The organism is Streptomyces sp. NPDC050211, assembly GCF_040656035.1.
In the GTDB taxonomy this organism is placed as follows: Bacteria; Actinomycetota; Actinomycetes; order Streptomycetales; family Streptomycetaceae; genus Streptomyces.
The window spans coordinates 322,522-406,763 of sequence record NZ_JBFALC010000002.1 but is presented as its reverse complement, the minus strand read 5'-3'; the positions used below and the strand labels follow the sequence as shown (position 1 = coordinate 406,763).

Here is an 84,242-nt window from a genome sequence, read left to right as displayed (position 1 = left end):
GGTCGGGGCGGCGGGGGGGGTGTCCGTCCTCGGAACGTCGCGGCTCGGTCTGCTGGGGAGGTGCTCGTGTTGACGCGACAACCGCTGCGGGCGGACACCCCCACCGCGTCCCCTTCCCGCCGTGGGCGACTGCGGGTGCGTGGTCGCTTCGCCGCAGGACGCCGGGCGTCCGGGCGCGTGGGCGGCTGCGGGGCCGTTCTGGTCCGACGCCTCGTCGGCAAAGGTGGGGGTCCGTGCGGCGTAGCCTCGTTGCATGTCGAAGTACGGATCGTTTCCCGGTACGCGTCCTCGGCGGCTGCGTACGAGTCCTGTCATGCGGCGGATGGTTGCCGAGACCCGGCTGCATCCGGCCGACTTCATCCTGCCCGCGTTCGTGCGGGAGGGGGTGAGTGAGCCGGTGCCTATCGCGGCCATGCCCGGGGTTGTGCAGCACACTCGGGACAGCCTGAAGAAGGCGGCTGCCGATGCTGTGGCGGCCGGGGTGTCCGGGATCATGCTCTTCGGGGTGCCGGAGGAGTCGAAGAAGGACGCGCTGGGGACGCCGGGGACCGATCCGGACGGGATTCTGCAGGTCGCGATTCGGGATGTGCGGGCCGAGGTCGGCGATGAGTTGCTGGTGATGTCTGATCTGTGTCTGGATGAGACCACCGATCATGGGCACTGCGGGGTGCTTGATGATCAGGGGCGTGTGGACAATGACGCCACCCTTGAGCGGTATGCCGAGATGGCTCAGGTGCAGGCCGACGCCGGGGCTCATGTCGTCGGGACCAGCGGGATGATGGACGGGCAGGTCGGGGTTGTCCGCGATGCCCTTGATCAGATCGGGCGGGAGGACGTGGCGGTTCTGGCCTATGCCGTCAAGTACGCCTCCGCCTTCTACGGGCCCTTCCGGGAGGCTGTCGGCTCGTCGTTGCAGGGAGACCGGAAGACGTACCAGCAGGATCCCGCCAATGCGCGGGAGTCGCTGCGGGAGCTCGCCCTCGATCTGGAGGAAGGGGCCGACATGGTGATGGTCAAGCCTGCCGGGCCCTATCTGGATGTTCTGGCGCGGGTCGCGGACGTGGCGGACGTGCCGGTCGCCGCCTATCAGATCTCCGGTGAGTACTCGATGATCGAGGCCGCCGCCGAGAAGGGGTGGATCGACCGGGACCGGGCGATCCTGGAGACGCTGACCGGGATCAAGCGGGCCGGTGCGCAGAACATCCTCACCTACTGGGCCACCGAAGTCGCCCAGAAGGTGAGGTAGTTGCCCCGCGCGCGGGTCGGTCAGTTCAGGGCGTCCGCCATGTCCGACTGCCAGTACGTCACCGACAGCGAGCTGTCGTAGTACACGCCCTTGGCCGGCAGGGGCGGGGTCGCGGACGCGCCGCCGGAGCTGTTCGGGGTCCCGCCCTGGAAGGCGATCGTGAGCTTCTTGCCGGTGGTGCCGCCGTCGCCGCTGCCGTCGGCCGCGGCGAGCATGACGCCCGCGTAGCCGGAGGCTCCGGGGGCGAGGGTGGGGACGGCCTGCGGCTTGCTGTCCGGCCTCGCCTGCGGCACCCACTGCATCTCGTCGAAGCGGAGCACCGGGTAGTACATCAGCGAGCACGCCTTCGAGCCGGTGTTGGTCACCGTGAGCAGCATGTGGTTGAGCGGGCGGGAGACCGGCTGGGCGGTGACCTTGGTGTTGGAGCCGTTGCAGATGGCGGGGTTGGACGAGGGCTTGCCGGCCTGGTCCGTCGTCTTGTCCGACTTCTCGGTGGTCTCGTTGCCCTGGTTGCTCTGGCCGGTCTGGTTCGGCTGTGAGGTCTTTCCGGAGCCGGAGTTCGTCGGCTGCGATCCCTTGGTGTCGTCCGTGGCCGACGCCGTCGGCGTCGGGGTCAGCTTCGACGCACCCTCGTCCTTCGTGCCCGTTCCGCTCTCGCAAGCGGTGAGGGCGAGCGTGGCGATGGTGATGCCTGCGGCGGCGAAGAGGCGGGCGTGGCGGAAGGTGCGCATGGCTGGGTCCTTGTCCGTGTGAGCGGGGTCGTTGCCCGCCGCCCGTCCGGGTGCCGGGGGCGGCGTGCTGTTGATGAGGAGAGCCTGTGCGATAGTGCGTCCCAGCCGCATCAACCGGCGGGCGATCAGGGACACTGGAACGCTGGTAACGGTCTGACCTGGGGAAACGACCATTCCCTGGAACGGTGGAATGGGATGGCGGGGGAGGGAAGAACGGTGTCGGACGGCACTGCCGCGGACGGATTCGCGGCGTTTCTGCGCCAGTTGAAGGACCGCTCCGGGCTCAGCTACGGGGTGCTCGCCAAGCGGCTGCACATGAGTACGTCGACGCTGCACAGGTACTGCAACGGGGATGCCGTACCCACGGACTACGCGCCTGTGGAGCGGCTGGCGCGTCTCTGCAAGGCGTCGCCCGCCGAGTTGGTGGAGCTGCATCGGCGGTGGGTGCTGGCGGACGCGGCGCGGGGCTCCCGGAAGGGGGCGGCGGAGGACGCGCCGGCTGCGGCTGAGGCGGTGGCTGAGGGGGCGGCGGAGACTGCTCGGGCAGGTGGTACGGCGGCTGCGGCGGAGGGTTCTGAGGCGGCTTCTGAGGACGCGCCGGAGGACTTGCCAGGGGATGCTCCCGGCCCCGCCCGGCCGCAGCAGAGCCGTCGGCTCCGTCGTCGTACCGCTCTCCTCGCCGGTCTCGCCGTGGCGGCCGTTCTCGGTGCCGTCGCGTTTGCCGTGCAGCCCTTCTCCGGTGACCAGGGCGATGACGGGCGGCGTAGTCCGGTCGGTGCGGCGGCGTCGTCCGGAGGGGTGTCCGCGACGCCGACCAAGGCCTCGCCCGGGGCCACCGCGAAGGAGACCGAGTCCGGCGGGAAGAAGAGCACGCCGTCCGTTTCGCCCTCGGTGAGCCGTACGAGCGGCGGGGTCAGCGGCGGACCGGCCGGTGAGGATCCCGGGAACGACACCGGGCCGCTGCTGACCGTGACCACGCGGCCGTACACCTGGGCAGGGCCCTGTTCGCAGCACTATCTGATCGACCGGCCCCCGGCGGAGGTCCATCCGCCGCCCTTCGAGCAGGGGGCGCCGGCGTGGGTGTCGGCGGAAGGGGCGGTGTCGGCGGGGGAGCAGTTGGTGACGCTGACCGTGCAGGGGACCGGAGAGCGGACGGTGGTCCTCGACAGTCTGGCGGTCCATGTGGTCGGCAGGGGCATGCCGCTCGCCTGGAACGACTACGTGATGGGCGTCGGCTGCGGTGGCGATGTGCCGACGCACCCCTTCACCGTCGCCCTCGACGCGGCCCGTCCGGTCGTTCAGCCCGCGGCCGGGCAGCGGGACTTCCCGTTCTCGGTGAGCGAGTCGGACCCGGAGGTCTTCCGCATCATGGCCGATGCCTCGGCGTACGACGTCCGTTGGTATCTGGAGCTGAAGTGGTCCAGCGGCACTCGGCAGGGCACGGTGGTCGTCGACGACGACGGTGAGCCGTTCCGCACGAGCGGCAACAACGGCCGGCCTTCGTACGAGTTCCCGCTCGGCGGCGAGAAGTGGGTCGAGGCGGCGGAGGAAGGGTCCTAGGGGAGGGTCCCTAGGTCCCTAGGTCCCTAGGTCTCTAGCGGTTCTGGTCCGTCGTCGGTGAGGGGGACACCGGGGGTGGGGTCGAGGAGGTCGTCGAGCTGGTCGTGGCCGACGGGCCCTCGTCGCGCAGGCCTTCGCCGTCCTCGCACCCTGTGAGCGCACCCGCGAGCACGAGTGCGGCGAGTACGGCCGTCGTCGTGGCGAGCAGCCGGGTTCGGTCGGCGGCGGGGCGTGCGGACATGGTGGCCCTTTCGGTCGCGGGTTTCCGGGAGGGCTTCAGCTTGCGCGGTGATCGGCCACGACCGAAAGGGTCGTCGGGGGATTCGGGACGTGGGATGGGGTGGGATGGCGTCTGAGCTGGGCGGATTGTCCTTCCCTCGGACGCGGGACGGGACGGGAATCGGGGGCTGATCCGCTGTCCCGGCCGGGCTGTGTCCCGTATCGCGGAAACTTGCTTGTAGGTGGCAGGTGGTTCTTTAGGGTGCGGGCAGGAGTCGTCACCGTCCCCGAGGAGCCGCTACGTGACCGCCGTCGAGCCCGCGCCGTCTCGTCCCGCACCTGTGCCGCCGCTTGCCGCGCGGGCCCGTTCGATCGGGGGTTCGCCGGTACGGGACATCCTGGCCGTCACCGCGCGGCCCGAGGTGATCAACTTCGCGGGTGGACTGCCGGCGCCGGAGCTGTTCGACGTGGAGGGGATTGCGGCGTCCTATCAGGCGGTCCTGGCGGAGGTGCCCGAGCAGGCGTTGCAGTACTCCACGACCGAGGGTGAGCCGGGGCTGCGGGACGCGCTCGCCGGGCGTATGTCGGTGCGGGGGCTGGTCACGGATGCCGACGATGTGCTCGTCACGACCGGTTCGCAGCAGGCGCTGTCCCTGCTGGCGACGGCGCTGGTGGAACCCGGGGACACGGTCGTCGTCGAGAACCCCTGCTATCTGGCGGCGTTGCAGGCCTTCAGCTTCGCGGGTGCGCGGGTGGTGGCCGTGCCCGGTGACGGGGAGGGGGTCGATCCCGCGGCGCTGGAGGAAGTGGTGGTGCGGGAGCGGCCGAAGCTCTTCTACACCGTTCCCACGTTCCAGAATCCGACCGGTCGCACCCTGCCCGCCGGACGCCGGGCCGCCGTCGCGTCCGTCGCCGCCCGGCACGGGCTGTGGATCGTCGAGGACGACCCGTACGGCGAGCTGCGCTTCGAGGGTGAGCGGGTGCCGTGGATCGCCGCGCACCCGGGCGCCCAGGACCGTACCGTCCTGCTCGGCTCGTTCTCCAAGGTCATGGCGCCCGGTCTGCGGCTGGGCTGGCTGCGGGCGCCCGCCGAGCTCCGGCGGGTCTGCGCGGTCGCCAAGCAGGCCGCCGACCTGCACACCCCGACCGTCAACCAGCTCGCTGCCGCGCGGTACTTGGCGGATCGGGACCTGGACGCCCACGTGGCGCGCGTTGCGGGTGTGTACGGCGAGCGGCGCGACGCCATGCTCGCGGGGCTGGCCGACTCCCTGCCGCCCGGATCGACCTGGAACCGGCCCGAGGGCGGCATGTTCCTCTGGGTCCGGCTGCCGGAGTCGTACGACACGACGGCACTGCTGGAGAAGGTGGTGCGGCAGGACGTGGCTTACGTCCCCGGGGCGCCCTTCTACGCCGGTGAGCCGGAGCGGTCGACGCTGCGGCTGTGCTTTGTGACGCAGACGCCGGAGGAGATCGGGGAGGGGTTGCGGAGGCTGGGGAGGGGGTTGCGGGGCTGAAGAGGGAAGGGGTGGGCTGGGGCCTAGGGCGAAAGACCTGCGTCGGTTCCTGCTGAGGGCGGCAGCCGTGGGGTGGGCGGCGTGCCTACGGTGGGGGCATGTCCGAGCCAATCGTGGAAACCGTGGGATTCGACCTCGACGCGTACTTCAAGCGGATCGGCTGGGAGGGAGAGCGGCGTGCGGATCTGGCGACGCTGAAGGGTGTGCATCTGGCGCATATGCGGAGCATTCCGTTCGAGAACCTGGACGCCTTGCGTCGTACGGCGCCCTCCCTCGACCCCGCCGACCTGATGTCCAAGCTGGTCCACAGCCGGCGTGGTGGCTACTGCTACGAGCACAACACGTTGTTCTCGCTCGCGCTGGACGCGCTGGGTTTCCGCATGACCCGGCTGGCGGCCCGCGTCACCCTCGGCGCGGACAGCCTCGAGAGCCGCCCTCGCACCCACATGGCCCTGCTGGTGGAGGCTCCGGGTGATCCGCAGCCCTACCTCTCCGACGTCGGCTTCGGGGCGATCGGCGCGCTGCTTGAGCCGGTGCCGTTGCGGGCGGACACCGAGTTCCGGGATGCCGGGCGGCGGCACCGGCTGGTGCGGGTACCGCACCGGGGGCCGCTGGAGATGTGGATGCTTCAGGCCTACGAGGTTCAGGGCCACGAGGAGCGGTCCGAGGGCTGGGCCGACCAGTACGCCTTCACCCTGGAGCCGTTCGAGAAGCCTGACTTCGAGGTCATCAACTGGCATGTCGCGACGAACCCGCGCTCTCCCTTCACCCAGCAGCTCTACGTCCAGCGCACCACCGCCGAACGCCACCTCCACCTCTATGGCCGCCTCCTCACCGAGACGCGCGCCGACGGCACGGTGACGGAGCGGGAGGTGACGGAAGAGGCGGAGGCACGCCGGATCCTGGATGAGGAGTTCCTGATCGCCGCTCCCGGCAGCATGACGCTGCTGGGGTGACTCAGCGCATGATCAGTCCCACCAGAAGTGCCAGGCCGGCTGGTTGAGGAGGCGGTGCTCGGCGTAGGCGCGCAGGGTGGTGTCGCTGCTCTGCCAGATGTTGTCCGGGCAGAACGCGAAGTGCTCGGCGGCGAGTGCCTCCGCGTCGGCCTGGGTCGTGGGCGGGGCCGCGACGGACACCAGCAGGTGGTCGAAGCCGAGCGCCACGACCCGTATGCCGAAGCGGTCCTCCCAGGAGCGGAGTACGGCGCACAGCCGGGCCACGTCGCTCTCGTGGTTCGCCGGGCCCGACCAGCCGATCGCCGCCGGTATGTCCGCACTGCGGCGCGCGGGGACCAGGGCGAGGTGCGGGTCCTTGAACGGGCCGCCGCCCGCGAGGAGGAGCGAGTCCGCGATCTCGGCGGCGGCGGGTTCGGCTGATTCGATGGGGTCGATGGGGTCGATGGGGTCGGCTGCGGGTTCGGGGACTTCGGCGAGGCCCGGCCACTCCTCGCCGTCCTCTCCCTCGCAGTCCTCCCAGAGTTCCTCCAGCACCTCGTCCGCGTCGTGATCGCCCGGGTACGACACCTCTCCCGGCATCAAGGCCCAGTCCTCCGGCCCGCCTTGGCTCCCACCGGTCTCAATCAGCACCGGCAGCAGCCCGGCCCGTCCGGCCGGCCAGCCCAGCTTCGTCCAGACACCCACCGACGCGGGCGTCTCGGCATGCCACAACAACGGCTCATGCCAGGGGCCTTCGTCGGTCGCGTCGATCAGTCGCCCCGGCGGAAGTGTGAGCCCGAGCGCACGACCGCTCGGATCGGCCGCGAGCGTGGGCAGCGGGTTGGGAAGTGTCGCCATGTCACCGACTGTAAGGCCGACCACTGACAACGGTTCGAGATCGTTCCGGCTTCGAAGCGGCGTAGGACGGGACACGAATCGCGCACGGTTCGCGCGCGGGCGACGGAATCATCGGTGCCCTTGGACGGTTCTGTCCCGAATACGCCATTGGGATTGCCCCCAACACCCCGCTGAGCAGGGACTTTTACCGCGTTGACGAGACCCCGTCAGCTCCGTACGTTCTGCCTCTGGCCGGATCCGATCGGTGAGGCTCAAGCATCGATCCCATGGGGGGATTTACATGAACTGGTTCGTCGACGTTGTCAAGAAGTACGCGGTGTTCAACGGGCGTGCGCGCCGCAAGGAATACTGGATGTTCACGCTGATCTACACGGTCATCGCCATCGTGCTGTCGGTCGTCGACATGGCCGTCATCGGCTCGAACGTCCTCGTCCCCATCCTCACCGTCGCGCTGTTCCTGCCGGCCCTTGGTGTCGCGATCCGCCGGCTGCACGACACCGGCCGCACGGGCTGGTGGGTCCTCATCAGCATCGTCCCGCTCGTCGGCCTGATCGTGATGCTGGTCTTCCTCTGCGCGGACAGCCAGGACACCAACAAGTACGGCCCGAACCCCAAGTTCGCGCCGGCCCACGCCTGACGCTTCGGCTCAGCGGGTGGCGTACGCGGTGAAAGCGGCCCAGGCCTCGGGGGAGGCGGTGAAGGTGGGGCCGCTTTCCTCGGGGTTCTTGGAGTCGCGGATGTGGATGGCACAGCTGGACTTGCGCCAGGAGACGGCGACTTCGAGGCACGCGCCGCCTTCGCTGCTGCTGTAGGTCGACTTGAACCACTGAAGTGCGGTGCTCATGGCTCTCCTAGCAGACGATCCAGCAGGCTTCTTGACTCCTCGATGGTGAGGGCCTGCGTCCGCAGCATCGCATACTTGCGCGCCAGGATGGACACTTCATCCGGGTTCGAGACCCACTGGCTGCCGCGCTGCGACTCGGTGTAGGCGAGGTGCTGGTGGTCGGGTGTCTCGACGAGGATGAACGGGCCCGCGTCTCCCGCGTGAGACGTACGGTTCAACGGCAGGATCTGCAGTGACAGGCAAGGGAGTTCGGAGCACTCGCGCAGAAAGCGCAGCTGTTCGAGGTGGACCTCGCGTCCTCCGGTGGGCATGAGAAGTGCCGGCTCCCAGACCACGAAGCTCAGGGTCGGCGGAACCTTGCGGTGCAGGATCTCGCGGCGCTCCATACGGGCAGCGACCTTGGTCTCCAGCTCGTCCGCTTCGTAGGCCGGAACACGCCCGCTCAGCAGAGCGTGGGCGTACGCCCTGGTCTGTAGCAGGCCGGGGACGACCGCGTTGTCGTACCACGACAGCGCAATCGCCTCCCGCTCATGCTGCATATACAGCTCCGCCCACATCGGGAACTGGTCGATCTCCGGCAGGTTGGCCACGCCCACCGACAGCATCCCCTTGGTCTGGAGGATGTCGTCCAACAGCGCCGCCAGGTCCGGTTTTAGAGACCTCCTACCCTGCTCGATCGACGCGATGGTCTCCTCATCCAGCTTGACCAGGTCCCCCAGCTCTCGCTGGGTGTAGCCCGCGGCGCGGCGCGCAGCCGCGAGTTGCTTGCCGAGCATCTTCATCGACGTCAGGTTCTTCGGCCGCGGCGGCCTCTTCGCGCTCATGCTGGTCTCAATCCCCCAAGGCACACGTACGTCACCGGGTACGAGCCCGTACAAAAAATCCGTACGGGTTCACCGGGTGATCAACGCTAGTCACTCTCCGCAACTCTCGTCCCGTGAACGAGACGATCCAACTCCCGCCGCTGCGCCAGAAGTTCTTCCCCCGCGACCGGCGATCCGTGCCCGCCGCGCGGCGGTTCGCGGCCGAGACTCTCGCCGGGTGGGGGCTCGACGGAAGCCCGCGCGCCGACGACGTACTGCTCTGTGTGAGCGAGCTGGTGACCAACGCGTTGACGCACGGCGTTCCGCCCGGGCGGCAGTTGCTGCTGTTCCTGCGGTACGACGGGCGCGTGCTGGGGGTCGAGGTGCACGACAGCGGGGGTGGTGTGCCGCGTGTCGTGGAGCAGCGGGACGAGGGTGGGCGGGGACTGGTGCTCGTCGCCGCGCTGAGTGATGGATGGGGGGTGCGGGAGCGGGAGTTGGGGAAAGTGGTGTGGTGTGAGTTCGTCTGTCCCGTGACGGTGGGCTGTGCCGATACCGTGTCGGCCTACGGGGCGACATATAGGGGGGCGGGATGGCTGACGGGCCCGTACTCGCGCGGCTGCACTTCGGGCGTGAGGATGCCGAACGGGATGTGACCGAAGGACTGTTGCTGCGCGGCGGGTTTCTGCCCAACGCCGCCTATCGCGCGGCGCTGTCCGGGCGGAAGATGCTGATCATCGGGCGCAAGGGGTCCGGCAAGAGCGCGATCTGCATGCAACTGTCGGCGGACGGCGGGCAGCATGCCGGGACCGTGCTGGTGACCCCCGACGAGACCGCCGGGGAGGAGATCCGGCGGTTCGAGTTGCAGGGGCTGCCGGGAGACTCGGCGAAGTCGTTGATCTGGCGGTACCTGTTCGCCGTACATGCCGCTCGCCACCTGGTGACGCACGCCAAGGACGCACACCGGCGCAAGCTTGACTCCGTGAAAGCGCTGGCGCGGTTTCTGAAGCAGAACGGGGAGTCGGCCGGCGGGCGGCTCGGGGACCGGCTCGCGCAGGGGGCGCGGGGACTGCAGACCTCGCTGTCCCTGGAGGCGTTCGGGGTCAAGGCGGGGGTCGACCTGGCGTCGGCTCCGTCGGAGGGTGCGCAGGCCGCCCGGCAGCTGGAGGTCGTCGAGCAGGGCGTGGCCAAGGCCTTCACCGACCTCGGCTGCGCCGGTGAGCACGGGCCGCTGCTGCTCATGGTCGACCAGCTGGAGCAGGTGTGGTCCGCCGAGTCGGACAGCAACTCGATGGTGATCGGACTGCTGCTCGCCGCGAAGCACGCGGTCAGTCTGTACGGCGGTGCCGTGCGGTTCCTGCTGTTTCTGCGCGCCGATATCTACGACTCGCTGTCCTTCGGGGAGGGCGACAAGTTCCGCGGGGACGAGCTGCGGATCACGTGGACCGAGCAGGCGTTGCGGGATCTCGCGCTGGCTCGGGCGCGGGCCTCCGTGGGGGCCGAGATGACGGCCGAGCTGCTGTGGGGAGAGCTGTTTCCGGCGGTGGTGGAGGGGGAGGAGACCGCGAGCTACCTGTTCCGGCGGTGTCTGCCCCGGCCGCGGGACGCCATCCAGTTCCTCAACCTCTGCCAGGAGACGGCCTGGTTGATCCATGGGCGGGAGCGGATCACCGAGGGGGATGTGCTGCAGGCGGGGCGGCAGTTCTCCGACTGGAAGCTGAAGGATCTGGCGCTGGAGTATCTGGTCGCGCATCCCTTCCTGAAGCATCTGTTTCCGCTCTTCCAGAACACGGGGTACGTCGTCACCCGGGCCGCTCTCGCCACCCGCTTCGAGGCGGCGGCTGAATCGCTCCACCGGCTGTTCCCCGCGTACGCCGACGCGCTGACCCTCCCCGGCATCATCGACGTCCTCTACGCCGTCGGCTTCCTCGGGGTGCGGCGTGGCAACGACGTGGTGTTCGCGGGGGGTGACGATCTGCCCGTGCAGGCCCACGAGGCGGAGTTCCACGTCCATCCATGTTTCCGGGCGGCGCTCGGGGCGACCAGCGCGATCGATCTGCGGCACTTCGAGCCGCTCGTGGCGGCCAACCGCATCGTGCAAGGCAACTTCCAGAGCCCCGCCGTCACGGGACTGTCGTTTCCCTCTCGCGATCATCGGCTGGTGCAGGAACTGAGGCGTTCCTGTCACTCCATCCTCGCCCAGACCAGCAGGGCGGTGGACCTGACGCAGGACGCCCGCGACGAGATCGCCCGGCAGATCAACCGCGTGCTCGACGAGGCCAACGTCCTCGCCGCTGCTTCCATCTTCGACCTTGAGGACCAACTCCTGGCCACCGCCCACTACTTCGACACCCTCGCCGCCCAGCTGCTCGCCAGTGGGCTGGATGACACGGCGGGCGGTGCCGGAGGTGTTGCAGGCCGTCTCGAGGAGGAGTCACGGCGGTTGCGGCGGCTGGCCGGTGGGTCGTACGGAAGCTCGGGCAGCTCCTCGGGGAGTTGAGCCCCGTCGGACACAATGAGTGGCGGGAACGCGGCTTGGGAGGTCACAGGTGCAGGGCGGCGAACTGCTTGCCGGGCGGTTCCGGATCGGCCAGTTGCTGGGCGCGGGCGGCATGGGGCAGGTCTGGGCGGCTCAGGATGAGCGGATGCGGCGGGACGTCGCGGTCAAGGTGGTTCATCCGCAGTACGGGATGGACGAGTCGGAGACACAGGCCCGGTTCCAGCGCGAAGTGCAGCTGGCGGGGCGGCTGTCCCATCAGAACATCGTGACCGTGCACGACTGGGGTGAGGTGTCGGTCGACGGGCGCCAGACCCTCTTCCTGGTGATGGAACTCGTGGAGGGACTGCCTCTTCACAGGAGACTGGCGGAGTCCGCACCGCCCTGGGCGCTCGCTGTCGGCTGGGGCGCACAGATCGCCGAGGCGCTGCACGCCGCGCACAGCCAGGGTGTCGTCCACCGGGACATCAAGCCCGCGAACGCGCTCCTCACTCCCTCGGGGACGGTGAAGGTCCTGGACTTCGGGGTCGCGAAGTTCATGGGGGAGACGATCGGTGCCCGCGAACTCACGGTGACGGGGGCGCCGCTCGGCTCGCCGCCGTACATGTCCCCGGAACAGGCCGTGGGAGCCCGCGCGATCGACCATCGCAGCGATCTGTACTCCCTGGGCTGTCTTCTCTACCACGCGGTGACCGGCCGTCCGCCCTTCACCAGCGATGTCCAGTGGGCCGTACTGCGGATGCAGATGGAGGACACCCCGGTCGCGCCGAGCTCGCTCGTCGCGGGCTTGCCCGGGAGCCTGGACGACCTGCTCATGAGCCTGCTCGCGAAACACCCCGACAGCCGGCCACAGGACGCGGCCGTCGTCCACGACGCCCTGAGCACCCTGCTGATCGAGCATGCCGTCGCGCTGCCCGACAGCAAGCCACTGGACGCGCTCGGACCGGGGCACGGGGACTCACTCGCGGGGCGGTTGCTCACGAAGGCGTGGGAGGTCTGGGAGCGGGCGGAGGGAGAGGGGGCCTCCGCCCGCGCGGAAGCCGAGGGGCTGTTGCGCGCGGCTCGCGCGGACGCGGAACAACTGCTGCACGCGGCTCGCGCAGATGCCGATCGGGTCAAGGCGGAGGCCGGGAACGGGACGGTCGACGCGGACGCCGAACAACGGCTGGCGAGGCTGAAAGACGGCAACGATGAGCTGGCCAGGCTGACTGCCGAGAACGAGGCTCTCATGGCCGACAACCAGGCTGCGCTGGCCAGGATCCAAGCAGGCACCGAGAGGCTGGCCGCCAGTATGCGGGCGCAGGAGGCCGCCGTTCGGACCGGGAGCCAACCTCAGCCCACTGTCCCCGCTCCCCTGCCCCTCCCGGCCACTGCCGCCGGGCCGGCCCTGGACACGCCGGCCCGGGACTTCCGCATCGCCCGTCGCGGCTACTCCATCGAGGAGGTGCATGAACGCATCGCCATGATCACGGCGGACACCGACCGGGCGCTGCGTCGCGCCGCCGTCGTGGAGGCGGCGATCACCGAGATGGTTCCCGAGACGGCGGCGAGCCTGATCGCTGACGCCGTCTACCAAGCTGGGGTGAACGTTGCCTTTGCCACGGCCCACCTCAAACAATGGCGCGGAGCAAATGACGTGCACGGGTTCGCAGTGGTCAAGAAGGGCTACGACCAAAGCACGGTCAATTGGTACATGTCCGACCTCATGTACAACTACGAGGATGCGTTGAGGCGCCTCTCCGCCGTGGACAAGCTCTATGACGAATTGAGGGCGGGCGGTCACCAAGGGCAATGACCGCCCGCCGTCCATACGCCAGCGTCAGAGCCGCTCGGGCGTCCTGATGCCCAGCAGGGCCATGCCCTGGTGCAGGGTGCGGGCGGTCAGGTCGACCAGGAACAGTCGGTTCTCCGTCTGCTCCGGGGTCTCGGCCTTGAGGACCGGGCACTGGTCGTAGAACGTCGTCAGGTGCGAGGCCAGCTGGTACAGGTACGCGGCCAGCTTGTGCGGCGCGTACTCCGCCGCCGCCTCGAAGACTGTGTCGCCGAACGCGTCCAGGTGGAGACCCAACGCCCGCTCTGCGGGGGCGAGTTCGAGCTCCGGGTGTGCGACCGGGGCAGCTCCCTCCGCCTTGCGCAGGATCGACTTGATTCGGGCGTACGCGTACTGGAGGTAGACCGACGTGTCGCCGTTCAGCGACACCATCTGGTCCAGGTCGAACTTGTAGTCACGGTTCGGCGACGTCGACAGGTCCGCGTACTTCACGGCGCCGATCCCGACGTACCGCCCGTTCTCTACGATCTCCTCCTCGGTCAGGCCCACCTTCTCGGCCTTCTCGCGCACGACCACCGTCGCCCGCTGCACCGCCTCGTCGAGGAGGTCCTCCAGCTTCACCGTCTCACCCGCACGCGTCTTGAACGGCTTGCCGTCCGCGCCCAGCACCGTGCCGTAGCCCATGTTGTGCGCGGTGACGTGTTCGGTGAGCCAGCCCGCCCGGCGGGCCGTCTCGAAGACCATCTTGAAGTGCAGGGACTGGCGTACGTCCACGACGTAGAGCAGCGTCGTCGCGTGCAGGTCGAAGACACGGTTCCGGATCGCGGAGAGATCGCTCGCCGCGTAACCGAAGCCGCCGTCCGCCTTCTGCACGATCAGCGGCACCGGCTGGTCGTCCTTGCCGCGGATCTCGTCGAAGAAGACGACGAGCGCGCCCTCGGAGCGCACTGCTACGCCGGTCTCCTCCAGCAGCCTCGCCGTCTCCGGCATCAGGTCGTTGTACGCCGACTCGCCGACGATCTCGTCGTCCCGGACCTCCATGTCCAGCTTCTCGAAGACCGAGTAGAAGTAGACCTTCGACTCGTCCACGAACTGCTGCCACAGATCGAGCGTCTCCTTGTCGCCGGACTGCAGCGCGACGACCCTCTTCCGCGCCCGCTCCTTGAAGTCGTCGTCCGAGTCGAAGACCGCGCGCGACGCCTTGTAGACCCGGTTCAGGTTCGACATGGCCTGCTCGCCGTCCACCTCGGACGGCGGGGCCAGCTCACCCGGGTTCTCGATCAGGTACTGGATGAGCATGCCGAACTGGGTGCCCCAGTCGCCGATGTGATGCCGGCCGATCGTCTTCTCGCCGGTGAAGTCGAGCATGCCGCGGAGGGCGTCGCCGATCACCGCGGAGCGGAGGTGGCCTACGTGCATCTCCTTGGCCACGTTCGGCTGGGCGTAGTCGATGACGGTTACGCCCGCGTTCTCCTTCGGGGCGACGCCGAGGCGGTCGGGGTCTGCGTAGCGTGCGGCGAGGTTGTCGGTGATCGCCTTGTCGGTGATCGTGATGTTCAGGAAGCCGGGGCCGGAGACCTCGATGTCCTTGATCACGTCGCCGGAGGTGATGTTGGCAACGACCTGTGTCGCCAGCTCCCTCGGGTTCGCCTTCGCCTTCTTCGCCAGGGCGAGGATGCCGTTGGCCTGGAAATCGGCCCGGTCGCTGCGTCGGAGCAGCGGGTCGACTCCGTCGGCTTCCGGGAGGGCGGAAGCGAGGGCGTCGGCGAGGCGCTGGTTGACGGAAGCGGTGAGGGACGTGACCGAGGCCATGAGGTGGGAGCCGTTCTCCTCGTGTGTTGGATAGACACGGTCAGTATCCCATGGGGGGTAAAGGGGTTTTCTGCGGCTGCTGGCCGGTGGGGGCTTGTCGCGCAGTTCCCCGCGCCCCTTCGGGGCGCTCTTGAAAAGGCGTTTTCGCTGTTGACGTTCTAGCTGGGAGAATGAACGGCGTCAGTCGTTGACCGTACGGCTGCCCTGGAGAAAGAAGGACGTGCCGATCGTGGCTCAGAGCACCGAGACCACCGACTGGGTCTCCCGTTTCGCGGATGAGGTCATCGAGGAGTCGGAGCGTCGGGCCCCGGGCAAACCGGTTGTCGTCGCGTCCGGGCTGTCGCCGTCCGGGCCCATCCACCTCGGGAATCTGCGTGAGGTGATGACTCCGCATCTCGTCGCGGACGAGATCCGGCGGCGGGGCCGTCAGGTCCGGCATCTGATCTCCTGGGACGACTACGACCGGTACCGCAAGGTGCCGGCGGGCGTCGCCGGGGTCGACGAGTCGTGGGCCGAGCACATCGGCAAGCCGCTGACCTCCGTCCCCGCCCCCAAGGGCTCCGCCCACCCCAACTGGGCCGAGCACTTCAAGGCCGCGATGATCGAGTCGCTGGCCGAGCTGGGCGTGGAGTTCGACGGGATCAGCCAGACCGCGCAGTACACCTCCGGCGTGTACCGGGAGCAGATCCTGCACGCCATGCGGCACCGCGGCGACATCGACGCGATCCTCGACCAGTACCGGACCAAGAAGGCCCCCGCCAAGAAGCAGCAGTCGCAGAAGCCCGTCGACGAGGCCGAGCTGGAGGCCGCCGAAGGGTCGGGCGCCGCCGCCGAGGACGACGGCTCCTTCGGCTCCGCCGGGTACTTCCCGTACAAGCCCTACTGCGGCAACTGCGAGAAGGACCTCACCACCGTCACCTCCTACGAGGACGACACCACCGAGCTGTCGTACACCTGCGACGCCTGCGGGTTCGCCGAGACCGTCCGGCTGAGCGAGTACAACCGCGGCAAGCTGGTCTGGAAGGTCGACTGGCCGATGCGGTGGGCGTACGAGGGGGTTGTGTTCGAGCCGAGCGGGGTCGACCACTCGTCGCCGGGTTCCAGCTTCCAGGTGGGCGGGCAGATCGTCGGGATCTTCGGTGGGAAGCAGCCGATCGGGCCGATGTACGCGTTCGTGGGCATCAGCGGCATGGCGAAGATGTCCTCGTCGCGGGGTGGGGTGCCCACCCCTGCTGACGCCCTGAAGATCATGGAGCCGCAGCTCCTGCGCTGGCTCTACGCCCGGCGTCGTCCCAACCAGTCCTTCAAGATCGCCTTCGACCAGGAGATCCAGCGGCTCTACGACGAGTGGGACAAGCTGGACGCGAAGGTGGCTGGGGGCACCTCCCAGGCTTTCGGCTCTGGGGGAGGGTCTGCGCTGCCCGGCGACGTCGCCGCGCACTCGCGTGCCGTGCGGACCGCGAGCGGTGAGCTGCCGCGTACGCCGCGGCCGATGCCGTACCGGACCCTCGCGTCCGTCGCCGACATCACCGCCGGGCACGAGGACCAGGCGCTGCGGATCCTCTCCGAGCTGGATCCGGAGCAGCCGCTCGGGTCGCTGGACGAGGTACGGCCGCGGTTCGACAAGGCCGAGGCCTGGATCAACACGCACGTCTCCGCCGACCAGCGCACCATCGTGCGGGACGAGCCCGACGTCGCCCTGCTGAAGTCCCTCGACGAGGCGTCCCAGCAGTCGCTGCGGCTCCTCCTCGACGGGCTCGCCGACCACTGGTCGCTTGACGGGCTCACCCACCTCGTCTACGGCGTGCCCAAGGTGCAGGCCGGGTTCCCCGCCGACGCCACGCCCAAGGAACTGCCGGCCGAGATCAAGACCGCGCAGAGGTCGTTCTTCGCGCTGCTGTACCACCTGCTGGTGGGACGGGACACCGGGCCGCGGCTGCCCACGCTGCTGCTGGCGGTGGGGCAGGAGCGGGTACGGCGCCTGCTCGGCGAATAGGCGAATAGGCGGTACGGGAAAGGGGCCCTCGATGGAACGAGGGCCCCTTTCCTTGTGCCCGTCAGGCGATGTGGTTCTCTTCCAGTTCCGCGTTGTAGAGCTTCGTGAACCGGTTGACCATGCGCTTCGCCTCGTCCGGCAGGAGCGTGATGCTGAACTCCGCCTCGACGTTCTCGCTGTACTCGCGCGGGGTCGGATAGCCGGTGCCGCCTATCGACTTCTTGAAGACCTGGTAGTAGTCCTCTTCGGTCGGGTCGGGAGCGGGCGTGCCGCCGCCCTCGCCGAGTTCGCGGGTACGGCCCCGGCTCACTGGGATGCGGAAACTGCCGGTCTCATCCATCGAGGGTTCTGAGGGTGCCGGGGGAGGAGGCTCGTTGTACTGCTCCGCCTCTTGTTGCTCCGCGTACCTCTGGGCGTAGACCGGTTCCGCGTCGTAGGTCGGGTCGTACGGCGGCTCGTATGTCGGGTCGTAGTCGCCGTGGTACTCGATGGACTGCGGGTCCCGGGCGTGCAGCCAGGGGTTCTGGTCCGCTTCGGGGGCGTAGTACAGCTGCTCGGCGTCCTGGTTGCTGTCCAGCTCCAGGCGCTGCTCGCTGGGAGGTGCCGCTGCGGCGTCGATTTCCTGCTTCGGGGCCGGAGGCAGCAGTGCCGGTTCGATGCCCGCCGCCGCCAAGCCCGCCGGGGCCGTGTCCGCCAGGGGGACGCCGTACTTTGCCAGGCGCAGTGGCATCAGGGACTCGACCGGGGCCTTGCGGCGCCAGCCGCGGCCGAAGCGGGAGCGGAGGCGGGCCTGGTAGACGAGGCGTTCCTGCTCGAGCTTGATGACTTGGTCGTAGGAACGGAGCTCCCAGAGCTTCATACGGCGCCAGAGGAGAAACGTGGGCACGGGGGAGAGGAGCCAGCGCGTCATGCGGACCCCCTCCATGTGCTTGTCCGCCGTGATGTCCGCGATGCGGCCGATCGCGTGGCGGGCGGCCTCGACCGAGACCACGAACAGGATCGGGATCACCGCGTGCATACCCACACCCAGCGGGTCCGGCCAGGCCGCAGCGCCGTTGAAGGCGATCGTCGCCACCGTCAGCACCCACGCCGTCTGGCGCAGGAGCGGGAAGGGTATGCGTATCCAGGTGAGGAGCAGATCAAGGGCGAGCAGGACGCAGATGCCCGCGTCGATACCGATCGGGAAGACGTAACTGAAGTCCCCGAAGCCCTTCTGGAGGGCCAGTTCGCGGACAGCGGCGTACGAACCCGCGAAGCCGATGCCGGCGATGATGACGGCACCGAAGACGACCACGCCGATCAGAACCCGGTGCGTCCGTGTCAGCTGCAGTGGCGCGGCCACCCGTACTCCCCTCCCCGTGCAAGTCGTTGCGCGCAACAGAGTGGCACATGTGTACGGCGCGCGGGTTGCCGGGACGTGAGAGCCCGGTCCCAGAAGGGCGCCGGGCTCCGTCAAATGGTTGTGTTCTGCTGCGAGTTGGGCCCGATGTGACGGTCAGTTCTTCTTCGCCGCGGACTTCGACGGGGAGGCACTCTTCGACGCTGACGCTGACGCTGACGCCGACTTCGAGGGCGATGCGCTGCTCTCCGTAGAGCCGTTGGCGGACGACACCGCCGCCACTGCCTCCTTCGCCGCCTTCTGCGCGTCCTTCATCAGATCCGTCGCGCTCGGGGTCTTCTCGCCCGCCAGGCCCGCGCCGTTGTAGTCGACGGTGACGACGACGTTCTCGACCTGCACCACGACCGTCTGCTGCTTGAAGGAACCCTCCTTCTTCTTCAGGTCGTAGCGCACCGCCGTCGCCGCGTCGCCCATGCCGGTGACCGGCTCGGACTTGACGCCCTTCGCGCCCTCCGCCGACTGGGCGGCCTGGACCTGCTTGTCGTAGTACTCCTGAGCCAGTTCGTCGCCGGCACCGCGCGTCGTGTCCGAGTCGAAGCGGAGCAGGGAGACATTCAGCCAGCGGAACTGCGAGCCCTTCACGCCGTTGTCGTCCAGGCTGCTCCAGGAACAGTTGCCGCGCGACGCGGCATCGCTCGAATTGCCCTGCTTGCCGGACGTCTTGGCCTTCGGCACCAGATCGCCCAGCGTCTTCTTCGCCAGCACGGTGCAGGGCTTCGGAAGCTTCGCGTACGCCGCCGCCTGAACCGTCGGCGACGGGCTCGCCGACGCCGACGCCCCGGGGCCCGCGCTCTTGCCCTCGCCGGCACTGTCGGAACCGGAACCCGAGCCGGAGTCGGAGGAGCAGCCGGCGGCGATCAGCATCACGGGAACCGCGGCCGCGCACACAAGGACGCGGCCAAGACGCTTCCCCCGCCGGTCACGCTGGTCTAGCTGTGCTCGTCGCTGCATGGTTCCTTCACTCATGACGCTCGTGCTCCTGCCGTCGGATCGGGTCCGGGGACGCTGAGGTTCCTGCGGTCGGATCGGGTCCGAGGGGCCACGGTACGCGGTGAAGGACTTGTGTGTTCCTCGTTCGACTGCTTTGCAAAGAGGCCTTACGGCACGCTAGTCGGCCAGCGAGTCCGCCAGCTGAGAAGCCAACTTCTGCGCCCTGTCCTGCATTTCCTTGCTGTCCGGCACGATGCCGACCGTCGCCGGCTGCTCCTCGTACTGGATCGTCACGATCACATTCGACGTGCGGAACGCCACAGTCACCGTGCGCTGCCGAGCCGTCGAACCGGCGCTGCTCAGCACGTCGTCCAGGAACGCCTCGTCACCGAGACCGTCGAGGAGGCGGGGCTGGAGGTCGGAGGGGGTGGCGGAGGGGGAGGAGCTGGCGCTGGAGCTGGGGTCGGCGGCGGAGGAGCCGGAGGGGGATGTGGAGGGGGACGCGGTGGAGGGGGACGAGGACTGGGACGCGGAGTCGGACGGAGACACCGACTCCGACTCTGATTCCGACTCCGTGGCCGAGACCGTCGGCTCGGGGAGGTCGGCCGCTTCCTCCCTCGTCGCGAACAGCGACTCCGCCTCGCTGTCGTCGCTGACGGCGTTGTCGTACGACACCACCCGCTCGAAGTCGACGAGCAGGTGGTCCGTGGCCTCCGTCGACTCGACCTTCCAGCGGCAGCCGACCTTGCGGTCCGTGTCGAAGGTCTGCGTGGGGTCGCCCGCGTAGGCGTTCTCGCGCTGCTCCTCGTCCGTCAGCTGCCTGATGCCGGGGAGCAGCGAGTCGAGGGTCTCCTGACTCACGGCGCCGCACGGCTCCGGGAGCGTGCGGTAGCGGCCCGGCTGCGCCTCGGCCGCCGCGGTGCCCGTGTCGCCGGGGTTGGAGTTGTCCGCCGTGCCGCCGTCGTCCGAGCCGCCGGTGCAGCCGGCCAACAGCGCCGCGAGGAGCGCCGCGACGCCGGATACGTACGCCTTCCGCTGCACGGTCAGGTTCCTCTCGACGGTGTCTCTTGCCGGGCCCGCCCGGCCGTTCTGCCAGTGTCCCCGCTGGTTAATCGCTTGCCGCGCGGGGGTGCCCGCTGGAGACAATGTCTATCGCACGCAACGCCGTGGACGCCGGTCCGTTGTCCCTTTCGTTGACCTTGGCGCCGGTTTTGCGATTAAAGACTTCTGTTGCACTTACGGGGATTGAGGACGATATGTCGTACGTGGAAATGCCGGGCGCGAAGGTTCCCATCCGCATGTGGACCGACCCGGCAACGGTCGACGAGGGCGCCCTCCAGCAACTGCGGAACGTGGCGACCCTGCCCTGGATCAAGGGGCTGGCTGTGATGCCGGACGTCCACTACGGCAAGGGTGCGACGGTCGGGTCCGTCATCGCGATGCGGGGGGCTGTCTGTCCTGCGGCGGTGGGGGTGGACATCGGGTGCGGGATGTCGGCGGTGAGGACGTCTCTGACGGCGAATGATCTGCCGGGGGATCTGTCTCGGCTGCGGTCGAAGATCGAGCAGGCCATTCCGGTGGGGCGGGGGATGCATGACGATCCCGTTGATCCGGGGCGGTTTCATGGGTTCGCTGCTGGGGGGTGGGATGACTTCTGGGGGCGGTTCGATGGGGTTGCCGAAGCGGTCAAATTCCGTCAGGAACGCGCCACAAAGCAGATGGGAACGCTCGGGTCCGGGAATCACTTCACGGAAGTGTGCATAGGTGATGACGGATCGATCTGGCTCATGCTCCACTCCGGCTCTCGGAACATCGGCAAGGAACTGGCCGAGCACCACATCGGCGTGGCCCAGAAGCTTCCGCACAACCAGGGCCTGGTCGACCGTGACCTCGCCGTCTTCGTCGCGGACACCCCGCAGATGGCGGCGTACCGGAACGACCTGTTCTGGGCGCAGGAGTACGCGAAGTACAACCGCTCGATCATGATGGCGCTCCTGAAGGACGTGATCCGCAAGGAGTTCAAGAAGGCCAAGCCGGCCTTCGAGCCCGAGATCAGCGCTCACCACAATTACGTGGCCGAGGAGCGGTACGAGGGAATGGACCTGCTGGTGACCCGCAAGGGAGCGATCCGGGCCGGCTCCGGCGAGTACGGGATCATCCCGGGCTCGATGGGCACGGGTTCGTACATCGTGAAGGGCCTCGGGAACCCTCTGTCCTTCAACTCGGCCTCGCACGGCGCCGGTCGGCGCATGAGCCGCAACGCGGCCAAGCGGCGCTTCTCGACCAAGGACCTGGAGGAGCAGACGCGGGGCGTGGAGTGCCGTAAGGACTCCGGTGTCGTGGACGAGATCCCTGGTGCCTACAAGCCGATCGAGCAGGTCATCGATCAGCAGCGGGATCTCGTCGAGGTGGTGGCGAAGCTCAAGCAGGTCGTCTGTGTGAAGGGCTGACGGAGTAGGGCAGCCCTTCTCACTTCGCGTGCGTCACCGCGTAGATCATTACGAAGGCGACGATGTGGATGCCGAAGAGGAAGTACGCGAGGTAGTACCAGACGATGCGTTCGCGTTTCTTTTCCAGGGCCAGTTGGCGCTGTTCGCGGTCGTGTTGCTCGGACTTTTCCTCTTCCGGCATCACAACTCCCTGTGGACCTTGGTGTTGGAGGCCTGGGCGCGGGGGCGGACGATGAGGAGGTCGATATTTACGTGGCTGGGGCGGGTTACCGTCCAGGTGATCGTGTCGGCCACGTCGTCGGCCGTGAGGGGGGCCGCTACTCCCTCGTAGACCTTTTCCGCCTTTTGCTTGTCGCCGTCGAAGCGGGTGAGGGCGAATTCGTCGGTCTTGACCATGCCGGGGGCGATTTCGATGACGCGGACCGGGCGGCCCACGATTTCGAGGCGGAGGGTTTCGGCGAGGACGTGGGCGCCGTGTTTGGCGGCTACGTAGCCGGCGCCACCTTCGTACGTTGCGTGGCCTGCCGTGGACGAAATCACCACCACCGTGCCGTCGCCGCTCGCCTCCAGTTTCGGGAGGAGGGCCTGGGTGAGGTTGAGCGTGCCGATGACGTTCGTTTCGTACATCTGGCGCCAGTCCGCCGGGTCGCCGGTCGCCACCGGGTCGGCGCCCAGTGCGCCGCCCGCGTTGTTGATCAGGACGCCGATGGAGCGGAAGGCGCTCGCGAACTCGTCCACCGCCGCGCGGTCCGTGACGTCTAGGGCGTATGCCGTCGCCGAGTGGCCTGCCTGGGTGATCTCCTCGGCCAGTGCCTCGATGCGGTCCTTGCGGCGGGCGGTGAGGACGACGCGGTAGCCCGCGGCCGCCAGCTGCCGTGCAGTCGCGGCGCCGATTCCGCTGCTGGCACCGGTGATGACGGCGATACGGGACGCGGCGGCGGGGGTCATACGGCAGCTCCAGAGGGGCGAGAGGGGTGGTTCGTGGTTCGTATGCGTGTGCCTCCGGCCAGGATAGGCGGGGCGCGAGCAGCGGCCGGGTGCCGTTCGAGGGGCGGGACTGCGGCACTCGGGCGGACAATGAAAGTGGGTGGTCCTCTCCCGAGTCAGGAGGTGGATCCATGGGTGAGGCTCGTGACGTGATGGACCGGCTGACGGATGCGGTCACCGGTTCACCTGACCTCAAGGCGCTTGCCGAGGTCTATGCGGAGGACGCGGTCGCGATCACGCCGGACGGTGGGGAGATCCACGGGCGTGACCACATCGTCGAGTACTGGCGTCAGATGACGGACGCGGTTCCTGAGGGGACGTTCGAGACGGTGTACGCGTATGAGATCGGGGACACCGCCATCGACGAAGGGTTCTTCAGCGGGAAGAACACCGGTCCGATCCAGCTGCCGTCGGGGGAGTCCCTGCCCGCGACGCAGAAGGAGATCAGGATCCGCGGGGTTGATTTCGCGACGGTGCGGGACGGCCGGATCGTCAGCTATCGGCTCTACTTCGATCAGATGGAGTTCCTGGAGCAGCTCGGGTTGCTGCCCGACGAGCTGTCGGCCTGAGGTCGTCAGGTCACATAAGACACCTACGTCATTTACGGCATTTACGGTCTTCGTCACTCCCCGCGCGGCGCGTACATGATCACTGCCATGCCCGCGAGGCAGATCAGTGCGCCCGCGATGTCCCAGCGGTCCGGCCGGTAGCCGTCGGCGACCATGCCCCAGGCGATCGAACCGGCGACGAAGATGCCGCCGTATGCCGCGAGGATGCGGCCGAAGTGGGCGTCGGGCTGGAAGGTGGCGACGAAGCCGTAGGCGCCGAGGGCGAGGACGCCGCCGCCGATCCAGAGCCAGCCGCGGTGCTCGCGCAGGCCCTGCCAGACCAGCCAGGCGCCGCCGATCTCGAAGAGCGCGGCGACGACGAAGAGGGCGGCGGAGCGGAGGATGAGCATGTCGGCAGCTTCGCACGGCCCGTTTTCGTGCCCGCTCCGTGCCCGTTTCCGTGCCCGCGTCACCTGATGGACGGCGCCTGCGGCTCGCTCTGCGTGGGATACATCCGTACGACCACGGACCGCGGAGTGAGGAGTCGGCTGGATGAGAACGACGCGGGTGCTGGCGGCGTGCGGTGCCGCCCTGATGATGATCGGCGGCGCGGCCTCGCTCGCCGTCGCCGGCTCCGGTCCCGAGGCCGGTCTCGCCTATCACGGTGCGGCGTCCCTGGCCGCGGGGCGGGTCGACGTACGGTTCACGCCGCGCAATCTCGGGACGTCCGCCGTGCCCGCCACGTCGGTGCGGTTGGCCTGGTCGGAGCCGCTCGCCGACCGGCAGACGCTGCCGGACGGGTGTGCGCGCTCGGGGGAGCGGGCGGTGCTGTGCCGGGTCGGGGCGCTGGCCGCGAAGGGGGTGGGTGAGCCGGTCAGGCTGCGGGTGCAGTTGCTGGAGGCGCCTTCGGAGGTGCTGCTGGAGATCGGCACGGTGGCGGACGGCGGCCAGGGCAGTGCACCGCAGCGGGTGCTGGTCCTGGACACCGGCGACGAGTACTACTTCTAGACGTACGGCGACTGCTGCGTCGTACGATCTCTGCACGGCGCAGACGAAAGGGCGGGCGGGATGACGGGCGATGCACGGGCGCGGCTGCTCGAGGAGCTGTCCGCGGTGTCCCGCCGCTATATGGCGTCGTACGCCCTGTTCAACCAGGCCGTCGCCGATCGCCTCGGGCTGCACCCCACCGATCTGCAGTGTCTGAATCTGCTCACGCTGGAGGGCGGTCCGGTGACGACGGGCCGGATCGCGGAGCTGACGGGGCTGACCACCGGGTCGGCGACGCGGCTGGTGGACCGGCTGGAGAGGGCGGGGTACGTCGTCCGGGAGCGGGACGCGGGGGACCGGCGGCGGGTGCTGGTGGCGACCGTGCCGGAGAAGAGCGCCGAGTTCGGGCGGATGTGGGAGCGGCTGAGCGGTGGCTGGTCGGCTCTCTTCGATGATCTGGACGATGCCGAACTCGCCCTGATCATTGGGCACATGAGGCGGACGGTGGAGTTCAGCGGGGAGCAGATCGCGCGGCTGCGCGCCGACAAGGCCTAGGCCCGGGCGCTCTCGCTCTCCTCGTCGTACCGTTCCCGTGCCTCGTGGACCTGTTCGATGTGGGTCTCTGCCCAGTCCTTCACCGCGGTGAGCATGTGGGAGAGGCTGGCGCCGAGGGGGGTGAGTTCGTAGTCGACGCGGACGGGGACGGATGCGGTGACCGTGCGGGCGACGAGGCCGTCGCGTTCCAGTGAGCGCAGGGTCTGCGTGAGCATTTTGGGGCTCACTCCGGCGATCTTGCGGCCGAGGTCGCTGTAGCGCATGGGTCCGTTGGAGAGGGCGGCGAGGACCAGGCAGACCCACTTGTCGCTGATGCGGTCGAGGAGTTGGTGGGTGGGGCAGCCGCGGAGGAACGCGTCGTACTCCATGCGGGCTTCTTCGCGTCGCTGGGCCGCGGTCTTGGTCGCCATGGCTCACCTCGGGGGTATGTACGCACCTTCAGGTAACTACTTACCAGAAGATAGTAGCTCTTCCTAGGGTTGTTGCAGCCGAGGAGATACCTCAGCGAACAGTGACACTTGGGAGTTATCAGTCATGCGAGCTGCTGTGGTGACGACGTTCGGCGGGCCCGAGGCCGTGGAGGTCGTGGAGACCGAGGTGCCGGAGCCGGGTGCGCGGCAGGTGCGGATCAAGGTGGCGGCCGCCACGCTCAACCCCGTGGACGCCGGGGTGCGCTCGGGTGTCTTCGGCGGCGCGGGTGAGCGGCTCGGCTTCGGCTGGGACGTCGCCGGGACCGTCGAGGCGATCGGTGAGGGGAGTGCGTGGAGCGTCGGCGACGAGGTGGTGGCCCTGCACCACGGCCCGGTGAAGCCGCTGGGCACGCACGCCGAGTACGTCGTCGTCGACTCGGACGCGGTGGCGAAGGCGCCGGAAGGGGTGGATGCCGTCCACGCCGCCACACTTCCGCTGAACGCCCTGGCCGCCGTACAGGCCCTGGAATTCCTGGAGTTGACGCCGGATCAGTCTCTCCTGGTGACCGGCGCCGCGGGCGCGCTCGGTGGGTATGCGATCCAACTCGCCGCGCACCGGGGGATATCGGTGACCGCGCTGGCGCGGGAGAAGGACGAGGAGCTCGTACGGTCCCTGGGGGCGGCCCACTTCACGGCCGGCGACGGGGGCGGCTTCGACGCCGTACTCGACGCGGCGGTCATCGGAGAGGCGGCCCTTGCGCGGGTGCGGGACGGGGGCGCGTACATGGGCGTCATCCCGAATGCCGCACCGGCTTCCGTGCGGGGCGTGCGGGTCGGCGAGGTCGGCGTCCTTGCCGATGGGGCGCGGCTGACGGAGCTGGTCCGGCTGGTGGAGGAGGGGGTGCTGACGCTCCGCGTCGCCGAGACGTACGCGCTGGACGAGGCGGCCAAGGCGCACGTCCGGCTGGCGGAGGGCGGGGTGCGGGGGCGGATCGTGCTGGTTCCTTGAGGGTCCGTGGGCTTCTTGTCCGTCGGCGTCCCCGGCTGCACGGAGGAGCTGACTAGTTCTTCGAGTCCGGCTTCCACTCCTGGACGAGGAGCCCGAGCAGCACCTCGTCCAGGAACTCGCCCATCACCCAGGCCGAGGAGCGCAGGACGCCCTCGCGGACGAAGCCGTTGCGTTCGGCGGAGCGCAGCATCGCGACGTTGTCCGACAGCGTCTCGATCTGCAGCCTGTGCAGGCTGCGCACGACGAAACCGTAGTGGCACAGCACCGCGACGACGTCGGTGCCGTAGCCCTTGCCGCGGGCGGACGGCAGCAGTCCGAGCCCGATGTGCGCGCACCGGTTGTGGGTGTCGATGCCCCACAGCGTCGCGGTGCCGATCAGGGTGTCGCCCTCCAGCTCCACCACGGAGAACTGGACGACCCCTTCCGCCTTGTCGTCCACCACGAGCCGCGGATCCTTCGAGCCGGGCGTGATCGGCCGCCACGGACCGCCTTCGGCCCGTGCGGAGTTGACCACGTCGTCGTAGAGCTCGGTCCGCAGGATCGGGATGTCGTCCTCGTGCCGGGCCCTGAGCCCCACCTTGCTGCCTCTAAGCATGTGAGCTTCCTATCCGACCGTCCCGGTCGGCGGCAAACCAATAAGCCCCTCTAACGCCCTTGTCCCTCAGGCGCCTTGCGCGGCAGCAGCCCCGCGAGGGGCAGGCATACGGCGATGGCGGCGGCGACCACGACGAGGCTGAGCCTCGTGGCGTGGGCGTCACCGTCGCCGACGGCCTTGAAGTACACGGTCGTCACCGCCGCCGCCCCGATCGCGTTGGCCAGCTGCTGCACCGCGCTCAGTGAGCCGCTCGCGCTGCCCGACTCCTCCGTGGAGATGTCGCCGATCGTGATGTCGTAGACCGTGCCGAAGCAGGTGCCCATGCCGAGGCCGATGACCAGCAGGGGCGGGACGAGGGGCCAGGCGCCGGTCTCGGCGGTCAGGAGGGCGAGCCAGCCGCAGCCCAGCAGGATGATCACCAGGCCGGTGAGGACCAGGCGGCGGCCGAGGGTGTGGATCAGCTGGTAGCAGGCGATGGACGCGATGACGATCCCGACGGACAGGGGGATCAGGCCCAGTGCGGTGCCCGCGGGGGAGCGGCCGAGGCCTTGTTGGAGGTGGAGGGAGATGACGTAGAGGAGCCCCGCGGTCGCGGCGAAGACGACGATGCCGAGGGTCAGGCCCGAGGTGAAGCCGCGGTCCCGGAGGAGGGACGGCTGCAGGAGCGGGTTCGGTGCGGTGCGCTGGCGGTGGCAGAAGGCGGCGAACAGGGCGAGGCCCAGCAGGAGGAGGGCCAGGGGGCGAGTCGTCCAGCCGTTCGTCGAGCCGTCGATGAGTCCGCCGAGCAGGCCGAGCATCGCGGCTGCGAGGAGGGTGGAGCCGGGGCCGTCGACTCGTCCAGGCGCTCAAGGGTGACCTGCTGGCGGTCCATCGCTGCCAGCAGCACCTGCGCCGCGACCTGGGGCGGCTCCTCCAGCTCGCACAATCCAGCCGGCAGCTTCCCGTGCTCGGCCAGATACGCGCGTACCTGCCGGGTCCGGTTGCGGATTTCCGCACCGCTGACCCCGGCGGGCAGCAGCGCCCGCAGCGCTGTCCACTCCGCCCCGGTGCGCTGTCGGGGGTCGGCGGGCCAGGTGGCCAGGACCGCCGCCACGATGGTGCGCCGGTGCAGGGCCAGGCGCAGGGTGCGTGCCGCGTACTCCTCGGCCGCCCGGCGCACCCGGTCCGAGACGTACATCCCCTCGGCGGGCGCGGCCTCCTTGGACCAACCCAGGCGGCGCATGGTCATCCACCCCTTGGACGGCAGCTTCTCGCCCTGCCCGTCGACACCGGTGGCCAGCACATCCAGTGAGTCCTCGTCCCACCGGGAAGCCACCGGACGACCGGTCATCTCGCGGCACAGGGAGGCCAAGAAGGACACCCGCTGGTACAGCAGCCGCTGACCGACCTGTTCACCACTGCCCTCGACCACACCACCGAAGGCGGTGCACGTCGCCGTCGCCACCAACCGGCCCACACCCACCACCCCCTCCACAGCCCTGAACCAGGCACGCCCCCGCACTCAATCGGCCTAACGACCGAGCACCGCACAAAGGCACGCACCCCGCCGAACGCGCCCGATTCATGCGGGGAAGCGCAGCAAAACCGCCAACAGTTGAAGACCCTGTCAGGCTGCGAGGATTGACAGACCTCCTGTTGACGGATTTATCGCGTGCTGGGCGAGTGCGCGAGCGGCAGGCGTGGAGCCGGCGGCAGCGGCGCGGGTGCTCCCGTCTCCGGCGTGGCACGGAACGCCTCGATCATGTAGGCGGCGAAGCGGCGGGAAGCCGTGAGCCGGGCGGGCCGCGGCAGGTTCTGGACTCCGCGGTGGGCCATGAGCATGAGGGCCAGGTCGTCGACGACGAAGCCGGGGCGCAGCTGACCGGTCTCCTGGGCGCGTCGGGCCAGTTCGGCAACCGCGCGCGTGGTCCGCTCTCGGTCGGCGTCGAAATCCATGGCCTCGGGGAAGGCCGCCATGAAGGCGTCGGCGAACCCCCGGCTGTGCGCGTGGAGTTCGCAGATCCGCTCGATCAGGCTCCGGAGTCCGTGCCACGGGTCCGAGTCCGCGAGGGCATCGCGCACGGCGGCGTGGCAGGCTCGCCACTGCTCGGCGTAGGTCTTCACGATCAGTTCCCGCTTGGTCGGGAAGTGCCGGTACAGCGTGGCCGGGCCGACGCCCGACTGCCGGGCAACCTCGCGCATGGGCGCGTTCAGGCCCTCCTCGCCGAACACGGCGCGGGCGGCCTCCAGGATGCGGGCCCGGTTGTCGCGGGCGTCGGAGCGCACAGGGTGAGGCAAACGGTCGGTCATGGCCTCTCACTTTAGCCAAACGGACGGGGGCGTCCGTTACGGTCCGACGACGGGTGATGCCACCCCGTACGCAGCACCTGTGACCTGCACGTTCACCGCCCGAGGAGCCGAGATGAAAGCCGTCGTGATCAGGGAGTTCGGAAACCCCGATGGTCTGGAGGTCGTCGACCTGCCAGTGCCCGTCCCTGCCCCGGGGCAGGGACGGATCGCCACGGAGGCGATCGGGGTGGGCGGCGTGGACGCCGTGATCCGCCGAGGAACGCTCGCCGGGCTCGGCTTCCGGGAGGGGCATCTCCTCGGCAGCGAGGTGGCGGGTACCGTCACCTCGGTGGGAGAGGGCGTGGACGCCTCGTGGATGGGGCGGCGGGTGTGGGCGTTCACCGGCCTGTCCGGTGGGTACGCCGAGCAGGCCGTCGCCTCGGTCCAGGACGTCCTTCCGCTGCCCGACGGCATGACCGGCGCGGACGCGGTGACGCTCGGCAGCTCCGGCGCGGTCGCCCACTTCGCCCTGGACCGCGTCCGTGTCGCGCCCGGCGAGACGGTGCTGGTGCGCGGTGCGGCGGGCAGCATCGGGATCACGGCGGTTCAGCTTGCAGCCAGGGGCGGTGCGGGCGCGGTGGCGGTCACCACCTCATCCCAGGAGCGCGGCGCCCGCCTGCGGGACCTGGGCGCAACCCATGTCCTTGACCGCTCCGGCGAGGGCGGCCCGGACGCACCGTCGGGCTTCGACGTGGTGATCGATGTCGTGGGGGGTCCCCGGCTTCCCCAGTTCCTGGACCGGCTGAACTCCAACGGGCGGTATGTGGCGGTCGGCGTGGTCGCCGGGCAGCCGCCCGCGGACTTCGGCATGCGGCTCATCGACGCCTTCCGCAGCTCGCTGTCGTTCGCCACCTTCAGCCTGGACACCGTGCCCGGCCCCGACCGGCAGGCCGTCCGGTCGTCCCAGTTCGCCGCTGCCGCCCATGGGGACCTGCGCACGGTCGTGCACGAGGTGCTCCCGCTGGACAAGGCAGCGCTGGCCCACCGCGAGATGGACGCGGGCAGGGTGTTCGGCAGGGTCGTGCTGGCCCCCTGAGCCTTCGCGGCCCCTGTCAACGGAACGGCACTCGCTCGGGCCGTGGCTGACGCTCGCCGCTGGCTGTCACCACCGCCGGCGGCGGGGCACGTGGCCTTGACCAGGTCTGTGATGCGGGTGGTGCGCCGCATCAACCGCCGACGGCCCCCTTCGTACCGACCGTCCGCAACACCGTCACCGCCAACGTCCGCGCCACCTCCACCACTTCACGCACGGACACGTGCTCCGCCGCACTGTGCGCCACCGCTATGTCCCCCGGCCCGTACTGCAGGGTCGGCACCCCGGCCCCGGCGTACAGCCGCAGATCGCTGCCGTACGGCGCCCCGCGCTCCCGCAGCCCCGAGTCACCGCCGACCGAGTCGGCGTAGGCGGCACGGATCACCTCCGTAAGGGGATGCCCCGGCGCCAGCCGCCCGCTCGCGAACTGCCCGCCCGGCCACGTCACCGTCGCCGGATGGTCCCGCAGCCACGGGTCGGCGGCACACACCTCGGCGACGCGGCGTTCCAAGGAGGCCCTCGCGTCAGCCGGATCCTCGCCCAGCCGCACCCCCAACCGCCCCTCGGCTACGAGCAGATCGGGCACGCTGCTCGCCCAGTCACCGGCGTGGAGGGTGCCGACGGAGAGGGCGTACGGGATGGGGTACTCGGCCATGAGCGGGTCGGGGCCGGTGTTGCGGCCGGCCTCCAGCTCTGCCAGCGCCCTGTGCAATGTCACATATCCCTCGATCGCGCTGACGCCCCGCTCCCGCGAACTCGCATGCGCCGCCTTCCCGGGCACCGCGATCCGGAACGTCAGCGCACCCGCGTTCGCGGTGACCAAAGTCCCGGCGGTCGGCTCACCGATGACACAGACGTCCCCGCGATACCCCCGCTGCAACGTCCCGAACGCCCCGAGCCCACCGTCCTCCTCCCCCACCACGAAGTGCGCGGCGACCTGCCCGCACAACCGCACCCCGCTGGCCCGTATCGCCCCCAGCACAGCAAGGTGCGCCGCCAGCCCCGCCTTCATGTCACAGGCCCCGCGCCCGTGCACGAGATCACCGGTGACCCGCGGCACGAAGGGATCCCCCTCCCACGCGGCCGGATCCCCCGCCGGCACGACATCAACATGCCCCTGCAACACGAAGACCGGCCCATCACCCCCGTCCGCGGTCCGCCCGACCAGCCCCCAAGCCTCCTCACGCGGCGCCTCCGAGCCCGGAAACTCGGGATGCGCACGCAGCGCGGCCAGATCCATCGGCCACAGATCGACATCCATCCCGAGCCGCCGCAACCGCCCGGCCAACTGATGCTGAAGCTCCGCCTCAGCCGCACTCCCGGTCACACTCGGAACAGCGATCAACTCAAGCAACGTCCGCGCAACAGCAGCCTCATCGATCTCCGAGAGCACCAAGGCTTCTTCATGACTCAACACAAGGCGGATCCTTTCCACGCAGGGAGGGACAGCGCCCCGTCAGGGGCGCGGGGAACTGCGCGATCAACCACATAAAACCCGCACCCGCCAAACGGCAGAAGCCCCCGAGCTACTAGGCAGCCCCACCCACCGTGAACCCAATAACCGACCCACCCCCCTCCCGCCGATAGGCAAACGGCGCACCCCCATGCGCCAACGCCACCTCCCGCACAATCGACAACCCCAGCCCAGACCCCGGCAGGGACCTCGCATCCGCAGCCCGATAAAACCGATCGAAGATCCGCATCAGATCCTCATCCGCGATACCGGCCCCCCGATCAAGAACCTCAACCCGGATCGCCCCGGACCGCGCAGGCCCGGAAACCACGATCTCGATCGGCGCCGCCCCCTCCCGGTCAAACTTCGCCGCGTTCTCCACAAGGTTGGACAGCGCCCGTTGCAACATCCCCGGCCGCCCGTCCGTCGCCGTATCCCCACTCGCCCGCACCACGATCTCCCGCCCGGTACGCCGCCGCGCCAGCCCGGCGACATCCTCGGCGACATCGGCGAGATCGACCCGCTGCGGCGGCTCCGTGTCCGACTGCCCGGCCGCCAGATCCACCAACTCATTGACGAGATCGGTCAGTTCACGCGCCTCCTGGCCAAGGTCGGCGACGAGCTCGTCCCGCGTCCCGGCAGGCAGCTCATCGATCCGCCGCAACAGGGAAATGTTCGTACGCAGCGACGTCAGCGGCGTCCGCAGCTCATGCCCCGCGTCCTGCACCAACCGCCGCTGGTCCTCCTCGGACTGGGCGAGCCGCCCCAGCATGCGGTCGAAGGCGCGGCCGAGGCGGCCCACCTCGTCGTAGCCGGTGACGGGGACCTGGATGCCGAGCCGGCGCGTGCGGGCGACGTCCTCCGCGGCGGAGGTGAGGATGACGAGCCGGCGCGTGATGCGCCGGGCCAGCCACCAGCCGAACAGCCCCGCGCCGACGACGACCGCCGCCATCAGGATCAACGTCCGCTGCTGCAGCGCCCGCAGCAGATCCTCCGTGTCGCTGAACTCCTGCGCCACCTGCACCGCGCCTCGCCCGCCGCCGAGCGCGACGGTCGCGATCCGGTACACGTCGTCCCCGACGTCGACGTCCGCGTGCTCGGTCAGCGCCCCGGCGGTGGAGCGGGCGGCGATGCGACGGTCGGCGTCGGTGACGGGCAGCCCCGGACGGCCGGGGTCGACCACGGCACCGTCCGGCCCGAGCACCTGCACATCGGTGCGGGCGGGCCGTACGAGATCATGACCGGGCTCCGACGACGAGAAGTCCTCCGTCGTCATGCGCTCCTGCTGCAACGTGCCCCGCAGATCCTGCACGACCTCGTCGAACACGGACTGCTGGTCCACGCGCACGAGCCGGGCGGCGGCGCCGTACGACAGGATGCCGACCAGGACGGTGACCGCGGCGGTCACGGCCGCGAAGGACACCGCGAACGTCGTCCGCAGCGACAGCAGCCTCAGCCGCCGGGGCCGGACCACTCAGTCCTCCCGCAGCACGTAACCCACGCCCCGCACCGTGTGGATCAGCTGCGGCGCACCCGGCTCGTCGAGCTTGCGACGCAGGTAGCCGACGTACACGGCGAGATTCTTGGAGCCGGGCCCGAAGTCGTAGCCCCAGATGCGGTCGTAGATCGTGGAGTGGTCGAGCACGATGCCCGCGTTGCGCACCAGCAGTTCCAGCAGCTCGAACTCGGTGCGCGTCAGCTCCAGCTCCCGCGGCCCGCGCCACGCCCGCCGTGCCTGTATGTCCATCCGCAGCCCGGCGGCTTCGAGGAGCCGGGGTGGAAGCTGCGGTTCCGCGGCTTTCGCCGGTACCTCGACGGGGGCCGTGCCGGTCCTGCGCAGCAGCGCCCGCAGCCTCGCGAACACCTCCTCGACGTCGAACGGCTTGACGACATAGTCGTCGGCGCCGGCGTCCAGTCCCGCGATCCGGTCCTGCGTCTCCACCAGCGCCGTCAGCATCAGGATCGGAGTCCGGTCGCCCTCCGCCCGCAGCACCCGGCACACCTGGAGGCCGTCGATCCCCGGCATCATCACATCCAGCACCAGCACGTCCGGTGGTGTGCGATGCGCCTGCGCCAGCGCCTCCACCCCGTCGGCGACCGCGGTGACCTGGTAGCCCTCCAGAGTCAGGGCCCGTTCCAGGGCGTGACGGATGGCGCGGTCGTCTTCAGCGAGCAGAACAGTCTGGGGCACCCGTCCATAGTGGCAAAGGGCGGGGATCGTACGACCTGATGAGCGGCCCCAGGCGATCGTTCTTACGAACGTCTCACCCTGCCGGACGCAACGCGGCGAGCTGCTCCGCGAACGGAACGACCTCCTCCGTGCCGGTCCGCACCGTTTTCGGCACCCCGGCCATCAGCCCCGCCAGCTCCCCCGCCGCCCGCTCGATCCGCCCGCCCAGGCCCTCCGCGCCCCAGTCCTCCGACGCGGCGTACACGGCGGTCGGCACGACGACGGCCCGCAGATAGGAGAAGAGGGGACGCAGGGCGTGCTCCAGGACCAGGGAGTGCCGGGCCGTACCGCCGGTCGCGGCGATCAGCACCGGCGTGCCCGCGAGCGCGTCCGGGTCGATCACGTCGAAGAAGGACTTGAAGAGTCCGCTGTACGACGCCGAGAACACGGGCGTGACGACGATCAGTCCGTCCGCCCCGGTCACGGCGTCGATCGCGGCGGAGAGCCGCTGTCCCGCGAACCCGTTCGTGAAGTTGTGCGCGATCTCGACGGCGAGTTCGCGCAGTTCGACCACCTGGACGTCCACAGCGGAGGCCTGTGCCACCGCCGCGGCCAGCCGATCGCCCAGCAACCGCGTGGACGACGGGACACTCAGTCCCGCCGACACGACGACGAGCTTCATACGGTGGTCACCTCCTGAGACGCCTTGAGGGAAGCGTGGGTCGGCGCGTCCGGCACACTCGCGGAGCGCCCCGCGGCGAACTCCTTGCGCAGCACCGGCACGACCTCCTCGCCCAGCATGTCGATCTGCTCAAGGACGGTCTTCAGCGGCAGCCCGGCGTGGTCCATGAGGAACAGCTGGCGCTGGTAGTCCCCGGCGTACTCGCGGAAGCCCAGCGTCTTCTCGATCACCTGCTGCGGTGAGCCGACGGTCAGCGGGGTCTGCTCGGTGAAGTCCTCGAGCGACGGGCCGTGCCCGTACACCGGCGCGTTGTCGAAGTACGGCCGGAACTCCCGCACCGCGTCCTGCGAGTTGCGCCGCATGAACACCTGACCGCCCAGCCCCACGATCGCCTGCTCGGGCGTGCCGTGCCCGTAGTGGGCGTACCGGCTCCGGTACAGCTCCACCATCTGCTTGGTGTGGTCGGCCGGCCAGAAGATGTTGTTGTGGAAGAAGCCGTCGCCGTAGTAGGCGGCCTGCTCTGCGATCTCCGGCGAGCGGATGGAGCCGTGCCAGACGAAGGGCGGTACGCCGTCCAGCGGCCGGGGCGTGGCGGTGAAGCCCTGCAGCGGCGTACGGAACTTCCCCTCCCAGTTCACGACGTCCTCGCGCCACAGCCGGTGCAGCAGGGCGTAGTTCTCGATGGCGAGGTTGATGCCCTGCCGGATGTCCTGCCCGAACCAGGGGTAGACCGGCCCGGTGTTGCCGCGGCCCATCATCAGGTCCACGCGACCGTCCGCCAGATGCTGGAGCATCGCGAAGTCCTCGGCGATCTTCACCGGGTCGTTGGTGGTGATGAGGGTGGTGGAGGTGGAGAGGATCAGCCTCTCGGTCCGCGCCGCGATGTAGCCGAGCATCGTCGTCGGTGACGACGGCACGAACGGCGGGTTGTGGTGCTCGCCGGTCGCGAAGACGTCGAGGCCGACCTCCTCGGCCTTCAGCGCGATGGCGACCATGGCCTTGATGCGCTCACGCTCGGTCGGCGTACGGCCGTTCGTCGGGTCCGGCGTGACGTCGCCGACGCTGAAGATCCCGAACTGCATGGTCGCTCATCCTCCAAAGTTGTTGACCGTTCAACTATACCGTCGAACGGCCCCACCGCTCCCCTTATTCCTTAATCAGCTTGACGGCCGCGACCACCACTCGGCACATTTATCTGCTTGACACAGATACTGTACGACACAAGGGAACCTGCCCTCCCCGCCCCACCCGCTGGGCGATCCTCGCCGTCGTCCTCGCCGCCGACGTCCTCGACCTCCTCGACGCCACCAGCACCAACATCGCCGCCCCCACCATCACCGCGGACCTCGGCGGCGGCCGCCGGCCTGGTCCAGTGGCTCGGCGCCTCCTACGCCCTCGCGCTCGGCGTGCTCCTCGTCCCCGGCGGACGGCTGGGCGACAAGTACGGCCCGCAGGCTCATCGGTTCCCAGTCGCAGCCAGGTCGAAATCGCTCCCAACGTGGTTCTGCGGGGGAAGGGGACGATGGCGGCGGTCCGTGCACCGTGAGCCTCGTGCGATGTCTCCCGGACAGCCGACGTCCCCCTGGGCGCCAACTTCCCCGCCCACCATCGGCATGTCCTTGACACCCCTGACGTAAGGAAGCGCCCGTGAGAACGACGCCCCGCGCCGCACGCAGAGCCGCCGCCCTCGCCGCCGGTACCGCACTGGCCACCCTCCTCGCGGCGTCCCCCGCGGGGGCGGACGCCGAGCTGCCGGTGGTGACCGCGCGCAGCGAGTCCGCGCCGCTCTTCGACGACGAGGCCGGCCAGAACTCCGACGCGGACGACCCGGCGATCTGGCGGAACCCCGCCGACCCCGGGCGCAGTCTCGTCATGGCGACCGCCAAGGAGGGCGGGCTGCGGGTCTACGACCTGGACGCGCGCCTGGTGCAGTCGATCGCCGCGCCGAAGCCGCCGTCGGCGGACGACGCGCCCGGCCGGTACAACAACGTCGACCTCATCAGCGGCCTGCGCACCTCGTCCGGCCGGGCCGATGTCGCGGTGGTCAGCGACCGCGGCAACGACCGCCTGCGGATCTACCGCATCGACCCCTCCCGCCCGGACGCCCCGCTCACCGACATCACCGACCCGGCCGCCGCCCCGGTCTTCTCCGCCGACCAGAGCGAGATCAACGACCAGCAGACCGCGTACGGTCTTGGCACCTGGAAGGACAAGGCCAGCGGCCGTACGTACGCCCTGGTCAGCCAGCGTGAGCGCACCCGCCTCGCTCTGCTCGAACTCGTCCCGGCCGCGGACGGCAAGGTCGGCTACCGCAAGGTCCGCACCCTCGACCTCCCCTCCTCCTTCCGCCTGCCGAACGGCACCAGCTGGACCCCCTGCCTGGAGCCCGGCGAACTCCCGCAGGTCGAGGGCATGGTCGTCGACCCGGCCACCGGCACGCTGTACGCCGGCCAGGAGGACATCGGCATCTGGCGGCTGCGCGCCGACCTCACCGGCACGCCCGTCCTGATCGACAAGACCAAGGAGTACGGCGTCCCGGGCACCTACGACGAGGCGACCGAGGAGTGCACGCCGGGCGCCGACCCCGGCTTCGGCGGCGAGCACCTGTCGGCCGACGTCGAGGGCCTGACGCTGTTCGAGGAGCGGGACGGCGACGGCTACCTTCTCGCCTCCAGCCAGGGCGACAACACCTTCGCCCTGTACGACCGTGAGGTCGGCGACGCCAACGAGTACGAGGGCGGGTTCAAGGTCGGCGCCGCGTCCTCGACGCTGGACAGCGTGGAGGAGTGCGACGGCGCCGCCATCCTCAACGCCCCGCTGGGCACCCGCTATCCGCGCGGCCTGCTCGTCGTCCAGGACGGCGAGGAGACCCCGGGCGAGCAGGACCGCACGGCCACCGGCTTCAAGTTCGTCGACCTGGGTGCGGTGGTGGACGCCGCGGACATGTAGGCGGACATGTAGGCCGTGAGTCGTGCGGTCGCGTACGGCCGCCGGGTACCGTCCGGCGGCCGTACGGTCATGTCATGACCGCATCCGACGCCAAAGCCGACCTCCACTTCTATCTGCAGTCCGCCCGTGATGCCCTGCTCTGGAAGCTCGAAGGGCTCTCGGAGTACGACATCCGCCGCCCGCACACGCCGACCGGCACGAACCTGCTGGGCCTGGTGAAACACGTGGCCACGGTGGAACTCGGGTATCTCGGCGACACGTTCGGACGGCCCTCCGGTGAGGCCTTGCCGTGGGTCGAGGAGGGTGCCGAGGCGAACGCGGACATGTGGGCCACCGCCGACGAGTCACGCGAGCAGATCGTGGGCCTGTATCGCCGGGCGTGGGCACACGCGGACGCGACGATCGACGCGCTGCCGCTGGACACGGTCGGCAGGGTGCCGTGGTGGCCCAGCGGCAGGGACGAAGTGACGCTGCACCATGCCGTGGTGCGCGTCATCGCCGACACCCACCGGCATGCCGGGCACGCCGACATCATCCGGGAACTCATGGACGGTGCCGTCGGGATGAACAAGGGCAACGACAGCCTGCCGCCGGGTGATTCGGCCTGGTGGGAGGAGTATCGGAGCCGACTGGAGCGGGTGGCGCGGGATGCCGGGCGGGGCGCCGACCGGGACGCGTGACCGGGATCGGGGGCGGGGTGTCTCAGGAGAATCTCATGCGCTCCCCATGGTGAAACCAGGTGGCGGCCCCAGTATGGTCAAGCACTCAACAGGAGGGTGGGGTTCCGTGTTGAGCGACATGTCCGACGTGAAATGCCGATGTACGTGCCCGGGAGCGACGGTGTGGGTCACCGGGCCGACGGCCGCCGACCGGCGTGCCGCCGCCTGCGCCCTCGCCGAACGCCTGCTGGCCGAACAGCGCCGGGTCGAGGTCCTCGACCGCCTCAACGGCCATGACACGGACCCCGAACGCATCGGCCTGATGGCCGAAGTACTGGCCCGCAACGGCATCGTGGCGATCGTGCCGTGCGCCGAGGAGGGCGTGCCGACGGTGCGGGAACGCCACGAGGCGAGCGGGACGCGGTACGTCGAGGTGTGCGTGGCCGGGCGGGAAGGGCCGGAGGAGTCGGCGGTGGTGGCGCATGGGGTGCTGGTGGGGCATCGGCATCGCTGACGCTCCCGCGTCCGGTGCTCCGCGGCGCTCGACGCTCGGCTCGGGAGGGGTCCCGGACCCTTCCAGGTAGACAACTGGGGTGAGCAGCTCCCGTAGCCTCTTGTTCGCCGGCGGCATTCTCGCCGTCACCGTGCTGACCGCGTGCGGCACCGAGACCGCCCCGGACGGGGCGAGCCGCACCCCGTCCTCCGACGCCACGAGTACGCCCTCCACCTCCTCCACCTCCACGCCGTCGGCCCGCTCTTCGTCCCCGGCCGGCTCGCAGGCAGACATCCGCCCGACCACCTCCGCACGCGAGGGCGACTGCGTCGGTGCCGAGGGTCCCGGTCGCGGCGGTGAGGTCTGGGTGGTCGACTGCGCCCACCGCAACGCGGTCGCCCGGGTGACCCGGCTGGTGCCGAACGGCAAGTCGGACCTCTGCATCAAGGACGACTACACCGGCTTCGACTTCCGCAACGACAAGCCCAGCCTGTGCCTGATGATCTACGGCAAGGAGGGCGACTGCTACAGCGGCTTCGACGTCCGTACGCCCATCGGACCGCGGGTGCCGTGCAACGACCCGAAAGCCTTGCTGCGTCTCGAGCGGATCATCAAGGGCGACGGCCGCGACACCTGCCGTCAGATCACCCCGTACGGCGACCCGAACGCGGCCGCCCTCTTCTACAGCGACGCACCTGACTTCGCCGCGGGACCCGGCACGTTCCGCGACCTTACGTACTGCCTGACGTCACCGGATTCCTAGAGACGGGGGCGACCGGGCTCGGCATGTCCGGTCCCCCCGCCATCCGGTCGCGTCTCTCCTCCGGACGGCCGGAAGCCTCCCCCCGGGTGGCGGGAGTCCGCGGCCGAGCCGCCGCACCAGGGGTTTTCCGTTCTACGGTCGGTGCGGTGACAATCAGCACCGGCGTGCGGCCGACGGCGTACGCACCATCAAGATGAGGCGGGGCGCACGTGATCCGGGTAGTGGTGGTCGACGACGAGGCCCTGGTGCGATCCGGCTTCCAGCTCATCCTGGGCGCGGCCGACGACATCGAGGTCGTCGCTACGACGGTGGGTGCGGAGGCCGTCGATGCCGTACGGCGTGAAAGTCCCGACGTCGTGCTGCTGGACATCCGGATGCCGGACGTCGACGGGCTGACCGTGCTGCGGCAGCTGCGTGCCCTGCCGCAGCCGCCGGTCGTCGCGATGCTGACGACCTTCGACGCCGACGAGTACATCGTGACCGCGCTGCGGACCGGGGCCGCCGGATTCCTGCTCAAGGACACCGAGCCCGATCAACTCGCCCAGCTTGTCCGGACGTTGGCGGCGGGCGGCGTGGTGATGTCGCCCAAGGCGTCGCGCGCCGTCTGGCAGAGTCACCCCGGCGCCGGGACCGTCGACGACGAGGAGGTCACCCGCGTCGGACGGCTCACCGACCGGGAGCGCGAGGTACTCGTGCTGATCGCGGAAGGTCTGTCCAACGCCGACATCGGCGGCCGGATCCACCTCAGCGCGGGCACCGTCAAGGACCACGTCAGCGCGATCTTCACCAAGCTGCGAGTCGGCAGCCGGGTCCAGGCGGCGCTGCTGGCACAGCGGGCGGGGCTGCTCGATGGGGGGCGGGGGCGCGGGGAGCGTGATGAGGGGCAGCGGCGTCGGGAGTCCGGCGAAGGTCAGAGGCGCGGGGAGCTCGACGGGGGGCAGCGGCGTCGGGAGTACGACGAGGGGCAGCGAGGCCGGGAGCTCGACGAGAGGCAGCGGCGTCGGGAGTCCGGCGAGGGGCAGCGGCACGGGGGGCGCGGCGAGGGGCAGCGGCGGTCGGAGCATGGGCGATGAGCGCGGTCAGGGTGGCCAGGGCGTGGTGGGCACGGATGCCCGAGCCGGTCATCGATGCCGTGGTGGTCGTGGTCGCCCTCGCGGACATTCTGATCAGCCTGGTGGAGGACGTGGGCGCCGTGGCGCAGTCCATGGCCGCGCTCGCCTGCGCCGCGCTCGTCGTACGACGCCGCTTCCCGCTTCCGGTGTTCCTGCTCACCCTGCCCGCCAGCCTGCTGCTGAACATCGTCTTCGCCCCGTTCGCCGCGCTGTTCACGCTGGCCGAACGCTCCCGCAACCGGCGTCTCCTCGCCCTGTTCGCCGTACTGTTCGCCCTCGCCTCCGCCACGCCCTGGCCGCTGAGCGACTTCGCCTCGCACGACCGCACCTGGACGGTCGTGTACTTCTTCTACACGCTCGCCACCGCCGCGGCCCCCGTCCTGCTGGGCCAACTCGTCCAGGCCCGCCGGGACCTGGCCCGCCGCCTCGTCGAGATCGAGGAGGCCCGCGAGCACGAACGCCTGCTGCACTCCCAGGCCGTCCTCGCCCGCGAACGCGCCCAACTTGCCCGCGAAATGCACGACGTCGTCGCCCACCAGGTCAGCCTGATCGCCGTACAGGCAGGCGCGCTCCAAGTGGCCGCGACCGACCCCTCCTTCAAGGAGGGCGCCCGCACCATCCGCTCCCTCAGCGTCGACACCCTCGACGAACTACGCCACATGGTCACCCTGCTGCGGGCCTCCGGCGGCCGGACCACCGAACTGACCCCGCAGCCGACCCTCGCCGACCTCCACAAGCTCGTCACGACCAGCGGCATCGACGCCGACCTCACCGGCGAACTCCCCCCGGACATCAGCACCCCCGCCCAGCGCGCCGTCTACCGCACGGTCCAGGAAGCCCTCACCAACGTCCGCAAACACGCCCCCGGCGCGACCGCCAAGGTCCACCTCTGGCAGAACCCCGACACCTTCGGCGTCACCATCACCAACACACCCCCCACCCGCCCCTCCCTACCCCTCCCCGGCTCCCACCAAGGCCTCATCGGCCTCAGAGAACGCGCCGAACTCCTGGACGCCACCTTCGAATCGGGCCCTGCACCGGGCGGCGGCTACGAGGTGACGCTGCGGATTCCGGCGCATGGGGACGCCTGACCGGGGGACCCCGGTCAGGGTTATCCTGCCCGGGCAGGACTAGGGGGCGGGGATGGATGGTCAGGAAGTCGGCGCTGTCGGACTCGGTCACGAATCGGCGGCGCTCCGGCTGGAGGCGCACCGGACCGAGTTGATCGGCTACTGCTACCGAATGCTGGGTTCGGTCTTCGACGCGGAAGATGCCGTGCAGGAGACCATGGTCCGGGCGTGGCGCAGCCTCGACCGGTTCGAGGAACGGTCGTCACTACGGTCGTGGATCTACCGCATCGCCACCAACGTCTGCCTCGACACACTCGCCGCCGGCAAGCGCCGGGCTCGCCCGATGGACCTCTCGGCCCCGACCAGCGGTGCCACCTCACCGGGCCCGCCACTGGACCCCAGCCTGTGGATCGAGCCGTGTCCGGCCGCTCTGACCCACACGCCGGCCAACCCCGCGGAGGCAGCCGAAGCCGGCGAATCCGTGCGCCTGGCATTCGTCGCCGCCCTGCAGCACCTGCCGTCCAAGCAGCGCGCGACCCTCCTCCTGCGGGAAGTCCTGGGCTTCTCGGCACGCGAAGTCGCAGACCTGCACTTCTGCACCGTCGCCTCGGTCAACAGCGCGCTCCAGCGCGCCCGCGCCACACTGGCAGCCAGCCGCGAAGCGACCGGTGACACGGCGGTACAGCCGCCCGACGCCGTTCAGCGGGCACTGGCGAAGCGGTATGCCGCGGCCTTCTCCAGCTTCGACATGGAGGAGCTGACCATGCTGCTGCACGTGGACGCGACCATGTCCCTGCCGCCATACGCCCTGTGGATGCGAGGCGTCTCCGACATCCAGGCCTGGCTGACCGGACCCGCCGTCGGCTGCCGGGGATCCCGGATGGTCCCCACTCTGGCGAACGGCTCGCCGGCCTTCGGCCAGTACCGGCCCAGCGTCACCGGAGCGGGATTCGAACCCTGGGCCCTTCAGGTCGTCGACATCTCCGGGGACCGGATCACCGACATCCATGTCTTCCGGGACACCGAGCGACTGTTCCCGCTTTTCGACCTGCCCCCGCACCTCGGCGAGCAGGAAGCGTGACGCAGCGCACCTTCACCGACCGATGGCTCCGTCAGCGCCCCTCGGTCATACCAGCGACGACGCCGAAGCCCCACCTGATCCACGGCGATCACCTCAAGGAACCCCAGCCGCGCGGCGGCCGGGGTTCCGCTCTTTCGGGGACCTTCATCGTCGGCACTGTGGTCAGGCCGCGAGTGCGGTGCGCAGGGTCGCGGCCATCAGCTCGATGGCCTCCTTTCCGACCGGCACCGGGCCCGTGTGGGTGAAGTAGTGGTCGACACCCTCGAAGACGCGGTGGGTTACCTGGACGCCCGCGGCGTCCAGGGCCTTGGCGTAGGCGTCGCCCTCGTCGCGCAGGCGGTCGTACTCCGCGGTGATGACCAGGGCGGGCGGCAGCCCGGCGAGGTCGTCGGCCAGTGCGGGTGAGACGAGGGGAAGGGCGCGGGTGGCCGGGTCCGGGACGTAGGCGTCGGTGAAGACCCGCATGAAGCGGGGGCTGAGCAGCGGCTTGGCGAGGGGGGAGTGCTTGGTGGCGGGGTCGGCGACCTGGTCGAGCGGCGCGGAGTCGAGGATCTGGAGCCGCGGCGAGAAGGTGCCCCGGTCCCGGGCCATACGGCAGACCGCGGCGGTCAGGTTGGCCCCGGCACTGTGCCCGCCCACGGCGAGTCGCGAGCCGTCCCAGTTGTTGGCGGGGCCGGTCTCCGCGACCCACGCCGCGACGTCGTACGCCTGGGTGACGGGGACGGGGTACCGCCGCTGCGGGGCGACGGCGTAGTCCACGTTGATCACGACACAGCCCGCGGTGGCGGCTATGTAGCGGCAGATGTGGTCGTCCTGCTCGGGGCGGCCGACGATGAAGCCGCCGCCGTGGAAGTTGATGTACACCGGGGCGGGCGTGTCGGCGGTGGCTGCCGTCGGGCGGTAGACGGTGCAGGGCACCGGACCCGCGCTCGTTTCCACCCGCAGGGATTCGGTGCGCTTCGGGATGTCGGTGAAGCGCAGGTCCTTGTGGACGCGGGAGATCATGCCGCCCAGGAGTAGCTGGATGGCTCTGGCCTGCAAGTTCGGGCTGAGGGGCATGACTGGTTCCACCGATCGCTGCAACTTTGAAACAACAGGAATCCTGATAATGGACGCTCATCCTGCGCAGCGCAACGGTCAGCGCGTGAGTCCCTGCTTGAGCACCTGCCTAGGCCAAGCCCATGCGCGGTCTTGATCATCGCCGCCGAGCGAAGGCATGCGCAGCGGCCCGGCCCCCGGTGTCCCGGATCGTTCCTCAGTTGATCCGCCACGGACGGAGCTTCTCGGGGTTTCTCACCGCCCAGATATGCCTGATCCGGTCGCCCGCGATCTCGAACGCGAACACGGTCGAGAGGTTGCCGTCCTGCTGTGCTACCAAGCCGGGCAGGCCGTTGACCGTGCACTCCAGGAACGTGGTGCGGTCGCCCGACACACGGGCGATCTCGGCGTAGGCGCGTGCGATCTGCTCACTGCCCACGATCGGGTGCAGGTGGGTGACGGCAAGCCCGCCGCCGTCGGCGGTCGCGACGGCGTCGGGGTCGAGCAGGCTGATCAGGGCGTCGATGTCCTTGGCTTCCCACGCCGTTCTGAACTGCCTGACGATGCCGGCCTGCCCGGCACTCGGGCCCGCCGGGCTCTGCGCGGTGCGGATGCGCCGGCGGGCGGACGAGGCCAGTTGGCGGCACGCCGCCGGAGTGCGGCCGACGATCTCGGCGACCTCGCCGAAGGGGTAACGGAAGACGTCGTGCAGGACGAACGCGACGCGCTCCGCCGGGGTCATCGCATCGAGGACGACCAGGAAGGCCATCGTCACCGACTCGTCGAGAGCGACCCGGTCGGCCGGGTCGGTCCCGCCGGCGCCGGAGCGCCCGGTGATCCACTCCGTGGGTTCGGGCAGCGGTTCCGGGATCCAGTCGCCCACGTACGTCTCCCGCCTGGCCCGCGCCGAGCCGAGCAGGTTCAGGCAGATGCGGCTGGCGACCTTCATCAGCCAGGCGCCCGGCGACTCGATGGCCTGCTGCTCCCGTGCGGACATGGCGTACCAGCGGGCGTAGGTCTCCTGCACGACGTCCTCGGCGTCGGCAAGGGAACCGAGGAGTCGATAGCCGAGGTTGATCAGCCGGCGCCGCTCACTCATGATCGCGCTGAGGCCCGGATCGCTCTGATCGTCGCCGGGCTCGGCTCTGGTGGTCATGGTCTGGCCGTCTCCCTCGCTCGCTTCTGTGCCGTTACCCGCTACGACAAGACAGCGCACCGGAATGTGAGGCCGACGCGTCGCCTCACATTCCGGAGGGCTGCGTTGTCGTAACGGTGTCGAACCGGTGAGGGCGACAACGAGACGGAGAGGGGACTTTGATGAACGACTTCCAGGCCATCGCGGACCGCGTCGAGATCGAGGCACTGCGCGCCGAGTTCACCGACGCGGTGATGATGCGCGACCGACCCCGCCTGGCGGCGCTGTTCACACCGGACGGCGCCTTGCGCATGCCCAACATCCCCGTCGAGCAGATCGGCCGCGAGGAGATCCTTGCCGGGGGCGAGCGGCTGCAGAGCCAGTGGGACTTCTTCGTACAGAACACACACCCCGGCACGATCCAGCTCGACGGCGACACCGCGACCGGCCGCGCCTACATCCAGGAACTCGTGCGCACCCTCGACGGACGCCAGGGTCTGAACTACGCCGTCTACCACGACCGTTACCGGCGCACCGAGGAAGGCTGGAAGTTCGCCGAGCGGGTGTACGAGGTCAGGTACCTCGACACCTCCCCACTGACGGGCACGGCACCCCACACTGCGCAGGGCTCCGGGACCGACCCGGCACACGCCACGGCCACCCCGGCTCCGCCCTCATCCTTCACCGACCCGGCAACGGCCGAACAACTGGAGCGGGTGGCCGCAGCGTTGCGTGCGGGCGGCTTCGCCGCCGAGATCCTCGACGACGCCGCAGAAGCGCGCGCCCGCATCAAGGACCTGGTCCCCGAGGGCGCCAGCGTGCTCACCGGAGCCAGCGAGACCCTCCGACTGTCCGGCATCGACGAGGACATCAACGCCAGCGGCCAGTACGACGCCATCAGGCCCCGCACTCTGGCCATCGACCGTGCCACCGGCGCCGACGAGATCCGAAGGCTGGTCGCCAGCCCGGAATTCGTCGTCAACAGCGTCGCCGCGGTCACCGAGACCGGCTCGCTCGTCCTCGCCTCGGGCAGCGGCAGCCAACTCCCTGCCAACGCGGGCGGCGCCGCCCACGCGGTCTGGATCGTCGGCGCGCAGAAGGTGGTGCCCGACCTGAGCACAGCCCTGCGTCGCATCGAGGAGCACGCCCTCCCGCTGGAGAACGCCCGCGCGCAGGCGGTGTACGGGATGCCCAGCGCCGTCAACCGCCTGCTCATCCTCAACGCGGAACCCCGCCCAGGGCGCGGCACCGTGCTGCTTCTCCGAGAGGCCATCGGATACTGACCCGGCCCGGGAGGGAGGGCCCGGGCTTGATCATCGCCGCCGAGCCTGAGACTCCCGTGAGGCCCACCACCGCCAGCGGGCAGCCCGGCCGGCACCGGCCCGGCTATCTGCTCGTACGCCGCCCGCAGGTGCACATCAGTGAAGGAAACCCGAGGTCAGGGCCACACCAAGCAGTACGGCTGGTGGCCGGCCTCGTGAAGGCGGTGTGAGAAGTCCTGCCACTCGTGCAGCGATTGGAAGAGGTGGGGTGCTGACCTGGGGTTTTTTGGCGGGATGTGCGTTGACCTGCGGGAACACCTCCCCGCAGTTCTCATCGGTCTACGCCGTTTCCCATGCTCATGTGCCCTGGATGTGCCCTGGACGTGCCTTCGGCCGGTCGGGACGCAGCCCCCCGCCCACGCTGATCTGGAGGCTGGCCACGACGCCTTGTGCGGGATTTACCGCCTCGCCATACTCGGTGGATGATCACGCCCCGTGCCTCGCATCAACGCGTGACGAACTCCACGGAACGGCAGCGAGCTGACTTGGACGCCTACGAGGACAGGGCGCGTCGTGGGCCGTGCTTCGTGTGTGCCTTTGTCTCGGGGCACCCCGACTACGGGCATCACACGGTCTTCGAGGACGAGGACCACGTCGCCTTCCTCGACCGGTGGCCCACCCTGGCCGGCAAGGTCCTGGTCGCGCCGAAGAGGCATGTCGAGCATGTCGTTCGTGATCTCGACCAAGAGGCGTACGTCCGGCTCATGCTCGTCGTTCGGGAGGTCGCCCTCGCGGTGGAGGACTGCGTGGGAGCCGAGCGGACGTACCTGTACTCGCTGGGGAGCCAGCAGGGCAACGCGCATCTGCACTGGCACATCGCCGGCCTGCCGCCGGACGTGCCCTATGAGCAGCAGCAGTTCCACGCCCTGGTGGCCGAAGGCGGTGTGCTGGCCATGAGCCCCGAGGAGTCCGTCGACATGGCCGCGCGTATCCGTGAACGCATCGCGGCCCGCGGCGGACTCCGGGTGCTGTGACCGGATCTCAAGTCCCGGGAGCCCGGATAGTCGACTGGGCGAAGAAGCAGCCGACTCGACGATCAGCACGGGCACCGATCGCCCCGGCCGTGATGAAGGCTGCTGCCTGACCGACATCCATCTCATCGCCGGCCCATCGTCCTCACGTCGATGACCGAAGCGAACTGTCCGCCAGGATGCGCTCCAAGGATCGGTGACCCATCCGACTCATGGCCGGGTTGCTTTCGACGTAGTACCAGACCAACCCCATCGCTTGAACGAAAGCCCACGCCTTGCCTCGCTCCCATTCAAGGTCGTCGCTGCCCAGGTGATCACGGAGCACCTGCCGCGGTCCGGCCTCGAGCAGATGCCATGCGCTCACGAGATCCAGAGAAGGGTCAGCCGGTCCGAAGCCGCCAACGTCGAGAATCCCCGCCAGACGGTCGGCGGACACGAGCACGTTGCCAGGAATCAGATCGCAATGGGCCATGACGTCCTCAGCCGCACTTCGCGGCAGATCGCGCAAAGTTGCCCATATACGGCGAAGCCGAGGAACGTCCAGGAGTTGCTCACTGTGCCTGAAACAGGTCTCCATCCAGGCGTCATGGGTTTGCAGGTCGCCTCCTCGGCCTGTACCGGCAAACGTGCGGCCACGCGTGTCGATAGCGCGCAGGTCGCCGATGAGATCGGCCAAGTCGTGGGCAAACGCCACCGATTCGCCGGGGTCCTCATCGGCGGCCACGATCCCGGGCAGCCACGTCTGCACAGACCACGGAAGCGGGTAGCCTGCGCCGGGTTCACCGAGCGCGACCGGCTCGGGCGTGGGGAAACGCGTGCGACCTGCCAGCATTTGAGCTGCTTCCGCCTCGGACTCCAGCCAGCGCCGGGTCGGCTCGACTTCTGCGGACTCCAGAGGGAATCGAGCTGCGAACCGGTCACCGATACGGAAGAGGGCGTTGACCGTACCCTGCGCAGCGATGCTCCTGACCGGCAGGCTCCGCCACTCAGGAAACTGCTGATCGACCAACGTGCGCACCGTCTCAGGCGACACCGTCAGCTGGTTGGCGTGCATCTTCACGGTGAAAAGCATCCGCGTCAGGTTCTCCAACTGCAACCTGTTTCTTGTCGCGCGACCTTGCCTGTCGGCAGCCCGGCACCAGCCACTTCACAGCCGTCGTCGCTGTCGTAGCCGCACTGTCGAGGCGTCGGGAATCGTGGTGCAGGTGGCCTGACTCCCGCCCGATTCAGGCTTGCTGCGCGACGTCCTCGGCCAGCTCGGCGAGGGTTCGCTCCGCCAGCGACCGCGCCTCCGGCGTGCTGTCGGCCCCGGCAAGGGTGATCGCCGCCTTCCAGGCCGCCCAACCCTGGGCGCGGTGCCAGGTGTCCTGGTCCAGACCGGCCGCGCGGACGAACAGCGGACGCGTCTCGCGGTCGAACATCGTCCACGCGGCCACCAGGTCGCAGGCAGGGTCCCCGACGGCGGAGCAGCCGAAGTCGATGACCGCCGAGAGCCGTCCCTCGCTCAGCAGCAGGTTTCCGGGTGCGATGTCGCCGTGCAGCCACACCGGTGCCTCGATCCACGAAGACTCCGTGGCGCGGCGGACGCACCGCTCGCCCACCTCCCGCACTTCGGGCACGAGCCCGGCGAGAGCCAGGATGGCTTCGTCGGCGTAGACCGTGAATTCGGCGCCACGCGAGGAGTTGTGCGTCCCCGGCGGCGGGGCGTCCTGCGTCGGCGTGGCGCGCAGGGCCGTCAGGAACTCGCCCAGGCCCACCGCGACAGCGGCCAGATCGGCTTCCCCGGCACCGGCGCGGTTCAGCGTCTGCCCGGGGTACCAGGCGTACACCGACCACGGACCGTCGAACAGCGGGCCTGGCGCACCCTTGGCGACCGGCTTCGGGATCGGCAGTGGCAGCACTTCGGCGAGCACCGGCAGCCAGCGGTGCTCTTTCTCGACCTGGGCGTCGTAACCCCGCGCGCTGGGTATCCGGACCGCGAGGTCGGAGCCAAGGCGGAAGGTGCGGTTGTCCCAGCCCTGCGGCTCGACCGGGCAAAGCGGCAGCTCGGCCCACTGGGGGAACTGCTCGCGCACGAGTCGGCGCGCGAGGTCCAGGTCGGGCACCGGCCGCTCGGCGGTGGGCACGGAACTGTCCTGGCTGGGGCTCATGGCGGGATCTCCTGCGGAGGTATCGGTCACGTCGATCACTGGTCACGGGTCGAGTACCGGTCACGGTCGGTCAGCGGCCCCGGGACCGCTCCGGCCGGCCGGGCGAAGCGGGTGCCTTCGGCGGACGGGTCCCGCCGCACCGTAGCGGCTGAAGCGGGGGACGAGCCGCGTAAGGGATCCGGCGAGCATGATCACCCCAGCGCCCAGCCCGGCCACGGCGCCCACCCCGACCAGCGCCGCAGCGGGCACAGCCCCAGCCATCCCGACGGGCTCCACAATCCGGGGACGGCGGCGTCGTGCAGCCTGCCCCGCGCGTCCGGCGGGCACGCGTGGTTGAGTGCGGTGTACCACCACACGCCGTGCAGGGTGATGCCCACGCCCCCGACCACGGCCGCCGCGATGTCGGCGTCGACCAGCCGGACCGCGCCGAGGCCGTCCCACAGACGCAGCGCCGGCATCTGCTCCTCCGTATGCCGGTCGGGCCAGGTCAGCTTCAGCGCCGGCGGCTCGCCGTCTCGGCCGACCGGCACCACGAGGCTGTGGTAACCGTGCATGGGCTGCCCGTCGACCTCCAGGTTCCACCGGTCGCACCACTCGGCGCCGGTGTCCGGCAGGGCCGCCGGCCACCGGCGCCCCGCCTCGCCCTGGTGCTGCCGGCGGTCGAAGCCCCGAAGGGCCTCGGGCACCTCTACCGGCTTGCGTTGCTGTGGACCTCAGCAGTCACCGCATCTCCCTCACGATCACAACTGTGCGCGGCGAGAGGTTGCCGCGCTTTGGAAGGGCGGAAGAGCCAGGGCCCGTCCGGTGGGCGGGGAGGGCACCGGACAGGCCCTGGCTGTCTCAGGGGGTGGATCGGGGCGGGCAGTTGTCCGACGTTCTTTCCTGTGGTGGCTATGCCGAGAGCCAGGCTGCCTGGTCAGGTGCCAGCAGGTCGTCTTCTACGGGGCCGCTGGAGAGCAGGATCGAGGCGTGTTCGGGGAGTGGGTACGGCTCGGCGGAGAGGTTGACCACGCAGGTGAAGCCTTGGCCGCGACTGAAGGCGAGGACTCCCTCGGGGCTGTCCAGCCAGGTGAGGGTGCCGTCGCCGAGGGCGGGGTGTTCGCGGCGCAGGTGCAGGGCCGTGCGGTAGAGCTCCAGCATCGACGTCTTGTCGCCGGTCTGTGCCTGCACGGTGCGCTCGCCCCAGTTGGCGGGTTGGGGGAGCCAGGGGGCGGCGGAGGCGCCGTCGGGGCTGAAGCCGAAGGGGGTGGTCCGGCCGGACCAGGGGATCGGAACCCGGCAGCCGTCCCGGCCGCGGTCGGTGTGGGCGGAGCGTTCCCAGATGGGGTCCTGGAGGACGGATTCCGGGAGGTCCTCGACCTCGGGCAGGCCGAGTTCCTCACCCTGGTAGACGTAGGCGCCGCCGGGGAGGCCGAGCATCAGCAGGGCCGCCGCGCTGCGCCACCACGGTGCGGTGTTACCGGTTGTCGGCATGCGGTTGTGCACTCCTTCGGTGGGGGCGCGGTGCGGGTCGCTACGGGTTCGCCCGCCGCTACTCCTTGACGGCTCCGGCGTTGGCGCCCCGGACGAAGTAGCGCTGGAAGCAGAAGAACAGCACCGCCACCGGCAGCGTCGACAGCAGGGCCGCCGCCAGTTTCAGCGGGTACTGGGTGCCGCTGCCCAGGCCACCGGAGACGAACCGGGCCAGTCCGGTCGTCAGCGTCTCGTACTGGGCGGACTGGGTGGCGACCAGGAAGTGGGTGAACTCGTTCCAGGAGCCCTGGAACGACAGGATGGTCAGAGTGATCAGGGCGGGCCGGGCCATCGGCAGGACCACCGACCAGAAGGTGCGGAACACCCCGGCGCCGTCCACCCGCGCGGCTTCCTCCACTTCCCGCGGGATGGACTCGAAGAACTGCTTCATCATGAAGATGCCGCCCGCGCCCACCAGCATCGGCAGGATCATGCCGGTGTAGGTGTCGAAGAGCCCGAGGGTGTTGAGCACCAGGAACCGCGGGATCAGCAGGGCGATGCCGGGCACCGCCATCACGGCGATGACGAAGCCGAACAGCAGCGTGCGTCCCCGGAAGCGCAGCCGGGCCAGCGCGTACCCGGCCATGGAGTCGAACAGCACATGCCCGGCCGTGGCCACGACGGCGATGAACGTCGAGTTGCCCAGCCAGCGCAGGAAGGGGACGCCGTCCCCGTTCTGGCTCAGCCCGAACAGTCGCTGGTAGGAGGCGGTCGTCGGCGGGGACGGGATCAGTCCGAGGGGGTGGGCCGCCGCGTCCGGGTCCGTCTTGAACCCGGTAACGAGCTGGATGACGAACGGCATCAGATACAGCAGCCCGAGCCCCAGCACGAGCGTGTATCCAAGTATCCGCAGGTGCGTCGGGTGCCGTCCGAGCACGGGGCGTTCCTGGGCCCGGACGGCCGTGGCCTTGGCCTTCATCGGTTCCTCCCGAGACGGAGACGGATACGGGAGCTGGGCCGGGGGGCGCGCTCGCGCAGCGCCCAGCGCTGCAGCACGGTCATGGCCAGGATCAGGGCGAGCAGGATGAAGGCGATGGCCGCGCCCTGGCCGAAGTCGCCGTCACCGAAAGCCGCCGTGTAGGACAGGAAGGCGGGCGTCAGTGTCGTGTTGGCCGGGCCGCCCTGACTCACGACGTACACCTGGTCGAAGACCTGCCACGAGCCGATCATGCCGAGTGTGAGGACGAAGAAGAGTACGGGTCGCAGGGCGGGCAGCGTCACATGGCGCAGCAGCTGCAGACGGTTGACGCCTTCGATGGCGGCCGATTCCTCCAGTTCCCGGGGGACGTCCTGGAGGGCGGCCAGGAAGATCAGCATCAGGGTGCCGGACGTCGTCCACACGGCGAGCACGATGAGCGTGCACATCGCGACGGACGGCCCGGACAGCCACTCGAACCACGAAAGGCCCATGAAGGAGTGGTCGGCCAGGAATCCCGAGGGCCTGTCGGGGTCGACGATGCCGAGGGCGCCGAGCAGGAGTGAGAGCACGCCGCGCGAGTCGGCGAACCAGTTGGGTCCCTTGATCCCGGCCCAGGACAGCAGCGTGTTGACGGCGCCGCTGCCCTGGAACAGGAAGAGGAAGATGGTGGAGACGGCGATGGAGCTGGTGACCGACGGGAAGTAGAACGTGGTGCGCAGGGCGCCCCGGGCGCGCAGCAGCCGCTGGTTGACGATCATGGCCAGGCCCAGCGCGAGGCAGGTCTGGAGCGGCACGGTGAGCAGCACGTAGTAGGCGGTGTTGCGCAGCGAGGTCGTGAACAGCGTGCGGTCCAGGCCGTCCTCGGTGAGGAGTGCGCGGTAGTTGCCGAGGCCCACGAACGTCGCCTGGCCGCTGAACGGGTTGGACTGGCCGTCCCAGTTCAGCAGGCTCACCCAAGCCGCCATCAGGATCGGCAGCACCAGGAACAGGCCGAGGATGATCACCATGGGGCTGACGAACAGCCAGCCCCAGAGTCCTTCCCGGCGGCGCCCCGCGCGCGGGGCGAGGTGTGCGCGGGGCGCCGCGTGCGGACCGGTCCCACCGGGCGTGTCAGGTGTGCCCGGTGAGCCGGCCGTTCGGGGGTCCGCAGCTGCGGACGCCGGGGTGGCGGTGGGGGTGGCGCCGCCGGGCGCCCGGCTCGAGCGGCGCGTCGGACGGGAAACCATGGCGGCTCATTCGCCCTTCGCCAGGGCTTGTTCGCCGTTGCGCTGCAGGTCGGCGAGGATCTTCGCCGGATCGCCGGTGCGCAGCGACTGAAGGCCGGTGTTGAACTGGCCGAGGACCTTCTCGAAGCCGGGTATGGTCACCGGGCCCTGGGCGTAGGCGTTCGCGTCGACCCATGCCTTTGCGGCGGGCACCTTGTCGGCGTAGGTGGCCTGGGCGCTGGTGCGCGAGGGCATCACGCCGAAGGCGTCGGCGAACTTCAGCTGCTGGGTGGCGGAGGTCAGATACTTCACCAGGTCCACGGACGCGGCCCGGTGCGTGCTGTCCTGGGCGACACCCCAGCAGGTGCTGAAGGCGAGCGAGCCCTTCCCTGCTGGTCCTTCGGGCAGGGGCACGGCCTTGTACTTGATGTTCGGGAAGTCGAGCTTCATGGCGCCGGTGAGCCAGTTGCCCTCGATGGTCATGGCGGCCTTGCCCTTGCCGAACGCCTCACCGCCCCATGCGGTGTCGACCTGCTTGGCGTACTTCAGGGAGCCATCTTTCAGCAGCGACTGCACATAGGTGAGCGCTTCGATGTTCTGGCTGCTGTCGGCGGTCATCTTCGTCTGGTCGGCGTTGGTGATCGCACCGCCGGCCTCCTTCATGAAGGCGCCGAGCCGCACGTACTCGTCGTTGGTCACCAGGCCCGTGACATCACCGCTGGTGAGCTTGGCCGCGACGGTCTTCAGCTCGGCCCAGGTGGTCGGGTAGTCCTTGTCCGTCAGCCCGGCCTTCTTCCACAGGTCGGTGTTGATCGCCAGCGCGAGCGTGGAGGTGTCCTTGGGCAGACACATCAGCTTCCCGTCGTAGGTGAAGGACGACCGCAGCGGCGCGGCGAAGTCGTCGACGTCCTTCACCTGGTCGCCGTAGGCGTAGAGGGAGCCGCCCTTGGCGTAGTTGGCGAACAGGTCGGACGGAACGTAGAAGACGTCCGGCGGATTGCCCCCGGCGAATGACTGCGTGAGCTGCTGGTTGAGATCCTTGGCGAGCTCCACGGTCACCGTGTTGCCGGACTGCTTCGCGTACGCGGCCACGGCCTCCCTGACGGCCTTGGTCTCGGCGTCGCCCGAGGTGCCGATGAGGACCGTCAGTTTCTGGCCGGAGCCGGTGTCCTGCTGTGCTTCCTTGCCGCCGCCGAAACTCGACGAGCAGCCCGTGGCGGCCAGCAGCGCCGCGCAGGTGACGATGGCCGCGGTGGCCTTTCGGTTGACCATGGAAATCCTCCGTGGGATGCGGGTGTGACGTGCGGCTCCACCCGGTCCGCGCGGGATGCGGGTCCGGGGTGGGGGGGAGGAGAGGGAGAGGTCTCGAAGATGAAGGGGTGCCGGGCAGACTGGTCACCCGGCCTGGCGGCTGCTGTCCGGGGCAAGGGAGGGGGCGCCGGAGCGGCTGCCTGGTCAGGGCGGCTGCACTCGGCTCCGGGCGCCCAGCGGCTGCTACTCGGCTAACTCGGTCGTGTCCGCGGTGCCGTCGCACGGTGCGCCGCTGCTGTCGCGCACGACCAGGGACGGCTCCAGCAGAAGGCGCTCCGGCGGTGCGTCTGGCGCGGCGATCCGCGCCAGCAGCAGCCGTACGCACTCCCGGCCGACCTCCTCCAGCGGCTGGGCGACGGAGGTCAGTGCGGGGAAGAGGTTCTCGGCGGTCGGCGAGTCGTCGAAGCCGACCACGGCGACATCGCGGCCGGGGGCGGCGCCGCGCTCGCGCAGCGTCTGGTAGCAGCCGAGGGCCAGCATGTCGCTGGCCGCGATCACGGCGGTCGCGCCCGCGTCCAGGAGCGGTTTCACGGCGGTGCGGGCCGCGTCGATGTCACCCACCGTCTGCGCGCGCCGCCCGCGGGTCGGCAGTCCGTGCCGGCGCATGGCCCGCTGCCAGCCCTCGGCACGGTCGTCACCGGAGCCGGAGCCGCGTTCCCAGCCCAGGAAGGCGATCTTGCGATGCCCGAGGGCGACCAGGTGCTCGACCGCGGCGTCCGTGCCCGAGGCGCCGTCGACGTCGACCCAGTCGCCGATCTGCCGCCCCGACCAGATTCGGCCGAAGGCGACGAACGGTACACCCCGCTTGGCGAGCCACGCCTGGCGCGGGTCGTTGCGGGCGGTGCCGCTGAGCACGAAGCCGTCGACCTCGTGCTGGTCCAGCAGTTCCTCGTACCCCTGAAGGGTCGGGCCGCCGGGCGGGCAGGCGAACAGCAGGATCCGGTATCCGGCCTCATCGGCGGCCTGCGACAAGGCGTGCAGGAACCGGTCCAGGACCGGGTTGCTGCTCAGTGTGGGCAGGATGCCGTAGCCGATCAGCTTGCTGGAGCGGGTGCGGAGCGTCTGCGCGGCGCGGCTGGGGCGGTAGCCCATCTCCTCGATCACGCGGCTCACCCGCTCCAGGGTCTCGGGACGCAGCATGCCGGGCGAGTTGATCGCGTTCGACACGGTCTGCGGGGAGACCCCGGCCCGGGCGGCGACCATCGCGAGGGTCACCGGGCCGTTCTTGGCCGAGGCAGTGTTCTTGGCGCGGGGCATGCGGCTCTCCGGCTTGCTGAGGAGATGTGGGTCGGTTTTAGCGTTCCAAAAGCGTTGTCATCGCTCTGACGTTTGACTTAGTGTCCTTTGAACGATCTAACGCTGAGAGGTTCTACTTCCTTGGACACCACTGTCAAGACCCAGGACACCAACGGCTCGGTCACGGCGCCCTCCTCCGCGACCGGCGGCCTGCAGCCGTTCCTGCATGACGCGGTCGTCACACTGCACGCGCCGAGCCTCGTGATCTCGAGAGAAGACGGGCAGCTCAGCGGGGGTGCGGACGGCTTCTACCACGGCGACCGACGGGCGCTTTCCCGGCTGACCGTCACCGCCGAGGGCATCGCTCTGGCGCCCGTTCAGGGCGGGCTGCGGGGCGCGGACCGCGCCGGCTTCCGGGCGGTCCTGCGCGGGCTCGGCGAGGTGACACCGGACCCGGCCGTCGCCCTGCACCGCCGCCGCAGCACCTCCGACGGCCGCTTCGAGGAGGTCTTCGAGGTCACCAACGCGGGCGGCGAGCACGTCCGCCTCCGGCTGACGGTGAGCGCGGGCACGGACCTCGCCACCATGGAGCAGGTCAAGTCGGGACACGTCATCGCGGAGGCGTCGCCGCAGGTCGCGGACGGCGACACCGTCGGCCTCGCCTGGTCCACGGACGACTTCACCGTACGACTGGCCGCCGAGCCCGCACCGGACGCGCTTCAGGTGCCGACGGGCGAACTGTCCTACGACATCGACCTCAAGCCCGGCACATCGTGGACGGCGACACTGACCTGCACCGCCACCTACGCGGACGGCGACCAGTTCCCGGCGCCGCCCGCGGGCCGACTGCCCTGGCGCATCCCCGTGCTGCGCAGCGCGGACCGTCGCTTCGACCGGTGGCTGGAGCAGTCCCTCGCCGACCTGGACCGGCTGCGCCTGACGGACCCGCGGTCGCCCGACCCGGACCGCCCGGACCAGTTCCTGGCCGCCGGCGCCCCCTGGTTCCTGACCCTCTTCGGCCGCGACTCGCTCTGGGCCGCCCGCATGCTCCTCCCGCTCGGCACCGAGCTCGCCGCCGGAACCCTGCGGACACTCGCCCGGCGCCAGGGCCTGGTCACCGACTCGGCCACGGAGGAGCAGCCGGGCAAGATCCTTCACGAAGTGCGCCGCGACACCCTCCAGATCGCGGACCGCCTCTCCCTCCCGCCGGTGTACTACGGCACGGTGGACGCCACACCGCTGTGGATCACCCTGCTCCACGACGCCTGGCGCTGGGGTCTGGCCCCGGAGGAAGTCGAACTACTGCTGTCCCACGCCGAGTTGGCGCTCGCGTGGATGCGTGACCAGGCAGACGCCAGTGGTGACGGGTTCCTCAAGTACGTCGACCAGACCGGCCACGGCCTGTCCAACCAGGGCTGGAAGGACTCCGACGACTCCATCCGCTACCGCGACGGCCGCCGCGCCCACGCTCCGATCGCGCTGTGCGAGGTCCAGGCGTACGCCTACGAGGCCGCACGCGCCGGAGCTGCGCTGCTGCGCGCGTTCGGCCGCCCGGGCGCGGACGCCTGGGAGGACTGGGCGGACCAGCTGGCCGCCCGCTTCCGGGCGTGTTTCTGGGTGGAGGACGAGAAGGGTCCGTACCCGGCGGTCGCGCTCGACGGCGACGGCAGGCCGGTCGACTCGGTCACCTCTGGCTTCGGCCACCTCCTGGGCACGGGCCTGCTCAACGCGGAGGAGAGTGCGCTGCTGGCCGCCCGGATCGCCGGGCCCGACCTCGACGCGGGGCACGGTCTGCGCACTTACAGCAGCGACGCGGTGGGCTACAACCCGTACGGCTATCACGTCGGTTCGATCTGGCCGCACGACACCGCGATCGCCGTACACGGCCTGATCAGGGCCGGCTTCCCGGACGCCGCGGCATCCCTGGCCGACGGCCTGTTGACGGCGTCGGCAGCATTCGACGCCCGCCTGCCCGAACTCTTCGCAGGCCACGGCACCGAGGCGGGCCCCGGCCCGGCCCCCTATCCAGCGTCCTGCCGTCCCCAGGCGTGGGCGGCCGCGTCCTCGGTCCTCGTGCTTCAAGCGGCCTTGGGCCTGAACGCGGACGTCCCGGGCGGCACGGTCACCGTGGCCTCCACGTTCGCCCGGAACTACGGACCGCTGTCCCTGAACGGGTTCCAGGTCGATGGGAACCGACTGGACGTCACGGTGACAGCGGACGGAGCAGCGCAGGTGACGCCACCGGGGGAGTTGGTCGTGACCATGGCCTGATGTGACTGAGCGCGCTACGTGGTGCTGGCCGCCCATCCGGACACGCGGTCAGAACCCGCTACATGGCCATCACATGACGAGGGCGGGGTCGGAAACCCCGCCCGCTACTCATGAAATCCCAGGTCAGAGCCACACCAGGCAATAAGGCTGATGCCCCGCCTCATGCAGCCGATGCGAGAAGTCCTGCCACTCATGAAGCCGATTGAGGGCGGGAGGGTGCTGGCCTGGGGTTTCTTGGCGATGTGTGCGCTGACCAGGGGAAACGTCTCTCCGTAGTTCTCACTGGTCTACGCCGTTTCCCGGGCTCATGTGCCCTGGATGTGCCCTCGGGCTCGATACGAGCGACTTGTGCGTGCCGGCTCGACAGCCGACTCGCCGTTCTCTGAGTGTGGTTCAGTCCCGGAGGTCTTGGACCATCACCGCGTACACGGGTGAGTCGGCGAATGGTTGTTGCTCGCCGACTTTGGAGTACCCCCACGACTCATAGAGTTCCTGCACCTTGGGGTGGGTGACGTCGACCAGGAGCACGGCGAGGTCTTCCGTACGTTCCTTGAGCAGCGCCTCGTGCAATCGCTCGGAGATGCCCTGCTTGCGCCAGCCGGGGCGGACCATCACCTCGGACACGGCATAGGTAGAGGTGTAGCCGTTGTTCGGCTCGTAACCCGTGGAGCGCCACCACTCCCGGCCAGGGGCGAGCTGGGCGCCGTAGGCGAAGCCGACGGGTTCCTCTCCGTCGTAGGCCACGACACAGGAGAAGCCCTCCATGCCGCTCCAGTGGTCGACGAACCAGGCGAAGCGCTGGTGGAAGGGGTCGTCCATCTGGTCGGCGTAGGCGTCGGCGTGTACGTCGATGAGCATCTGCCGGAAACCTTCGGGGAGGTTTCCGTGCTGGAAGTGACGTAGGTCGGTCACGCTCGACTCCATTCGGTTCGCATTCGGTCTGCCCAGTCTCGTGCGCAGGAGGTGGAAGGGGACAGGGCGAACAGGCCCCGGTGGAAGTCGCCGATGAGCGTGCGCATACGGCCGGGCAGGGGATCGCCATCCATGATGGTGAAGACGTCGGCGGCTGTCACTGTGGCTTGTTCGGCGTCGCCCTGGTGCAGTTGCGCGAGAGCAAGTTGGGCCGTTGCGAGCGCCCTGTTGCGCCGGAAGGTTGTCGGGATCTTGGCCAGGGCGCGGTGAGCCATGGCTTCGGCGTGGGCGTGGTGTCCGCTGTTGTAGTGGACGATGGCGGCGAGGTGATCGAGTTCGGCCTGGCCGTAGAAAGCTGTCCAGCGCGGGCGCTCGCGTTCCGGAGTCTTGGTGAAGGCGTCCTGGGCCGATCCGAGGGATCGCCCAGCGATGCGGCCATCGCCGAGTGCCGCGTAGGCGAGGGCGGCGCGGATACGACCCAGGGAGTCGAAGAACGGGTCACGTCGAGCGGCCGGGGAGGCTTGTGCGGCCTGAGCTGCCGCGAGAGCTTCCGGCCAGTTCTGGCGCTGGTAGGCGAGCATGGACAGGTTGACCCACACCCGCATTTCGGTGGGGCCGTCCTGGGATAGGCCGGCGTACGTCGCGGATTCGTTCAGGTGCCGTTGCGCCTGGTCGAGGTTGCGGGCGTCGATGCAGGACCAGGCCGCGATGGTGGAGTATTCAGCGGCCAGCGCGTACAGAGCTCGGCGGACGCGTTCGCCGGCGTTGCGCTGCTGCAACTCCAGTACGCCGTCGCGGCCTTTCATTGCCGCCTTCTCCAACTCCGCGTGACCACCCTGGCGGTCGTCGGCTGCGACGAGGGCGTTCATCCCGGTGGCGGCTCGAGCCACATCTGACATGCCGACCGCGCGGCGCTGGGCGATCTGGGGAACCGCGGCGGCTGCGGTCCCGGTGGCCGAAGCGATGAAGGTGCGACGCCGCACAGGGTCCTCCTGCGGGTGGTGCATGGTGCGTGGTGCGCTGAACCCTAAGTCCTCGACGGGGCACCCGAACACCCACTCCAGCGCGGCGCATGTACGGCTGATGGGGCGGCGGGACGTTCCGTTGAGCAGGTTGCGGACGGTGCGGGCGGAGACATCGCCGGGTCTGCCGGTGATCTCTGCCAGCGCAGTGTTCATCCGACCAGCCAATTCATCCTGGGTGAGGCCGAGTTCCTCCAGCCGGCTCTTGAGGATGGCGTTCGCTCCCATGCCACCGACCGTAGACCGGCAGTCACCGACTGAACCAGACCCCAGGTCACGGGAATGCAAAGTCTTCCGGTTCGAGGCGGCGGTGGGAGCACGACCTTTCCTGTTCCTCTCGGGCCACAGGCGGTTGACTCGGTATCAGCCCGTCGAGGTCCTGATTCCCCCTTCCTCGACGGCTTGGAGGAGAGCCCGCCCCCGGCGCCACCCCGTCGCGGGGGCGGGCGTCCACCCCGGAGGGATGTTCCTGTGACCATGACCGCAGCCCGACCTACTGCGACCGGCGCCCCCGGTTACACCGAGACGATGCCGTGCGAGCCGGAATCCGCTCGCCGGGCCCGCCTGCTCGTCTCCGCAGCCCTAAGCACTTGGGGCATAGGCGAGTTGGCTGAGGCCGGGGTGCAGATTGTGGCCGAGCTGGTCAACAACGCAATCGACCACACTCGGTGCCGGAACGTCCGTGTCCTGGTCACGCGTCCAACCCAGGGCGTGGTGCGTATCGGCGTCGCCGACACATGCAGGGAAGGCCCCGAGCTGGGCAGCCCCGACGACGACGCCGAGGAGGGGCGCGGCCTGCTCCTGGTGGAGGCCCTCAGCTGGAGATGGGGATACGACCGGAAGCGCTGGGGCAAGGTCGTGTGGGCCGAGCTGGAAGTGCCGGCCGAGTGCTGAGGCCCCGGGTGTCCTTACGTCTGATGGATGCCGACGAGCTGGTGGACGATCCCAGCCCAGAGGCGTGTGTAGAACTCACCCTCGGTCCCTTCCGTGCCACGAGCGACCCCGGCACCGAGATATTCGCCGCGCCCCTGCGCATCACGCCCGTGGATCTCCTCCGGCTGCACATGGAGTCGGACCTTGCGCTCGGGGAAATCCGAGCCGAGGCCACAAGGGCGGAGACCGAGTATCAGCGGCGACTTAGCCGCTGGCACGAGGAGGGCCGAGCGGCGGTCGAGGGCAGGGAGCCGGAGGTGACACTCCTCGTGCGTGTGCTTGAGGGACTCCGTCGGCAAGTTGTCGCGCCGGTCTGACACCGCTCCGAGGCGACCGGCGCTTGACAACTCCCGCTGGGCGCCTCGATGTCCGATGCGCTTGGTGAGCGAGCAAGGCAGTCGAGACACAGGCACTATCCGTAGAGAAAGGAAGACCGTGTTCAACTACATGGACCGATTCCCTACCGGCAGCCCGCTGCCACAGGGACACCTGACCGCCGCTCCTTGGGGCCTGCGTCGCATCGCCCCGTACCCGTCCGTCGAGGCCCCGGACTACGTGGCGGTGGAGCTGGACCCGGCGACCCAGACCGCCCGGTACTTGGACGCGTCCGGAGCGCCCACCATGTCGCCGGGGCATGGCACATCTTCCGGTACCAATCCGTCCACCGGCACCACGGGCCAGGGCGACCGTAACAGCGACTCCCCTGACAGCGACACGGGGAACGACACCGACCAGTGACTCCAGTGGCGAACGACGATCGTCCGGTCCTGGTTGTCACAAACCTTGACGACCCGACCACGGACATCGTGATCAGCGAGCTGCACGACCGGGGTGTCCCGGTCGTGCGGTTCGACTCCGGTGACTTCCCCGCCACCCTGTCGTGCTCCGCCTCGATCGGCGACACCGACAGGTGGCGTGGAAGCGTGCAGACCCTGAGCAGGCGTGCCGACCTGGGCGCCGTGAGGTCGATGTACTACCGTCGCCCCTCTGGGTTCGCCTTCCCTCACCTCGACAGGCAGGAAGAGCGGTTCGCCATCGCGCAGGCCCGCTACGGGCTGGGTGGCATCCTCACTTCGCTGCCCGGCTGTCTGTACATCAATCACCCCAACCGCATCGGCGACGCCGAGTACAAACCGTCCGGACTCGCGGCCGCAGCGGCGGCCGGCTTCACCCTGCCGCCCACGCTGATCACCAATGTGCCTGACGACGCGCGGGCGTTCATCAAGGGTCACGGCCCGGCCATCTTCAAACCCATCTCGGTCCCGCTCTACCTGGTCGACGGCAAGGCCCAGACGGTTCCCGTGACTGAGGTGACCACCGACGAGATCGACGACGCGGTGGCCGGCACCATGCACCTGTTCCAGAAGTGCGTGGACAAGGTCGCGGACGTCCGGGTGACGGTCATCGGCGAACAGATCTTCGCGGTGCGAATCGACTCCGGTCTCCTCGACTGGCGCACCGACTACGGCACCCACACCTACACGCCCGTCACCACGCCGCCTGAGGTGGAGCGCGCCATGCGTGCCTACCTGAAGCACTTCGGGCTTGTCTTCGGGGCGTTCGACTTCGCCTTGACCGACTCCGGCGAGTGGGTCTTCATCGAGTGCAATCCTTCGGGGCAGTGGGCTTGGATGGAGCCGCCGACCGGTCTGCCCATGACCGCGGCACTCGCCGATCTCCTGGAAGGAGGACTCCGTGGCTAGTGAGCCCCATGCCGAGACAGCGGCAGCCGACTTCCGACGCCAACTGGCAGCCGGACTGGAGAAGGACGGCTGGCTGCGCTCGCCGGAGTGGCGGGCAGCCGTTGAGGCAGTACCCCGCCACGTGTTCATCCCGCGCTTCTACCGCGAGAGCGACGGCCCGGGTGTCACCACCTGGGAGCCGGTCACCGAGACGAACGTCGGCCAGGACGCGTGGCTCCGCCTCATCTACTCCGACGAGACGTGGATGACCCAGTTCGACGGCCGGGACATCGACTGGGCCGATCCGAAGCCGATCAGCAACGCGGTCCCGACCTCATCGTCCACTCTGCCGAGCCTCGTAGTCCGGATGCTCGAAGACCTGGATGTGCACGAGGGCATGAGCGTGCTGGAGATCGGGACAGGCACCGGCTACTCGACGGCACTGATGTGCCACCGGCTCGGCAGTGAGGCCGTGACCTCGATCGAGACGGACGAAGGTGTGGCACGGCGAGCCCGCGAGGCTCTCGCGAGGTCCGGCTATACCCCTGACCTGGTGGTGGGGGACGGCCGCGTCGGCCACCTCGACGGAGCCCCCTACAACCGGCTGATCGCCACGTGCGGTTTCCGGAACATCCCCCCTGCCTGGCTGGAGCAAGTGCCGCCCGGCGGCGTCATCCTGACCACTCTGCGCGGCTGGATGCGCTCCCTCGGCCTGGTGAAGCTCATCGTCACCGGCGACAGCGCGAGCGGCTGGTTCAGCGAGGACGACCCGAGCTTCATGATCGCCCGCCAGCAGGATGCGCCGGAGAGCCTCGGCATGGTGCCGGGGCCCGACGATGGCACGAAGCGGAAGGTCACGCACGGGCCGGAAGTCCTCACCGGTTCGGGGCCCGGCTTCATGGCACAACTCGCGGTGCCAGATGCCCGCTTCTTCTCCATGCCGGTCGATGGCGGACCGGTGAGCACGTTCGTGCTGGACGGCGGCACTGATTCGTTCGCCGTCCTCGCTCCCACGGACAGTGGCTGGGAGGTCCGCCAGGGTGGCCGGCGCCGACTCTGGGATGCGGTCGAGTCGGCGGTGGCCACCTGGGAGGAGTACGGCTCACCGAGCACTGCCGCGTTCGGGGTGACGGCATCCCGCGATGCGCAGGTGGTCTGGCTCGGGAACCCGAACGGCCCTCAATGGCCGCTTTCCGCCTCGTGATCAACGCCGCCGAGCTTGATGCTCCTGCGAAGGCCGTACGGCTGGGCGCTCTGGCACATGGCGGGCATTTGCTGCCTGCGCTCTCGGTCCCGGCGCGTGGCGTTCGCCGAGGCGGCGGATGCGCCAGGTCAGGGCTCGGGCGGGGCTGCGGGCGTCGTCCAGGGTGCGCTGGCTGAGGGCTTGGTCGAGCACGGTGGTCACAGTGTGACCGGCGGTCTCTGCGTCGGCGAGCACGGTGGTGAGGGCGTCCCAGGCAGGGTCGTTGAGGATGCGGTCGGCGTGCTCGGGGACTACCTGTTGCAGATGGTGGGCGTAGCGACGCTTGGTCTGCAGACTGGGTGCCCGGCTGACGAGGCCGACCAGGACCGGTTCGGCGATCTGCGCGTATGCCGCGTGCAGGTGGACCAGAGTCTCTTCGGCTGCTGCCTCTTGTTGCGTGTGCTGGCGGGTGCGGTGCCAGTGCAGGGCGTAGGCGACCGCGGTGAGAGCGACGTCCAGCAGCATCGCCAGCCCGGCACCGTCCCCGTTCCGTACGGGGTCGTTCCAGATGACTTGGACGCTTCGGCGCAACACGCGGGCGCTGGCGTGGTCGGCGGCGACGCGGGAGCGGGTGGCGCGCTCGAAGGCAACGGCGGCCCTTTCGAGTTCGGCCCGTGCTGCGGCTGGGGCGGTGCGCGGGAGCAGGGCGAGTGCTCCGCCGAGCGCGGCGATTTGCCCTTGGGCCGCGCCGTCGTTGCCGTGGGTGAGGTGATGGGGGATGCGTTCCGTGGCGGCGGTGGCCTGGTGCCAGGGGTTGCCGGGACGGACGTTGACCGGCTTAAGACCGGTGACGGCGAGATGCTTGCGGATCTTGGGCAGGGAGAGGTCGCTGGAGAGGGTGGAACCGGCGTACCAGATGGGTTCCTTCTGCTTGTTGACGTCGCCGGGCAGGGAGACGCTGTAGCCGGTCACGTCACCGGATGGCTCGGTCTTCGGCCGCACCTTCACGTCAGTCGCCTCCAGCAGGGCGAAGAACTCGGCCTCGGTGGAGGCGGCGGCCATCGCGCGGCGGACACGCAGGCGCAGGATCTCGCGGGACGTGGCGTCGTGGCCAAGGCGCCTGGCCTTGAAGACTTCCTTGCTGGTGGGGCGCTTGGCAGCGGTGCCGTCGCCGGGCTTCAATCGGCGGAGCCCGTAGTCGATTTCGATCTGGCGGGCTTCCTTCTGAACGGCACGGATGTCGTGGTCGCGTTCGGGGCGTCGGCCGTCCTGGCGGATGAGGGTGGCGGCGATATGGATGTGGTCGTCGGCGTGCCGTACGGCCACCCAGCGGCAGGCTTCCGTGTCTCCGGCGGGGGCGATGCCGGCTGCGGCCACGACCCGGCGGGCGATCTCCGCCCACTGGGCGTCGGTCAGGATCGGATCCTCGGGAGCAGCGCGGACCGGACAGTGCCAGACGGTCGTCTTGGGTGCCCGGCGGCCCAGCATGGCCACCGGCTGGTCGAGCTGCGTGTGGAGCTGCTTCTCCACCTCCTTGGGGTCGCGGTGAGGACTGCGGCCGGGGTCGGGTGCGAAGTCGTTCCAGGACGCCACCAGGTGCGGGTCGACGTGTTCGTTGGCGGTGCCCTTGCCGAAGAGGTAGGCGATCAGACGGCGGGTGTCGCCCTGGCCGAGGATGATCTTCGGTATCACCGGCTCACCGCCCCTCTACGACCTGGGCGACTGCGGTATCGACGGCGGCGATGGCCGCTTCGACGCGTTCCAGGAGGCGGTGGACGGTGTCGGCCTGGGGCCAGGCGCCGTCCTTGTGGAGGTGCCAAGTGAGCTGGTTGAGGTTGTTGCCGAGGCCGCCGAGCTGTCCGTTGGCGGCCATCAGCGCCTTGACCGTGGCGCGGTAGTCGGCTACGGCTGCGGTGGGGTCCTCGGCGCGGGCGGCGGCCAGGGATGCCTCGGCGACGTAACCGCCGACCGGCATCCGACTGATGTCGGCGGCGCGGGCGAGTTCGGCGAACTCGCTGTCGCTGTAGCGGGGATGGACTCGGCGCTCACGCAGACGCGACTGACGCAATCGGCGGCGCGGCGCGGACGGCTGCACAGTGCGCGACGACGACTTGGTCTCGTCCCCTTCCTCGGTCGGTCCCCCCGGGCCGGCCGACTCCGGCGCCCCTGCGCCGGATCCCTCCGTCTCCCCAGGGGCGGGGGCCGGGTAAGGACTCCTTACCCGACAACTTGCTGTGCTGTCTGGGGCTGAGGTGGTGTGCGTCCGCTGTTGAGCTGTGGGGAGTTCGTGGTGCTGTTCGTGCATGAGGGTGCTCCGGTGGTGAGGGGAACGGGAGATGCGTCACGTGCGTCGCATGCGTCCCATGCCTGGTCAGCACAGGTACGGACACTCGGGCAGGTACGGAGATGTCCGTCCCGGTGAGGACATCCGTCCCCGCGCTGACCTGCGCGGGGACGGATGCGACGCAGTGATACGGCCCCAGGGGGAGGCGGGTCAGTGGGCGCGTTTGGGGCCGGCGGGGCCGCCGGGCGGGCCGATGGGCAGATGACCCGCCGGTGCGCTGGGTGGCCTGCCCTGGGCCGGGCGCGCGGGCGTGGCGTCGTGCGCGGGGACGGGTGCCGTCTCGGCGAGGTCGGGGCAGTGGCGGGCCCAGCTGTCGAGGAACCGGTTACGGGCGTACCCCTTGGCCTGCCTGCCCTTGTCGAACCGGTAGTTGGCCGGGCGGATGTCGAAGTCCCGCAGCATTCTGCTCAGGTGGTAGGCGTTGAGCCCGTTGGCGCCGTGCTCTGCCCAGGGTGCGTCGGGGTCCTGGAGCAGGGCGGTGACCAGATCCAGGGAGGACAGAGCTTCGGGGTTGCCGTGTGCCTCGAAGATGCGGTGGATATCGCGCAGCAGCCGCGTCTTCAGGTTGGTCTGCTCGTCCTGTACGGCCTCGAACCGGGTCATCGCCACGCAGGCCGCACGGGCACTGGCGGGCCACTGGCCGCCAGCCAGGTCGGCGATGATCACCAGCGGCTCCCAGGTGTCCGCCGCCCGGTCCTCCACCGGCATCGTCGGCGCCATGCGGCCAGCCGTGCCGCGCAGCGGGCCCAGCCAGGCGGCCAGCTTGTCCCGCAGCGCGTTCAGCTCCGGTGCGGCGTAGCGCGAGCGGAACGGGGTCACCTTGTCGCCCGGCTTGCGCTTTTGCATGCGGAGCACGACCGCCCGGTCCGTGATCGTGTCGGGCAGGTCGCCGATCGAGGCCAGTGCAGCCATGGCGAAGGTCGGATACGGGGTCGGCTTGTGCTCCGGACCGGAGATGCGCCAGGCGGGCCGGTTGCGCTGGTGTCCGGCGTTCAGCAGGCCGCGCAGTTCCTCGTTGTCGCCAGCCTTGCTGAAGATGGTGTCGGCCTCGTCCACCAGGATCGTGCGCGGGTTCTTTCCGATGACGCGGAAGAGCACCGCCGTGGACATGTTCACCGTCATGATCGGCTGATGGACGGTCTCGTGGAGCACGTCCAGCACACGGGACTTGCCGCAGCCCTTCGTCGGGCCTACGACCGCCAGACGCGGCGCGTGCTGCAGAACGGTCTGGATGTGCGTGGCCGCCACCCACAGGGTGACTGCTGTCAGCGCCTCGTCACTGGGCAGCACGACGTACTTGCCGATCGCCGCCCGTAGCTCGTCCAGCAGTTCCGCACCCTTACCGGAACCCCGTTCCCCAGGGTCTGCCGGTCCCCGAGGAGGCCGGGAGCTGGTCCCGTGATCCGGTCCCCGTGCGTCGACGGGACCGGTCCCCTCCTGCTGGGCGGTTCCCGCCAGGGGGTTGTCGGGCCCCAGCGACTGGTGGGGACCGTGATCACGGTCCCCATTGCGGTCCCCTGGTGCAACTGCGGTCTCTTGGGGACCGGTCCCCATTTTGGCGCCGCTGACCTGCGGGTTTGCGCCGGATGTCGATACGGGGACCGGGAAGTGCGGGGATCGATCAGCCGGCACGTCGCGGGGACGGTCCCCAACAGCGGCATCAGCAGACGGCTGGGGACGGTCCCCGTGTGCTTCCACATCCGCCGAGTGTTCGACGGTCCTCGACGCCGGGGGCCGTGTGTCCGCCTGATCCCTGCGACGCCAGGGGACGCCCTCGCCGGGGACCGCGGGAGTGGGCCAGCCGGTCGGGGAGGTGTTGGCGGAGCTGGGGGACGTAGAGTCCTCCATAGGCGTTCCTTTCCGGTGAGAGGCAGGACGGGCAAGGTCCCGCCCCTCACCAGCTCATTCGTTCAGAGATGGGCGATCAGTTGGGAAGTCTTCGGCCCTCGGCGTTGGCGCGCCGGGGGCCACTTCGTTGTCCGCGCCAGACGCGCGGTCAGGCCGTGAGGTCGTACGACGTCTGGGCATCCAGCCACGCGTCCACCTCCCGCCAGCGGTAGCGCAGGTGACGGCCGACCTTGTGGACGCTGGGGCCGATGCCCCGGTACTTCCACTGGTAGAGGGTCTTCACCGGTACCCCGAGGTACGCGGCCACGTCGGCGGGAGCGGCGAGCTGGTCACGCTCGGCGCCGGCAAGGCGCGGGGAGTTGTTCGGCAATGAGGTCTCCATATAGGAATCAGGGTTTTGGATGGCAGGCGTGGGCAACACAGCCAAACCACCTGGGAAACGTCCAGAGTGAATTCTGAAACCCCCGGCTACTTCCCTCGGCGTCGCCAGGGAAGACCAAAACAGTAAGGGCGGATCCCCGGTTGCCGAAATCGCTCCCACGGAAGCCGAAATTTTCTGGGGAGGAGCAACTGGATGAAGTGCCGGAATCCGGTACCTCAGCAGCTCAGAGGCGGCGTCCAGCGCTGAGAAGTGACGTGACCAGTCCAGCGGACATTGCATCCAATAGTTGCTCAAATCGCCCACTTCTTTGACGCGGAGGGAAGGTAGCACAACCTCCCTGCCGAAACAGCTCGTGATGTGCCGGAATTCGACGAGACGAACACCACTTCGCCCTCGGGCGACTTTTGGAGAGTTTAAGAACTAACTCTTGCCATGACGGCCGACTGCGAGTTACAGCTATTTGTCATGCCCAACCGACCTATCGAAATAGGCCCCTCCGGCCTCCACACCGCCCGCGCTATCGAGCACTACGCCTCGTGCGCAGCCTGCCCCAGCACCAGCTCGCGACCCCGCCCGCAGCCCTGCTGCTCCCGTAGCTGACGCGCATCGCCACGCCCTACGCCACCGCCCAGTCCCCTAACCCCATCCAGGAGGCCCTTCTTGGCTGACGTGTACGACCGCTGGCACAAGTCCCACCCCAAGCCCGCCGAGGCCGAGTGCGGCGAACACAAGAGCCGTACGAAGCGGATGGTCCCCACGGCTGATCACGGCATCGGCAAGCGCTGGCAGGTCCGTTACCGCGACCTGGACGGCCGCCAACGCAAGCAGAACTTCCACACGAAGGCCGAGGCGGACAACCGTGCCGCCGAGGTGGACGTCGAGATCCGGCGCGGTTCCTACGTCGTCCCTGCCGAGACGAAGCAGACGCTAGGCGCCTACGCGCAGAAGTGGCTCGACGCGAACTCCGTCGGCCCCACGACCGCGCTCCGCTACGAGGCGACCGTCCGCAACCACATCGTGGAGCACCTCGGTCGGCGCGAGCTGCGGTCCCTCAACCAGCCCTCGATCATTCAGGGTTGGATCCGCACGCTCCAGGATGCGGAACTGGAAGTGTCGACGATCGAGGGCATCTTCGACATCCTCTCCAGCATCCTCGGCATGGCCGTGGAGGACGGGCTGCTGCCGAAGAACCCCTGCAAGTCGAAGTCGGTCAAGCTGCCGACGGCGACCAAGAAGAAGGTCATCCCTTGGCCGTTGGAACGCGTACGTGCGGTCGTCGCCGGGCTCCCGAAGCGCTTCCAGGCCGGTGGCAATCTCGCCTTCGGCTGCGGCCTGCGCCAGGGGGAGGTGTTCGGCTTCGCAGTCGACGACATCGACTTCAAGGGTGGCTGGATCCACGTCAACCGCCAGGTGCGGCTGGTCGGTACGAAGCCTGTCTTCGCCCTGCCCAAGGGCAACAAGATCCGGTCAGTGCCCCTGCCGGCCCAACTCGCCGCCACCGTCAGGGCCCACATGAAGGAGTTCCCGCCCGTCGCCGTCACGCTGCCCTGGGCCAAGCCGGACGGCGAACCGAAGACCTTCCGTCTCCTCTTCGTGGACGAGAAGAGCCGGGCCTACAACCGCAGCGTCTTCAACATGGGTGCCTGGAAACTCGCCCTGGCCGCCGCCGGCGTGATCCCTCCGCGCGAGCGCGGAGCGCGCTACCTCCAGGCGGCCCCGGAAGACGGTATGCACGCCCTCCGGCACGCCTACGCCTCCGTACTCCTGGACGCGGGGGAGAGCATCAAGGCGCTCTCCGAATACCTCGGTCACTCGGACCCGGGCTTCACGCTGCGGACGTACACGCACCTACTGCCATCCAGCGAGACCCGCACCCGCAAGGCGATCGACGACGCCTTCACGGAAACGGAAACGGAAGCGGGGACGGGAGCCGAGGCGGAAGACAACGGCGACCCACCCGTCGCCCAGGGCGCATCAGTGCCCCCAGTAAAATCAATGTGCCCTCAATGTGCCCTGGCCGCCTGACGGCCCCTCCCCGGCACCAAAAAGGGCGAGGCCCGAAGACCCCGCCCGATCCGCAAGAAACCCCAGGTCAAGGCCACACCAGGCAATACGGCTGATGCCCCGCCTCGTGGAGCCGATGGCTGAAGTCCTGCCACTCATGCAGCAGTTGGTACACATTGAACGCATCCCGGGGCCCGCCCCGGTCCGGCACAGTCGACCAGATGAACGCTGCCGCGCCCACCGCCTCCTCGCCGATTCCGCGAAGGGGATCCACGACGGTCATGGGGAGTTTGACGACGGCGTAGTCGGGGTGGAGGACGACCAGTTCCAGGGGTGGGACCTTGTGGAGGGGGACGCCCTCGATGCCCGTGAGTACCATCGCGGCCATCGTCTCGGGCTTGATCTTGGTGAACATGCCGTTCATGCCGAGCTCGTCGCCGCCGAGTTCCTCGGGGCGCATCGAGATCGGGACGCGGGCCGCGGTCGCGCCGTCAGGTGCGCCGAAGTACTTGTACGTCACCCCCACCCGACCACCATTCCTGCTCCCCGCCCGCAGCCGCTCGACCCGCTGGTCGAGCCGCTCGGGTTCCTGTCCACCCTGTGCGTGCCGTGATTCGGCCGCTTCCTCCGCCTCGCGCCGGTGCCTGCCCCCTCGGGCACGTCGAGGACCCAGGTCGTCAGTCCCCTCGCCCACTCCGCCACCGCGATGCATATCTCCACCCGACTGCTTTTCTAGGACGCGTGGCCCCCGCCGCGCAACCCGATCATCGTGTCAGTGACCTCCCCCACGGCCGCCCGCCGAAACGTGCGTTGAAACACCTGTCCGCAGGATCTTCGCAGCCCCTGAACAAGCCTCGCCACAGCATGGCCGGTGAGGGCTCCCCTATGACATACGTACGGGATCCCCGTTTGAGCTGTGTGTATCAGGTCTCAGTTTCGCAGACGGGGAGACGGGTGGGGGACCACGTCCGGTTCCGCCGCCGCCTACCCTGAGGAGGTCACCAGGAGAAGCCCAGGAAATCGGAGAAGGTCGGAGAAGTCGCCGGACATGAGTGAACTGCCTTATTCATACGATGCGCCTGTCTCGCAGGCTCTGTTCGACCGTGCGGCCGCCGTCACGCCCGGCGGTGTGAACTCGCCGGTACGCGCCTTCCGGGCGGTGGGCGGGACACCCCGGTTCATGGTGTCCGGCCACGGGCCCTACCTCACCGACGCCGACGGGCGCGACTACGTCGACCTGGTCTGTTCCTGGGGCCCCATGATCCTCGGGCACTCCCACCCCGAGGTCATCGCCGCCGTCCAGGACGCCGTATCCCGCGGTACGTCCTTCGGTACGCCCGGCGAGGGCGAGGTCGCGCTCGCCGAGGAGATGGTCGCCCGGATCGAGCCGCTGGAGCAGGTGCGGCTCGTGTCGTCCGGCACCGAGGCCACCATGTCCGCCATCCGGCTCGCCCGCGGATTCACCCGGCGCACCAAGGTGATCAAGTTCGCCGGGTGTTACCACGGTCACGTCGACTCGCTCCTCGCCGCCGCGGGGAGCGGCGTGGCCACCTTCGCCCTGCCCGACACCCCCGGCGTCACCGGCGCCCAAGCCGGCGACACCATCGTGCTGCCGTACAACGACCTCGAAGCCGTACAGGAGGCCTTCCACCGGCACCCCGGCGAGATCGCCTGCGTGATCACCGAGGCCTCGCCCGGCAACATGGGTGTGGTGCCTCCGGGGCCCGGGTTCAACCAGGGGCTGAAGGACGCCTGCCGCGAGAACGGCGCCCTCTACATCTCCGACGAGGTCATGACCGGCTTCAGGACCAGCAGGGCCGGCTGGTACGGCATCGACGGCGTCCGGCCCGACCTGATGACCTTCGGCAAGGTCATGGGCGGGGGCTTCCCCGCCGCCGCCTTCGGGGGACGGGAGGACGTCATGGCGCACCTCGCGCCCGCCGGCCCCGTCTACCAGGCCGGCACCCTCTCCGGGAACCCGGTCGCCACCGCCGCAGGACTCGCCCAGCTGCGCCTCCTCGACGACGCCGCGTACGACACCGTCAACGCCGTCTCGGCGCAGATCCAGGCCCTGGTCACCGAGGCGCTCACCAAGGAAGGCGTCGCGCACCGGCTGCAGACCGCCTCCAACATGTTCTCCGTCTTCTTCACGGACCGGGCGGTGCGTGACTACGAGGACGCCAGGAAGCAGGAGTCCTTCCGCTTCACCGCGTTCTTCCACGCGATGTTGGCGAACGGCGTCTATCTGCCGCCGTCGTCCTTCGAGTCCTGGTTCGTGTCCACGGCCCACGACGAGCGTGCCGTGCAGCGGATCGCCGACGCCCTCCCGGCGGCGGCCCGAGCGGCGGCGGAGGCCCAGGCATGAGCAACCCCGACATCACCGTCGTACACGTCATGCGGCACGGCGAGGTCGCCAACCCGGGCGGTGTGCTGTACGGGCGGCTGCCCGGGTACCACCTGTCGGAGCTGGGGCGGCGGATGGCCGACCGGGTCGCCGAGCACCTCGCGCCTCGCGACATCACGTACGTCTGCTCCTCCCCGCTGGAGCGCGCGCAGGAGACGGCCACGCCGATCGCCAAGACGCACGGCCTGGATCTCGCCACCGACGAGCGGCTCATCGAGGCCGACAACGTCTTCCAGGGCAAGACCTTCGGCGTGGGCGACGGGGCGCTGCGGCGGCCCGAGAACTGGAAGCACCTCGTCAACCCGTTCAAGCCGTCCTGGGGTGAGCCCTACCTCGACCAGGTCGTACGGATGATGGGGGCGCTGGACGCCGCGAAGGACGCTGCGCGGGGGCATGAGGCGGTGCTGGTCAGTCATCAGCTGCCGATCTGGATCGTGCGGTCGTATGTCGAGCGGCGGCGGTTGTGGCACGACCCGCGCAAGCGGCAGTGCACGCTCGCGTCCCTGACGTCCTTCACGTATCAGGGGAACCGGATCGTGTCCGTGGGGTACTCCGAGCCGGCGCGGGATCTTGTGCCGGCGCATCTCCTTGCCGGGGCCAAGCGGGTCAAGGGGAAGGACAAGGCCTTCGGTGCGTAACGCTTCGCTGTGATGGTGCGGCTCTTCAGGTAGTTCTTCGGCTGCCTCGCCGGTGGGGGTTGTTCGCGCAGTTCCCCGCGCCCCTAAAGGCCCTTTGTTGCGCTGTTGTTGCATTTGTTCCGGAATGCTTGCAATTAGCCGGAACCTCCCTGTTCCTCGCGTCCTCTGACTGGGTGACCACCAGAGAACGTGATGATCGGGGATGTAATGCGCACACTCACGCGAAGGGGAGCAATCGGTCTTGGGGCCGGGGTCGCTGCTGCTGCCGGGCTGGCCGGATGTGGCAGCTTCACCCCGTCAGAGGGGTCGTCGGGGATCGGGGGTTCCGGGAAGGAGCCCTCTGCCAAGCCGACGGCCACGGCGCGGCCGATCGGGGACGGGTCGACGTCGTTCACCGGGAAGCAGCCCCACCAACCGTCGAAGCCCGTGCCGTTGGAGCCCGGGCAGACGCCGCCGCAGTTCGTGATCTTCTCCTGGGACGGGGCGGGCGAGGTCGGCAACGGTCTCTTTCCGCGCTTCCTGGAACTCGCCAAGCAGCACGACGCGCACATGACCTTCTTCCTCTCCGGGCTGTATCTGCTGCCCGAGAGCAAGAAGCGGCTGTACGACCCCCCGAACAACCCGCGTGGCGCCTCCGACATCGGCTACCTCACCGACGAGCACGTCAAGGCGACGCTGACGAACGTCCGGCAGGCCTGGCTCGACGGACACGAGATAGGCACCCACTTCAACGGGCACTTCTGTGCCGGCACCGGCAGCGTCGGCAACTGGACGCCGCAGCAGTGGAAGAGCGAGATCCAGCAGGCGAAGGCGTTCGTGAAGGAGTGGCGGACCAACACCGGGTGGACCGACATGCCCGCCCTGCCCTTCGACTACGAGAAGGAACTCGTCGGCGGCCGCACGCCCTGTCTGCTCGGCCAGGACAACCTGCTGCCCGTCGCCCGTGAACTCGGCTGGCGCTACGACGCCTCCTCGCCCGGCGGCCGTCAGGTCTGGCCCACCAAGAAGAACGGCATATGGGACCTGCCGCTTCAGCAGATACCTTTCCCCGGACGTTCGTTCGAGGTCCTGTCCATGGACTACAACATGCTCGCCAACCAGTCGCTCAACACGACCAAGGCGCCCGCCTACAACTACCCGGGCTGGCGGAAGCAGTCGTCGGAGGCGTACATAGCGGGCTTCCAGCGGGCATACGAGACAAACCGCGCGCCCTTCTTCATCGGCAACCACTTCGAGCAGTGGAACGGCGGCATCTACATGGACGCCGTGGAAGCCGCGCTGAAGCACATCGCGCGCGAGAAGGAGAAGGGCGAGGACATCCGCCTCGTCTCCTTCCGGCAGTTCGTGGACTGGATGGACGTACAGAAGCCGGCGGTCCTCGAGAAGCTGCGCACCCTCGATGTCGGGCAGGCACCCGCAGCGGGGTGGAAGCAGCTCTGAAATGGGAGTTTCCGCCCGGAAGGGGGGTGCGCAAGATCCCCGGAACGGACATGCGAAACTTTTCACATGAGTGCCGCCAGCCGCGCCCCCCTGACCCTCACCGGTGCCGCAGTCGCCGCGTTGCTGCTGTCCGCCTGCACCTCCGGAGGGACCTCCGGCGGAGGCGGTGACACCAACTTCGTCATGGGCGAGGACGGCATCTCGACCGTCGAGCAGGGCGAGCGGGTCGCCGCCCCCGATCTGTCCGGCGGGACCATCGACGGCAAGCAGCTCGACGTCGCCTCGTACAAGGGCAAGGTCGTCGTGCTAAACGTGTGGGGTTCCTGGTGTGCCCCGTGCCGCGCCGAGGCTCCGGGCTTCGAGAAGGTCTACAAGGAGCTCAAGGGCCAGGGCGTGCAGTTCGTCGGCATCAACACCCGTGACACCAGTACCAAGAACGCCCTCGCCTTCGAGAAGCAGCAGGGCGTCACCTATCCCAGCCTGTACGACCCCACCGGCAAGCTGATGCTCCGCTTCGAGAAGGGCACGCTCAACCCGCAGGCGATCCCCTCCACGCTCGTCCTCGACCGGGACGGCAAGATCGCGGCGCGTTCGCTGGCCGCGCTCAGCGAGGAGAAGCTGCGCAAGATGCTCAACCCGGTCCTCTCGGAGAAGTGACGTGACCGGAGTGTCCACGCTGGCCGCCACCGGCTACAACGGCACCGTGCTCAACGGCGCCCTGCTGGTCGCCCTGCCGATCGCGCTGCTCGGCGGCCTCGTCTCCTTCTTCTCGCCCTGCGTCCTGCCGCTCGTCCCCGGCTATCTGTCCTACGTCACCGGAGTCGCCGGCACCGATCTGGCCGAGGCCCGGCGCGGGCGGATGGTCGCCGGTGCCTCGCTGTTCGTGCTGGGCTTCACCGCCGTGTTCGTCTCCAGCGGCGCGCTGTTCGGATACTTCGGCTCCAACCTCCAGGAACAGCACGGCTGGCTGAACAAGGTGCTCGGCGTCCTCATGATCGCCATGGGCGTCTTCTTCATGGGCCTGATGCCCTGGCTCACCCAGCGCGAGTTCCGCTTCCACAAGCGGCCGATGACCGGACTCGTCGGCGCCCCCTTCCTCGGCGCGCTGTTCGGCATCGGCTGGACCCCGTGCATCGGCCCGACCCTCGCCTCCGTGATCGCGCTCTCCTCGCAGCAGGGGAGCGCGGGCCGCGGGGCCATACTGACCGTCGCGTACTGCCTGGGCCTCGGCGTGCCGTTCGTGCTCGCGGCCATCGCCTTCCGTAAGGCGCTCGGTGCCTTCGGCTGGGTCAAGCGCCACTATGTCTGGGTGATGCGGATCGGCGGCACCATGATGATCGCGACCGGTCTGCTGCTGCTGACCGGCGCCTGGGACAGCATCGTGTCGGAGATGCAGAACTGGTCCAATGGCTTCACTGTGGGGATCTGATCGATGAGCAAGACGACCGCCTCCGACGCGACTTCGGCCGCCGCCGAGGACCAGGACCTGGGCGCCGCCGGCTCCCAGCTCTCCACCGCCCCCAAGGAGGAGCTGCCGGGCCTGCCCTCCATGGGCGTCGTCGGCTGGGCCCGCTGGTTCTGGCGTCAGCTCACCTCCATGCGGGTCGCCCTGCTGCTGCTTCTGCTGCTGGCGCTCGGCGCGATCCCCGGCTCGCTGATCCCGCAGTCCGGAACCGACGCCACCAAGGTCGCCGACTTCCGCGACAAGCACGACATCCTCGCACCGATCTACGACAAGCTCGGCCTCTTCCACGTCTACAGCTCGGTGTGGTTCTCCGCGATCTACATCCTGCTGTTCGTCTCCCTCATCGGCTGCATCGTGCCCCGCACCTGGCAGTTCGTCGGCCAGCTGCGCAGCCGTCCGCCGGGCGCCCCCAGGCGGCTGACCCGGCTGCCCGCGTACACGACCTGGCGCACCGAGGCGGAGCCGGAGCAGGTCCGCGAGGCCGCGCTGACCCTGCTGAAGAAGCGGCGCTTCCGCGCCCATCTCTCCGGTGACGCCGTCGCCGCCGAGAAGGGCTATCTGCGGGAGGTCGGCAACCTCGCCTTCCATATCGCGCTGATCGTGATGCTGATCGCCTTCGCCGTCGGCCAGCTGTTCAAGATGGAGGGCAACAAGCTGGTCCTCGAGGGCGACGGCTTCTCCAACACCCTCACCCAGTACGACGACTTCAAGTCCGGCACCCTCTTCGACACCGACGACCTGGCGCCGTTCAGCTTCAACCTGCACAACTTCATCGGCACCTACGAGACCTCCGGCCCCAACAAGGGCACTCCGCGCACCTACAAGGCCGCCATCACCTACGCCGAGGGCGCCTACGGCAAGGACAAGAAGACCGTCGTCCAGGTCAACAAGCCCCTGGAGATCGGCGACTCGAAGGTCTACCTCACCGCCCACGGCTACGCCCCCCTCATCACCGTCCGGGACGGCAAGGGCAACGTCGTCTACAGCGACGCCGTGCCGCTGCTGCCGCTCGACTCCAACTCCACCTCCTCCGGCGTGATCAAGGTCTACGACGGCTACAAGAACGCCAAGGGCGTCAGTGAGCAGCTCGGCTTCAAGGCCTTCTTCCTGCCGAGCTATGTGAAGGGCAACGAGGTCTCCTCCGCCTTCCCGGCGCTGCTGAACCCGATCCTGAACCTGGAGCCCTACCACGGCGACCTCGGCGTCAACTCGGGCATCCCGCAGAGCGTGTACCAGCTCGACAAGTCGCATATGAAGGACTTCAAGGACTCCAAGGGCCAGCAGCTGAGGGAGAACCTCAAGCCCGGCGAGACCATGAAGCTCCCCGGCGGCGCCGGCACGGTCACCTACGAGGGCACCAAGGAGTGGGCCAACTTCCAGGTCACCCAGCAGCCCGCCAGCGGCTGGGCGCTCGGCGGTGCCATCACCGCGATCTTCGGTCTCGCAGCCTCCCTGTTCATCCAGCGCCGCCGGGTGTGGGTCCGCGCTGTGCGCGGTGCCGACGGTGTGACGGTCGTCGAAATGGCCGGCCTGGGCCGCAGCGAGTCCGCGAAGGTGCCCGAGGAACTCGGTGACCTCGCCGGGATTCTGTACGACCAGGCGCCGGGCGCCCCCGACCCTGACGACGACTCCGACGACCCCTCCACCTCCCCCGACCCCCAAGCCGTACCTGCCGAAAGGCTCGAGAAGTGACTCTCGCCGCCGCAACCGATCTCGCCGCCGCGACCAACGAAAACCTCGCGAGCCTCAGCAATACGCTGATCTACTCGGCGATGGCCGTCTACACGCTGGCCTTCTTCGCCTACATCGCCGAATGGCTTCTCGGCAGCCGCAGCAAGGTCGGCCGCACGGCCGCCGCGCTGACCGCGCAGAAGAAGTCCGCGGCGAAAGCGCCGGCCGTCACGGTGCAGACGGCGGGCGGGGCCGCCGTACTGGAGCGGCCGAAGGTCGTCGTGCGGGCCGCGGCGGGTGCGCGGGATGTGCCCGACGGGCCGGGGGCGCACGGCGGGGACGAACAGGGCGACCTCTACGGGCGTATCGCCATCTCCCTCACCGTCCTCGCGTTTCTGATCGAGTTCGGTGGTGTGCTCGCCCGGGCCCTGTCGGTGCAGCGGGCGCCGTGGGGCAACATGTACGAGTTCAACATCACCTTCTCGACGGTCGCCGTCGGTGTGTACCTCGCACTGCTCGCGCTGAAGAAGAACATCCGCTGGCTCGGACTCTTCCTGATCACCACGGTCCTCCTCGATCTCGGCCTCGCCGTCACTGTCTTGTACACCGCCAGCGACCAGTTGGTTCCCGCCCTTCACTCGTACTGGCTGTACATCCACGTCTCGACGGCGATCTTCTGCGGCGCGGTCTTCTACGTCGGCGCGGTCTCCACGATCCTGTACCTCTTCAAGGACTCGTACGAGAACAAGCTCGCCACCGGCGGCACGCCCGGCCGCTTCGCGAACTCCGTCCTCGACCGCCTGCCCGCCTCGGCCTCCCTCGACAAGTTCTCGTACCGCGTCAACGCGGCCGTCTTCCCGCTGTGGACGTTCACGATCATCGCGGGCGCCATCTGGGCGGGCGACGCGTGGGGCCGCTACTGGGGCTGGGACCCCAAGGAGACCTGGTCCTTCATCACCTGGGTCGCCTTCGCCTGCTATCTGCACGCCCGCGCCACCGCCGGCTGGAAGGGCCGCAAGGCCGCCTACCTGGCCCTGCTCGCCTTCGGCTGCTGGCTGTTCAACTACTACGGCGTCAACATCTTCGTCTCGGGCAAGCACTCGTACGCGGGTGTGTAAGTGTTCCTTGCGGTGAAGGCCGGTTCCTGTGACGTGAGTCACGGAACCGGCCTTCGTCGTCCGGACAGGTAGAGAGGCGTGGATACGAATCTGCGCACACGCATCCGCGCGGGGGACCACCACGCCTTCGGCGACCTCTTCGACGCGTACGCACGCGCCGTGTACAACCATGCCTTCCGGCTGACGGGGGAGTGGAGCACGGCCGAGGACGTCGTCTCGCTGACCTTCCTGGACGCCTGGCGGCTGCGTGAGCGGCTCGACGAGGAGGGCGGCTCGCTGCGGCCGTGGCTGCTCGGCATCGCCACCAACGTCACCCGCAACACCCGCCGGACCGCCCGACGACACGCGGCGGCCGTCGCCCGTCTGCCGCCCGCCGAGGACGTACGGGACTTCGCCGACGACGTCGCGGGCCGGCTGGACGACGCGGCACAACTGGACGTCGTACGGACCGCGTTGGCCAAGCTGCGGCGGGCCGAGCGTGAAGTGCTGGCGCTGTGCGTGTGGTCGGGGCTGGGCTACGAGGCGGCGGCCGAGGCGCTGGGGGTGCCCGTCGGGACCGTACGATCGCGGCTTTCGCGAGCACGGGCAAAACTCGCGAAATATATGGAACCGCCTTACTCGCGCGGACAGATGACAGGTGACCGCACCACCGCGGTCGGGCCCATCAGGGAGGGAAACCGATGAACCAGCTTCCCGAACTTCCGGAGAGGGATCTGCCGCCGGGCCGTCACCGACTCCTCAAGGAGCGTCTGATGACCGAGATCCGGCGAGAGGACCAGGCCGCCCGTACGCGTGCCAGGTGGCTGCTGCCCGCGCTGGGGGCCGGTGCGGTGGCAACCGTCGCGGCCATCGCCTTCACCGTCCCCTTCGGATCGTCGTCGGCGCCGGTCGTCGCGTCCAAGGAGGCCGTGGCCGTGCTGGAGGGCGCGGCGCGAGGAGCCGAGAGCGGGGTGCCGTACGGCAGGGTCCGCGACGACCAGTTCGTCTACATCAAGAGCCGGGTCGCCTACATGCACCAGGTGAACGGCGGCCCCGAGAAGCTCGATCCCGTCCACACCAGGGAGATCTGGAACTCGGTGAACGGCAGCACGAGCGGGCTCCTGGAGGAGGACATCGACAACAACCAGCACGTGGTGCTGGAGGGCTGGCAGGACTTCACCTACCGCGATCTGGCCGAACTGCCCACCGACCCGGACGAGATGTACGACTGGCTGTGCGAGACGAGCGCCAAGAAGGTCGACGGCGAGCACCCGGACGGGGACGAGGAGGCCTTCGTCCTCTTCGGTGACCTGGTCCAGGAGTCGCTGATGCCGCCGGACGTGAGCGCGGCGCTCTACCGGGCCGCCACCCGGATTCCGGGCGTCGAGGTGGTCCGGGGCGTCAAGGACGCGGTGGGCCGTGAAGGGGTCGCGATCACCCGCCAGGCCGGCCGCGTGCAGGTGCAGATGATCTTCGACGGGAAGACCTCCGTCTTCCTCGGCGAGCGGGAACTCGACGACGACGGAACGGTCCGCGGCATCAGCGCGATCCTTGACCGGGCCATCGTGGACAAGGCAGGTCAGCGCCCGTAAGGCGTGCGGAACGCCCCGCCAGGAGTCACGCTGGTGTCATGACCGGTTCCATCGAGCAGGGCGCCAGCCGGATCCACGGGAGCACGCACATACTCCACTTCCTGGTGCGGCTCCCGAGGCCCATGGAGACGGTCTGGCCCGCCCTGGCCACCGCGGACGGCCTGGCCGCCTGGTTCACCCCGGCCGATGTCCTCGAACCCCGCCTCGGGGGCGCGGTCACCCTGCGTGACGTCGGCTCCGGGAGAGTCACCGCCTGGGACGTGGAGCGGATCGCCGAGTACACGGTGGAGGGCGGCGGCCGGCTCCGCTTCCATCTCGAGCGCGCCGGTGACGAGGGAAGCACGCTCCGCTTCACCCATGAGTTCCGGGGCGAGCAGGAGTCGGAGCAGCGGTGGCGGGCGCGGTTCGAGCGGCTGATCGAGAACCTCAGTCGACGGTGATTCAGTCGACGGTGATCGAGTCCAGCTTCTCCCGCAGATACACATGCGAGTCGACCGGCTCGTACGCCACCCGCCCCACCGGTGCCGGTACCGACTCCACGAGCGTGCCCGGGGTGCACTCGCCGAAGTAGACGAGGGACATCAGCTCTTCGGTGGGTGCGTCGGCGGGCGGTGGGAGGACGCGGTGGCGGCCGGAGCGCCAGCGGTCGCCGGTCCAACGGGCCATCAGGTCACCGATGTTGATGGTGAAGGCCTCCGGGTCGAAGGGGGCGTCCTCCCAGCCGCCCTCGTCCGTGAAGACCTGCAGGCCCCCCTTGCCGGCCTGCCGGTCGAGGATCGTCACCGTGCCGAAGTCGGTGTGCGGGCCGATGCGGAACTGGCCCGGCTCGGGTGCGCCGATCACGTCGGTGCCCGGGTACCAGTTGATGTTGAAGCCGTACGTCGGATGGTCCATGTGCCGGGAGAAGAAGCCGGGTTCGAGCCCGAGGGCCTCACCGAGGAGGGACAGGAGTGTCTTCTCCAGGTCGGCCATCCGCGCCAGATACTCCTCGCAGAGCCGCTGAAGCTCCGGCACCTCCGCCGGCCAGACATTCGGCGCGTACCACTCCGCGTTGATCTGCGGGTCCTCGAACGGCTCGTGCGTCGCGAAGGTCAGCGACTCCTTCAGGTCCGGCGGGGTCTCGGTCCCCTCCGAGTACCCGTTGGCCTCCGCCCCCGGCCCCAGCCAGCCACGCCCGCCGACCTTCGCGGCGTACGCCTGCTTGACCTCGACGGGCAGCGCGAAGAACGCCTTCGCGGCCTCGCGGATCCGGGAGCGCAGCGAAGGGTCCACACCGTGCCCGGCGACGAGCAGGAAACCGGCGGTCTGCAGCGCCTCGTCGACGGTACGGGCGATCCGCGCCCGGACCTCCTGGTCGCCGTCGAACCAGGGCTTCAGGTCGATCGTGGGGATACGGGGCTCAGTCACCGATGTCCTCATTCCACAGGGCCGGATTGTTCTTGATGAAGTCGCGCATCATGCCGACGCACTCGGGATCGTCCAGGAGCACGATCTCGACACCGTGCTCGGCGAGCCAGTCGTGGCCGCCGTGGAAGGTGGCCGCCTCGCCGATCAGCACCCGTGAGATGCCGAACTGGCGGACCAGTCCCGAGCAGTACCAGCATGGCGAGAGCGTCGTCACCATCGTCGTCCCGCGATACGACCGCTGCCGTCCCGCGGCACGGAAGGCGGCCGTCTCCGCGTGCATGGACGGGTCGCCGTCCTGGACCCGCCGGTTGTGGCCGCGCCCGAGGAGCGTGCCGTCGGCGCCGTAGAGCGCGGCACCGATCGGGATGCCGCCCTCGGCGAGCCCGGCGCGGGCCTCTTCGATCGCGGTGGTGAGCCAGGTGCGTGCCTGTGCCTGATCCATACGTCCACTCTGCTGGCGCGGAAACACCGGGGCAACGTGCGGAAAGTACTCTCCGGGCAGCCCGTAGCCGGACGGAATGTCAGCGCCCTGGAGGTTCCTGTGCCCGCACTCACCCTCCGTGAAGTCCTGGCCCTCGACCCGGTGCGCGCGGCCGAGCCCGAGCTGCTGGCCGGCGCGGGCGCACTGGACCGCCCGGTGCGCTGGGTGCACTCCAGTGAGGTCTACGAGGGCGCCAACTTCCTCGACGGTGGCGAGCTGCTGTTGACCAACGGTTTCGGGCTCACGGACGCGGACGAGGAGGTCCGGCGGCGGTATGTGCGCGAACTGGCGGCCCGGGACGCGACCGGTCTTGCGGTGGAGGTGGGCCGCTCGCTGCCCAGCATGCCCGCCGAGGTGATCGACGAGGCGGGCCGGGTGGGGCTGCCGCTGCTGGCCCTGCACCGGGTCGTGCCCTTCGTACGGATCACGGAGGCCGCGAACCGGGCGATCGTCGCGCGGGGTCTGTCCGACCGGCATGCACTCGTACGACCGTGGGGTGATGACCACACGGCCGCGCTGCTGGCGGATCTGGCGAACCGGGCGGCACTGAACCAGCCGGAGGTGGAGGCGCGGGCCGCCCTCGCGGGATTCCACCCGGGCCCCGGATCACGCCTGATCGGCGTCTCCCTGCACGGCACGCGCGAGGTGGGCGCCGTGGACCGGGCGGCACGGCTGCTGGGCGGGGCGGGGCTGCGGGCCGCCTTCCCCGGGGACGTGCTGGCTCTTCTGGCGCTGCCCGCTCAGTCCCGTCAGGGCAGCGCGCGGGACCCGGTGCGGGCGGTCCAGGAGGCCTTCCGCGCGGTGGCCGACGTCGGCCTCACGGTGGCGGTCGGCCACGCGGTCGGCCACTCCGTCGCCGCCGGGAGCGGCTGGCTGCGCTGGAGCGACACGCTGCGGGCGGCCCGTACGACACTGGAACTCGCGCTGACGGTGCCGCCCCCGGAACCCGGCGCACCGGACGGCCCCCTCGTCACCTCCTCCCGCGCCCTCGCCCTGGAACGGGAGTTGACGAGGGGCGGCGTGGACGCCAACCGGGAACGGCTCACGGGCATGGTCCAGCACGCACTCGGCCCCCTGCTCGCCTGGGAGGCGGCCCACCCGAGCGACCTCGTCCGCACCTTGGAGGTACACCTCCGGCACGGGTGCTCACCGACCCGGACGGCGGCGCTGCTGCACATCGGCCGACAGTCGCTGTACCAGCGGCTGGAGCGGATCGAGTCCCTGCTGGGCCTGGAGATCGACGACCCCGATCTGCTGGGGGAGCTGCTGGCGGCGGCCTGTGCGCACCGGGTGGTGCGGGGGATGGGGGCGGCTGTGGGGGGCGGGCTGCGGACGGTGGCCTGAGATCGGGGGTCAGGGGCGGGTGTGCAGCAGCCGGGGGGAGTTCTCGAAACCACTGCGGGCGTAGGCGGGGATCGCGCGGGGGCTGGAGTGCACGGTGACCCGTTCGAGCCCGAGCGTGCGGGCACGGTTCAGCACCGCGTCGAGAAGCCGGGCGCCCAGGCCGCTGTTCCGCTCCTCCGGTACGACGTACACGCACTGCAGATCGCCCGAGGCCCGGTCGAGCGCGCGCGGGCTCGGCACGCGGGGGAGGACGGCCAGCCAGGCCATGCCGATGACCGTGTCGTCGCGGACCAGGACGGTGCACGTGTGCGAGGCGGCGTTCTCGCGGGCCCAGGTGGTGAAGTGCCGTACGAAGTCGGCGCGTTGGATGTCGACTCCCTGGTCGTTCTCGACGATCCACTGCCAGCGGAGCCCGGCGACGGCTTCCAGGTCCCGAGGGCCGGCCGTGCGGATCGTGATGTTGCTGTTGCTCTGCATGTGCGCATTGTGCTGGGATCCGCCCGAACGCTTCCGCCCGTTCCCCCGTCTCAGTACCAACTGAGAGGGACGGAGGGGGACATGAAGCACCGCACGTGGATTGCGGCCGCCATCGGTACCGCCGCTGTGACGTTGGCCGCCGGTCTGTGGATCGACGCGCTGGGGACTGGGCACACCGACGGGGGACTCAAGGCTGATCCCGTCGGGGCCGAGGGCACGTCGCCGTCCGGTGAGGTGTCCGGTGGAGTGACCGAGTGCGTCGGGACTCAACCCCCCGGCAGTCTGCCTGGCCTCCCCGGCGCACCCAAGGGCGGCTCCGACGACACCCCGCTGTACCGGACGCTTGCCTATATCGACCTCACCAAGCGTCGTCACGCCGCCGTCTTCACCGGGCTGT

At 69.4% G+C, this 84,242-nt stretch carries 84 protein-coding genes and 2 pseudogenes (1 of these 86 running past the window's edge); 44 read left to right on the top strand and 42 right to left on the bottom strand.

Features of this window, described 5'->3' with window-relative positions:
* Nucleotides 1-253: 253 nt before the first annotated feature.
* Nucleotides 254-1,246: a porphobilinogen synthase gene (gene hemB, locus AB0I98_RS03915; protein WP_362934780.1), complete on the top strand. Its 993-nt coding sequence runs from the start codon at nt 254-256 to the stop codon at nt 1,244-1,246.
* 20 nt (nt 1,247-1,266) lie between these two features.
* Here hemB and AB0I98_RS03910 read toward each other — a convergent pair whose 3' ends face one another.
* Nucleotides 1,267-1,977 carry a DUF4232 domain-containing protein gene (locus AB0I98_RS03910; RefSeq protein WP_362934873.1) on the bottom strand — a complete coding sequence of 237 codons (711 nt, stop codon included), beginning with the start codon at nt 1,975-1,977 and terminating at the stop codon, nt 1,267-1,269.
* A 216-nt stretch (nt 1,978-2,193) separates the two neighbouring features.
* Between AB0I98_RS03910 and AB0I98_RS03905 the strand changes: the two genes are divergently transcribed.
* Complete coding sequence (locus AB0I98_RS03905) at nt 2,194-3,537, top strand: helix-turn-helix transcriptional regulator (RefSeq protein WP_362934777.1); 1,344 nt, start codon at nt 2,194-2,196, stop codon at nt 3,535-3,537.
* 34 nt (nt 3,538-3,571) lie between these two features.
* Here AB0I98_RS03905 and AB0I98_RS03900 read toward each other — a convergent pair whose 3' ends face one another.
* Nucleotides 3,572-3,778, bottom strand: a complete 207-nt coding sequence (locus tag AB0I98_RS03900) for a hypothetical protein (protein WP_362934774.1) — start codon at nt 3,776-3,778, stop codon at nt 3,572-3,574.
* 280 nt (nt 3,779-4,058) lie between these two features.
* Here AB0I98_RS03900 and AB0I98_RS03895 point away from each other — a divergent pair, with 280 nt between their 5' ends.
* Nucleotides 4,059-5,270 (top strand): PLP-dependent aminotransferase family protein, encoded by a 1,212-nt coding sequence (locus AB0I98_RS03895; RefSeq protein WP_362934771.1) that lies wholly within the window; start codon nt 4,059-4,061, stop codon nt 5,268-5,270.
* Between the two features lie 98 nt (nt 5,271-5,368).
* On the top strand, nt 5,369-6,226 hold the full coding sequence (locus AB0I98_RS03890; RefSeq protein WP_362934768.1) for an arylamine N-acetyltransferase: 858 nt from the start codon (nt 5,369-5,371) through the stop codon (nt 6,224-6,226).
* A gap of 12 nt (nt 6,227-6,238) precedes the next feature.
* On the opposite strand, the gene AB0I98_RS03885 is transcribed toward AB0I98_RS03890, so the two are convergent.
* A complete protein-coding gene (locus tag AB0I98_RS03885) occupies nt 6,239-7,063 on the bottom strand; it encodes a DUF4253 domain-containing protein (RefSeq protein WP_362934765.1) in 825 nt (274 codons plus the stop codon).
* Between the two features lie 280 nt (nt 7,064-7,343).
* On the opposite strand from AB0I98_RS03885, the gene AB0I98_RS03880 reads away from it, so the two are divergent.
* Nucleotides 7,344-7,700, top strand: a complete 357-nt coding sequence (locus AB0I98_RS03880) for a DUF805 domain-containing protein (RefSeq protein WP_362934762.1) — start codon at nt 7,344-7,346, stop codon at nt 7,698-7,700.
* A gap of 9 nt (nt 7,701-7,709) precedes the next feature.
* Here AB0I98_RS03880 and AB0I98_RS03875 read toward each other — a convergent pair whose 3' ends face one another.
* Together AB0I98_RS03875 and AB0I98_RS03870 are read right to left on the bottom strand one after the other, a co-directional pair.
* Entirely contained in the window at nt 7,710-7,907 is a 198-nt protein-coding gene (locus tag AB0I98_RS03875; RefSeq protein ID WP_362934759.1) for a DUF397 domain-containing protein, read from the bottom strand.
* Entirely contained in the window at nt 7,904-8,731 is an 828-nt protein-coding gene (locus tag AB0I98_RS03870; protein ID WP_362934756.1) for a helix-turn-helix transcriptional regulator, read from the bottom strand. Before AB0I98_RS03870 ends, AB0I98_RS03875 begins: the two co-directional genes overlap by 4 nt.
* Before the next feature lie 113 nt (nt 8,732-8,844).
* On the opposite strand from AB0I98_RS03870, the gene AB0I98_RS03865 reads away from it, so the two are divergent.
* Genes AB0I98_RS03865 through AB0I98_RS03855 form a run of 3 tightly spaced genes read left to right on the top strand, consistent with a single transcriptional unit; the run spans nt 8,845 to nt 13,002 of the window.
* The gene (locus tag AB0I98_RS03865; RefSeq protein WP_362934753.1) at nt 8,845-9,366 is read left to right on the top strand and encodes an ATP-binding protein; all 522 of its coding nucleotides are present in this window, start codon (nt 8,845-8,847) and stop codon (nt 9,364-9,366) included.
* Nucleotides 9,303-11,210: a hypothetical protein gene (locus AB0I98_RS03860; protein ID WP_362934750.1), complete on the top strand. Its 1,908-nt coding sequence runs from the start codon at nt 9,303-9,305 to the stop codon at nt 11,208-11,210. The genes AB0I98_RS03865 and AB0I98_RS03860 overlap by 64 nt, the downstream gene beginning before the upstream one ends.
* Before the next feature lie 49 nt (nt 11,211-11,259).
* The gene (locus tag AB0I98_RS03855) at nt 11,260-13,002 is read left to right on the top strand and encodes a protein kinase (protein WP_362934747.1); all 1,743 of its coding nucleotides are present in this window, start codon (nt 11,260-11,262) and stop codon (nt 13,000-13,002) included.
* 24 nt (nt 13,003-13,026) lie between these two features.
* Here AB0I98_RS03855 and argS read toward each other — a convergent pair whose 3' ends face one another.
* Complete coding sequence (gene argS, locus AB0I98_RS03850; RefSeq protein ID WP_362934744.1) at nt 13,027-14,790, bottom strand: arginine--tRNA ligase; 1,764 nt, start codon at nt 14,788-14,790, stop codon at nt 13,027-13,029.
* Nucleotides 14,791-15,010: 220 nt separating this feature from the next.
* On the opposite strand from argS, the gene lysS reads away from it, so the two are divergent.
* A complete protein-coding gene (gene lysS, locus AB0I98_RS03845; RefSeq protein ID WP_362934741.1) occupies nt 15,011-16,786 on the top strand; it encodes a lysine--tRNA ligase in 1,776 nt (591 codons plus the stop codon).
* 61 nt (nt 16,787-16,847) lie between these two features.
* Here the strand turns inward: lysS and AB0I98_RS03840 are convergent, their stop codons facing one another.
* The 3 genes from AB0I98_RS03840 to AB0I98_RS03830 all read right to left on the bottom strand — a co-directional run bounded on the left by AB0I98_RS03840 (nt 16,848) and on the right by AB0I98_RS03830 (nt 20,156).
* Nucleotides 16,848-18,128 (bottom strand): DUF2637 domain-containing protein, encoded by a 1,281-nt coding sequence (locus AB0I98_RS03840; RefSeq protein WP_362934738.1) that lies wholly within the window; start codon nt 18,126-18,128, stop codon nt 16,848-16,850.
* A 153-nt stretch (nt 18,129-18,281) separates the two neighbouring features.
* Nucleotides 18,282-19,151: a DUF3558 domain-containing protein gene (locus AB0I98_RS03835; RefSeq protein ID WP_362934735.1), complete on the bottom strand. Its 870-nt coding sequence runs from the start codon at nt 19,149-19,151 to the stop codon at nt 18,282-18,284.
* Nucleotides 19,152-19,292: 141 nt separating this feature from the next.
* Complete coding sequence (locus tag AB0I98_RS03830) at nt 19,293-20,156, bottom strand: DUF3558 domain-containing protein (RefSeq protein WP_362934732.1); 864 nt, start codon at nt 20,154-20,156, stop codon at nt 19,293-19,295.
* Between the two features lie 215 nt (nt 20,157-20,371).
* On the opposite strand from AB0I98_RS03830, the gene AB0I98_RS03825 reads away from it, so the two are divergent.
* Nucleotides 20,372-21,565, top strand: a complete 1,194-nt coding sequence (locus AB0I98_RS03825) for an RtcB family protein (protein ID WP_362934870.1) — start codon at nt 20,372-20,374, stop codon at nt 21,563-21,565.
* A gap of 19 nt (nt 21,566-21,584) precedes the next feature.
* On the opposite strand, the gene AB0I98_RS03820 is transcribed toward AB0I98_RS03825, so the two are convergent.
* Nucleotides 21,585-21,746 carry a hypothetical protein gene (locus AB0I98_RS03820; protein WP_328359354.1) on the bottom strand — a complete coding sequence of 54 codons (162 nt, stop codon included), beginning with the start codon at nt 21,744-21,746 and terminating at the stop codon, nt 21,585-21,587.
* Complete coding sequence (locus AB0I98_RS03815) at nt 21,746-22,513, bottom strand: SDR family oxidoreductase (protein WP_362934729.1); 768 nt, start codon at nt 22,511-22,513, stop codon at nt 21,746-21,748. The genes AB0I98_RS03820 and AB0I98_RS03815 overlap by 1 nt, the downstream gene beginning before the upstream one ends.
* Before the next feature lie 170 nt (nt 22,514-22,683).
* On the opposite strand from AB0I98_RS03815, the gene AB0I98_RS03810 reads away from it, so the two are divergent.
* Nucleotides 22,684-23,121 (top strand): nuclear transport factor 2 family protein, encoded by a 438-nt coding sequence (locus AB0I98_RS03810; protein ID WP_362934727.1) that lies wholly within the window; start codon nt 22,684-22,686, stop codon nt 23,119-23,121.
* 53 nt (nt 23,122-23,174) lie between these two features.
* Here the strand turns inward: AB0I98_RS03810 and AB0I98_RS03805 are convergent, their stop codons facing one another.
* Nucleotides 23,175-23,510, bottom strand: a complete 336-nt coding sequence (locus AB0I98_RS03805; protein ID WP_362934724.1) for a YnfA family protein — start codon at nt 23,508-23,510, stop codon at nt 23,175-23,177.
* 142 nt (nt 23,511-23,652) lie between these two features.
* Between AB0I98_RS03805 and AB0I98_RS03800 the strand changes: the two genes are divergently transcribed.
* Nucleotides 23,653-24,108: a hypothetical protein gene (locus tag AB0I98_RS03800; RefSeq protein WP_362934721.1), complete on the top strand. Its 456-nt coding sequence runs from the start codon at nt 23,653-23,655 to the stop codon at nt 24,106-24,108.
* A 60-nt stretch (nt 24,109-24,168) separates the two neighbouring features.
* Complete coding sequence (locus AB0I98_RS03795) at nt 24,169-24,642, top strand: MarR family winged helix-turn-helix transcriptional regulator (protein WP_362934718.1); 474 nt, start codon at nt 24,169-24,171, stop codon at nt 24,640-24,642.
* Here AB0I98_RS03795 and AB0I98_RS03790 read toward each other — a convergent pair.
* Entirely contained in the window at nt 24,639-25,052 is a 414-nt protein-coding gene (locus tag AB0I98_RS03790) for a helix-turn-helix domain-containing protein (RefSeq protein ID WP_362934715.1), read from the bottom strand. The genes AB0I98_RS03795 and AB0I98_RS03790 overlap by 4 nt on opposite strands.
* A gap of 124 nt (nt 25,053-25,176) precedes the next feature.
* On the opposite strand from AB0I98_RS03790, the gene AB0I98_RS03785 reads away from it, so the two are divergent.
* Nucleotides 25,177-26,061: an NADP-dependent oxidoreductase gene (locus tag AB0I98_RS03785; RefSeq protein ID WP_362934712.1), complete on the top strand. Its 885-nt coding sequence runs from the start codon at nt 25,177-25,179 to the stop codon at nt 26,059-26,061.
* A 52-nt stretch (nt 26,062-26,113) separates the two neighbouring features.
* Here the strand turns inward: AB0I98_RS03785 and AB0I98_RS03780 are convergent, their stop codons facing one another.
* Entirely contained in the window at nt 26,114-26,656 is a 543-nt protein-coding gene (locus AB0I98_RS03780) for a GNAT family protein (protein WP_362934709.1), read from the bottom strand.
* 50 nt (nt 26,657-26,706) lie between these two features.
* Nucleotides 26,707-27,453, bottom strand: a complete 747-nt coding sequence (locus tag AB0I98_RS03775) for an MFS transporter (protein WP_362934706.1) — start codon at nt 27,451-27,453, stop codon at nt 26,707-26,709.
* A gap of 276 nt (nt 27,454-27,729) precedes the next feature.
* On the opposite strand from AB0I98_RS03775, the gene AB0I98_RS03770 reads away from it, so the two are divergent.
* A complete protein-coding gene (locus AB0I98_RS03770) occupies nt 27,730-28,038 on the top strand; it encodes a hypothetical protein (protein WP_362934703.1) in 309 nt (102 codons plus the stop codon).
* Nucleotides 28,039-28,300: 262 nt separating this feature from the next.
* On the opposite strand, the gene AB0I98_RS03765 is transcribed toward AB0I98_RS03770, so the two are convergent.
* Nucleotides 28,301-28,945 (bottom strand): helix-turn-helix domain-containing protein, encoded by a 645-nt coding sequence (locus AB0I98_RS03765; protein WP_362934700.1) that lies wholly within the window; start codon nt 28,943-28,945, stop codon nt 28,301-28,303.
* 112 nt (nt 28,946-29,057) lie between these two features.
* On the opposite strand from AB0I98_RS03765, the gene AB0I98_RS03760 reads away from it, so the two are divergent.
* Nucleotides 29,058-30,020: a zinc-binding dehydrogenase gene (locus AB0I98_RS03760; RefSeq protein ID WP_362934697.1), complete on the top strand. Its 963-nt coding sequence runs from the start codon at nt 29,058-29,060 to the stop codon at nt 30,018-30,020.
* Between the two features lie 130 nt (nt 30,021-30,150).
* Here AB0I98_RS03760 and AB0I98_RS03755 read toward each other — a convergent pair whose 3' ends face one another.
* The 6 genes from AB0I98_RS03755 to AB0I98_RS03730 form a co-directional block, all read right to left on the bottom strand.
* Nucleotides 30,151-31,434, bottom strand: coding sequence for an ArgE/DapE family deacylase (locus AB0I98_RS03755; RefSeq protein ID WP_362934694.1), 1,284 nt, complete (start codon nt 31,432-31,434; stop codon nt 30,151-30,153).
* 112 nt (nt 31,435-31,546) lie between these two features.
* The gene (locus tag AB0I98_RS03750; RefSeq protein ID WP_362934691.1) at nt 31,547-32,944 is read right to left on the bottom strand and encodes a HAMP domain-containing sensor histidine kinase; all 1,398 of its coding nucleotides are present in this window, start codon (nt 32,942-32,944) and stop codon (nt 31,547-31,549) included.
* Nucleotides 32,945-33,661 carry a response regulator transcription factor gene (locus AB0I98_RS03745; protein WP_362934688.1) on the bottom strand — a complete coding sequence of 239 codons (717 nt, stop codon included), beginning with the start codon at nt 33,659-33,661 and terminating at the stop codon, nt 32,945-32,947.
* 73 nt (nt 33,662-33,734) lie between these two features.
* Nucleotides 33,735-34,322: an FMN reductase gene (locus AB0I98_RS03740; protein WP_362934685.1), complete on the bottom strand. Its 588-nt coding sequence runs from the start codon at nt 34,320-34,322 to the stop codon at nt 33,735-33,737.
* On the bottom strand, nt 34,319-35,404 hold the full coding sequence (locus tag AB0I98_RS03735; protein ID WP_362934682.1) for an LLM class flavin-dependent oxidoreductase: 1,086 nt from the start codon (nt 35,402-35,404) through the stop codon (nt 34,319-34,321). Before AB0I98_RS03735 ends, AB0I98_RS03740 begins: the two co-directional genes overlap by 4 nt.
* Nucleotides 35,405-35,656: 252 nt before the next feature.
* Entirely contained in the window at nt 35,657-35,782 is a 126-nt protein-coding gene (locus AB0I98_RS03730; protein WP_362934679.1) for a hypothetical protein, read from the bottom strand.
* A 187-nt stretch (nt 35,783-35,969) separates the two neighbouring features.
* Between AB0I98_RS03730 and AB0I98_RS03725 the strand changes: the two genes are divergently transcribed.
* The 7 genes and pseudogenes from AB0I98_RS03725 (at nt 35,970) to AB0I98_RS03695 (ending at nt 42,449) form a co-directional block, all read left to right on the top strand.
* The gene (locus AB0I98_RS03725; RefSeq protein ID WP_362934676.1) at nt 35,970-37,271 is read left to right on the top strand and encodes a phytase; all 1,302 of its coding nucleotides are present in this window, start codon (nt 35,970-35,972) and stop codon (nt 37,269-37,271) included.
* Between the two features lie 74 nt (nt 37,272-37,345).
* Nucleotides 37,346-37,951: a DinB family protein gene (locus AB0I98_RS03720; RefSeq protein ID WP_362934673.1), complete on the top strand. Its 606-nt coding sequence runs from the start codon at nt 37,346-37,348 to the stop codon at nt 37,949-37,951.
* A 160-nt stretch (nt 37,952-38,111) separates the two neighbouring features.
* On the top strand, nt 38,112-38,444 hold the full coding sequence (locus tag AB0I98_RS03715; RefSeq protein WP_362934670.1) for a hypothetical protein: 333 nt from the start codon (nt 38,112-38,114) through the stop codon (nt 38,442-38,444).
* Between the two features lie 79 nt (nt 38,445-38,523).
* Nucleotides 38,524-39,186, top strand: coding sequence for a hypothetical protein (locus AB0I98_RS03710; protein WP_362934667.1), 663 nt, complete (start codon nt 38,524-38,526; stop codon nt 39,184-39,186).
* Between the two features lie 209 nt (nt 39,187-39,395).
* Nucleotides 39,396-40,037: pseudogene (locus tag AB0I98_RS03705) on the top strand (response regulator transcription factor); the annotation flags it as partial.
* A 218-nt stretch (nt 40,038-40,255) separates the two neighbouring features.
* Complete coding sequence (locus tag AB0I98_RS03700; RefSeq protein ID WP_362934664.1) at nt 40,256-41,389, top strand: histidine kinase; 1,134 nt, start codon at nt 40,256-40,258, stop codon at nt 41,387-41,389.
* Nucleotides 41,390-41,441: 52 nt separating this feature from the next.
* Nucleotides 41,442-42,449 (top strand): sigma-70 family RNA polymerase sigma factor, encoded by a 1,008-nt coding sequence (locus AB0I98_RS03695; RefSeq protein WP_362934661.1) that lies wholly within the window; start codon nt 41,442-41,444, stop codon nt 42,447-42,449.
* Between the two features lie 162 nt (nt 42,450-42,611).
* Here the strand turns inward: AB0I98_RS03695 and AB0I98_RS03690 are convergent, their stop codons facing one another.
* Together AB0I98_RS03690 and sigJ are read right to left on the bottom strand one after the other, a co-directional pair.
* The gene (locus AB0I98_RS03690; RefSeq protein WP_362934658.1) at nt 42,612-43,508 is read right to left on the bottom strand and encodes an alpha/beta hydrolase; all 897 of its coding nucleotides are present in this window, start codon (nt 43,506-43,508) and stop codon (nt 42,612-42,614) included.
* A gap of 196 nt (nt 43,509-43,704) precedes the next feature.
* On the bottom strand, nt 43,705-44,643 hold the full coding sequence (gene sigJ / locus AB0I98_RS03685; RefSeq protein WP_362934655.1) for an RNA polymerase sigma factor SigJ: 939 nt from the start codon (nt 44,641-44,643) through the stop codon (nt 43,705-43,707).
* A 161-nt stretch (nt 44,644-44,804) separates the two neighbouring features.
* On the opposite strand from sigJ, the gene AB0I98_RS03680 reads away from it, so the two are divergent.
* Nucleotides 44,805-45,905, top strand: coding sequence for a nuclear transport factor 2 family protein (locus AB0I98_RS03680; RefSeq protein ID WP_362934652.1), 1,101 nt, complete (start codon nt 44,805-44,807; stop codon nt 45,903-45,905).
* A gap of 461 nt (nt 45,906-46,366) precedes the next feature.
* On the top strand, nt 46,367-46,918 hold the full coding sequence (locus AB0I98_RS03675; protein ID WP_362934649.1) for an HIT family protein: 552 nt from the start codon (nt 46,367-46,369) through the stop codon (nt 46,916-46,918).
* A 142-nt stretch (nt 46,919-47,060) separates the two neighbouring features.
* Here AB0I98_RS03675 and AB0I98_RS03670 read toward each other — a convergent pair whose 3' ends face one another.
* From AB0I98_RS03670 to AB0I98_RS03635, 8 genes and pseudogenes are all read right to left on the bottom strand, one after another.
* On the bottom strand, nt 47,061-47,975 hold the full coding sequence (locus tag AB0I98_RS03670) for an aminoglycoside phosphotransferase family protein (RefSeq protein WP_356925344.1): 915 nt from the start codon (nt 47,973-47,975) through the stop codon (nt 47,061-47,063).
* A 166-nt stretch (nt 47,976-48,141) separates the two neighbouring features.
* Entirely contained in the window at nt 48,142-49,065 is a 924-nt protein-coding gene (locus AB0I98_RS03665; RefSeq protein WP_356925324.1) for an aminoglycoside phosphotransferase family protein, read from the bottom strand.
* Nucleotides 49,066-49,256: 191 nt separating this feature from the next.
* On the bottom strand, nt 49,257-49,751 hold the full coding sequence (locus AB0I98_RS03660; RefSeq protein ID WP_356925323.1) for an aminoglycoside phosphotransferase family protein: 495 nt from the start codon (nt 49,749-49,751) through the stop codon (nt 49,257-49,259).
* Nucleotides 49,752-49,956: 205 nt separating this feature from the next.
* Nucleotides 49,957-50,499: pseudogene (locus AB0I98_RS03655) on the bottom strand (DUF3459 domain-containing protein); the annotation flags it as partial.
* A 97-nt stretch (nt 50,500-50,596) separates the two neighbouring features.
* Nucleotides 50,597-51,496, bottom strand: coding sequence for a carbohydrate ABC transporter permease (locus AB0I98_RS03650; RefSeq protein WP_149830125.1), 900 nt, complete (start codon nt 51,494-51,496; stop codon nt 50,597-50,599).
* Nucleotides 51,493-52,722 (bottom strand): sugar ABC transporter permease, encoded by a 1,230-nt coding sequence (locus tag AB0I98_RS03645; protein WP_362934646.1) that lies wholly within the window; start codon nt 52,720-52,722, stop codon nt 51,493-51,495. Before AB0I98_RS03645 ends, AB0I98_RS03650 begins: the two co-directional genes overlap by 4 nt.
* 6 nt (nt 52,723-52,728) lie before the next feature.
* Complete coding sequence (locus AB0I98_RS03640; RefSeq protein ID WP_149830124.1) at nt 52,729-53,973, bottom strand: extracellular solute-binding protein; 1,245 nt, start codon at nt 53,971-53,973, stop codon at nt 52,729-52,731.
* Nucleotides 53,974-54,195: 222 nt separating this feature from the next.
* Nucleotides 54,196-55,269 (bottom strand): LacI family DNA-binding transcriptional regulator, encoded by a 1,074-nt coding sequence (locus AB0I98_RS03635; protein WP_362934643.1) that lies wholly within the window; start codon nt 55,267-55,269, stop codon nt 54,196-54,198.
* A 120-nt stretch (nt 55,270-55,389) separates the two neighbouring features.
* On the opposite strand from AB0I98_RS03635, the gene AB0I98_RS03630 reads away from it, so the two are divergent.
* Nucleotides 55,390-57,519: a glycogen debranching N-terminal domain-containing protein gene (locus AB0I98_RS03630; RefSeq protein WP_362934640.1), complete on the top strand. Its 2,130-nt coding sequence runs from the start codon at nt 55,390-55,392 to the stop codon at nt 57,517-57,519.
* Between the two features lie 393 nt (nt 57,520-57,912).
* Here AB0I98_RS03630 and AB0I98_RS03625 read toward each other — a convergent pair whose 3' ends face one another.
* Both AB0I98_RS03625 and AB0I98_RS03620 read right to left on the bottom strand, forming a co-directional pair.
* Nucleotides 57,913-58,443 carry a GNAT family N-acetyltransferase gene (locus tag AB0I98_RS03625; protein ID WP_149830121.1) on the bottom strand — a complete coding sequence of 177 codons (531 nt, stop codon included), beginning with the start codon at nt 58,441-58,443 and terminating at the stop codon, nt 57,913-57,915.
* Nucleotides 58,428-59,681: a helix-turn-helix transcriptional regulator gene (locus AB0I98_RS03620; protein WP_149830120.1), complete on the bottom strand. Its 1,254-nt coding sequence runs from the start codon at nt 59,679-59,681 to the stop codon at nt 58,428-58,430. The genes AB0I98_RS03625 and AB0I98_RS03620 overlap by 16 nt, the downstream gene beginning before the upstream one ends.
* A gap of 249 nt (nt 59,682-59,930) precedes the next feature.
* Between AB0I98_RS03620 and AB0I98_RS03615 the strand changes: the two genes are divergently transcribed.
* From AB0I98_RS03615 to tgmC, 5 genes are all read left to right on the top strand, one after another.
* Entirely contained in the window at nt 59,931-60,347 is a 417-nt protein-coding gene (locus AB0I98_RS03615) for an ATP-binding protein (protein ID WP_149830144.1), read from the top strand.
* Nucleotides 60,348-60,370: 23 nt separating this feature from the next.
* A complete protein-coding gene (locus AB0I98_RS03610; RefSeq protein ID WP_246204293.1) occupies nt 60,371-60,703 on the top strand; it encodes a hypothetical protein in 333 nt (110 codons plus the stop codon).
* Nucleotides 60,704-60,821: 118 nt separating this feature from the next.
* Complete coding sequence (gene tgmA, locus AB0I98_RS03605) at nt 60,822-61,124, top strand: putative ATP-grasp-modified RiPP (RefSeq protein WP_149830118.1); 303 nt, start codon at nt 60,822-60,824, stop codon at nt 61,122-61,124.
* Between the two features lie 5 nt (nt 61,125-61,129).
* Nucleotides 61,130-62,089 carry an ATP-grasp ribosomal peptide maturase gene (gene tgmB / locus AB0I98_RS03600; RefSeq protein WP_149830117.1) on the top strand — a complete coding sequence of 320 codons (960 nt, stop codon included), beginning with the start codon at nt 61,130-61,132 and terminating at the stop codon, nt 62,087-62,089.
* Nucleotides 62,082-63,272, top strand: a complete 1,191-nt coding sequence (tgmC, locus tag AB0I98_RS03595) for an ATP-grasp peptide maturase system methyltransferase (RefSeq protein WP_362934637.1) — start codon at nt 62,082-62,084, stop codon at nt 63,270-63,272. The genes tgmB and tgmC overlap by 8 nt, the downstream gene beginning before the upstream one ends.
* On the opposite strand, the gene AB0I98_RS03590 is transcribed toward tgmC, so the two are convergent.
* From AB0I98_RS03590 to AB0I98_RS03575, 4 genes are all read right to left on the bottom strand, one after another.
* The gene (locus AB0I98_RS03590) at nt 63,273-64,943 is read right to left on the bottom strand and encodes a mobilization protein (RefSeq protein WP_362934634.1); all 1,671 of its coding nucleotides are present in this window, start codon (nt 64,941-64,943) and stop codon (nt 63,273-63,275) included.
* A gap of 4 nt (nt 64,944-64,947) precedes the next feature.
* Entirely contained in the window at nt 64,948-65,319 is a 372-nt protein-coding gene (mobC, locus tag AB0I98_RS03585) for a plasmid mobilization relaxosome protein MobC (protein WP_362934631.1), read from the bottom strand.
* A gap of 426 nt (nt 65,320-65,745) precedes the next feature.
* Nucleotides 65,746-66,924 carry a DUF3631 domain-containing protein gene (locus AB0I98_RS03580; protein ID WP_356925342.1) on the bottom strand — a complete coding sequence of 393 codons (1,179 nt, stop codon included), beginning with the start codon at nt 66,922-66,924 and terminating at the stop codon, nt 65,746-65,748.
* Nucleotides 66,925-67,591: 667 nt separating this feature from the next.
* Nucleotides 67,592-67,825 (bottom strand): helix-turn-helix domain-containing protein, encoded by a 234-nt coding sequence (locus AB0I98_RS03575; protein ID WP_356925314.1) that lies wholly within the window; start codon nt 67,823-67,825, stop codon nt 67,592-67,594.
* A 669-nt stretch (nt 67,826-68,494) separates the two neighbouring features.
* Here AB0I98_RS03575 and AB0I98_RS03570 point away from each other — a divergent pair.
* Nucleotides 68,495-69,850 carry a tyrosine-type recombinase/integrase gene (locus AB0I98_RS03570; RefSeq protein WP_362934867.1) on the top strand — a complete coding sequence of 452 codons (1,356 nt, stop codon included), beginning with the start codon at nt 68,495-68,497 and terminating at the stop codon, nt 69,848-69,850.
* A gap of 67 nt (nt 69,851-69,917) precedes the next feature.
* Here AB0I98_RS03570 and AB0I98_RS03565 read toward each other — a convergent pair whose 3' ends face one another.
* Nucleotides 69,918-70,355, bottom strand: coding sequence for a hypothetical protein (locus AB0I98_RS03565; RefSeq protein WP_003974483.1), 438 nt, complete (start codon nt 70,353-70,355; stop codon nt 69,918-69,920).
* Nucleotides 70,356-70,877: 522 nt separating this feature from the next.
* On the opposite strand from AB0I98_RS03565, the gene hemL reads away from it, so the two are divergent.
* From hemL to AB0I98_RS03515, 10 genes are all read left to right on the top strand, one after another.
* Entirely contained in the window at nt 70,878-72,194 is a 1,317-nt protein-coding gene (gene hemL / locus AB0I98_RS03560; protein WP_362934628.1) for a glutamate-1-semialdehyde 2,1-aminomutase, read from the top strand.
* The gene (locus tag AB0I98_RS03555) at nt 72,191-72,871 is read left to right on the top strand and encodes a histidine phosphatase family protein (RefSeq protein WP_362934625.1); all 681 of its coding nucleotides are present in this window, start codon (nt 72,191-72,193) and stop codon (nt 72,869-72,871) included. Before hemL ends, AB0I98_RS03555 begins: the two co-directional genes overlap by 4 nt.
* Nucleotides 72,872-73,078: 207 nt before the next feature.
* A complete protein-coding gene (locus AB0I98_RS03550) occupies nt 73,079-74,311 on the top strand; it encodes a hypothetical protein (RefSeq protein WP_362934622.1) in 1,233 nt (410 codons plus the stop codon).
* A 66-nt stretch (nt 74,312-74,377) separates the two neighbouring features.
* Entirely contained in the window at nt 74,378-74,968 is a 591-nt protein-coding gene (locus AB0I98_RS03545; RefSeq protein WP_362934619.1) for a TlpA disulfide reductase family protein, read from the top strand.
* Nucleotide 74,969: 1 nt separating this feature from the next.
* Complete coding sequence (locus AB0I98_RS03540) at nt 74,970-75,740, top strand: cytochrome c biogenesis protein CcdA (RefSeq protein WP_362934616.1); 771 nt, start codon at nt 74,970-74,972, stop codon at nt 75,738-75,740.
* A gap of 3 nt (nt 75,741-75,743) precedes the next feature.
* Complete coding sequence (locus AB0I98_RS03535) at nt 75,744-77,468, top strand: cytochrome c biogenesis protein ResB (protein ID WP_362934613.1); 1,725 nt, start codon at nt 75,744-75,746, stop codon at nt 77,466-77,468.
* Entirely contained in the window at nt 77,465-78,565 is a 1,101-nt protein-coding gene (gene ccsB, locus AB0I98_RS03530) for a c-type cytochrome biogenesis protein CcsB (protein WP_362934610.1), read from the top strand. Before AB0I98_RS03535 ends, ccsB begins: the two co-directional genes overlap by 4 nt.
* 78 nt (nt 78,566-78,643) lie before the next feature.
* The gene (locus AB0I98_RS03525) at nt 78,644-79,249 is read left to right on the top strand and encodes an RNA polymerase sigma factor (protein ID WP_362934607.1); all 606 of its coding nucleotides are present in this window, start codon (nt 78,644-78,646) and stop codon (nt 79,247-79,249) included.
* Nucleotides 79,246-80,136: a CU044_5270 family protein gene (locus AB0I98_RS03520; RefSeq protein ID WP_362934604.1), complete on the top strand. Its 891-nt coding sequence runs from the start codon at nt 79,246-79,248 to the stop codon at nt 80,134-80,136. Before AB0I98_RS03525 ends, AB0I98_RS03520 begins: the two co-directional genes overlap by 4 nt.
* 38 nt (nt 80,137-80,174) lie before the next feature.
* Nucleotides 80,175-80,576 carry an SRPBCC family protein gene (locus tag AB0I98_RS03515; RefSeq protein WP_362934601.1) on the top strand — a complete coding sequence of 134 codons (402 nt, stop codon included), beginning with the start codon at nt 80,175-80,177 and terminating at the stop codon, nt 80,574-80,576.
* 1 nt (nt 80,577) lies between these two features.
* On the opposite strand, the gene AB0I98_RS03510 is transcribed toward AB0I98_RS03515, so the two are convergent.
* Nucleotides 80,578-81,555 carry a 2-oxoglutarate and iron-dependent oxygenase domain-containing protein gene (locus AB0I98_RS03510; protein WP_362934598.1) on the bottom strand — a complete coding sequence of 326 codons (978 nt, stop codon included), beginning with the start codon at nt 81,553-81,555 and terminating at the stop codon, nt 80,578-80,580.
* Nucleotides 81,536-81,985: a nucleoside deaminase gene (locus tag AB0I98_RS03505; protein ID WP_362934595.1), complete on the bottom strand. Its 450-nt coding sequence runs from the start codon at nt 81,983-81,985 to the stop codon at nt 81,536-81,538. The genes AB0I98_RS03510 and AB0I98_RS03505 overlap by 20 nt, the downstream gene beginning before the upstream one ends.
* Nucleotides 81,986-82,084: 99 nt before the next feature.
* Between AB0I98_RS03505 and AB0I98_RS03500 the strand changes: the two genes are divergently transcribed.
* Entirely contained in the window at nt 82,085-83,368 is a 1,284-nt protein-coding gene (locus AB0I98_RS03500; protein WP_362934592.1) for a PucR family transcriptional regulator, read from the top strand.
* A gap of 9 nt (nt 83,369-83,377) precedes the next feature.
* Here AB0I98_RS03500 and AB0I98_RS03495 read toward each other — a convergent pair whose 3' ends face one another.
* On the bottom strand, nt 83,378-83,845 hold the full coding sequence (locus tag AB0I98_RS03495; protein WP_362934589.1) for a GNAT family N-acetyltransferase: 468 nt from the start codon (nt 83,843-83,845) through the stop codon (nt 83,378-83,380).
* Between the two features lie 81 nt (nt 83,846-83,926).
* Between AB0I98_RS03495 and AB0I98_RS03490 the strand changes: the two genes are divergently transcribed.
* Nucleotides 83,927-84,242 carry the 5' end (the start) of a hypothetical protein gene (locus tag AB0I98_RS03490; RefSeq protein ID WP_362934586.1) on the top strand. It continues 338 nt past the right edge of the window, so the window shows 316 of its 654 coding nt (coding positions 1-316); it begins with the start codon at nt 83,927-83,929; its stop codon lies off the right edge, out of view.

What these genes read in the sequence shown, in the direction of transcription:
- hemB (WP_362934780.1), top strand. Translation starts at nt 254, where the DNA reads ATGTCGAAGTACGGATCGTTTCCCGGTACGCGTCCTCGGCGGCTGCGT.
- AB0I98_RS03910 (WP_362934873.1), bottom strand. Translation starts at nt 1,977, where the DNA reads ATGCGCACCTTCCGCCACGCCCGCCTCTTCGCCGCCGCAGGCATCACC.
- AB0I98_RS03900 (WP_362934774.1), bottom strand. Translation starts at nt 3,778, where the DNA reads ATGTCCGCACGCCCCGCCGCCGACCGAACCCGGCTGCTCGCCACGACG.
- AB0I98_RS03890 (WP_362934768.1), top strand. Translation starts at nt 5,369, where the DNA reads ATGTCCGAGCCAATCGTGGAAACCGTGGGATTCGACCTCGACGCGTAC.
- AB0I98_RS03885 (WP_362934765.1), bottom strand. Translation starts at nt 7,063, where the DNA reads ATGGCGACACTTCCCAACCCGCTGCCCACGCTCGCGGCCGATCCGAGC.
- AB0I98_RS03880 (WP_362934762.1), top strand. Translation starts at nt 7,344, where the DNA reads ATGAACTGGTTCGTCGACGTTGTCAAGAAGTACGCGGTGTTCAACGGG.
- AB0I98_RS03875 (WP_362934759.1), bottom strand. Translation starts at nt 7,907, where the DNA reads ATGAGCACCGCACTTCAGTGGTTCAAGTCGACCTACAGCAGCAGCGAA.
- AB0I98_RS03870 (WP_362934756.1), bottom strand. Translation starts at nt 8,731, where the DNA reads ATGAGCGCGAAGAGGCCGCCGCGGCCGAAGAACCTGACGTCGATGAAG.
- AB0I98_RS03860 (WP_362934750.1), top strand. Translation starts at nt 9,303, where the DNA reads ATGGCTGACGGGCCCGTACTCGCGCGGCTGCACTTCGGGCGTGAGGAT.
- argS (WP_362934744.1), bottom strand. Translation starts at nt 14,790, where the DNA reads ATGGCCTCGGTCACGTCCCTCACCGCTTCCGTCAACCAGCGCCTCGCC.
- AB0I98_RS03835 (WP_362934735.1), bottom strand. Translation starts at nt 19,151, where the DNA reads ATGAGTGAAGGAACCATGCAGCGACGAGCACAGCTAGACCAGCGTGAC.
- AB0I98_RS03825 (WP_362934870.1), top strand. Translation starts at nt 20,372, where the DNA reads ATGTCGTACGTGGAAATGCCGGGCGCGAAGGTTCCCATCCGCATGTGG.
- AB0I98_RS03820 (WP_328359354.1), bottom strand. Translation starts at nt 21,746, where the DNA reads ATGCCGGAAGAGGAAAAGTCCGAGCAACACGACCGCGAACAGCGCCAA.
- AB0I98_RS03815 (WP_362934729.1), bottom strand. Translation starts at nt 22,513, where the DNA reads ATGACCCCCGCCGCCGCGTCCCGTATCGCCGTCATCACCGGTGCCAGC.
- AB0I98_RS03810 (WP_362934727.1), top strand. Translation starts at nt 22,684, where the DNA reads ATGGGTGAGGCTCGTGACGTGATGGACCGGCTGACGGATGCGGTCACC.
- AB0I98_RS03805 (WP_362934724.1), bottom strand. Translation starts at nt 23,510, where the DNA reads ATGCTCATCCTCCGCTCCGCCGCCCTCTTCGTCGTCGCCGCGCTCTTC.
- AB0I98_RS03800 (WP_362934721.1), top strand. Translation starts at nt 23,653, where the DNA reads ATGAGAACGACGCGGGTGCTGGCGGCGTGCGGTGCCGCCCTGATGATG.
- AB0I98_RS03795 (WP_362934718.1), top strand. Translation starts at nt 24,169, where the DNA reads ATGACGGGCGATGCACGGGCGCGGCTGCTCGAGGAGCTGTCCGCGGTG.
- AB0I98_RS03790 (WP_362934715.1), bottom strand. Translation starts at nt 25,052, where the DNA reads ATGGCGACCAAGACCGCGGCCCAGCGACGCGAAGAAGCCCGCATGGAG.
- AB0I98_RS03785 (WP_362934712.1), top strand. Translation starts at nt 25,177, where the DNA reads ATGCGAGCTGCTGTGGTGACGACGTTCGGCGGGCCCGAGGCCGTGGAG.
- AB0I98_RS03780 (WP_362934709.1), bottom strand. Translation starts at nt 26,656, where the DNA reads ATGCTTAGAGGCAGCAAGGTGGGGCTCAGGGCCCGGCACGAGGACGAC.
- AB0I98_RS03775 (WP_362934706.1), bottom strand. Translation starts at nt 27,453, where the DNA reads ATGCTCGGCCTGCTCGGCGGACTCATCGACGGCTCGACGAACGGCTGG.
- AB0I98_RS03765 (WP_362934700.1), bottom strand. Translation starts at nt 28,945, where the DNA reads ATGACCGACCGTTTGCCTCACCCTGTGCGCTCCGACGCCCGCGACAAC.
- AB0I98_RS03760 (WP_362934697.1), top strand. Translation starts at nt 29,058, where the DNA reads ATGAAAGCCGTCGTGATCAGGGAGTTCGGAAACCCCGATGGTCTGGAG.
- AB0I98_RS03740 (WP_362934685.1), bottom strand. Translation starts at nt 34,322, where the DNA reads ATGAAGCTCGTCGTCGTGTCGGCGGGACTGAGTGTCCCGTCGTCCACG.
- AB0I98_RS03735 (WP_362934682.1), bottom strand. Translation starts at nt 35,404, where the DNA reads ATGCAGTTCGGGATCTTCAGCGTCGGCGACGTCACGCCGGACCCGACG.
- AB0I98_RS03730 (WP_362934679.1), bottom strand. Translation starts at nt 35,782, where the DNA reads ATGAGCCTGCGGGCCGTACTTGTCGCCCAGCCGTCCGCCGGGGACGAG.
- AB0I98_RS03720 (WP_362934673.1), top strand. Translation starts at nt 37,346, where the DNA reads ATGACCGCATCCGACGCCAAAGCCGACCTCCACTTCTATCTGCAGTCC.
- AB0I98_RS03700 (WP_362934664.1), top strand. Translation starts at nt 40,256, where the DNA reads ATGAGCGCGGTCAGGGTGGCCAGGGCGTGGTGGGCACGGATGCCCGAG.
- AB0I98_RS03695 (WP_362934661.1), top strand. Translation starts at nt 41,442, where the DNA reads ATGGATGGTCAGGAAGTCGGCGCTGTCGGACTCGGTCACGAATCGGCG.
- AB0I98_RS03690 (WP_362934658.1), bottom strand. Translation starts at nt 43,508, where the DNA reads ATGCCCCTCAGCCCGAACTTGCAGGCCAGAGCCATCCAGCTACTCCTG.
- sigJ (WP_362934655.1), bottom strand. Translation starts at nt 44,643, where the DNA reads ATGACCACCAGAGCCGAGCCCGGCGACGATCAGAGCGATCCGGGCCTC.
- AB0I98_RS03680 (WP_362934652.1), top strand. Translation starts at nt 44,805, where the DNA reads ATGAACGACTTCCAGGCCATCGCGGACCGCGTCGAGATCGAGGCACTG.
- AB0I98_RS03675 (WP_362934649.1), top strand. Translation starts at nt 46,367, where the DNA reads ATGATCACGCCCCGTGCCTCGCATCAACGCGTGACGAACTCCACGGAA.
- AB0I98_RS03665 (WP_356925324.1), bottom strand. Translation starts at nt 49,065, where the DNA reads ATGAGCCCCAGCCAGGACAGTTCCGTGCCCACCGCCGAGCGGCCGGTG.
- AB0I98_RS03650 (WP_149830125.1), bottom strand. Translation starts at nt 51,496, where the DNA reads ATGAAGGCCAAGGCCACGGCCGTCCGGGCCCAGGAACGCCCCGTGCTC.
- AB0I98_RS03645 (WP_362934646.1), bottom strand. Translation starts at nt 52,722, where the DNA reads ATGGTTTCCCGTCCGACGCGCCGCTCGAGCCGGGCGCCCGGCGGCGCC.
- AB0I98_RS03640 (WP_149830124.1), bottom strand. Translation starts at nt 53,973, where the DNA reads ATGGTCAACCGAAAGGCCACCGCGGCCATCGTCACCTGCGCGGCGCTG.
- AB0I98_RS03635 (WP_362934643.1), bottom strand. Translation starts at nt 55,269, where the DNA reads ATGCCCCGCGCCAAGAACACTGCCTCGGCCAAGAACGGCCCGGTGACC.
- AB0I98_RS03625 (WP_149830121.1), bottom strand. Translation starts at nt 58,443, where the DNA reads ATGGAGTCGAGCGTGACCGACCTACGTCACTTCCAGCACGGAAACCTC.
- AB0I98_RS03620 (WP_149830120.1), bottom strand. Translation starts at nt 59,681, where the DNA reads ATGGGAGCGAACGCCATCCTCAAGAGCCGGCTGGAGGAACTCGGCCTC.
- AB0I98_RS03615 (WP_149830144.1), top strand. Translation starts at nt 59,931, where the DNA reads ATGACCGCAGCCCGACCTACTGCGACCGGCGCCCCCGGTTACACCGAG.
- AB0I98_RS03610 (WP_246204293.1), top strand. Translation starts at nt 60,371, where the DNA reads ATGGATGCCGACGAGCTGGTGGACGATCCCAGCCCAGAGGCGTGTGTA.
- AB0I98_RS03575 (WP_356925314.1), bottom strand. Translation starts at nt 67,825, where the DNA reads ATGGAGACCTCATTGCCGAACAACTCCCCGCGCCTTGCCGGCGCCGAG.
- hemL (WP_362934628.1), top strand. Translation starts at nt 70,878, where the DNA reads ATGAGTGAACTGCCTTATTCATACGATGCGCCTGTCTCGCAGGCTCTG.
- AB0I98_RS03555 (WP_362934625.1), top strand. Translation starts at nt 72,191, where the DNA reads ATGAGCAACCCCGACATCACCGTCGTACACGTCATGCGGCACGGCGAG.
- AB0I98_RS03550 (WP_362934622.1), top strand. Translation starts at nt 73,079, where the DNA reads ATGCGCACACTCACGCGAAGGGGAGCAATCGGTCTTGGGGCCGGGGTC.
- AB0I98_RS03545 (WP_362934619.1), top strand. Translation starts at nt 74,378, where the DNA reads ATGAGTGCCGCCAGCCGCGCCCCCCTGACCCTCACCGGTGCCGCAGTC.
- AB0I98_RS03535 (WP_362934613.1), top strand. Translation starts at nt 75,744, where the DNA reads ATGAGCAAGACGACCGCCTCCGACGCGACTTCGGCCGCCGCCGAGGAC.
- AB0I98_RS03520 (WP_362934604.1), top strand. Translation starts at nt 79,246, where the DNA reads ATGAACCAGCTTCCCGAACTTCCGGAGAGGGATCTGCCGCCGGGCCGT.
- AB0I98_RS03515 (WP_362934601.1), top strand. Translation starts at nt 80,175, where the DNA reads ATGACCGGTTCCATCGAGCAGGGCGCCAGCCGGATCCACGGGAGCACG.
- AB0I98_RS03510 (WP_362934598.1), bottom strand. Translation starts at nt 81,555, where the DNA reads ATGAGGACATCGGTGACTGAGCCCCGTATCCCCACGATCGACCTGAAG.
- AB0I98_RS03505 (WP_362934595.1), bottom strand. Translation starts at nt 81,985, where the DNA reads ATGGATCAGGCACAGGCACGCACCTGGCTCACCACCGCGATCGAAGAG.
- AB0I98_RS03495 (WP_362934589.1), bottom strand. Translation starts at nt 83,845, where the DNA reads ATGCAGAGCAACAGCAACATCACGATCCGCACGGCCGGCCCTCGGGAC.